This is a genomic window from Streptomyces spiramyceticus, assembly GCF_028807635.1.
GTDB lineage: Bacteria > Actinomycetota > Actinomycetes > Streptomycetales > Streptomycetaceae > Streptomyces > Streptomyces spiramyceticus.
The window spans coordinates 1,861,168-1,975,336 of sequence record NZ_JARBAX010000001.1; the positions used below are offsets into that span (position 1 = coordinate 1,861,168).

General features: G+C 69.7%; 101 protein-coding genes, 1 tRNA gene and 1 pseudogene (2 of these 103 running past the window's edge). 67 read left to right on the forward strand and 36 right to left on the reverse strand.

Annotated elements, in window-relative coordinates; all coding sequences use genetic code 11:
- On the forward strand, positions 1-325 hold the 3' portion of the coding sequence (locus PXH83_RS08480) for a GNAT family N-acetyltransferase (protein ID WP_274558425.1). The gene continues 908 nt to the left of window position 1, outside the view; only the last 325 of its 1,233 coding nucleotides appear in the window; its start codon lies off the left edge, out of view; the stop codon is at positions 323-325.
- 25 nt (positions 326-350) lie between these two features.
- On the opposite strand, the gene PXH83_RS08485 is transcribed toward PXH83_RS08480, so the two are convergent.
- Together PXH83_RS08485 and PXH83_RS08490 are read right to left on the reverse strand one after the other, a co-directional pair.
- A complete protein-coding gene (locus PXH83_RS08485; protein ID WP_274558427.1) occupies positions 351-1,160 on the reverse strand; it encodes an Fpg/Nei family DNA glycosylase in 810 nt (269 codons plus the stop codon).
- Positions 1,161-1,725: 565 nt separating this feature from the next.
- Complete coding sequence (locus PXH83_RS08490; RefSeq protein WP_274558430.1) at positions 1,726-2,214, reverse strand: ribose-5-phosphate isomerase; 489 nt, start codon at positions 2,212-2,214, stop codon at positions 1,726-1,728.
- A 228-nt stretch (positions 2,215-2,442) separates the two neighbouring features.
- Between PXH83_RS08490 and PXH83_RS08495 the strand changes: the two genes are divergently transcribed.
- Entirely contained in the window at positions 2,443-3,912 is a 1,470-nt protein-coding gene (locus PXH83_RS08495) for an amino acid permease (RefSeq protein ID WP_274558431.1), read from the forward strand.
- On the opposite strand, the gene PXH83_RS08500 is transcribed toward PXH83_RS08495, so the two are convergent.
- Complete coding sequence (locus PXH83_RS08500) at positions 3,876-6,224, reverse strand: serine/threonine-protein kinase (RefSeq protein ID WP_420803131.1); 2,349 nt, start codon at positions 6,222-6,224, stop codon at positions 3,876-3,878. The genes PXH83_RS08495 and PXH83_RS08500 overlap by 37 nt on opposite strands.
- A 257-nt stretch (positions 6,225-6,481) precedes the next feature.
- On the opposite strand from PXH83_RS08500, the gene PXH83_RS08505 reads away from it, so the two are divergent.
- Entirely contained in the window at positions 6,482-7,225 is a 744-nt protein-coding gene (locus PXH83_RS08505) for a hypothetical protein (RefSeq protein ID WP_274558432.1), read from the forward strand.
- A 118-nt stretch (positions 7,226-7,343) separates the two neighbouring features.
- Here PXH83_RS08505 and PXH83_RS08510 read toward each other — a convergent pair whose 3' ends face one another.
- Positions 7,344-7,946 (reverse strand): biotin transporter BioY, encoded by a 603-nt coding sequence (locus tag PXH83_RS08510; RefSeq protein ID WP_274558434.1) that lies wholly within the window; start codon positions 7,944-7,946, stop codon positions 7,344-7,346.
- Positions 7,947-8,275: 329 nt separating this feature from the next.
- Here PXH83_RS08510 and PXH83_RS08515 point away from each other — a divergent pair, with 329 nt between their 5' ends.
- Together PXH83_RS08515 and PXH83_RS08520 are read left to right on the forward strand one after the other, a co-directional pair.
- Positions 8,276-9,649, forward strand: coding sequence for an amino acid permease (locus tag PXH83_RS08515; RefSeq protein WP_274558436.1), 1,374 nt, complete (start codon positions 8,276-8,278; stop codon positions 9,647-9,649).
- A 118-nt stretch (positions 9,650-9,767) separates the two neighbouring features.
- On the forward strand, positions 9,768-11,237 hold the full coding sequence (locus tag PXH83_RS08520) for an amino acid permease (protein ID WP_274558438.1): 1,470 nt from the start codon (positions 9,768-9,770) through the stop codon (positions 11,235-11,237).
- Here PXH83_RS08520 and PXH83_RS08525 read toward each other — a convergent pair.
- Positions 11,218-11,850 carry a histidine phosphatase family protein gene (locus PXH83_RS08525; protein WP_274558440.1) on the reverse strand — a complete coding sequence of 211 codons (633 nt, stop codon included), beginning with the start codon at positions 11,848-11,850 and terminating at the stop codon, positions 11,218-11,220. The two genes, PXH83_RS08520 and PXH83_RS08525, sit on opposite strands and share 20 nt — an antisense overlap.
- Entirely contained in the window at positions 11,847-13,274 is a 1,428-nt protein-coding gene (locus tag PXH83_RS08530; protein WP_274562726.1) for an FGGY-family carbohydrate kinase, read from the reverse strand. The genes PXH83_RS08525 and PXH83_RS08530 overlap by 4 nt, the downstream gene beginning before the upstream one ends.
- Before the next feature lie 165 nt (positions 13,275-13,439).
- Between PXH83_RS08530 and PXH83_RS08535 the strand changes: the two genes are divergently transcribed.
- The 11 genes from PXH83_RS08535 (at position 13,440) to PXH83_RS08585 (ending at position 24,559) form a co-directional block, all read left to right on the forward strand.
- Positions 13,440-14,864 (forward strand): ABC transporter substrate-binding protein, encoded by a 1,425-nt coding sequence (locus PXH83_RS08535; protein ID WP_274558442.1) that lies wholly within the window; start codon positions 13,440-13,442, stop codon positions 14,862-14,864.
- 6 nt (positions 14,865-14,870) lie between these two features.
- Positions 14,871-15,830 (forward strand): carbohydrate ABC transporter permease, encoded by a 960-nt coding sequence (locus PXH83_RS08540; RefSeq protein WP_274558445.1) that lies wholly within the window; start codon positions 14,871-14,873, stop codon positions 15,828-15,830.
- Entirely contained in the window at positions 15,827-16,657 is an 831-nt protein-coding gene (locus PXH83_RS08545; protein ID WP_274558447.1) for a carbohydrate ABC transporter permease, read from the forward strand. Before PXH83_RS08540 ends, PXH83_RS08545 begins: the two co-directional genes overlap by 4 nt.
- On the forward strand, positions 16,657-17,766 hold the full coding sequence (locus PXH83_RS08550; RefSeq protein WP_274558449.1) for an ABC transporter ATP-binding protein: 1,110 nt from the start codon (positions 16,657-16,659) through the stop codon (positions 17,764-17,766). Before PXH83_RS08545 ends, PXH83_RS08550 begins: the two co-directional genes overlap by 1 nt.
- Positions 17,763-18,584 carry a DeoR/GlpR family DNA-binding transcription regulator gene (locus PXH83_RS08555; RefSeq protein WP_214918662.1) on the forward strand — a complete coding sequence of 274 codons (822 nt, stop codon included), beginning with the start codon at positions 17,763-17,765 and terminating at the stop codon, positions 18,582-18,584. Before PXH83_RS08550 ends, PXH83_RS08555 begins: the two co-directional genes overlap by 4 nt.
- Positions 18,562-19,650: an ABC transporter ATP-binding protein gene (locus tag PXH83_RS08560; protein ID WP_274558453.1), complete on the forward strand. Its 1,089-nt coding sequence runs from the start codon at positions 18,562-18,564 to the stop codon at positions 19,648-19,650. Before PXH83_RS08555 ends, PXH83_RS08560 begins: the two co-directional genes overlap by 23 nt.
- Complete coding sequence (locus tag PXH83_RS08565) at positions 19,647-20,660, forward strand: 2-hydroxyacid dehydrogenase (protein ID WP_274558455.1); 1,014 nt, start codon at positions 19,647-19,649, stop codon at positions 20,658-20,660. Before PXH83_RS08560 ends, PXH83_RS08565 begins: the two co-directional genes overlap by 4 nt.
- A 15-nt stretch (positions 20,661-20,675) precedes the next feature.
- Entirely contained in the window at positions 20,676-22,103 is a 1,428-nt protein-coding gene (locus PXH83_RS08570; protein WP_274558457.1) for an FGGY-family carbohydrate kinase, read from the forward strand.
- Positions 22,104-22,335: 232 nt separating this feature from the next.
- A complete protein-coding gene (locus PXH83_RS08575) occupies positions 22,336-23,406 on the forward strand; it encodes a glycerophosphodiester phosphodiesterase family protein (protein WP_274558459.1) in 1,071 nt (356 codons plus the stop codon).
- 106 nt (positions 23,407-23,512) lie between these two features.
- Positions 23,513-24,154: a superoxide dismutase gene (locus tag PXH83_RS08580; RefSeq protein WP_274558462.1), complete on the forward strand. Its 642-nt coding sequence runs from the start codon at positions 23,513-23,515 to the stop codon at positions 24,152-24,154.
- A 189-nt stretch (positions 24,155-24,343) separates the two neighbouring features.
- The gene (locus tag PXH83_RS08585; RefSeq protein ID WP_274558464.1) at positions 24,344-24,559 is read left to right on the forward strand and encodes a hypothetical protein; all 216 of its coding nucleotides are present in this window, start codon (positions 24,344-24,346) and stop codon (positions 24,557-24,559) included.
- 199 nt (positions 24,560-24,758) lie between these two features.
- Here PXH83_RS08585 and PXH83_RS08590 read toward each other — a convergent pair whose 3' ends face one another.
- Positions 24,759-25,412, reverse strand: a complete 654-nt coding sequence (locus PXH83_RS08590; protein WP_274558466.1) for a DsbA family protein — start codon at positions 25,410-25,412, stop codon at positions 24,759-24,761.
- 134 nt (positions 25,413-25,546) lie between these two features.
- On the opposite strand from PXH83_RS08590, the gene pepN (PXH83_RS08595) reads away from it, so the two are divergent.
- Both pepN (PXH83_RS08595) and PXH83_RS08600 read left to right on the forward strand, forming a co-directional pair.
- Positions 25,547-28,132: an aminopeptidase N gene (gene pepN, locus PXH83_RS08595; RefSeq protein WP_274558467.1), complete on the forward strand. Its 2,586-nt coding sequence runs from the start codon at positions 25,547-25,549 to the stop codon at positions 28,130-28,132.
- 240 nt (positions 28,133-28,372) lie between these two features.
- Positions 28,373-29,449, forward strand: coding sequence for a hypothetical protein (locus PXH83_RS08600; RefSeq protein WP_274558469.1), 1,077 nt, complete (start codon positions 28,373-28,375; stop codon positions 29,447-29,449).
- Here the strand turns inward: PXH83_RS08600 and PXH83_RS08605 are convergent.
- On the reverse strand, positions 29,446-31,179 hold the full coding sequence (locus tag PXH83_RS08605; RefSeq protein ID WP_274558471.1) for a TIGR03767 family metallophosphoesterase: 1,734 nt from the start codon (positions 31,177-31,179) through the stop codon (positions 29,446-29,448). The two genes, PXH83_RS08600 and PXH83_RS08605, sit on opposite strands and share 4 nt — an antisense overlap.
- A gap of 635 nt (positions 31,180-31,814) precedes the next feature.
- Positions 31,815-32,276 (reverse strand): NUDIX hydrolase, encoded by a 462-nt coding sequence (locus PXH83_RS08610; RefSeq protein WP_274558472.1) that lies wholly within the window; start codon positions 32,274-32,276, stop codon positions 31,815-31,817.
- Positions 32,277-32,497: 221 nt separating this feature from the next.
- Here PXH83_RS08610 and PXH83_RS08615 point away from each other — a divergent pair, with 221 nt between their 5' ends.
- Complete coding sequence (locus tag PXH83_RS08615; RefSeq protein ID WP_274558476.1) at positions 32,498-35,791, forward strand: S8 family serine peptidase; 3,294 nt, start codon at positions 32,498-32,500, stop codon at positions 35,789-35,791.
- A 321-nt stretch (positions 35,792-36,112) separates the two neighbouring features.
- Complete coding sequence (locus tag PXH83_RS08620; RefSeq protein WP_274558478.1) at positions 36,113-37,150, forward strand: aspartate-semialdehyde dehydrogenase; 1,038 nt, start codon at positions 36,113-36,115, stop codon at positions 37,148-37,150.
- A gap of 114 nt (positions 37,151-37,264) precedes the next feature.
- Here PXH83_RS08620 and PXH83_RS08625 read toward each other — a convergent pair whose 3' ends face one another.
- Positions 37,265-37,405: a hypothetical protein gene (locus tag PXH83_RS08625; RefSeq protein ID WP_274558480.1), complete on the reverse strand. Its 141-nt coding sequence runs from the start codon at positions 37,403-37,405 to the stop codon at positions 37,265-37,267.
- Between the two features lie 103 nt (positions 37,406-37,508).
- On the opposite strand from PXH83_RS08625, the gene pepN (PXH83_RS08630) reads away from it, so the two are divergent.
- Positions 37,509-40,082: an aminopeptidase N gene (gene pepN / locus PXH83_RS08630; RefSeq protein ID WP_274558482.1), complete on the forward strand. Its 2,574-nt coding sequence runs from the start codon at positions 37,509-37,511 to the stop codon at positions 40,080-40,082.
- 171 nt (positions 40,083-40,253) lie between these two features.
- Here pepN (PXH83_RS08630) and alc read toward each other — a convergent pair whose 3' ends face one another.
- From alc to PXH83_RS08650, 4 genes are all read right to left on the reverse strand, one after another.
- Complete coding sequence (gene alc, locus PXH83_RS08635; protein WP_274558484.1) at positions 40,254-41,399, reverse strand: allantoicase; 1,146 nt, start codon at positions 41,397-41,399, stop codon at positions 40,254-40,256.
- Positions 41,400-41,475: 76 nt separating this feature from the next.
- Positions 41,476-42,402: a LysR family transcriptional regulator gene (locus tag PXH83_RS08640; RefSeq protein ID WP_274558486.1), complete on the reverse strand. Its 927-nt coding sequence runs from the start codon at positions 42,400-42,402 to the stop codon at positions 41,476-41,478.
- A 27-nt stretch (positions 42,403-42,429) separates the two neighbouring features.
- The gene (locus PXH83_RS08645) at positions 42,430-43,341 is read right to left on the reverse strand and encodes a DMT family transporter (RefSeq protein ID WP_274562728.1); all 912 of its coding nucleotides are present in this window, start codon (positions 43,339-43,341) and stop codon (positions 42,430-42,432) included.
- A gap of 123 nt (positions 43,342-43,464) precedes the next feature.
- Positions 43,465-44,391 (reverse strand): EamA family transporter, encoded by a 927-nt coding sequence (locus PXH83_RS08650; RefSeq protein ID WP_274558489.1) that lies wholly within the window; start codon positions 44,389-44,391, stop codon positions 43,465-43,467.
- A gap of 103 nt (positions 44,392-44,494) precedes the next feature.
- Here PXH83_RS08650 and PXH83_RS08655 point away from each other — a divergent pair, with 103 nt between their 5' ends.
- Positions 44,495-45,037, forward strand: a complete 543-nt coding sequence (locus tag PXH83_RS08655; protein ID WP_274558491.1) for a MarR family winged helix-turn-helix transcriptional regulator — start codon at positions 44,495-44,497, stop codon at positions 45,035-45,037.
- Between the two features lie 96 nt (positions 45,038-45,133).
- On the opposite strand, the gene PXH83_RS08660 is transcribed toward PXH83_RS08655, so the two are convergent.
- From PXH83_RS08660 to PXH83_RS08670, 3 genes are read right to left on the reverse strand one after another with little or no spacing between them, the layout of a single operon-like run.
- Positions 45,134-45,367, reverse strand: a complete 234-nt coding sequence (locus PXH83_RS08660; protein ID WP_214918805.1) for a hypothetical protein — start codon at positions 45,365-45,367, stop codon at positions 45,134-45,136.
- Positions 45,368-45,387: 20 nt separating this feature from the next.
- Complete coding sequence (gene malQ, locus PXH83_RS08665) at positions 45,388-47,589, reverse strand: 4-alpha-glucanotransferase (protein ID WP_274558498.1); 2,202 nt, start codon at positions 47,587-47,589, stop codon at positions 45,388-45,390.
- The gene (locus tag PXH83_RS08670) at positions 47,590-47,787 is read right to left on the reverse strand and encodes a hypothetical protein (protein WP_251020172.1); all 198 of its coding nucleotides are present in this window, start codon (positions 47,785-47,787) and stop codon (positions 47,590-47,592) included.
- 260 nt (positions 47,788-48,047) lie between these two features.
- Here PXH83_RS08670 and PXH83_RS08675 point away from each other — a divergent pair, with 260 nt between their 5' ends.
- A complete protein-coding gene (locus PXH83_RS08675) occupies positions 48,048-51,071 on the forward strand; it encodes a glycoside hydrolase family 84 protein (RefSeq protein ID WP_274562729.1) in 3,024 nt (1,007 codons plus the stop codon).
- A gap of 98 nt (positions 51,072-51,169) precedes the next feature.
- Here the strand turns inward: PXH83_RS08675 and PXH83_RS08680 are convergent, their stop codons facing one another.
- A complete protein-coding gene (locus tag PXH83_RS08680) occupies positions 51,170-51,706 on the reverse strand; it encodes an HNH endonuclease (RefSeq protein ID WP_214918834.1) in 537 nt (178 codons plus the stop codon).
- A 237-nt stretch (positions 51,707-51,943) separates the two neighbouring features.
- Between PXH83_RS08680 and PXH83_RS08685 the strand changes: the two genes are divergently transcribed.
- The 10 genes from PXH83_RS08685 to PXH83_RS08730 all read left to right on the forward strand — a co-directional run bounded on the left by PXH83_RS08685 (position 51,944) and on the right by PXH83_RS08730 (position 64,140).
- Positions 51,944-53,005, forward strand: coding sequence for a mechanosensitive ion channel family protein (locus tag PXH83_RS08685; protein WP_274558503.1), 1,062 nt, complete (start codon positions 51,944-51,946; stop codon positions 53,003-53,005).
- Between the two features lie 121 nt (positions 53,006-53,126).
- Positions 53,127-54,338 carry an ROK family transcriptional regulator gene (locus PXH83_RS08690; protein WP_274558505.1) on the forward strand — a complete coding sequence of 404 codons (1,212 nt, stop codon included), beginning with the start codon at positions 53,127-53,129 and terminating at the stop codon, positions 54,336-54,338.
- A gap of 50 nt (positions 54,339-54,388) precedes the next feature.
- The gene (locus PXH83_RS08695; protein ID WP_274558507.1) at positions 54,389-55,732 is read left to right on the forward strand and encodes an ABC transporter substrate-binding protein; all 1,344 of its coding nucleotides are present in this window, start codon (positions 54,389-54,391) and stop codon (positions 55,730-55,732) included.
- 7 nt (positions 55,733-55,739) lie between these two features.
- Positions 55,740-56,681, forward strand: coding sequence for a carbohydrate ABC transporter permease (locus PXH83_RS08700; RefSeq protein WP_274558509.1), 942 nt, complete (start codon positions 55,740-55,742; stop codon positions 56,679-56,681).
- Complete coding sequence (locus PXH83_RS08705) at positions 56,678-57,595, forward strand: carbohydrate ABC transporter permease (protein WP_420803132.1); 918 nt, start codon at positions 56,678-56,680, stop codon at positions 57,593-57,595. Before PXH83_RS08700 ends, PXH83_RS08705 begins: the two co-directional genes overlap by 4 nt.
- Before the next feature lie 8 nt (positions 57,596-57,603).
- Entirely contained in the window at positions 57,604-58,869 is a 1,266-nt protein-coding gene (locus PXH83_RS08710) for a 6-phospho-beta-glucosidase (RefSeq protein WP_274558513.1), read from the forward strand.
- Positions 58,860-59,831 (forward strand): N-acetylglucosamine kinase, encoded by a 972-nt coding sequence (locus PXH83_RS08715; RefSeq protein WP_274558515.1) that lies wholly within the window; start codon positions 58,860-58,862, stop codon positions 59,829-59,831. The genes PXH83_RS08710 and PXH83_RS08715 overlap by 10 nt, the downstream gene beginning before the upstream one ends.
- 421 nt (positions 59,832-60,252) lie before the next feature.
- A complete protein-coding gene (locus tag PXH83_RS08720) occupies positions 60,253-61,656 on the forward strand; it encodes a hypothetical protein (protein WP_420803133.1) in 1,404 nt (467 codons plus the stop codon).
- A gap of 107 nt (positions 61,657-61,763) precedes the next feature.
- A complete protein-coding gene (locus PXH83_RS08725) occupies positions 61,764-62,714 on the forward strand; it encodes a glutamate ABC transporter substrate-binding protein (protein WP_338054730.1) in 951 nt (316 codons plus the stop codon).
- Positions 62,715-62,790: 76 nt separating this feature from the next.
- Positions 62,791-64,140, forward strand: a complete 1,350-nt coding sequence (locus PXH83_RS08730; protein WP_274558519.1) for a coiled-coil domain-containing protein — start codon at positions 62,791-62,793, stop codon at positions 64,138-64,140.
- Positions 64,141-64,147: 7 nt separating this feature from the next.
- Here the strand turns inward: PXH83_RS08730 and PXH83_RS32440 are convergent, their stop codons facing one another.
- Complete coding sequence (locus tag PXH83_RS32440) at positions 64,148-64,540, reverse strand: hypothetical protein (protein ID WP_420803134.1); 393 nt, start codon at positions 64,538-64,540, stop codon at positions 64,148-64,150.
- 7 nt (positions 64,541-64,547) lie between these two features.
- Between PXH83_RS32440 and PXH83_RS08735 the strand changes: the two genes are divergently transcribed.
- The 4 genes from PXH83_RS08735 (at position 64,548) to PXH83_RS08750 (ending at position 71,203) form a co-directional block, all read left to right on the forward strand.
- Positions 64,548-67,178, forward strand: a complete 2,631-nt coding sequence (locus tag PXH83_RS08735) for a serine/threonine-protein kinase (protein ID WP_420803135.1) — start codon at positions 64,548-64,550, stop codon at positions 67,176-67,178.
- A gap of 3 nt (positions 67,179-67,181) precedes the next feature.
- Positions 67,182-68,519 carry a protein phosphatase 2C domain-containing protein gene (locus tag PXH83_RS08740; RefSeq protein WP_274558523.1) on the forward strand — a complete coding sequence of 446 codons (1,338 nt, stop codon included), beginning with the start codon at positions 67,182-67,184 and terminating at the stop codon, positions 68,517-68,519.
- Positions 68,520-68,563: 44 nt separating this feature from the next.
- Positions 68,564-69,922, forward strand: a complete 1,359-nt coding sequence (locus PXH83_RS08745) for a vWA domain-containing protein (protein ID WP_274558525.1) — start codon at positions 68,564-68,566, stop codon at positions 69,920-69,922.
- Positions 69,923-69,988: 66 nt separating this feature from the next.
- Positions 69,989-71,203: an FHA domain-containing protein gene (locus PXH83_RS08750; protein ID WP_274558527.1), complete on the forward strand. Its 1,215-nt coding sequence runs from the start codon at positions 69,989-69,991 to the stop codon at positions 71,201-71,203.
- Positions 71,204-71,254: 51 nt separating this feature from the next.
- Here PXH83_RS08750 and PXH83_RS08755 read toward each other — a convergent pair whose 3' ends face one another.
- Entirely contained in the window at positions 71,255-72,226 is a 972-nt protein-coding gene (locus tag PXH83_RS08755; protein ID WP_274558529.1) for a methyltransferase domain-containing protein, read from the reverse strand.
- Positions 72,227-72,325: 99 nt separating this feature from the next.
- On the opposite strand from PXH83_RS08755, the gene PXH83_RS08760 reads away from it, so the two are divergent.
- The gene (locus PXH83_RS08760) at positions 72,326-72,730 is read left to right on the forward strand and encodes a globin (RefSeq protein ID WP_274558531.1); all 405 of its coding nucleotides are present in this window, start codon (positions 72,326-72,328) and stop codon (positions 72,728-72,730) included.
- Between the two features lie 166 nt (positions 72,731-72,896).
- Here the strand turns inward: PXH83_RS08760 and PXH83_RS08765 are convergent, their stop codons facing one another.
- Genes PXH83_RS08765 through ettA form a run of 3 tightly spaced genes read right to left on the reverse strand, consistent with a single transcriptional unit; the run spans position 72,897 to position 75,704 of the window.
- Entirely contained in the window at positions 72,897-73,601 is a 705-nt protein-coding gene (locus PXH83_RS08765; protein WP_274558534.1) for a DUF8010 domain-containing protein, read from the reverse strand.
- On the reverse strand, positions 73,598-74,038 hold the full coding sequence (locus PXH83_RS08770; protein ID WP_214918938.1) for an acyl-CoA thioesterase: 441 nt from the start codon (positions 74,036-74,038) through the stop codon (positions 73,598-73,600). The genes PXH83_RS08765 and PXH83_RS08770 overlap by 4 nt, the downstream gene beginning before the upstream one ends.
- A gap of 1 nt (position 74,039) precedes the next feature.
- Positions 74,040-75,704 (reverse strand): energy-dependent translational throttle protein EttA, encoded by a 1,665-nt coding sequence (ettA, locus tag PXH83_RS08775; RefSeq protein ID WP_274558538.1) that lies wholly within the window; start codon positions 75,702-75,704, stop codon positions 74,040-74,042.
- Between the two features lie 239 nt (positions 75,705-75,943).
- Here ettA and PXH83_RS08780 point away from each other — a divergent pair, with 239 nt between their 5' ends.
- Positions 75,944-76,147 carry a hypothetical protein gene (locus PXH83_RS08780; RefSeq protein WP_274558540.1) on the forward strand — a complete coding sequence of 68 codons (204 nt, stop codon included), beginning with the start codon at positions 75,944-75,946 and terminating at the stop codon, positions 76,145-76,147.
- An 89-nt stretch (positions 76,148-76,236) separates the two neighbouring features.
- Here PXH83_RS08780 and PXH83_RS08785 read toward each other — a convergent pair whose 3' ends face one another.
- On the reverse strand, positions 76,237-76,380 hold the full coding sequence (locus tag PXH83_RS08785; RefSeq protein ID WP_274558543.1) for a hypothetical protein: 144 nt from the start codon (positions 76,378-76,380) through the stop codon (positions 76,237-76,239).
- Between the two features lie 1,481 nt (positions 76,381-77,861).
- On the opposite strand from PXH83_RS08785, the gene PXH83_RS08790 reads away from it, so the two are divergent.
- Both PXH83_RS08790 and PXH83_RS08795 read left to right on the forward strand, forming a co-directional pair.
- The gene (locus PXH83_RS08790; RefSeq protein WP_274558545.1) at positions 77,862-79,262 is read left to right on the forward strand and encodes an IS4 family transposase; all 1,401 of its coding nucleotides are present in this window, start codon (positions 77,862-77,864) and stop codon (positions 79,260-79,262) included.
- Positions 79,263-79,375: 113 nt separating this feature from the next.
- Positions 79,376-80,776 (forward strand): IS4 family transposase, encoded by a 1,401-nt coding sequence (locus tag PXH83_RS08795; RefSeq protein WP_274558545.1) that lies wholly within the window; start codon positions 79,376-79,378, stop codon positions 80,774-80,776.
- Between the two features lie 184 nt (positions 80,777-80,960).
- On the opposite strand, the gene PXH83_RS08800 is transcribed toward PXH83_RS08795, so the two are convergent.
- Positions 80,961-81,428: an NUDIX hydrolase gene (locus tag PXH83_RS08800; RefSeq protein WP_274558547.1), complete on the reverse strand. Its 468-nt coding sequence runs from the start codon at positions 81,426-81,428 to the stop codon at positions 80,961-80,963.
- 18 nt (positions 81,429-81,446) lie between these two features.
- Here PXH83_RS08800 and PXH83_RS08805 point away from each other — a divergent pair, with 18 nt between their 5' ends.
- The 12 genes from PXH83_RS08805 to PXH83_RS08860 all read left to right on the forward strand — a co-directional run bounded on the left by PXH83_RS08805 (position 81,447) and on the right by PXH83_RS08860 (position 88,875).
- A complete protein-coding gene (locus PXH83_RS08805) occupies positions 81,447-82,226 on the forward strand; it encodes a GntR family transcriptional regulator (RefSeq protein ID WP_274558549.1) in 780 nt (259 codons plus the stop codon).
- A gap of 138 nt (positions 82,227-82,364) precedes the next feature.
- Positions 82,365-82,721 (forward strand): SCO3933 family regulatory protein, encoded by a 357-nt coding sequence (locus tag PXH83_RS08810; RefSeq protein ID WP_274558551.1) that lies wholly within the window; start codon positions 82,365-82,367, stop codon positions 82,719-82,721.
- A 2-nt stretch (positions 82,722-82,723) separates the two neighbouring features.
- The gene (locus tag PXH83_RS08815) at positions 82,724-84,079 is read left to right on the forward strand and encodes an FtsK/SpoIIIE domain-containing protein (protein WP_274562732.1); all 1,356 of its coding nucleotides are present in this window, start codon (positions 82,724-82,726) and stop codon (positions 84,077-84,079) included.
- 85 nt (positions 84,080-84,164) lie between these two features.
- Positions 84,165-84,350 (forward strand): hypothetical protein, encoded by a 186-nt coding sequence (locus tag PXH83_RS08820; protein ID WP_274558553.1) that lies wholly within the window; start codon positions 84,165-84,167, stop codon positions 84,348-84,350.
- A gap of 78 nt (positions 84,351-84,428) precedes the next feature.
- Positions 84,429-85,061 carry a DUF2637 domain-containing protein gene (locus PXH83_RS08825; RefSeq protein WP_274558555.1) on the forward strand — a complete coding sequence of 211 codons (633 nt, stop codon included), beginning with the start codon at positions 84,429-84,431 and terminating at the stop codon, positions 85,059-85,061.
- Between the two features lie 19 nt (positions 85,062-85,080).
- On the forward strand, positions 85,081-85,272 hold the full coding sequence (locus PXH83_RS08830; protein ID WP_274558557.1) for a mobile element transfer protein: 192 nt from the start codon (positions 85,081-85,083) through the stop codon (positions 85,270-85,272).
- On the forward strand, positions 85,272-85,427 hold the full coding sequence (locus tag PXH83_RS08835) for a hypothetical protein (protein ID WP_274558559.1): 156 nt from the start codon (positions 85,272-85,274) through the stop codon (positions 85,425-85,427). Before PXH83_RS08830 ends, PXH83_RS08835 begins: the two co-directional genes overlap by 1 nt.
- Positions 85,428-85,450: 23 nt before the next feature.
- A complete protein-coding gene (locus PXH83_RS08840; RefSeq protein ID WP_420803136.1) occupies positions 85,451-85,759 on the forward strand; it encodes a SpdD-like protein in 309 nt (102 codons plus the stop codon).
- Positions 85,760-85,851: 92 nt separating this feature from the next.
- Positions 85,852-86,040 carry a hypothetical protein gene (locus PXH83_RS08845; RefSeq protein ID WP_274558561.1) on the forward strand — a complete coding sequence of 63 codons (189 nt, stop codon included), beginning with the start codon at positions 85,852-85,854 and terminating at the stop codon, positions 86,038-86,040.
- The gene (gene repSA, locus PXH83_RS08850; RefSeq protein ID WP_274558563.1) at positions 86,037-87,416 is read left to right on the forward strand and encodes a replication initiator protein RepSA; all 1,380 of its coding nucleotides are present in this window, start codon (positions 86,037-86,039) and stop codon (positions 87,414-87,416) included. The genes PXH83_RS08845 and repSA overlap by 4 nt, the downstream gene beginning before the upstream one ends.
- Before the next feature lie 2 nt (positions 87,417-87,418).
- Positions 87,419-87,622, forward strand: a complete 204-nt coding sequence (locus PXH83_RS08855; RefSeq protein WP_274558565.1) for a helix-turn-helix domain-containing protein — start codon at positions 87,419-87,421, stop codon at positions 87,620-87,622.
- Positions 87,622-88,875 carry a tyrosine-type recombinase/integrase gene (locus tag PXH83_RS08860; RefSeq protein ID WP_274558567.1) on the forward strand — a complete coding sequence of 418 codons (1,254 nt, stop codon included), beginning with the start codon at positions 87,622-87,624 and terminating at the stop codon, positions 88,873-88,875. Before PXH83_RS08855 ends, PXH83_RS08860 begins: the two co-directional genes overlap by 1 nt.
- 233 nt (positions 88,876-89,108) lie before the next feature.
- Here the strand turns inward: PXH83_RS08860 and PXH83_RS08865 are convergent, their stop codons facing one another.
- The 4 genes from PXH83_RS08865 to PXH83_RS08880 form a co-directional block, all read right to left on the reverse strand.
- Complete coding sequence (locus tag PXH83_RS08865; RefSeq protein ID WP_274558570.1) at positions 89,109-90,467, reverse strand: Cys-Gln thioester bond-forming surface protein; 1,359 nt, start codon at positions 90,465-90,467, stop codon at positions 89,109-89,111.
- Between the two features lie 333 nt (positions 90,468-90,800).
- Positions 90,801-91,205, reverse strand: a complete 405-nt coding sequence (locus PXH83_RS08870; RefSeq protein WP_274558572.1) for a single-stranded DNA-binding protein — start codon at positions 91,203-91,205, stop codon at positions 90,801-90,803.
- 112 nt (positions 91,206-91,317) lie between these two features.
- Positions 91,318-93,111, reverse strand: a complete 1,794-nt coding sequence (locus PXH83_RS08875; RefSeq protein ID WP_274558575.1) for a GTPase — start codon at positions 93,109-93,111, stop codon at positions 91,318-91,320.
- Positions 93,112-93,117: 6 nt separating this feature from the next.
- Positions 93,118-94,716 carry a dynamin family protein gene (locus PXH83_RS08880; RefSeq protein WP_274558577.1) on the reverse strand — a complete coding sequence of 533 codons (1,599 nt, stop codon included), beginning with the start codon at positions 94,714-94,716 and terminating at the stop codon, positions 93,118-93,120.
- A gap of 317 nt (positions 94,717-95,033) precedes the next feature.
- Between PXH83_RS08880 and PXH83_RS08885 the strand changes: the two genes are divergently transcribed.
- The 7 genes from PXH83_RS08885 (at position 95,034) to PXH83_RS08915 (ending at position 99,582) form a co-directional block, all read left to right on the forward strand.
- Positions 95,034-95,106, forward strand: a tRNA-Arg gene (locus PXH83_RS08885).
- Between the two features lie 586 nt (positions 95,107-95,692).
- Positions 95,693-96,883, forward strand: coding sequence for a helix-turn-helix domain-containing protein (locus PXH83_RS08890; protein WP_274558580.1), 1,191 nt, complete (start codon positions 95,693-95,695; stop codon positions 96,881-96,883).
- A gap of 336 nt (positions 96,884-97,219) precedes the next feature.
- Complete coding sequence (locus PXH83_RS08895) at positions 97,220-97,708, forward strand: hypothetical protein (RefSeq protein ID WP_274558582.1); 489 nt, start codon at positions 97,220-97,222, stop codon at positions 97,706-97,708.
- Positions 97,705-97,914, forward strand: a complete 210-nt coding sequence (locus PXH83_RS08900) for a hypothetical protein (protein WP_274558585.1) — start codon at positions 97,705-97,707, stop codon at positions 97,912-97,914. The genes PXH83_RS08895 and PXH83_RS08900 overlap by 4 nt, the downstream gene beginning before the upstream one ends.
- Complete coding sequence (locus PXH83_RS08905; protein ID WP_274558587.1) at positions 97,914-98,120, forward strand: hypothetical protein; 207 nt, start codon at positions 97,914-97,916, stop codon at positions 98,118-98,120. The genes PXH83_RS08900 and PXH83_RS08905 overlap by 1 nt, the downstream gene beginning before the upstream one ends.
- Before the next feature lie 134 nt (positions 98,121-98,254).
- Entirely contained in the window at positions 98,255-98,782 is a 528-nt protein-coding gene (locus tag PXH83_RS08910) for a glycine-rich domain-containing protein (protein ID WP_274558590.1), read from the forward strand.
- Between the two features lie 497 nt (positions 98,783-99,279).
- Complete coding sequence (locus tag PXH83_RS08915) at positions 99,280-99,582, forward strand: hypothetical protein (RefSeq protein WP_274558592.1); 303 nt, start codon at positions 99,280-99,282, stop codon at positions 99,580-99,582.
- A gap of 15 nt (positions 99,583-99,597) precedes the next feature.
- Here PXH83_RS08915 and PXH83_RS08920 read toward each other — a convergent pair.
- Positions 99,598-99,873, reverse strand: a pseudogene (locus PXH83_RS08920) (hypothetical protein); the annotation flags it as partial.
- Between the two features lie 265 nt (positions 99,874-100,138).
- Here PXH83_RS08920 and PXH83_RS08925 point away from each other — a divergent pair.
- From PXH83_RS08925 to PXH83_RS08945, 5 genes are all read left to right on the forward strand, one after another.
- A complete protein-coding gene (locus PXH83_RS08925) occupies positions 100,139-100,435 on the forward strand; it encodes a hypothetical protein (protein ID WP_274558594.1) in 297 nt (98 codons plus the stop codon).
- Positions 100,432-101,469 (forward strand): pentapeptide repeat-containing protein, encoded by a 1,038-nt coding sequence (locus PXH83_RS08930; protein ID WP_274558597.1) that lies wholly within the window; start codon positions 100,432-100,434, stop codon positions 101,467-101,469. The genes PXH83_RS08925 and PXH83_RS08930 overlap by 4 nt, the downstream gene beginning before the upstream one ends.
- A 147-nt stretch (positions 101,470-101,616) precedes the next feature.
- Complete coding sequence (locus PXH83_RS08935) at positions 101,617-101,928, forward strand: trypco2 family protein (RefSeq protein ID WP_274558599.1); 312 nt, start codon at positions 101,617-101,619, stop codon at positions 101,926-101,928.
- The gene (locus PXH83_RS08940; RefSeq protein WP_274558601.1) at positions 101,918-104,893 is read left to right on the forward strand and encodes a tetratricopeptide repeat protein; all 2,976 of its coding nucleotides are present in this window, start codon (positions 101,918-101,920) and stop codon (positions 104,891-104,893) included. The genes PXH83_RS08935 and PXH83_RS08940 overlap by 11 nt, the downstream gene beginning before the upstream one ends.
- A gap of 127 nt (positions 104,894-105,020) precedes the next feature.
- A complete protein-coding gene (locus PXH83_RS08945) occupies positions 105,021-105,680 on the forward strand; it encodes an NADH oxidase (RefSeq protein WP_274558603.1) in 660 nt (219 codons plus the stop codon).
- Positions 105,681-105,698: 18 nt separating this feature from the next.
- On the opposite strand, the gene PXH83_RS08950 is transcribed toward PXH83_RS08945, so the two are convergent.
- From PXH83_RS08950 to gntA, 6 genes are all read right to left on the reverse strand, one after another.
- Entirely contained in the window at positions 105,699-106,310 is a 612-nt protein-coding gene (locus tag PXH83_RS08950; RefSeq protein WP_274558605.1) for a response regulator transcription factor, read from the reverse strand.
- Between the two features lie 50 nt (positions 106,311-106,360).
- Positions 106,361-107,578 carry a sensor histidine kinase gene (locus PXH83_RS08955; protein WP_274558607.1) on the reverse strand — a complete coding sequence of 406 codons (1,218 nt, stop codon included), beginning with the start codon at positions 107,576-107,578 and terminating at the stop codon, positions 106,361-106,363.
- A 144-nt stretch (positions 107,579-107,722) separates the two neighbouring features.
- Complete coding sequence (locus tag PXH83_RS08960) at positions 107,723-110,020, reverse strand: TOMM precursor leader peptide-binding protein (protein WP_274558609.1); 2,298 nt, start codon at positions 110,018-110,020, stop codon at positions 107,723-107,725.
- Positions 110,021-110,043: 23 nt separating this feature from the next.
- Positions 110,044-110,247: a hypothetical protein gene (locus PXH83_RS08965; RefSeq protein ID WP_214928278.1), complete on the reverse strand. Its 204-nt coding sequence runs from the start codon at positions 110,245-110,247 to the stop codon at positions 110,044-110,046.
- Positions 110,248-110,542: 295 nt separating this feature from the next.
- Positions 110,543-111,508: an ArsR/SmtB family transcription factor gene (locus PXH83_RS08970; RefSeq protein ID WP_274558615.1), complete on the reverse strand. Its 966-nt coding sequence runs from the start codon at positions 111,506-111,508 to the stop codon at positions 110,543-110,545.
- Positions 111,509-111,679: 171 nt separating this feature from the next.
- Positions 111,680-112,378, reverse strand: a complete 699-nt coding sequence (gene gntA, locus PXH83_RS08975) for a guanitoxin biosynthesis heme-dependent pre-guanitoxin N-hydroxylase GntA (RefSeq protein ID WP_274558617.1) — start codon at positions 112,376-112,378, stop codon at positions 111,680-111,682.
- A 266-nt stretch (positions 112,379-112,644) separates the two neighbouring features.
- Here gntA and PXH83_RS08980 point away from each other — a divergent pair, with 266 nt between their 5' ends.
- On the forward strand, positions 112,645-114,138 hold the full coding sequence (locus tag PXH83_RS08980) for an anthranilate synthase component I family protein (RefSeq protein ID WP_274558619.1): 1,494 nt from the start codon (positions 112,645-112,647) through the stop codon (positions 114,136-114,138).
- On the forward strand, positions 114,135-114,169 hold the 5' portion of the coding sequence (locus PXH83_RS08985) for an anthranilate synthase component II (protein WP_274558621.1). Its footprint extends 538 nt past the window's final position; the window shows 35 of its 573 coding nt (coding positions 1-35); it begins with the start codon at positions 114,135-114,137; the stop codon falls past the right edge of the window. The genes PXH83_RS08980 and PXH83_RS08985 overlap by 4 nt, the downstream gene beginning before the upstream one ends.

The window sequence follows — 114,169 nt, forward strand, 5'->3', positions numbered from 1 at the left end:
GGATGTCGGGGCGGCGCTGGAGGCGCGTACGTATCAGGCTCCTGTGGATGTGGTGTTCGAGGTCGCGGACGCGTTCTGCCCCTGGAACGAGGGGCGTTGGCGGCTGAGGTGCGACGACAAGGGCGGCGCGTCGTGCAAGCGTACGCACGAGGCGGCGGATCTCGCGCTGTCCGTACGGGAGTTGGGCGCGGCGTATCTCGGTGGCGTCAGCCTGGCCGCGCTGGCGGGGGCGGGACGGGTGCGGGAGCTGCGGCCGGGGGCGTTGGGGGAGGCGTCGGTGGCGTTCGGGACGGCGGTCGCCCCCTTCCTGCCCCACGGCTTCTGAGCGCAGGCGCTGCGCGCCCGGCCCGTCAGCGGTGCTGGCAGACCGGGCACCAGAAGAGGTTGCGGGCGGCGAGACCGGCGGTGCGGATCTCGCCGCCACAGATGTGGCAGGGCAGGTTGGCCCTGCGGTAGACGTAGACCTCGCCGCCGTGGTCGTCGACGCGGGGCGGGCGGCCCATCTCTTCCGGGGTGTGTTCGGGGCGGACCGTATCGATCCGGTTGTTGCGTACGCCCTCCCGCATGAGGTCCGCGAGATCCGCCCACATCGCGTCCCACTCGCGGCGGGTGAGGTCCTTGCCCGCGCGGTACGGGTCGATGCCGTGCCGGAAGAGGACTTCGGCGCGGTAGACGTTGCCGACGCCCGCGATGATCTTCTGGTCCATGAGCAGGGCGGCGATCGTGGTGCGGCTCTTCGAGATCCGCCGCCACGCCTTGTCCGGGTCGTCGCCGTTGCGCAGCGGGTCCGGTCCGAGGCGGTCGTGTATCGCGCGCTTCTCGGGCTCGGTGATCAGGGCGCAGGTGGTGGGGCCGCGCAGATCGGCGTAGTGGTCGTCGTTGACGAGGCGCAGGCGGACGGTGTCGGTGGGCGGGGGCGCCGGAGTCGTACCGAAGCCGAGCTTGCCGAAGAGGCCGAGGTGGATGTGGATCCAGTCGGCGTCGTCGAAGCCGAGGAAGAGATGCTTGCCGTGGGCGTCGACGCCGTCGAGGACCTGGCCGTCCAGGAGGGCCGCGCTGTCGGAGAACTTGCCCTGCGGGCTGCTCACGCGCACGGGCCACCCGGCGAAGCGCGCCTGGTGGTCCTCGGCGAGGCGGTGGATGGTGTGCCCCTCGGGCATGGTCCGGTCTCCTGCGGGTTGCGTGTCCGGGTGTGCGGCGCGGTGCGGTGATTTTCTCCCCTGGCACTTCCCGAAACTGGGGGCAGGCCCCCAGACCCCCGGGGTGCGGTACGGCCCCGGGCGGTGCGCCGGCTGCGCCTCGCGGGAACATGCTCCCCCAGGTGCGCCGGATCCGCGGGAGGTTCTCGCGCCGCAGATCCGCCACCGGCTTCGCAGCGCGGGATGAGCCCAGTGGCGCTTCGTGGACCGCGCTGCGGGAGGGGACGTGCAGGGGCGCTCCCCGCAGGGTGTCGAACACAGCGTGGGCGGCGTACACATGCGACCCCCCGCCCGTTCGGCACCCGAGGAGACGCCCCAGCACGGCACCGACCCCGAAGCCACCGCACCACGCCCCGCCCAGCAGCCCAACGGACGGAGTCCGGCGCAGCCGCACGAAGCCCGAGAGGCCCGCAGGGGCCGAACGGCGCAAGCGCGGCATCCCAAAGGGGTCGCCCCAGCGCGGCACCGACCCCAAAGCCACCGCACCACGCCCCACCCGACGGACGGGGACGGAGTCCGGCCTTGCTTACGGCTGCTGCGGGTGGTGAGAGGGGATCGGCGGGAGGGTGCCGGTCCGTTCGTACGCTGCCAGCATGTCGATGCGGCGCTGGTGGCGCTCTTCGTTGGAGTACGGAGTGGCGAGGAAGATCTCCACGAACTTCGTGGCCTCCTCCTCCGTGTGCATCCGGCCACCGATGGAGATGACGTTCGCGTCGTTGTGCTCCCGGCCGAGCGCGGCCGTCTGCTCGCTCCAGGCCAACGCCGCCCGTACGCCCTTGACCTTGTTCGCGGCGATCTGCTCGCCGTTGCCCGAGCCACCGATCACGATGCCGAGGCTGTCCGGGTCCGCCGCCGTCTTCTCCGCGGCGCGCAGGCAGAACGGCGGGTAGTCGTCCACGGCGTCGTAGATGTGGGGGCCACAGTCGACGGGCTCGTGGCCGTGGGCCTTCAGCCACTCGACGAGGTGGTTCTTGAGTTCGTATCCGGCATGGTCGGAACCGAGGTACACGCGCATGGGACGAGTGTGGCACGGGGGAGGCCCGGCCGCCGTCGCCGGGGTCCGGTCCGCGTCACGTTCGGAGTCGGGTTCGCCGCCGGTTCGGCGCCCGGTTCCGCGTCGCCGCCGCACTCACGAATTCGCTCGCTGTACAACGATCCGGAGTCGGCTCTTCCGTCCAGAGACATGTCGCGTTTGAATGCCTGGGCTCGTGACCCGAGTGACCCAAGAACCTAAGGATTGTGCATGAACGCGCAGCCGACCCTTGCGAAGGCAGGCGAGAACCCCGTAGGACCCGGGGATTCGCAGCCCTCCGACGGTCTCCAGGCCGGTCTGAAAAACCGCCATTTGTCCATGATCGCCATCGGCGGCGTCATCGGCGCCGGCCTCTTCGTCGGATCGAGCGGCGGCATCGCAGCCGCCGGTCCCGCGATCCTGCTGTCGTACGCACTCGTCGGCGCGCTGGTCGTCTTCGTGATGCGGATGCTCGGCGAGATGTCCGCGGCGAACCCGACGTCCGGGTCCTTCTCGGCGTACGCGGACCGCGCGCTCGGGCGCTGGGCCGGGTTCTCGATCGGCTGGCTCTACTGGTTCTTCTGGGTCGTGGTGCTGGCGGTCGAGGCGACCGCGGGCGCGAAGATCCTGGAGGGCTGGATACCGGCCGTACCGCAGTGGGGCTGGGCGCTGATCGTGATGGTCGTACTGACCGCCACGAACCTCGCTTCGGTCGCGTCGTACGGCGAGTTCGAGTTCTGGTTCGCCGGGATCAAGGTCGTCGCGATCGGCGGCTTCGTCATCATCGGTCTGCTCGCGGTCTTCGGCGTGCTGCCGGGCTCGGACAACCCGGGGGCGGGCTTCGCGCATCTGACGGACAGCGGCGGATTCTTCCCCGAGGGGCCGGGCGCGATCCTTACCGGCGTACTGATGGTCGTCTTCTCCTTCATGGGCAGCGAGATCGTCACACTGGCGGCCGGTGAGTCGGCGGACCCGCAGCGGGCCGTGACCAAGGCGACCAACAGCGTGATCTGGCGTATCGGTGTCTTCTACCTCGGTTCGATCTTCGTCGTGCTGACGCTGCTGCCGTGGAACGACAAGTCGATCGTCAAGGACGGCTCGTACGTCGCCGCGCTGAACTCGATCGGTATCCCGCACGCGGGTCAGATCATGAACGTCATCGTGCTGACGGCGGTTCTGTCGTGCCTGAACTCCGGCCTCTACACGGCCTCGCGCATGGCGTTCTCGCTCGGCAGGCGCGGTGACGCGCCGAAGGCGTTCGCCCGTACGAACGCGCAGGGCGTCCCGCGCGCCGCGATCCTCTCGTCGGTCGCCTTCGGCTTCGTCGCCGTCTTCTTCAACTACAAGTGGCCGGACACGGTGTTCGCGTTCCTGCTGAACTCGTCGGGTGCGGTGGCGCTGTTCGTGTGGCTGGTCATCTGCTTCACGCAGCTGCGGATGCGCGGGATCATCCTGCGCGAGGCCCCCGAGAAGCTCATCGTGAAGATGTGGCTCTTCCCGTATCTGACGTGGGCGACGGCCGGTGTGATCACATTCGTGATCGTCTACATGGCGTACGACGACGCTGCGCGCGAGCAGGTGCTGCTGTCGCTGCTGGTCGCGGCGCTGGTGGTCGGTATCGCCCTGGTCCGCGAGAAGCTCCGCCGGGGCAAGGAGCGGCAGGATCAGAGTGGCGTGAAGGATTCGGCCACCGTGTCGTAAATACGCAGGGCTTCGGTCCGGGTGCCGGCGGCGTACCAGATGTTGAGCTGGTACGACTTGCCGCCGGCATTGAAGCCGAGCTGACGGGCCCGCCAGGGCTCGCCGCCCTGCGTGAACAGGTACTCCCAGACGATGGCGGGCCGCTGCTGGAAGGTGGTGCGCTCCAGGCGCAGCTTGCTGTAGCCGGGGACGTCCTGGGAGTCCCGTTCGAACTGCTGCCATTGGGCGAGGAGATCGCCGCCGCGTACGAGTGCGTACGAGGCGGCGATTTCTTGTTGTCCGGCGGGCGAGTGGTAGTGGACGTTGGACGGGGTCTTGGCGCTACGGGTCCACGCCTTGGGCGGCGCCCAGGCGAACCCGGTCTCGCTGCGGGTGCCGGGCGGCGCGGTGGGGGGCCGGGAAGTCCCGGCGACGGTGGGGGCGGAGGTCGAGGCCGGGGTGGGCGTACGTGTCGTAGTCCCGACCGGCTCGCCGACGGGGTCGCGGGCGGTCAGGACCATGACGGTGGCGACGACCGCAGCGGCTGCGAGTACGGCCGCGACGAGTGCGTGGCTCGTGGGCTTACGGAAGCGGGGCGGGCGCGGGACGGCCGGGGAGGCCGGGGTAGCGGTGGCCTCGGCGGCGTTACGGCTCCCCGCAGGCGTACGCCCCGAATCCGCGCCCGGCACGGGCCGCCCGGCGGCCGGGCCGGCGGCGGACACCCCGGCGGGCTGCGCAGCCCGCCCCCAGGACGGCACACCCCCACCGCCACCCAACGGCCCACACCCGGCAGCCACCGGGTTCCCGTCGCGCCCCTCAGCGCCCAGGGCGTCGGGAGCCTGCGGAGGCGGAGGCCCAACTGCCGGCGGGCGCGCGAGGGGGTGCCGCCCGAGGGGCTCCGCTGGGCGGCGCGACGGCGGCTCCGGAGGCTCCACCAGACCAGGCGGCGGCGAATCAAGGGGCTCCACCAAGCCACGCGGCGGCCCCCCAGGGAGCTCCGCCAAGCCGGGCGGCGGAATCTCAGGGACCTCTGCAACACCGCGCGGCGGCGCCTGCGGAGTCTCAGCCACGCCATGCGGCAGCCCTCCAGGGAGCTCCGCCAAGCCGCGCGGCAGACTCTCAGGAGTCACCGCCAGGCCGCGCGACGGCACCTCAGGAGCCTCCGCGAGACCGCGCCGCGACGTCTCCAAGGTCTCCGACGGGCGGCGCAGCGGAGACTCAGGGACCCCTGCCACACCACGTGGCGGCGCCTGCGGAGTCTCAGCCACGCCATGCGGCAGCCCCTCAGGGAGCTCCGCCAAGCCGGGCGGCGGAATCTCAGGGAACTCTGCAACACCGCGCGGCGGCGCCTGCGGAGTCTCCGCCACGCCATGCGGCAGCCCTCCAGGGAGCTCGGCCAGGCCACGCGGCGGCGAATGCAGGGGCTCCACCACGCCACGCGGCGTCTCCGGGGCCTCGGCCACGCCGCGCGGCAGCCTCTCCGGTGCCTCCGCCACGCCACGCAGCGGCCCCTCCGGGGGCTCCGCCCCGCCACGCCCCGGCGCGTCCGCAGGGCTGGTCATCGCCTCGGCCGACTCGACCGCCTCCAGCGCCGCGTGCAAGGCGTTCAAGTCCGGGCGCAGTGCCGGGTCCTTGGCCAGTAGCGCTGCCAGCACCGGGGACAACTGGCCCGCTTCTGGCGGGAGTACGGGCTCCTCGTACAGCACGGCGTGCAGCGTTGCCAGGGTCGTCGGGCGGGCGAAGGGGGAATGGCCTGCCACCGCCGCGCACAGCGTCGCGCCCAGGGACCACAGGTCCGACGGCGGGCCCTGGGGGCGGCCGCCCACCCGCTCGGGGGCCATGTAGTCGGGTGAGCCGACCAGCATCCCCGCCATCGTCAGCGCCTTCGTGTCCTGGATCGCCGCGATGCCGAAGTCCGTCAGGACCACCCTGCCGGCCCGGCCCGGCCTGTCCGCCCGGCCGAGCAGGACGTTGCCGGGCTTGATGTCGCGGTGCAGGACTCCTACCGCGTGGACTTCTCTCAGCGCCGCGACCAGGCCCAGGCCGATTCTCGCCGCCTCCTGCGGGCGCAACGGGCCTTCCTCTGCCAGGGTTTGTTCCAGCGAGCGCGAGTCGACGAGCTCCATCACGATCCACAGGCGGTCGTTCACCTCCGCCACGTCGTACACCCTGACCACATTGGGATGGTCGATCCTGGCAGTCGCGCGCGCCTCGCGCAGTGTGCGTTCGCGGCGGATCCTGCTGTCCTCCGCGTCGAGGCCGTCCATCCGCATTTCCTTTACGGCGACACGGCGGTCCAGGATTTCGTCGAACGCACGCCACACACGCCCCATTCCCCCCTGGCCTATTGTTTCGCCCAGGCGATAACGCCCGGCGACCAATAACCCCGGGGCGCCCGGCATTCCCGGCTGCACCGGCTTTCCCGGTGACCCGGACTTCCTCGATATTCCCGGCATTGGCGTCCTCCCCCTCAGCACCCGCTGCGGCCAGGACAGAAGCGTGAACTTCCCACTATCACAGCATAGTTGCGTGAAATCTTGTGGTACCTCTTCAAGTAGCGAAACGCCCTGCACGGCGAGGGGGATGGGAAATGCACGTATCGAAGACCAAAACCGCTGGATCATTGACGGCGACCGCCATGGCGGCCGTTCTGTTTCTGCCGTTCAGCGCTTCGGCCGCGGACGAACCCGCGCCCGGCAGCAGCAAAGGGGGAAAGCCAGGTCCGGCAGCCGCTGCCGAAGCCGACGTGAAGGTCACCACCGAGCTGCCCGAACGCATCACGGTCGACAACACGTCGGAGAAGACCGAGCTGTCCGCGAAGGTGCTCAACCGGGGGACGAAGGACACCGGTCCGATCACCATGGCCGTCGTCGGCTTCGACGGTATGCGAATAACCGCCGTTGAGGGCTGTTCACCGATTCCCGGGAACCGGCTGCCCAAGGGTTCCAACAGCGGTTTCGCCTGCGTCATCGACAACGTCGCGGCGGGCAAGGACCGTTCGTACGCCGTCACCGCGACCTTCGACCTCCAGAAGACCGGCAAGATCTGCCTGCCCGTGACGAAGGGAACCAGCGAGAAGCTGCTGTGGCAGCAGGGGCCCGTCGCCTTCGGCGCGTCCCACCCGACACCGAATGCCCCCGACACCCCGCTCCTCCTCGGCACCGACAACACGCCGTTCGGTCCCGCCGGCCGGTCGTCCGAGCCCGCCGAGGACCTGCCGTCGACCGGCCCGTACGACGGCACGCTGCCGCTCGGCCTGGCCGGGGTACTGCTGCTCGCCGCGGGCGGCGCCGGGGCGTGGTGGTCGACTCGCAGCCGAGCCGACGCCAAGTAGAAGACACCAGATAGAAGACGCCGAGCAGAGACGCCCAAGCAGAAGAGGCCAAGCAGAACGCGCGAAGGCCCGCGCCTGCCTTGCAGGTGCGGGCCTTTCGTCGTGCTTACGGCCGGGCTCAGCCTCGGTCGCCCACCAGCTTCCACGCCGCCGGCAGCGCCCCCATCGCCAGCGCCGCCTTCAGCGCGTCGCCGATCAGGAACGGGACCAGGCCGGCCGCCACCGCCGCGCTCAGCGACATGCCGGTCGACAGCGCCAGGTACGGCACGCCCACGGCGTAGATGACCGCCGAGCCCAGCACCATCGTCCCGGCCGTGCGAAGCACCGAGCGGTCGCCGCCGCGGCGGGCCAGCGCACCGACCACCGTGGCGGCCAGCAGCATGCCGAGGATGTAGCCGAAGGACGCACCGCCCGCGCCCGACGTGCCGCCCGCGAACCACGGCATCCCGGCCATGCCGATCACGGCGTACAGCGCGAGGGAGAGGAAGCCGCGGCGGGCGCCGACGGCCGTGCCGACCAGCAGGGCCGCGAAGGTCTGGCCGGTGACCGGAACCGGGGAGCCGGGGACGGGTACCGCGATCTGGGCCGCTATGCCGGTGAGCGCCGCGCCGCCGAGCACCAGGGCCGCGTCGCGGGCGAAGGCACGCGTGGCGGTGGAGGCGGAAGGCAGCAGGTCGGCGAGGACCGCTCCGGAACGGACGGGGGCGGCAGCAGTGCTCATCGGGACTCCGCAGGTTGCAGGTTCGGTGGAGGAAGGAACGACTGGACTGGACTGGACTGGACTGGAGGTGGAAGCAGGGAAGAACACCGTGACGTTAGCTCAGGAGTCAACGCGCGATCACCATCAGCCGCCGACAAAGCGGCGGTTGACCGTTTGGTGGGGTTCACACAAAGAGGCAGAAGTAATCCTGGGAATGCGTGATACGCGTCACTGAGGTCACAGGAGTGCGCGGCCATTTTGCGGAGAAGGGCCATGCTCGGCGAGACTGTGGGGCCCTCACAAATGATCCGCATAAATGATCCGCTGAAGTTCCTAGAGTTGCGAGCAGCATGCACGACGATCCGGCCGAGCCCCTTGCCCATGGGCTGAAGCGGCGACACCTCACCATGCTCGGCCTCGGCGGAGTGATCGGTGCCGGGCTTTTCGTCGGCTCGGGTGCCGGTATCGCGGTCGCAGGACCCGGCATTGTCATCTCGTATCTGATCGCGGGCGCACTCGCGATGCTGGTGATGCGGATGCTCGGCGAGATGTCCGCCGCCATGCCCGCGTCCGGTTCCTTCTCGGTGCACGCCGAACGTGCGCTCGGGCGCTGGGCCGGGTTCAGCGTCGGCTGGCTGTACTGGTTCCTGCTCGTCGTGGTGCTCGCCGTGGAGGCGACCGCCGCCGCGCAGATCGCGCACGGCTGGGTGCCCGATATCGCGCAGTGGACCTGGGTGCTGATCTTCATGGTGGTCTTCACCGGCGCCAACCTCGCCGCCGTGAAGAACTTCGGTGAATTCGAGTTCTGGTTCGCCGCCCTCAAGGTCGGCGCGATTGTGCTGTTCCTCGGGCTGGGGCTGCTGGCCGTCTTCGGGGTGCTGCCCGACACCTCCCCGGTCGGTTTCACCAACCTCACCGGCGAGGGCGGCTTCCTCCCCAACGGCTGGGAAGGCGTCGTCTCCGGCGTACTCACCGTCGTCTTCGCCTTCGGCGGCCTGGAGGTCGTCACGATTGCCGCCGCCGAGACCGACGATCCGGCCCGCAACGTCGCCCGCGCGGTGCGCGCCGCGGTGTGGCGCATCCTCTTCTTCTATATCGGGTCGATGCTGGTCATCGTGACCGTGCTGCCCTGGACCGCGCAGAAGGCGGGATTCAGTCCGTACGTCGCCGTGCTGGACGCCATCGGCATCCCGTCCGCCGGGCAGATCATGAACATCGTGGTGTTCGTGGCGCTGCTGTCCGCGCTCAACGCCAATCTGTACGGGTCCTCGCGCATGGTCTTCTCGCTGGCCGAGCGCGGCGAGGCGCCGAAGGGCCTGCTCAAGGTGTCGGGCGGCGAGGGCGGCGGCGTACCGCGCCGTGCGGTGCTCGCCTCCGTGGCCTTCGGGTTCGTCTCCGTACTCCTCAATCTCAAGTGGCCCGACAGCGTCTTCCTCTACATGCTCAACGCCGTCGGCGCGGTGCTGCTGTTCGTGTGGGGCCTGATCGTCGCCTCGCAGTTGCGCCTGCGGCGGCGCATCGAGCGCGAGTCGCCGGAGCTACTGGTGCTGAAGATGTGGGGCTTCCCCTGGCTGAGCTGGGTCACGCTGGCCGGGCTCGTCGGCGTACTGCTGCTGATGCTCACCGATGATGCTGCGCGGCCTCAGTTGCTGTGGTCGGCGGCGGCCACCGGCGCGGTGCTGCTGGTGGCAGTCGTGAGGGAATGGTGTTCGAAGCGTGCGTGATCGCTCACTATGTGTGAACGTAGTGTCCGTATAGCGGTCAGGTGTTCCCTGTGAGCGGGGCATTTCTTCAGACTGTGGGCTCTGCTCCCCCGTCTCAGCTACTGAACAGGGCATGCCCATGTCTCGGTCTTCCGCGCCGACGCCCGTCGAGGACGCCGCCGCAGTCGAGCCCGTAGAGAACAACGGCGAGAACAGAGTCGAGAACAAAGTCGACTCGCCGCTCACTCACGGACTCAAGCAACGCCATCTGTCGATGATCGCCCTCGGCGGTGTCATCGGCGCGGGACTCTTCGTCGGGTCGGGTGCCGGCATTGCCGCCGCCGGTCCTTCGATCGTCGTCTCTTATGCGATATCCGGGCTGCTCGTCATGCTCGTGATGCGCATGCTCGGCGAGATGTCCGCGGCCAACCCGGCCTCCGGTTCCTTCTCCGTTCACGCCGAGCGGGCGATCGGCCCGTGGGCGGGCTTCACCGCCGGCTGGTCCTTCTGGTTCCTGCTCTGTGTGGCCGTCGGCCTCGAAGGCATCGGTGCCGCGAAGATCATGGTCGCGTGGATGCCGGACACACCCGAGTGGGCCTGGGTCGCCCTCTTCATGCTGGTCTTCTGCGGTACGAACCTGGCCGCCGTGAAGAACTTCGGCGAGTTCGAGTTCTGGTTCGCCGCCCTCAAGGTCGGCGCGATCGCGCTCTTCCTGGGCATCGGCGCCCTCGCGATCCTGGGCCTCCTGCCCGGCTCCGACGCCCCCGCCCCCGGCACCGCCAACCTCACCGGCGCGGGCGGCTTCCTGCCGAACGGCTCCGAGGGCCTGATCGTCGGTCTGCTCGCGTCGGTCTTCGCGTACGGCGGCCTGGAGACGGTCACCATCGCCGCGGCCGAGTCCGAGAGCCCGGTCAAGGGCGTCGCGAAGGCCGTGCGTACGGCGATGTGGCGCATCGCGATCTTCTACATCGGCTCCATGGCGGTCATCGTCACCCTCGTCCCGTGGAACGACAAGGCGGTCGTCACCAAGGGCCCGTACGTCGCCACCCTCGACCACCTGGGCATCCCCGCCGCCGGCCAGATCATGAACGTGGTCGTGCTGGTCGCGCTGCTCTCCGCGATGAACGCCAACGTCTACGGCGCCTCCCGCATGGCCTGCTCGCTGGTCGCCCGCGGCCAGGGCCCGAAGGCGCTGGGCCAGGTCTTCGGCGGCGTCCCGCGCATCGCCGTACTGGTGTCCTCCGTCTTCGGCTTCGGCTGCGTACTGCTCAGCTACTGGCGGCCGAACGACATCTTCCAGTGGCTGCTCAACATGATCGGCGCGGTGATCCTGGTCGTCTGGATCTTCATCGCCGTCTCCCAGCTGCTGCTGCGCCGCCGCACCGAGCGCGAGGCGCCCGAGACGCTGGTCGTGAAGATGTGGGCCTACCCGGTCCTGACCTGGGTCGCGCTCGTCGGCATGGCCGCCATCTTCGTCCTGATGGCCCGTGAGGAGGGCACCCGTCTGCAGCTGTACTGGACGGGCGGTCTGACCGTCGCCCTCGCGATCGCCGGTTTCGCACTCCAGCGGTCCCGGTCCGCCAAGGCCGTCACGAACACGGAAGATTGAGCGAGATCAGCGCGGTGTCCTTCCCGCTGATGCGCACCTCGCTCACCGCCGCGTTGCGCAACTGCGGGAAGACCCTCCGGTAGTCCCTCAGCGGAATGCCGAGCAGCTCGCAGAGCACGAGCCGCAGCAGGGTGTTGTGGGCAACCACCAGCACCCGCTCCCCCTCGTGCTCCCGGGCGATACGGCGAAGCGCATCGGACCCCCTGGCCGCCACGGCCCGGGGGTCCTCCGCGTCCGGGAAGGGGTTCGCGACCGGATCGGCGCGGAAGGCTTCGGCCAACTCGGGCTTCTCGGCGGCGAATTCGCCGAGCGTACGGCCCTCCATCACGCCGTAGTGGCACTCGCGCAGCTCGTGCTCGCGGTGCGCTGCGAGCCCGAGCGCCCGGCATGCCGGTTCGGCGGTCTCGATGGCCCGCGGCACCGTGGACGTCCACACCGCGTCGACGGGATGCCTGGCCACCCACTCCCCCAACGCCTCGGCCTGCCTGCGGCCGATCTCGGTCAGGGCTACGTCGCTGGTCCCGGCGTAGCGGTTCTCGGCGTGCCAGACGGTCTGGCCGTGACGGGCAAGCAGCAGCGTCGTACTCGGGGCAGGGCTCGGACTCGTACTCACGAAGACGTCTCCAGGCGGGCCAGGGCGTGCGCCGCGACGGGCTCCGGCAGCCAGCCGCGCCGCTCCAGTTCCCCGACGATACGGGCGTACGGCTCCGCGAAGGCCGCCGTGCGCTCCGGGCGTGGCTGGAGCACCTCGCGGATGCGCACCATGGCCTCCGCCGCCCCGGCCAGGTCGCCCGCGCCCCCCGCCCCGTGCGCGGCCAGGACCGCCATGCCGAGCGCCGGTTCGGTCTGTTCGGGGATACGGGCCGGGCGGCCCAGGATGTCGGCGCGCAGCCGGTTCCAGTACGCGCTGCGCGCCGCGCCTCCGGTGAAGGTCAGCGGGCCTTCGACGGGCGCTCCCAGATGGTGGAGGTAGTCCAGACACAGCCGTTCGGCGTAACCGACGCCCTGGAGCAGTGCCGCCCACCGGTCGCCTTCCGACGTACCGCCGTCAAGTACGAACGCGGTGGCGTCCGGGGCGCGGAACGGGAAGCGTTCGCCCTGCGAGGCCAGCGGGTAGGCGAGCGCGACGGACGGCTCGTGGTGGGCGGCGAGGCGGTCGAGGCGGGCCGGGTCGGCGCCGGGGAAGGCGGCGGTGAGGGCGCCGGCGCCGACGCTGGAGGCGCCGCCGGGGAGCCAGTTGCCGTCCGGGGAGCGGTGGTTGTAGACGATGCCGGAGCTGTCGTGGACCGGGTCGGCGGCAACGCCCTTGAGGACGAGGGTGGTGCCGAGTACCGAGTTCCAGGAGCCGATACGCAGGGCGCCGGAGGCGATCTGGGCCGCGCAGCCGTCGGTCATTCCGGCGACGACGAGGGTGCCCGCGGGGATGCCGGTCTCGCGGGAGGCGGCGTCGGCGACCTTGCCGAGGGACGTTCCGGGGCGTACGACCTCGGGGAACAGGTCCGGGGTCAGGCCGAGCATTTCCATCGCCTCGGCGGGCCAGGTGTCGCGTTCCAGGTCGTAGCCCGTCTTGAGGGCGTGGCTGGAGTCGGTGGCGACCGGGCCGCCGGTGAGCCGGGCGGTCACCGTGTCGGCCTGGTGGGCGAGGCGCACGGGCGGACCGGTTCCGTTGCGCCGCCGGGTCAGCCAGAGCGCCTTCGCCAGGCCCCAGCTCGGCGGCACACCGGCCTCGTCGGCCTCGGGTGCGGCACGCCCGTCGTCGTACATCAGACCGGGGGTCAGCGGATGGCCGTACGTGTCGGTGAGCAGCACGGTGCCGGAAGTGGAGCAGACTGCGAGGGCATGGAGTCTGCGTGCCTGTACGCCGGTGAGGGCGGCGCGGGCGGCGGTGCAGACGGCCGCCCACCAGTCGGACGGTTCCTGCTCGTGGCGCACGCCGCTGCGCCGGCCGGTCAGCGGGGCGGAGCCGCTGCCCAGGATGTGTCCGTGGGTGGTGGCGACCATCGCCCGGACGCTCTGCGTACCCAGGTCGATGCCCATCCATGCCGTGTCGTCGGACCGCACACGATCCTCCCGCGCATATCGTCTTCATCTGTGAAGTTCTCACTGTGCACCGAGATATTCCGTTGCGCGAGGGATTGACGCGCAAGTTCCCCTGTTCCAAGCTCTGTTAACCAGTCGGCTGATCCTGTTACGGAGGTCGGGATGGACATGCGCGTACACGACCGGCGGCGGTTCCTCGCCCTTACGGCGGCCGCTTCCGCCACTCCGCTGCTGAGCGCCTGCGGTACGGGCTTCGGCGGCGACGAGAGCACGAAGGGCGGCGGGTCGGCGGCGAACGACGTCACCGGCTCCTTCGACTGGAAGAAGGCCAAGGGCAAGACGGTCAAGGCGCTGCTGAACAAGCACCCGTACACGGATGCGCTGATCGCCGACCTGAAGTCCTTCACGGCGAAGACCGGCATCAAGGTCGAGTACGACGTCTTCCCCGAGGACAACTACTTCGACAAGCTGACCGTCGACCTGTCCAGCGGCCGCGCGTCGTACGACATCTTCATGCTCGGCGCGTACATGGTCTGGCAGTACGGGCCGCCCGGCTGGCTGGAGGATCTCGGCCCGTGGATGAGCAACTCCTCCGCGACGGGCGGCGAGTGGGACCAGGGTGACTTCTTCCCCAATCTCCTCCAGGCCGACCAGTGGTCGCTCAAGGCGGGCGCCCCGCTCGGGCAGGGCGGGCAGTACGCGCTGCCGTGGGGCTGGGAGACGAACGTCGTCGCGTACAACACCGAGGTCTTCAAGAAGCTGGGGCTGAAGCCCGCCGAGACCTTCGACGAGCTCCGTGAGATCTCCGGTGCCATCAAACGCAAGGCGCCGGGGGCGGGCTACGACGGGATGTACGGCGTGGCGGTGCGCGGGTCGCGGAGCTGGGCGACGATCCACCCCGGCTTCATGACCATGTACTCGCGCTACGGGCTCAAGGACTTCACCGTCGACGGCGGCAAGATCACACCCGCCATGAACAGCCCGGAGGCCATCGCCTTCACGCAGGACTGGGCCGAGATGATCAAGAAGGGCGGCCCCCCGTCCTGGACGTCGTACACCTGGTACCAGTGCTCCAGCGACCTCGGCGCGAAGAAGGCCGGGATGCTCTTCGACGCCGATACGGCCGCGTACTTCCAGGCGGTGAAGGGCGCGTCGCCCGCCTCCGGGAAGATCGCCTTCCACCCGGGGCCGAAGGGGCCGGACGGGTCGCTCGCCACGAACATGTGGATCTGGTCGCTCGGCATGAACGCCAAGAGCAAGAACAAACACGCGGCCTGGCTGTTCCTCCAGTGGGCGACCGGCAAGGAGCATCTGCGCAAGGCGGCGATCGAGGGCAACCACATCGACCCGGTGCGCAAGTCGGTCAGTCAGGACGCGGCGTACAAGGACAAGATGAAGGATCTGGAGGGCTTCATCGAGACCTTCGAGACGGTCGTCGACCAGACGAAGATCCAGTTCACGCCGCAGGAACAGTTCTTCGACGCGACCACCAGCTGGGCGGCGTCGCTCCAGGAGATCTACGGCGGCAAGAGCGCCAAGTCCGTGCTGAACGGGCTGGCCAACGACCTGGCGCCGAAGGTTGGGTGACGCTTCATGTATACGTCCCTCAAGGAGACCGACCACGGGGCGGCCTCACACGAGGGGGGTGGGCCGCCGGCGCGGGCCGTACCGCGCTGGCGGCGTTCGCTGCGGCCGTATCTGCTGATCGTGCCGGCGCTGCTGCTCACCGGCGGGATCCTGTATCCCTTCGGGCTCGGCCTCTTCTACACGTTCTTCGACTTCGCGGCGAGCAAGCCGCAGCCCGACATGGTCGGCCTGGAGAACTACCGGCGCATCTTCACCGAGACGTCGTTCTGGAACTCGGCGTGGGTGACGGTGCTGTACGCGGTGGGCGCGGCGGCCGTCGAGACGGTGCTCGGGGTCGGGGTGGCGCTGCTGCTGCACCGCTCGACCCTGGTCGGGCGCGTACTGGAGAAGATCCTCATCCTGCCGCTGATGATCGCGCCCGTGATCGCCGCGATCATGTGGAAGCTGATGCTCCAGCCGAGTGTCGGCGTCATCAACTACCTGCTGAAGCCCTTCGGGCTCGGGGGCGTGCAGTGGACGGACACCCCGGCCGGTGCGCTGCTCTCGTCGATCGCGGTGGATGTGTGGGTCTATACGCCGTTCGTGGCGATCCTGGCGCTGGCCGGACTGCGGTCGCTGCCCGTGTCGCCGTTCGAGGCGGCGGCGGTGGACGGGGCCGGGTGGTGGTTCACGTTCCGGAGGCTGACGCTGCCGATGCTGTGGCCGTACGTCCTGGTGGCGGTGATCTTCCGGTTCATGGACTCGCTGAAGGTCTTCGACATCATCTACGCGCTGACGGAGGGCGGGCCCGGTGACTCGACCGTGGTGCTCCAGATCCGGGCGTACCTGGAGGCGATCCGCTTCCAGCGGTACTCGTTCGGGATCAGCTACATGATCGTGCTGTGGGCGGTGGTCTACCTGGTGACGATGGTGCTGGTCCGGTATCTCGGCAAGATCCAGAACCGGGCGGCGGAGGTACCGAAATGAAACGCAGGATGCTGGCGATCGCCGCCGACGGTGCGTTGATTCTCTACTTCGTCTTCGCGCTCTTCCCGATCGCCTGGATGATCATTCTGTCGCTGAAACCGGCCAACGAGCTTTTCAGTACGTACTTTTCGTTTACGCCGACCTTCGACTCATACAGGACGGTGCTCGGCGCTGGGAACGACGAAGGTGTGCCCTTCCTCCGCTTCTTCGTCAACAGCCTGGTCGTGTCACTGGGGGCCGTCGCGCTCTCCCTGGCGATCGGGCTGCCTGCCGCCTACGCGGCGGCCAGGTGGCGGTTCCGGGGCTCGGAGAACCTCATGTTCACCCTGCTGTCCTTCCGGTTCGCGCCCGAACTCACCGTGATCATCCCGCTGTTCGTGCTCTACCAGAAGCTCGGACTCTTCGACACGTACGTCGGCATGATCTGGGTGCTCCAGCTCGTCACGCTGCCGTTGATCGTCTGGATCATGCGCTCGTACTTCTCCGACCTCTCCCCGGAGCTGGAACAGGCAGCGCTGCTCGACGGCTACACAAGGAAGCAGGCCTTCTTCAAGGTCGCGCTGCCCCTGGTCAAGCCGGGCATCGCCGCGGTCTCGCTGCTCGCCTTCATCTTCGCCTGGAACAACTTCGTCTTCCCCCTGATCCTCACCTCCTCCGAGGCGCAGACGGTCACCGTCGGCGCCCTGTCCTTCCTCGGCGGCGACCGCCCCAAGTACAACCTGACAGCTGCCGCGGCGCTGGTCTCCGTGATCCCGCCGCTCCTCCTCGCCCTCACCATCCAGCGCTATCTGGTGCGCGGGCTCTCCTTCGGGGCGGTGAAGTCCTGATGACAGCAGCCATCTCGCTGCGCGGGATCCACAAGACGTACGGCAGGAACACGGCGCTCGACGGCCTGGAACTCGACGTCGAGGAGGGCGAGTTCTTCTGCCTGCTCGGCCCGTCGGGTGCCGGGAAGACCACGACGCTGAAGACCGTCGCGGGCCTGGAGGAGCCCCAGTCCGGGACGGTGCGGCTCGACGGCACGGACATGACGGGCGTCGAGCCGTACGACCGGGGCGTCGCCATGTGCTTCGAGTCGTACGCCCTCTACCCGCACCGCAGCGCGTACGACAACCTCGCCTCCCCGCTGCGCTCCCCCAGGTACAAGCTCCCCGCGGCCGAGGCGCGCAAGCGGATCGGTTCCATCGCCGAACTCCTCGGCATCGACGCCCTCCTCGACCGCCCCGTCGGCCAGCTCTCCAACGGGCAGCGCCAGCGCGTCGCCCTCGGCCGGGTCCTGGTGCGCCCGGCCCGCGCCTTCCTCCTCGACGAGCCGCTGTCCCACCTCGACGCCAAGCTCCGGCAGGCGATGCGCGCCGAGCTGAAGGCCATCGGCGCCGTCCGGCGCACCACCACCCTCTACGTCACGCACGACTCGGTGGAGGCGCTGGCGCTCGGCGACCGGATCGGGGTGATCAGGGAGGGCAGGATCGTCCAGACGGGCGTGCGCGAGGAGATCTGGCACCAGCCGTACGACACCTTCGTCGCCCGCTCCTTCGGCAAACCCCGCATCAACCTGCTGCCGGGCAAGGTCACCGGCAGCGGCTCCTTCCTGTCGGAGGACGGCTTCTTCGAGGTGCCTCTGACGGTACGGTCCGCCGCACCCGGCACGCCCGTACAGATCGGGGTCAGGCCGCGCGACCTGGCGCTCGGCGGATCCGGTCTCGGGCCCGGCAGCATCGAACTGGCGGGCACCGTCTACATCACCGAAGTCCTGGGCCGCGCCACCGAGGTCACCGTCCGCCTCGGCGAGCAGCACCTGTCCCTGGTCGTGCCGCGCGCTGATGCAGCCGGGCTGCGGCCGGATGCGCCGGTGAGGCTGTCCGTACGGCCTGAGAGCCTGCTGCTGTTCGAGGCCGACGGGCCGGACCGACCAGGACGAAGGATCACCGAATGAACAGCGACCAGCAGCGCGGCCCCGCACCCCGCCAGGCAGCCATCGCCGAACAGGTGCTCGCGGCGGGCTCGGCGACCGCCGCCGAGCTGGCCGAGCGCTTCGACGTCAGCCTGATGACCATCCACCGGGACCTCGACGAACTCGAACGGCAGGGCCTGGTCCGGAAGTTCAGGGGCGGGGTCACCGCCCAGCCGTCCGGCGTCTTCGAATCGAACGTCGCGTACCGCCTCAAGACGATGCGCGCCGAGAAGGCCGCCGTCGCCGAGCACGCGCTGAAGCTCATAGAGCCCGGTATGGCCGTGATGCTCGACGACTCCACCTCGACCCTGGAGATAGCGCGCCGGCTCGGCCCGATCACTCCGCTGACGGTGGTCACGAACTTCCTCGAAGCGCTGACTCTGCTGTCGAGTGAGCGCGGGATCCACCTGATGGCGCTCGGCGGCGACTACGACCCTCTTCACTCCTCCTTCCTGGGCGTCTCCTGCATGGAGGCCGTACAGCTCCTCCAGGTCGACATCTGCTTCACGTCGACGTCCGCGGTCTCCGGCGGCTTCGCCTACCACCAGGAGCAGCACATCGTCTCCGTCAAGCGGGCCATGCTCGACTCCGCCGCGAAGAACGTGCTGCTGCTCGACCACTCCAAGCTCGGCCGCGTCGCACTCCACCGCCTCGCCCCGCTGTCCCGCTTCGACCTGGTGCTGGTCGACGACGGGGCGTCGGCGGAGCTGCTGCGCGACCTCGACGAACACAAAGTCCCGTACGAGGTGTGCGCGACGGCGACGGGAGGGCCCGGCAATGACCGAATTGGCGCTGCGTGAGCTGCGCAAGACCTATGCCTCCCGGGGCAGGCCGCAGGTCCAGGCCGTACGCGGCATCGACCTGGAGCTGCACTCCGGTGAGCTGCTCGGCCTGCTCGGCCCGTCCGGCTGCGGCAAGTCCACCACCCTGCGCATGATCGCGGGCCTGGAGCCGGTGACCGGCGGGGACATCCTCGTCGGCGGCGCCTCGGTGGTGACGGTCCCGGCCCAGCAGCGCAACATCGGGGTCGCCTTCGAGAATTACGCCCTCTACCCGCCGCTGGCGGTCGCCGACAATCTGGGCTTCGGGCTCGCCGCGCGCCGCAGACCGCGCAAGGAAGTGGCCTCGCGCGTACGGGACATGGCCGAGCGGATCGGCCTGACCGACATCCTCGACGCCAGGCCGGGCGGGCTTTCGAGCGGCCAGAAGCAGCGGGTGGCGCTGGCCCGCGCGCTGATCCGCGAGCCCGACGTACTACTGCTCGACGAGCCCCTGTCCCACCTGGACGCGGCGCAGCGCGACACGACGCGGCGCGAACTCAAGCGCATTCAGAAGGACCTGGGGCACACCACCATCCTGGTCACGCACGACCAGGAGGAGGCGCTGTCGCTCGCCGACCGGATCGCGGTGATGAAGGACGGCGTGATCCAGCAGCTCGGTACGCCGTACGAGATCTACGACAGCCCGGCGAACCTCTTCGTCGCCGACTTCGTCGGGGAGCCCGCGATCAACCTGCTGCCGGGCATCGTCGAGGACGACGGGCGGGTGCGGCTCTCGGACGACGTACGGCTGGCAGTTCCGACGGGGGTACTGCTGGAGACGGGGCGCGATGTGGTTCTCGGCATAAGGCCCGAGGACCTGCGCCTGGCGGAGGACGGGGCGCCCGGCGTGCCGGCCCGGGTCAGCGCGCACGAGCCCTTGCTCGAAGCGGGGATCGCCACGCTCGCCCTCGACGGAGTGGCCGAGCCCCTGGTCGTACAGACCGGTCCCGAGGTACGCCTCGACCGGGACGAAACCGTGCGGGTGACCGCGGACCCGCAGCTCACGCACGTCTTCGACGCCGAGACAGGAGATGCCCTGCGATGAAAGTCCTGGCCGCCGGTGACCACTTCGTCCTCAACCCACTGATCGGCGAGGCCCTGGCCTCCGCCATGACCGGCACGCCTGTCGAACTGACCGAGCTCACTCTCCCCTGGCCGCTGGAACCTTTCGGCAAGGTCGCCGAGGTCGACGAGGCCAGCAACTCGGAGGACGAGCTGATCAAGGCGCTGCAGGGCGTCGAGGTGTGCGTGACCCAGATGGCGCCGTTCACGGAGCGGGTGCTCGACGCCGCTCCCGACCTGCGGCTCGTCGTCGTCTGCCGCGGCGGCCCGGTCAACGTCAACGTCGAGGCGGCCCGCAAGCGGGGCGTGAAGGTGTGCTTCGCGCCGGGACGGAACGCCGCCGCGACGGCCGAGTTCACGGTCGGGATGATGCTGGCCGCGATGCGCCGCATCCCGGAGACCCACGACTCGCTCGCCCGGCAGGGCCTCTGGGACGGCTCGTACTACACGTACGAGCGGTGCGGTCCCGAGCTCGAAGACACTCGCGTCGGCCTGATCGGTTACGGCGCGGTGGGCAGCCGGGTCGCGCGGGTGCTGTGCGCGTTCGGTGCGGAGGTGGAGGTGTACGACCCGTATGTGCGCGGGGACGTGCACGGCCTTCGGGTCGCCTCGCTCGACGAGCTGCTGTCGCGGTCGCGGGTGGTGACGCTGCATGCGCGTCTGACGGAGGAGACGCGGGGTTTGATCGGCGCCCGGGAGCTCGCTCTGATGCCGCGTTCGTCCGTACTGGTGAACGTCGCGCGGGGCGGTCTGGTCGACACGGATGCGCTGTGCGACGCGCTGGACAGCGGGCAGTTGGCGGCGGCCGCTCTGGACACGTACGAGCAGGAGCCGCTGCCCGCCGGGGCGCGGCTGCGGGGCTTGCCCGGTGTCGTCATGACGCCGCACCTGGGCGGCGCGAGCCGTCAGGTCGCCGAGAAGGCGGCGCGTATCGCGGCGGCCGAGGTGGCCAGGTACGCCGCAGGAACCCCACTCGCGCACTGCCTGACCTGAGGAGGCCGGACCGGGATGTACGTCGGTATCGATGTGGGCACGTCCATGGTGAAGGCGGCGGCGTTCGACGCGCGCGGGCGGCAGATCGCGGTCCAGGCGCGGCCGGTCGCGCTCGACATCCGCGACGGTTTCGTCGAGCAGGACATGGACGAGGTGTACGCGGCGGTCGTGGACGTCCTGGCGGCGCTGACGGCGGGGCTCGACGGCCCTGTCGAGCTGGCCGGGCTCACGGGGCAGGGCGACGGTGTGTGGCTGGTGGACGAGGAGGGCCGTCCGGTGCGGCCCGCGATCTCGTGGATGGACGGCCGGGCGCACGAACTCCTCAGCCAGTGGATGGAGTCGGGCGTCTTTACGCAGGTGTTCCGGCGTACGGGAAGTGCGATGTTCCCGGGGTGCCCGGGGCCCGTGCTGGGGTGGCTGGACCGGCACGAGCCGAAGGCGCTGGACGCGGCCGCCACCGCCCTATACTGCAAGGACATGGTCTTCCGGCGCCTTACGGGGGTGCGGGCCACGGATGTGTCGGACGCGTCCATGCCGTTCCTGGACCCGCGGACGCGGACGTACGACGACGAGACCCTGGCTCTGCTGGGCCTCGGCCACCGGCGGGGCCTGCTGGCCCCGGTCAGCGACCCGGTCGCGGTGGGCGAGACGGACGGCCCCGGCCTGCCGCCCGGCACCCGGATCGCGGACGGGCCGTACGACCTGCCCGCGTGCGCGCTCGGGGCGGGGGTGACGCGGCCCGGCGACGGCCTGCTCATCATCGGCACCTGCCTGGCCTCGCTCGTCGCGACGGATGTACTCGACCTGGAGGGCGAACCGGCCGGCCTCTACATCTCGACCGACGGCCCCGGCCAGTGGCTGCGCGCCATGCCGGCGATGGTCGGCACGGCGGCGCTCGACTGGGTGCTGAACACAACGGGCGTACGGCACGCGGACGTCGACGCGCTGCTGGACGCGACGCCGCCGCGGTCGAACGGGGTTGAGGTCCTCCCCTACTTCGCACCCTCGGGCGAACGCGCCCCGTTCGTGGAACCGCGCCTGCGGGCGGAGCTGACGGGGGTTTCGCTGGAGACCACGAAGGGCGACCTGGTCCGCGCCACGTGCGAGGGCATCGCATACGCCGCCCGCCACTGCCTGGAGGCGGCGGGCCTCATGGGCGACCTGGCGGTGTGCGGCGGCGGTACGCGCTCCCCGGCATGGATGCGCCTGTTCGCCGACGTACTGGGCCGCCCGCTGCGCGTGGTCGAGGGCGAGGTGGGCGCGCGGGGCGCGGTGCTGGCGGCGGCGGAGCGGTACGGGGTGCCGCTGGACGTGGCGGCGTGGACGCAGCCGACGACGGTGGTGGAGCCGGATGCGGGCCGGGCGGAGCTCTACGGGGTGGGCTACGCGAAGCACTTGGCGGAGCTGGCGCATGCGAGGACGCGCGCGCGGGCGCATGGGTGACCACAGTGGCTTTCCCCACCCCGCCCCTTCCCGCTGTGACATTTTGCGGCTACCGCCGCGTGAGGGGCTCCGCCCCAGACCCCGCTCCTCACCCGAAGGGCGTCCGGGGGGCTGGGGGCTTGCCCCCAGTTTCGGGAAGGGGCGGGTGGGGGAAATCAAACCGCCCGTCCCACCCCCGCCGCACGGTGAGGGCGCCGCACGCCCCTATTCACCCCCTACCAGGGAGACACGCATGCCCGCACAGCCAAGACGCCGCTCCGTACTCCTCGCCGCCGGCGCCGCAACCGCCGCGTCCGCCATCACCGCACTGCCCGCCACAGGCACCGCCGCAGCCGAGCCGCAACGCGACCGCCCCGTCATCATCGGCCACCGCGGCGCAGCCGGCTGGCGTCCCGAGCACACGGCCGCCTCGTACACCCACGCCGTCCAGACCGGCGCCGACTGGATCGAGCCCGATCTCGTACCGACCAAGGACCACGTCCTCGTCGTACGGCACGAGAACGAGATATCCGGGACCACGGACGTCGCCCAGCACCCCGAATTCGCCGCCCGTCGCACGACGAAGACCGTGGACGGCCGCTCCGTCACCGGCTGGTTCACGGAGGACTTCACGCTCGCCGAGCTCAAGACGCTGCGCGCCGTGGAGCGCCTGCCGCTCGTGAGAAACAGGAACACAGCCTTCGACGGCCGGCTCGACATCATGACGTTCCAGGAAGTCGTCGACCTGGCAAGGAAGTTGTCGAAGCGGTACGGGCGCACGATCGCCGTGTTCCCCGAGACGAAGCACCCCAGCTACTTCCGCTCGATCGGCCTTCCCCTCGAACCGGAACTCGTCCGCGTCATCCGCCGCAACCACCTCGACGCCCGCGAGTGCATCGTCCAGTCCTTCGAGCCGTCGAGCCTGACCCGGATCGCGGAGGCCCGCCTGCGCCTCCCCCTCTGGCAGGCGCTCGGCACCACCGGCGGGCCGTACGGCCACCCGGCGACGTACAAGGAAATGATGACGCCGGCCGGTCTGCGCCAGATCGCGGAGTACGCCGACTGGATCGGCCCGGACAAGTCCTCCGTCGTCGCCCCTTCGCCGCTGCTCGCGGACGCGCACGCCGCGGGGCTGAAGGTCGGGGCGTACACCTTCCGCTGCGAGAACCAGTTCCTGCCCGCCCAGTTCCGGCGCGGCACCGCGTCCAACGACTTCGGTGACGCTTTCGCGGAGTACGCCCTGCATTACGGGCTCGGGGTGGACGCGGTCGTGACGGACTTCCCGGACCTCGCGGTGATCGCCAGGGACGCGGCCGCGGTGTAGGTCCCGGAGCAGGGTCCTAGGACCAACGCCTGATCAACTCCGAACCCTCTTGCTGCTAGCCTGCACTTGCACATCTGTCGCAATAAGCAGTCGGAGGGCTCGGATCATGGCCATTTACACACTTCCTGAACTTCCTTACGACTACGCGGCCCTCGAACCCGTCATCAACCCGCAGATCATCGAGCTGCACCACGACAAGCACCACGCGGCCTACGTGAAGGGCGCGAACGACACCCTTGAGCAGCTCGAAGAGGCGCGCGACAAGGAGTCCTGGGGCGCCATCAACGGCTTGGAGAAGAACCTCGCTTTTCATCTCTCCGGCCACATCCTGCACTCCATCTACTGGCACAACATGACCGGCGACGGCGGCGGCGAGCCGTTGGCGGAGGACGGCGTGGGCGAGCTCGCGGACGCGATCGCCGAGTCGTTCGGGTCCTTCGCCAAGTTCAAGGCCCAGCTGACCAAGGCCTCCGCGACCACCCAGGGCTCCGGCTGGGGTGTTCTCGCGTACGAGCCGGTCAGCGGCCGCCTCATCGTCGAGCAGATCTACGACCACCAGGGGAACGTGGGCCAGGGGTCCGTCCCGATCCTGGTCTTCGACGCCTGGGAGCACGCCTTCTACCTTCAGTACAAGAACCAGAAGGTGGACTTCATCGAGGCGATGTGGAAGGTCGTCAACTGGCAGGACGTCGCGAAGCGTTACGCCTCGGCGAAGGAGCGCGCGAACAACCTGCTGCTCGTCCCGTAGCACTACGGGACCGCACACGCCCTGCCTCGTGATCGTCTTCTCAACTTTCACCGGGGCGGGTGGTTGAAACGGGAGGCCCCCGCGAGGACGTGACTCGCGGGGGCCGACTGTCTGTGTCTGCGCGTTTCGTTCTGCCGTTGCCCGCCCGGGCGGGCATATGCTCGCGAGCTCCTGACGCGAGAGGGCAGCATGGCGAACAACAAGCCGTACTACTGCGAGACCTGCGACTCCACGGAGCAGCACCGGCAATTGAGCAACTCGGAGAAGACCTGGCTCAAGGGCCAGATCCACGTGAGGAACGTCGACGCGTACATCATGTGCGTGAGAGAGGGCTGCCGGAACCTGCGCACGGGCTGGGACAAACGCCCCTTCACCCCACCGCTCCGCGTCCCGCCGCACCCCTAGGCACGGCCCCCGCGAAAACCGCTCGAAGAGCACCCACGACCCGCACGGCTGGAACTCGCCCGCCATGCCGACCGCCGCATTCGCCGGCGCGGGCGGCCAACTCTGCTTCGGCGGACCGGAGCCGGGGCCGGGTCGGGCGGTCGTCCGGCGAGGCCTGACCGGCCCCCCTTTCGTCTCCCGACCCGGCGCCGCTACTGCGTCAGTCGAAGATCGGGCCCTCGGCGCGCGTTCGCTTGATCTCGTAGAAGCCCGGGGTCGACGCCACCAGCAGCGTGCCGTCCCAGAGGCGGGCCGCCTCGTCGCCCTTGGGGGCCGGGGTGACTACCGGGCCGAAGAAGGCGACCTCGTCGCCGTTCGCGCCGGGGACCGATATGACCGGAGTGCCCACCTCCTGGCCGACCTTGTCTATGCCCACCTTGTGCGAGGCGCGCACCTCCGCGTCGTACGTCTCCTTGTCGGCGTACTCGATCAGGTCGGCGGGGAGGTCCGCGTCGGCCAGCGCGCCGGCTATCGCCTCAAGGGTCGAGCCCTCGCCCTTGTTGTGGAACCGGGTGCCGAGCGCGGTGTAGAGCTTGCCGACGACCTCGTCCCCGTGCAGCTGCTGGGCCGCGGTCACCACGCGTACCGGGCGCCAGCCCTTGGGGCCGAGCAGTTCGCGGTACTGCTCGGGCAGCTCGTCGAGCTTGTCCTCGTTCAGTACGGCCAGGCTCATGACGTGCCAGCGGACCTCGATGTCACGGACCTTCTCGACCTCCAGCATCCAGCGCGAAGTCATCCAGGCCCAAGGGCAGAGCGGGTCGAACCAGAAATCGGCCGTGGTGGTCTGCGACGTGGTCCGGGCGTTCTCGGGCATGTCTCTCCTCATCGAAAAGCGTGCGCAACTTGTCCGTGGCAACGCCGCTGCTTGATCGGCGCATTCCCGCGATGCCGGGTGTCAGTGCCGCATGGGAGGATCGGAACGTTCGGACGAGACACGAAGGAGTGCCCGTGCCCGGTGAGAATCTGTCCCGCGACGAGGCCCGCGAGCGGGCCGAGCTGCTGTCCGTCGAAGGGTACGAAGTAGCCCTCGACCTGCGATCGGCCGTCGGGGAAGCCGGGGAGGGGGCGCGCACTTTCCGTTCGGTGACGACGATCCGCTTCCAGTGCGCGCGGGCAGGCGCGGCCACCTTCGTTGACCTGCTGGCGGATTCAGTGACGACCGTCACACTGAACGGCGAGGCGCTGGATCCGGCCGACGCCTTCGACGGCTCCCGGGTCACGTTGGCCGGACTGACCGCCGGTTCGAATGTGCTCGTCGTGGACGCGCAGTGTGCGTACAGCCGGACGGGCGAGGGCATGCACCGCTTCGTCGATCCGGAGGACGGCGAGGTCTATCTGTATACGCAGTACGAGCCGGCCGACGCGCGCCGCGTCTTCGCGAACTTCGAACAGCCGGACCTGAAGGCGCCGTTCCGGTTCGAGGTCACCACACCGGAGGGCTGGACGGCGTGGAGCAACGGCGTGGGCGAGCTGGTGGACGGGGTGTGGCGGTTCGCCGAGACCAGGCCCATTTCGACCTATATCACCGCTTTCGTCGCCGGACCGTATCACTACGAGACCGATGTGTACCGGCGGACGTCCGGTGACGGCACGGAGCTTGAGATTCCGCTCGGTGCCATGTGCCGCAAGGGGCTCGCCCGGCACTTCGACGCCGAGGACATCTTCACGGTCACGAAGCAGGGGCTCGACTTCTTCCACGACAACTTCGATTATCCGTACCCCTTCGGGAAGTACGACCAGGCCTTCGTACCCGAGTACAACATCGGCGCCATGGAAAATCCGGGCTGCGTGACCTTCCGCGAGGAATTCATCTTCCGGGGCAAGGTGACGCAGGCGTCGTACGAGCGCCGGGCGAACGTCATCCTGCACGAGATGGCGCACATGTGGTTCGGCGACCTCGTCACCATGGAGTGGTGGGACGACCTGTGGCTGAAGGAGTCGTTCGCGGACTTCATGGGGTCGTATTCGATGGTCGAGGCGACGCGCTTCACCAACGGGTGGATCACCTTCGCCAACAACCGCAAGGCGTGGGCGTACCGGGCCGACCAGCTGCCTTCCACGCATCCGATCACGGCCGACATCCACGACCTCGAAGACGCGAAGCTCAACTTCGACGGGATTACGTACGCCAAGGGTGCGTCCGTACTGAAGCAGCTCGTCGCGTACGCCGGGAAGGACGCCTTCATGGAGGGCGCCCGTCGGTACTTCAAACGGCACGCGTACGGGAACACCCGGCTCCAGGATCTGCTGACGGTGCTGGAGGAGACCTCGGGACGCGATCTGGCCGCCTGGTCGCGGGCGTGGCTCCAGACGGCAGGGGTCAACTCCCTTACGCCGCAGATTACTTATGACGCTGCCGGTCGGATCACCGAACTGGCGGTGCTCCAGGAGGCGGCGCCCAGCCACCCCGAGCTGCGGCCGCACCGGGTGGCGGTGGGGTTGTACCGGCGCGAGAGCGCGGGCGGGGCGCTGGTGCGGTATGCGCGGGCGGAGGTGGATGTCGCCGGGCCGCGTACGGTCGTGGCGGAGCTCGCGGGCAGCGAGAAGCCGGAGCTGGTGCTCGTCAACGACGACGACCTGACGTACTGCAAGATCCGCTTCGATGCCGAGTCGCTCGCCACACTGCGTGCACACCTCGGCGAGCTGACGGATCCGCTAGCGCGGGCACTGTGCTGGTCGGCGCTGTGGAACATGACGCGGGACGCGCTGATGCCGGCGCGGGACTTCGTGGATCTGGTCCTGCGGTTCGCCGGGCGCGAGAGCGACATCGGGGTGCTCCAGATGCTGCACGCGTGGACGCGGTCGGCCCTTACGCACTACGCCGCTCCCGAGTGGCGCAAGGAGGGCGGGCGGGCGCTCGCGGAGGGTGCGCTGCGGGAGCTGCGGCTCGCCGAGCCCGGCAGTGAGAACCAGCTCACGTGGGCGCGGTTCTTTGCCGCGACGGCCACCGAGCCGGCCGACTTCCAGCTGCTCCAGGGGCTGCTGGACGGCAGCGCGAAGATCGACGGCCTTGACGTCGACCAGGAGCTGCGCTGGGCGTTCCTGGGTCCGCTCGCTTCCCACGGCGTGGCGGACGAAGCGGCGATCGACGCGGAGCTGGCGCGCGACGACACGGCGTCGGGCAAGCGGCACCAGGTGCGGTGCCTTGCGTCGCGCCCTTCGGCGGCGGTCAAGGCGCAGGCATGGGCGGCGGTCGTCGAGTCGGACTCGCTGTCGAATGCGCTGGTTGTGGCCACGATCGACGGCTTTGTACAGGCGGGGCAGCGGGAGTTGATCGCGCCGTACGCGTCGAAGTACTTCGACGCGATCGAGCGGATCTGGGACGAGCGGTCGATCCAGATCGGGATGGACGTGGTGTCCGGGCTGTTCCCGGGACTCCAGGACAACCAGGGCACGCTGGACGCGACGGACGCATGGCTCACCGCCCACAAGGACGCGGCGCCGGCGCTGCGGCGGCTGGTGCTGGAGGCACGGGACGACCTGGCGCGGTCGCTGCGCGGGCAGGAGTGCGACAGGGCAGCGGCGGCGGCCTGATCCCTGGGCGCCGCTTGAGCACCGGCACCGCTGCGGACTCGTGACGGAGCGCCTCCCGGGGGCGGAATCGGGGGCTTCGTCCCTGGCCCCCCGGGGGCGAGCCCCGGCGTGGCGTTCGGTTGTTTGGCGGGTTGCCTTTCGGCAGTCGAACGTCCGTACTTTAGTGCGGTGTTGTCCTGAATTGTCGACGAGCGTGTAACAGCGGTTAGGGAGCGGGGCCCGGGCGGGAACGCCCGGGACATGAACCACGACACCCCCGTCTCCCCCCGCCCCCTCAGCCACCTCACCGACGCGCAGCGGCGCGTGCTGTCCGCAGCGCAGTTGCGTGCGCATGGCGTCACCGCCGCCAAGACCGCCGCGCAGTGCCGCGCCGGCGGGCCCTGGCAGCAGATCCTCCCCGGTGTTTTCGTGCTCCACCCCGGGCCGCCCACCAGCGAAGAGCGGCTGCACGCCGCCCTGCTGTACGCGGGGCGGCCGACCGCCGCCGGCCTTGTGCCGGCGCAGGCCAGGACCGAGGGCGAGGTGACGTCGTACGGCGACGTCATGGTCACCGGGCTGGCCGCCCTCGCCCTGTACCGGTTCTCCTCCGCTCCCCCGCTCCTCTCCCTCGACCGCATCGACGTCCTCGTGCCCCGCACGCGCCGCCTCCGGTCCACCGGGTGCGCGCGGCTCGTGCGTGCGCACGCCATGCCCACGACCCACCAGGTCAGCGGCGTGCCCGTCGCCCCGGTCGCCCGCGCCCTCGCGGACGCCGTCGCGCAGCTCAGCGACGCGGATGCCGTACGGCGGCTGCTCACCGAGGCCGTGCGCGGGTCGCACTGCGAACCTGCGGCTGTAGTGAGGGAGTTGACGCTCGCCCGGCTGCTGTCGCGGCCGCACGTCGTCGACGCCGTGGACTCGCTGCTCGCCGAGGGGCGGGCCATCGCCGAGGACCGGCTCTATGCCATGGTGCGCGAGCACGGACTGCCCGACCCGCTGTGGAACGTCGATCTGCGGCTGCCCGGCGGACCGCACCTCGGCGGCGTGGACATCTACTGGCCCGAGCAGGCCGTTGCCGTGGAACTGGACACTCGGGCGCCCCGCCAGGACGAGGACGCAATGGGGTCTCCCCTGCTCGAGCGAAGCCGAGAGCTTGGGGAATGGTCCGAGTACGCCCGTAAGCGCGAGCACCTGGAGCGGCTCGGCATCACCGTCGTACACATCACGCCGAAGAAGCTGCGGGAGTCGATGGAGCAGCAGGCGACCGTCGTGCGTACGGCACTGATGGCGTCGGCAGACCGTGAGCCGTCCGCCTATGTGGTGGTTCTGCCCCGTTAGCGCTTCTTGAGGACCAACTCGGTGTTCCGGGCGTTCGTCGGGCCTGCCAGGGTCTGCCGGGCGCCCGGCGCGTTGAACGACAGTTCGCGGTACAGCGCCGCCAGGCCCGTCTGGGACAGGTCGGTGAAGTCCGTGCGGTGCGGGGCGGCCGACTCGATGAGCGTCGTGAAGAGGGACAGCGTGCCGTCGTGGTTGTCGACCAGCTCGATGATGCGGGCGAGCTGGGGGAACTCGATGTGCGAGGCTGTGGAGATCTCCCAGAACGTGCCGTGCGGGAGGATCTCGTTGCGGTGGCTGTGCCCATTGATCCAGGCGATCACGTTGCGGTTCTGCTTGAAGAGCGCGACCAGCTTGTCACCGCCGCCGTCGTCGAAGGTCCAGCTGTTGTGGTGGCTGAAGACGATGACGTGGTCGTCCTCGTGGGCGAGCAAGGTGCGCTTCAGCCATGCCAGTTGGGTTGTGCCGATCGAGCCCGCGAAGTGGCCGCCCCGGTCGGTCGTGTCGAGGCTGATGCCCAGCACGCCGTCGGCGATGCGGAACGAGTAGTAGAGGGTTTCGGAGTCGGCGTTCTCCTGGGTGTAGCCGTGGCCGGGTGCGCCGGGTGCCCCCGCGTACGCCGGGTTGAGGTGTGCCTGTACGTACTCGCGCGGGGTGAAGGGTGCGCGGGCCGGGTCGGGCGTGATCGGGCGCATGCGGCGGGTTTCGCGGCGCAGGAGGTCCTTGAAGTAGCTGCCGCGGGGGTCGTCGCCCTTCTTCAGTACGGATTCCAGTGCGGCGGCGTCTGCCGTCGGGAGGGAGAGCAGTTTGCGGCTGCCCACCGCGAAGTCGGCGAGGAATCCGGTGGCGTCGGCGTTCGCGAAACAGCCGCTGGGCAGGTCGTCGTGGTTGCCGACGGTCGAGTACCAGGGGATGCGCAGACCGGGGCTGTTCACGGGGCGGATCGCGGCGGCCAGGTAGCCCTCGACGCGGGGGAAGCCGCGCTTCTTGTCCGCGTCGCGCAGCGCGTCGTCCGGGTGCCAGTACAGGGGCAGGCCGGAGTCCTGGACGCCTTCGTAACGCGTCGGGTCGCCGGTGTTGGGGGTGATGCGGCCGCCGCTCATCGTGCGCAGGAACCAGTCGAGTTCGGCCTTGGAGTTGTTGTCGGTGTTGTCACCGGTCGTCATGGCGAAGCCGAGGCGGGCCCCGGTGACCGGGCCGCCGCGCAGGGCATTGACGCGCTCGACGAGGGCCACGGCGCCGTGCACCGTGAGGGCCTCCTGCGGGCGCCACGCCCCGGCGGCCTGTGCCCGCAGGTACTCCGTACGGACAGGGTGCTGTACGTCGGTGAGGTGGAGGTCCGTCAGCTGTACGAAGGAGGCGAGCGCGGTGCGGCGGTCGGCGCGGCCGGAGCGGGCGGCGGCGAGTTCGGAACGTACGACGCGCTGCCAGCCGGGACCCGGGCCGAGGCGGCGGTAGCCGGACCCGGAGGTGCGGGGGGTCGCGACCGTACGCAGCGAGGTGCCGGTCCAGGTGGGGGTGACGGGTGCGGGGAGGCGGGCGGGGGTGGGCGAGGCGGTGGGTGCGGCTGCCGGCGCGGCGGCCACGGCGGGAGGCTCGGCGGGGGCGGCTGCTGCGCCGTGCTCCTGGCGGAAGGTGAGGCCCAGGCCGGCCGAGACGCCGACCGCCCCGGTGGCGGCGAGGAACGAACGGCGGTCTAGGGCGGCTTCGGCTGCGGAGCGTAGGCGTGACATGGTGCGGTCTCCCCGGGGTGCGAACGCATCGGCCGGGCGGGGGTGAAATCCGCCGCCCACCTGGATGGTTGGCATCGGGGATGGCCTGCGCGTTAACGGCTTCGCAACGCGCAGCGCCGATCACCGGACAGGGATCACCCGCTTTGCGGAGTGCGCGCGAAACGCCATCCGCCCCTCCCCGGGCGGCACGGCTGCGCTCACTCCCCGTTCACCTTTCGGGGAAGGGGGAGTGGCGGGCGTGCCCTGCGGGGCTGTTCCCCTACCCTTCCCCAAGCTCTCAACTTCGTTCGAGCAGGGGAGACCCCACTCTTCCCGGCTGTGACATTTGCGGCTGCCGCCGCGGAGGGGCTGCGCCCCAGACCCCGCTCCTCAATCTCCCCCAAGGACTGCGTCCAGGGGGGACCCCCAGGGGCTGAAGATTCAGCACACCGGGGGTCTGGGGGCTTGCCCCCACCACGCGGCGGCAGCCGCAAAATGTCGCAGCGGGAAGGGACGGGGAGGGGATAGCGCCGCAGGCACCCGCACCCGCACCGCACCGGCACCGGCACCGGCACGCACCGCACCCGCACCGGCACCCGCAAGCCCACCGCACCTGCACCGGCACCGGCGCACCCCCACCGCCCCCCTACGCCCCCTCAACCACCGCCCCGCACCCCGACCCGCCCCACCGCCGGCTTCGTGCGCCACAGTTCGATGCCCGCGTCGACCAACTCCACGCGGTCCAGCGCCGCCACCCCCTTCAGCGGATGCCACGCCGCGAGGTCCGTGGAGCCGTTCCTCTCGTGGCGGAGTTCGCCGCCGGTGACCCGGCCCTCGTACACGATCCGCAGGCCCTGGAAGTCGGCGAACTTGCCCAGCCGGCGCGGATATCGGCGCCTGACGGAGTCGACGCCGAGGAGCCGCACCGGTTCGACCGTGTACCCGGTCTCCTCCTCGGCCTCCCGCACCACCGTGTCGTACGGGTCCTCGCCGTGGTCCATGCCCCCGCCCGGCAGCGTCCAGCGTTTCGCACCGTCGGGTGCGACCCAGCGGGCCAGCAGGACCTGCTCGTCCCGGACGCACACGGCGTAGGCCGCCACCCTGAGCTCTTGGTTCATTGGCTGAGGTTACGCCCGCCCGGTATATGGCGGTTCAGGTCCTGTGGCGCATACCGCGCGGTGGCGAATGTGCGCCACAGGCCCATTGCATGGACGGCAACACTCCCCAAACAACCTCCACTTAGGCAAGGCTGAGCGGTCATCCGGCACCGTATTCCGGACTCCAGGCCCTGACCCGGCCCGGACCCTTTCTTTCAAGCTTTCTGACAGCAGGGATGCCCATGACCCTCGAATCCCCCACCTCGATACCCGGGGCGAGACCCGCGGCCCGCATCGCGCTCGCCGCCGGCCTGGTCGCCGCGCTGTGCGCGGCCGCACCGGTATCCGCCGTCGCGGCTGCCGCCGACGACCCCCGGGGCACGCCGCCGGTCGCCAAGTCCGCCGCTGCGAAGCTCGGTTCCGCCGACGCGGAGGTGCTCGCCGAGGCGCAGGCCGACGGCACGAAGAACGTCACGCTGATGGTCGCGACCGCGCCCGGCGCCACCGAGCGCGTCGCTCAGCAGCTCGACGCCGTACAGGGCGGCGTGGTCGGCCGTACGGACGACAAGCTCGGCTACGTACGCGCGACCCTGCCCACCGGCAAGGCGGACGCGGCCATCAAGGCCGCCTCGAAGCTCACCGACGTGCACGGCATCGACCTCAAGCAGGTCATCGAGCTGGACGACCCGACCCCGGCGGCGGACCGCGCCAAGGGTGCGGCCGCCGGCGCCGAGGGCACGTACGCGGGCCCCGGGAAGCAGACACCCGCGAAGAACCCGTACAACCCGTCCCACGAGACCGGCGCCGTGGAGTTCGTGAAGGAGAACCCGAAGGCCGACGGCCGCGGGGTCACCATCGGCATCCTCGACTCGGGTGTCGACCTCGGCCACCCGGCCCTCCAGAAGACCACCACCGGCGAGCGCAAGATCGTCGACTGGGTGACGGCCACCGACCCGGTCGCCGACGGCGACGGGACCTGGCGCCGGATGACGGCCGCCGTGAGCGGCCCGACCTTCACGATCGCGGACCGTACGTGGTCGGCCCCCGAAGGCAGCTACAAGTTCAACCTCTTCCGCGAGGAAGCCACCAAGGGTGGCGACATGGCGGGCGACCTGAACCGCGACGGTGACACCACCGACGTCTGGGGCGTGCTGTACGACGCCGCCTCCGGCACGGTCCGCGTCGACCTCGACAACGACGCCGACTTCGGCGACGAAGAGGCGATGAAGCCGTACAAGGACAAGCACCAGGTCCGGTACTTCGGCAAGGACGACCCGGCGACCGAGGTCGTCGAGCAGATCCCGTTCGTCGCCGAGATCCGCAAGGACGTCGTCTACAACGCGGCCGGCGCGAAGGCCGACTACGTCAACATCGGCATCATCGAGGGCTCGCACGGCACGCACGTCGCCGGCATCACCGCCGCCAACAGCCTCTTCGGCGGCCGGATGAACGGCGCCGCCCCCGGCGCCAAGCTGGTCTCCTCGCGCGCCTGCACCTGGAGCGGCGGCTGCACCAACGTCGCGCTCACCGAGGGCATGATCGACCTCGTCACCAAGCGCGGTGTCGACATCGTCAACATGTCGATCGGCGGCCTGCCCGCGCTGAACGACGGCAACAACGCGCGCGCCGAGCTCTACACGCGTCTCATCGACACGTACGGCGTGCAGCTGGTCGTCTCGGCCGGCAACAGCGGCCCCGGCACCAACACCATCGGTGACCCGGCCCTCGCCGACAAGGTCATCTCGGTCGGCGCGGCCATCTCCAAGGAGACCTGGGCCGCCAATTACGGCTCGGTCGTGGAGAAGCGGTACGCCATGATGCCGTTCTCCTCGCGCGGCCCGCGTGAGGACGGTGGCTTCACGCCGACCATCACCGCGCCCGGCGCGTCCATCAACACCACCCAGACCTGGGCGCCCGGCGGCCCGGTCGCCGAGGCGGGCTACAAGCTCCCGGCCGGCTACTCGATGCTGCAGGGCACGTCGATGTCCTCGCCGCAGGCGGCGGGCGCGAGCGCGCTGCTGCTCTCCGCGGCCAAGCAGGAGAAGATCGAGCTCACCCCGGTGAAGCTGCGCACCGCGCTGACCAGCACCGCGAACCGGATCAGCGGTGAGCAGGCGCACGAGCAGGGCTCCGGCCTGATCGACATCGTGGACGCCTGGGAGGCGATCGAGGACGGCGCGACGGCGCACGACTACACCGTCAAGGCCCCGGTCGACACCGCGATCGACTACGCGCTCAAGACGCCGGGCTTCGGCACCGGACTGTACGACCGCGAAGGCGGCCTCAAGGCCGGTCAGAAGAAGACGTACGACGTGACCATCACGCGTACGAGCGGCCCGGACCGTGCGATCGAGCACGAGCTGGACTGGAAGTACAACGACGGCACGTTCCGGCTGCTCGGCGACGACGAGGTCGACCTGCCGCTGAACAAGCCGGTCACCGTCAGGGTGCAGGCGAGGCCCGGTTCGACCGGTCTGCACAGCGCCGTCCTGGAAGCGGACGACGAGCGCACCGAGGGCGTCGACAAGCAGATCCTCGCGACCGTGGTCGCCGCCAAGGATCTGGTGAAGCCGTCGTACACCTTCTCGGACTCCGGCTCGGTGCAGCGCAACAACCCGACGTCGTACTTCATCACCGTCCCGGAGGGCGCGAAGTCCCTGGAGGTCGCGCTCGGCGGTCTCGCGAAGGACAGCCAGACCCGGTTCATCAGCATTCACCCGTACGGTGTGCCGTCCGACCCGACGTCTACGGTCAACTGCTACGCGAACTACACCAACCCGGCCAACAAATGCCGCCCGGACCAGCGTTCGTACGCGAACCCGCAGGCCGGTGTGTGGGAGGTCGAGGTCGAGTCGCGTCGTACGTCGCCGCTGCTCGACAACCCGTACAAGCTGGACGTCACGGTGCTCGGCGCCGCCTTCGACCCGGCTGTGAAGACCATCCCGGAGGCCAAGGTCGGTACCCCGGCCGCGGTGGACTGGAAGGTCACCAACGGCTTCGCCGCGATCGACGGCAAGCTGACGGGCGGCTCGCTGGGCTCGTCGAAGGAGGCGCGTCCGTCCATCAAGAAGGGCGAGACGCACACCACCACGGTCACCATCGGTGAGGGTGTCGAGCGCCTCGACGTCGCCATCGGCGGGGTCTCCGACCAGGCCGCGGACCTCGACCTCACCGTCCTCAAGGACGGGGTGCAGGTCGGCCAGGCCGCGGACGGCGACTCGGAAGAGGCCGTCAGTCTCGTCAAGCCCGCCGCGGGTACTTACACGATCGAGGTCTACGGTTACGCGGTCGGCGACGCCGGCACCGAGTACAACTACCGCGACGTGTACTTCGCGCCGTCGCTCGGCTCGGTCAAGGTCGACGACTCGCAGGTCGTGAAGCTGGCCAACGGCGCTTCCGCGCAGGTCAAGGCGGAGGTCGTGGTGGCAGGTGCGGCCCCCGAGGGCCGGGCCTTCTTCGGCCAGGTGCAGCTGGTGAACGCGCGCGGCACCACCGCGGGCGTCGGCAGCGTCCAGATCGAGAAGGTCACGCCGTAACGGCTTGACCTCCAGGTCTGCAGGGAAGAGGGGCGGGTGCTCGCACGAGCATCCGCCCTTCTGCTTGCGGACACGTCGGGCCGCCCGTCGCCGGACAGCGGTACTGAGTCGTACGCAACACCGGCCCCCAAACCGAGACGATGCTCACCCACGAGACCCGCGGCGCTCCAGGCTGCCCACGGTCCGTCGTCCGCTGGGGCTGGGCAGCTGCACACCGTCTGCCGTCCGAGGGCCGGACAATGGATTGGACAAGGCGGCCGGGGGCACGCGCATGATGGAGTGCGCCACCCCTGGCCAGCCGTTACGTACGAAGGAGTCCCCGTGAAGGTCGGAATCGTCGGAGCCACCGGTCAGGTCGGCACAGTCATGCGCAAGATCCTGGCCGAGCGGGAATTCCCGGCCGACGAGCTGCGTCTCTTCGCCTCCGCCCGGTCCGCGGGCTCCACGATCGAGTGGCAGGGCAGGAACATCACCGTCGAGGACGCGTCGACGGCCGACTACACCGGCCTGGACATCGTGCTCTTCTCCGCCGGCGGCGCGACCTCCAGGGCGCTCGCCGAGAAGGTCGCTGGCCAGGGCCCGGTCGTGATCGACAACTCCTCCGCCTGGCGCGGCGACCCCGAGGTGCCCCTTGTCGTGTCCGAGGTGAACCCGCACGCCGTCGCGGACCGCCCCAAGGGCATCATCGCCAACCCGAACTGCACCACGATGGCCGCTATGCCGGTCCTCAAGCCGCTGCACGCCGAGGCCGGTCTGACCGCGATGGTCGCCACCACCTACCAGGCCGTGTCCGGCTCGGGTCTCGCCGGTGTCGCCGAGCTGCACGGCCAGGCCTGCAAGGTCGCCGAGCACGCCGACCAGCTCACCTTCGACGGCGAGGCCGTCGAGTTCCCCGAGCCCGCCGTCTACAAGCGCCCCATCGCCTTCAATGTGCTGCCGCTGGCCGGCAGCATCGTCGACGACGGCTCTCACGAGACCGACGAGGAGCAGAAGCTCCGCAACGAGTCCCGCAAGATCCTGGAGATCCCGGAGCTCAAGGTCTCGGGCACCTGCGTGCGCGTCCCGGTCTTCTCCGGCCACTCGCTCCAGGTCAACGCCCGTTTCGAGCGCCCGCTGAGCGTGGAGCGCGCGTACGAGCTGCTCGGCGGCGCCCCGGGCGTGGCCCTGTCCGAGATCCCGACGCCGCTCCAGGCCGCGGGCAAGGACGTGTCGTACGTCGGCCGCATCCGCCTCGACGAGACCGCCGAGAACGGCCTCTCGCTGTTCCTGTCGGGCGACAACCTCCGCAAGGGCGCGGCGCTCAACGCCGTGCAGATCGCGGAGCTGGTCGCGGCCGAGCTCAAGGCCGACCACGCCTGACCTTTCCGGCGTCTGTGACGGCGGGGCGGGACTCTGCGGTACGGGAGTCCCGCCCCGCCGTCATGCTCGCGAGGCGCCTCAGAGCGCCAGGTGCCGGCGCAGCGCTGGTAGATCTCACCTCTGCGTATCGGTCAGCCCGTCCCCGACGGTCCGGTCCCAGAACGCCGCGTCCTCGCTCGCGCCCCACTCGTCGAAAGCGGCCGCGTAGTCCGACTCCAGCTGAGAGTTGCCCTCAATGCTGCCCGGGTAGGGCATGCCTTGCCGCCCGCTTCCAGTCAGCTGCGAGCATACTCAGCAGCCATTACATGAACGGCGTGGAAGGATGACGAAAAACGTCACATACCGAGGAGATGACCGGGTGCCTGGCACGAATCTGACCCGCGAAGAGGCGCAGCAGCGGGCGAGCCTGCTCACCATTGACGCGTACGAGATCGATCTCGACCTGAGCGGCGCGCAGGAGGGAGGCACGTACCGGTCCGCAACCACTGTGCGGTTCGACTCCGCCGAGGCGGGGGCGGAGACCTTCATCGATCTGGTGGCGCCCGCCGTGCATCAGGTCTTCCTGAACGGCAAGTCGCTGGATGTCGCCGCGGTCTTCCGGGACTCCCGGATCACGCTGAAGCACCTTCACGAGGGCCCGAACGAGCTGCAGGTCGTCGCCGACTGCGCGTACACCAACACGGGCGAGGGCCTGCACCGGTTCGTCGACCCGGTGGACCAGCAGGCGTATCTGTACACCCAGTTCGAGGTGCCGGACGCGCGGCGGGTCTTCGCCTCGTTCGAGCAGCCGGACCTCAAGGCGACGTTCCAGTTCACGGTGAAGGCGCCCGAGGGCTGGACCGTCATTTCGAACTCGCCGACGCCCGAAGCGAAGGACAACATCTGGCGCTTCGAGCCGACGCCGCGCATTTCGACGTACATCACCGCGCTGATCGTCGGCCCGTACCACGCGGTGCACAGCTCGTACGAGAAGGACGGGCAGAGCGTCCCGCTCGGCATCTACTGCCGCCCCTCCCTCGCCGAGTTCCTCGACGCGGACGAGATCTTCGACGTCACGCGGCAGGGCTTCGACTGGTTCCAGGAGAAGTTCGACTACGCGTACCCCTTCGCGAAGTACGACCAGCTCTTCGTGCCGGAGTTCAACGCGGGCGCGATGGAGAACGCAGGCGCGGTCACCATCCGCGACCAGTACATCTTCCGCTCGCGGACGACCGACGCGGCGTACGAGCGGCGGGCCGAGACGATCCTGCACGAGCTGGCCCACATGTGGTTCGGCGACCTGGTCACCATGGAGTGGTGGAACGACCTGTGGCTGAACGAGTCGTTCGCCACCTACACGTCGGTCGCCTGCCAGGCGTACGCGCCGGGCTCCAAGTGGCCGCACTCGTGGACGACGTTCGCGAACGCGGAGAAGACCTGGGCGTACCGCCAGGACCAGCTCCCGTCCACGCACCCGATCATGGCCGAGATCCGTGACCTGGACGACGTGCTGGTCAACTTCGACGGCATTACGTACGCCAAGGGCGCTTCCGTACTGAAGCAGCTCGTCGCGTACGTCGGCCAGGACGAGTTCTTCCGGGGCGTGCAGGCGTACTTCAAGGCGCACGCCTTCGGCAACACGCGCCTGTCCGACCTGCTGGGCGCGCTGGAGAAGACGTCGGGCCGCGACCTGAAGACGTGGTCGAAGGCGTGGCTGGAGACGGCGGGCATCAACGTCCTGCGCCCGGAGATCGAGACGGACGCGGACGGCAACGTCACGTCCTTCGCCGTACGCCAGGAAGCCCCGCCGCTGCCCACGGGCGCCAAGGGCACCTCCACCCTGCGTCCGCACCGGATCGCGATCGGCTGCTACGACCTGGACGGCGGCGGCAAGCTGGTCCGTACGAGCCGCATCGAGCTGGACATCGAGGCGGCCGAGCTGACCGAGGTCCCGTTCCCGGCGAACACCCGCCGCCCGGCGGTGATCCTTCTCAACGACGACGACCTGTCGTACGCGAAGGTGCGCCTGGACGCCGAGTCGCTGTCCACCGTCACCGAGCACATCGGCGACTTCACGGAGTCGCTGCCGCGCGCGCTGTGCTGGTCGGCCGCCTGGGACATGACCCGGGACGGCGAGCTCGCCACCCGCGACTACCTCGCGCTGGTCCTGTCGGGCATCAGCAAGGAGTCGGACATCGGCGTCGTTCAGTCGCTGCACCGCCAGGCGAAGCTGGCACTGGAGCTGTACGCGGCTCCGGAGTGGCGCGAGACGGGGCTGGCGCGGTGGACGGAGGCGACGCTGGAGCACCTGCGGGCCGCCGAGCCGGGGAGTGACCAGCAGCTGGCGTGGGCACGGGCGTTCGCGGCGACGGCCCGCACCGACGGACAGCTGGACCTGGCCCAGGGCCTGCTGGACGGCACGGAGACCGTCGAGGGTCTGGCGATGGACGCCGACATGCGCTGGGCGTTCGTGCAGCGGCTCGCGGCGACGGGGCGTGCGGACGAGAAGGCGATCGCGGCGGAGCTGGAGCGTGACAGGACGTCCCAGGGCGAACTGCATGCCACGGCCGCGCGGGCGGCGCGGCCGACCGCGGAGGCGAAGGCGGAGGCGTGGGCGTCGGTCGTGGAGTCCGACAAGCTCCCGAACTCCACGCAGGAGGCGGTCATCGGCGGCTTCGTGCAGATCGACCAGCGTGAGCTGCTCGCACCGTACGCGGAGAAGTTCTTCGCGGCGGTCGAGGGCATCTGGGAGTCGCGCAGCTACGAGATGGCGCAGCAGATCGCGGTCGGCCTGTACCCGTCGATCCAGGTCTCGCAGGAGACGCTGGACGCGACGGACGCGTGGCTGGCCTCGGCGGGCCCGAACGCGGCGCTGCGCCGCCTGATCTCGGAGTCCCGGTCGGGCATCGAGCGAGCGCTGAAGGCACAGGCGGCGGACGCGGCGGCAGCTTAGGCATCGCCCTGGGGCTTGTTCCCCACGCCGAAACGCCGGACGGGCTGGAAATCCATCCCGTCCGGCGTTTCTCCCCCGGCCCCCCTGGTCTTGCGCTTGGTCTTGCGCTTGGTCTTGCGTTGAAACCGCCCGGCGGGCAGGCGCTGTGCCGCTCCGCCCGCCGAGCGGGGTCTACAGGGCGCCGCCGCCGCCCAAGTCCTCGTATCGCGCCCGCAGTTCCGCCGCGCCCTGCTCGGTGAGCGCTCCGTGCAGCCGCATCCGCGCCACACCCCCGTCGGGGAAGGCGTCGAGCCGGACATGGGTGGCGACGGCCTGCGCCGGGAGCTTGAACCGGTGCAGCGTGTCGGGCTGGAGCTTCGTACGCGGGATGATCTCGAACCACTCCCCCGTGTCACCGTTGCGCCCGCTCAGCGCGATCCAGCCGGCCGAGTTGCCCTTGAGGTACGCCGTGTCGATCTCGACGGCCCGGATCGCGCCCTGCGCGACGAGCCGGAAGCGCACCCAGTCATTGGTGTCGCGGACACGGCGACGGCGGTTCTCCCAGCCGTCGTCCATCTTGCGGGAGGTCCCGGGCAGGATGATCTGCGCCGGCGACGAGTAGAACTTGTCCGAAGCGTCCTCGTACGTACCGCCGTTGAGGATCGAGATGAGGTCGATCGTGCCGAGGAGGCCGAGCCACTCGGGGTCGGGCACGACCTCGCCGTGGACACGCAGCCGAGCGACCCCGCCGTCGGGGTGCTGGCACAGCCGCACGTGGGTGAAGCGCCGCTCGCAGGCGATCTCGAACCCGTTGGCGGCGTGACCGCGCACGGGCGTCAGCGGGACGATCTCCTCCCACTTCACGTCGTCGCCGAGCAGCTGCTCGGGACTGGGCGAGCCCTCCACGGACGCGGCCTGGACACTCACCCGCTGCGGGTAGTTGCCACGGAAGTGAGCGGTGTCGACGATGACCCCGCGAATGACACCGGCCGCGCCGAGCCGCACGATGGCCCAGTCGTGGTCGTCGGGCGCGGGGAACGGCTGCGTACCGTCGACACCACGGCGACGGCGGGTCTCCCAGCCGTCCATGATCTTGCCCTTGTGACCGAAGTGCTCCGGGTCGAAGACCGCGCGCTCGCGGACGAGGAGGTTCTCGCGCTCGGCGAAGAACTCGTCATTGGCGGCGATGACGCCCGCACCCAGACGCCGGTCGGCCAGATCGACGAGCTCGGTGAAGGGAAAGTCCCCGCCCCGGTAGTCGGCGTACGGGTCGCCCCCCGTGTAGGGAGCGGCGTCGTTGGCGTGCGGGTCTTCGGGGTTCGCGTCGGTCGTCGTCATGCCCTGACTTTCACAGTCCTTGACCGGTCAGGTCCATCGAAAGTTTCTGGACAGCCTTTGAAGCAAATCCGAACGATCAGGTCCGAGTCCGGTTCCTCACCACCCGCGCCGCCGCCACCTCCCGCAGCGCCGCCAGTACCCGCGCCACCGCCGGCCCCGCCTCTGCCCCACGGCGTACGGCCGCCACCACGTGGCGTTGCGGCTGGTCGGCGCTGAGTACGCGCATCACCACGCCCGTACGACGCTCCCCCGCCGCCATCCTCGGTACCAGGGCAACGCCCATCCCCGCCTCCACCATGGCCAGGATCGCCGTCCAGCCGGCGGCGCTGTGGGCCTGTTCGGGCACGAAGCCCGCCGCCTCGCAGGCGTGCCGGGTGATCTCGGACCACGGGCCGCTCCCGCCGAAGATCCACGCCTCGCCGGAGAGGTCCGCAAGCCGCAGGCCCGGCGCCGCCGCGAGCGGGTGCCCGGCCGGGAGTGCCACGTCCAGCGGGTCGGCCAGCAGCGGGAAGCGGGCGAGCTTCGGGTCGCGGGCGGTCGGGGCGTGCGCCGCCAGCGACAGGGCGAGGTCGACGACCCCGCCCGCCAGCAGCTCGTACGCCTCGGCGGCCTCCGCCTCCCTGACCCGTACCTCCAGCGCCGGATGTGTCGTACGGAGCCGCTGCACCGCCGGCACCACCAGCGCGGGCACGGCCGTCGAGAACGCCCCGACGCGCACTTCCCCGGCCTCCCCCTGCACGTACCCCGTCAACTCGGCATCGGCCCGCTCGAGTTGAGCGAAGACGGCCTCCGCGTGCCGCAGGACCAAGTGGGCCGCGTCGGTCAGGCGCACCCGCCGCCCGTGCGCCTCCAGCAGAGGTACGCCGAGCTGCTTGGCGAGGTTGGACAGCTGCTGCGAAACGGCCGACGGCGTCATCATCAACGCCTCGGCCGTCGCGGTCACGGTTCCCCGGTCGCGCAGGGTGCGCAGGATCCGCAGCTTCTTGATGTCCCACTCGATCATGGGGCGCAACATATCCCGCCCCCGGCCCTACTTGCCCCGTCCCGCCCCCAGCATCACTCCGCCGAGAATCAGCACCATGCACACAACCCCCATCACGCCGGTCGCCTCGCCGAGCAGGGCGAAGGAGAGCAGCGCCACGCACACCGGCTGGAGGTAGTACACAACCCCCGCCCGCGCCGCGCCGATCAGGGCGATCGCCTTGTTCCAGGCGAAGAAGGCGACCGCGGAGGAGAAGACGCCGACGTACAGCAGGGGTCCGACCGTTCCCGTCGTCGGCTCGAAGCCGCCCTGGACGGCGAGGCTGACGACGTACACCGGGAGCAGCATCAGCGCGCCGAGCACGAACGTACTGAAGAGGAAGGCGAGTCCGCCCAGCCCGTCGGGCTTGCGGCGCAGCAGCGCGCTGTACGAGCCGAAGGAGAGCGCGGCGGCGAGCATCCACAGGTCGCCGGTGGCGAAGTCCATGGCGAGCGAGCCCTTGCTGACCAGGAGCAGCACTCCGGCGCAGGCGACCAGCATGCCGAGGGTGCGGCGGGCGCCGAGGCGCCGGCCGCCGAGGCGTTCGTAGAAGGCCATCAGGACCGGCGACGCGGCCATGATCATGCCCATGTTGCCCGCGGAGGTGGAAAGTCCGGCCTGGTTGACGAGGGTGTTGTAGACGGTGACCCCGAGCAGCGAGGCCAGCGTTACGAAGCCCAGGTGGCGGCGGAGCAGGGCCCGTTGACGCCAGGCCTCGCGGGCGGCGAAGGGGGCCACGGCGACGATGGCCACGATCCAGCGCCAGAAGGCGGCCTGCACGGGGGGTACGGAGTCGTGGAGGGCGCGGGAGGTGACGAAGCTTCCCGACCAGACGACCGTAGCGGCGGCGGCGAGGACGAGGCCGAGCGCGGAGGCCTGCTTCAGCCCCTTCGCCCTCCCGCCTGCCGACTCGCCGCTGATGCCGATGCCGTCACGGACGCCGCCGTCACGGACGCCGACACGGACGCGAACACGGACGCGGTCCAGGACTGCCACTGATATCCCTCTTCCCTCTCCCCCGTTCGGGGATCTTGGCTACGGGAGCTACCGTCGCACCGACGCACCAGTCAGGTCCATCGAATGTTTCGAACCAGTCTCTTCAGTAGAACTGAACGATCTCGGCCTCACCGCCATCTGCCCCACCAGCGTCGCGCCGAGCGCGATCACCATCCCGATCACCTGCACCGGCGTCAGCGACTGACCCAGCGCCGCCCATCCGATGACCGCGGCCGTCAGCGGCGACAGCGGGCCGAGGAAGGTGACGGAGGTCGCCGTGAGCCGCCCGATGCCACGGAACCAGAGCCAGTACGCCACCGCGGTGTTGACCAGTGCGAGGTAGAGGTAACCCGCCACCGCACGCCCGTCGAGCGCCGGCGGCGCACCCTCCACCAGGAGCGCGACGGGCGCGATCAGCAGCCCGCCCGCGGTGAGCTGCCAGCCCGTCATGACCAGCGGGCCCACGCCGTCGGGCCGGCCCCAGCGCTTGGTGAGGACGGTGCCCGCGGCCATCGAGGCGGATGAGGTGAGGGCCGCCACCACCCCCACCGTGTCGAGCGCCGCCGTGGCGCGCAGTACGACCAGGCTCACGCCGAGCGCCGCGGCGATCCCGGTGAGCAGGGTGCGTACGGTCGGCTTCTCGCTGAGCAGCAGCATCGTGAGTCCGGCCACCCACAGCGGCGCGAGCGAGCCGAAGACCGCCGCCATGCCGCCGGGCAGGCGGTACGCAGAGAGGAAGAGCAGCGGGAAGAACGCCCCGATGTTCAGCGCTCCGAGGGCGGCCGCCTTCCACCACCAGGCGCCGCGCGGCAGGGTCCGGCCGATCGCGAGCAGCATGAGCCCGGCAGGGAGTGCGCGTATGAGGCCTGTGAACAGCGGCCGGTCGGGCGGCAGGAACTCGGTGGTGACGGCGTAGGTGGAACCCCACGAGATGGGTGCGAGCGCGGTCAAGGCGATTGTTCCGGCGCGATTCATGGCGACCCCCAGGAGTAGCTTGGTTGAAAGTAGCTTACTCGCAAGCTACTTTCCGTCAAGCAACTTTCTTGCGGCCGACCAAACCTCTGCGGATACTGCGGGCATGACGACCAAGGCGAGCACGACCACGAAGGCGGGTAAGGCGAGTAAGGCGACCAAGGACCCAGTCGACGCCATCACCGCCCAGTGGGCCGAGGTACGACCCGAACTCGACACCGCCCCGATGGCCGTCTTCGGCCGCATCTACCGGATCGCGCGCGCCATGGGCGACCGCATCGAGAAGGCGTACGCGCAATTCGGCATCTCGCGCGGCGAGTTCGACGTCCTCGCCACGCTGCGCCGTTCCGGCGAGCCGTACACGCTCTCACCGCGCCAGCTCTCCGCGACGCTGATGCTGACCACCGGCGGAATGACGGGCCGCCTCGACAAGCTGGAACGGGCCGGACTGCTGGTCCGCAGCCCTGATCCGCACGACCGGCGCGGCCTGCGCGTGACGCTTTCGGAGCGCGGCCTCGCGATCGTCGACCAGGCGGTGGTCACAGGTCTGGAGCTGCAGCACGAGGCGCTGGAAGGGCTCGGCGACGAGCAGGTCGAGCAGCTCTCGGAGCTGCTGCGGCAGCTGCTGGCGGGCACGGCCGAAAGGTAGGAAAACGCACCGAAGGCGCCCCCGCTGCCGTTGGTACGGAGCAGGGGCGCCCTCAGAAAACTGTGCCTGGCGGCAGAGCCCGGACCCGGACTCGGGTCAGCGGCTCTGCTTCCTGGACTTGTCCAGCACCATGACGAGGCCCGCGATGACCAGGAACAGGCCGATCGGTGCCGCGACATACAGGCCGAGGGTCTCGGCCACACTCAGGCCCGGACCCGGGTCGTCACCGTCGTCGGGGGTGACCGCGAGCGCGGGGGACGACATGAGCAGCATCATCAGCGTCGTACCGGCCGCGACGGCTCCGGCGCGCAGGGTGTTCTTCTTGTCCACGGTGCCAACGTAGCGAATGCCTACGAGGGCCGCGCGCCCGGGGGTGCCAAACGCAGTCCCGCAGGCGGTCCCACAGGCACTCCCGCCGAGGTCCTGAACACGTCGATCAGCCTGTGCAGCCGGGGCGAGGCGGCCAGGTCCTCCAGGGTTACGGGATGCCCCTCAGCGTCGGCGACGGGCAGCCGCCAGTTTGGGTACTGGTCCCAGGTACCCGGCAGATTCTGCGGGCGCCGGTCCCCCACCGCGTCCGGCAGCCAGATGCCGACCATCCGGGCCGGGGTGCTCAGCAGGAAGCGGTAGACGGCGCGGATCTCGCCCTCCTCGTCGCCCGCGCCCTCCGGCAGCAGCCCCAGCCGTGCCAGGTACGACAGCCATTCGGCGACCTCCGCCGTACCCTCGGCGTGCTCCTCCTCCAGGGGCCGGGTGAGCAGGCCCAGGCGGTGGCGCAGGGCGACATGGCCGCCGGTGAGGCGGGCGGCGGTGGACGGCAGGTCGTGCGTGGTGGCGGTGGCCACGCAGTGCTCGCGCCAGTTCCGCGGGGGCAGGGGCTCGCCCGTATCGGCCCAGTCGCGTTCGAACCACAGCACCGAGGTGCCGGAGACTCCACGCTCGTCGAGGGCGTCGCGGACGCCGGGCTCGACGGTGCCGAGGTCCTCCCCTATGACGACGGCGCCGGCCAGGTGTGCCTCCAGGGCGAGGACCGCGAGCATCGCCTCCGCGTCGTAGCGGACGTACGTCCCCTCCGTGGGCTCTCGGCCCTCCGGAACCCACCACAACCGGAAGAGCCCCATCACGTGGTCGATGCGCAGGGCGCCGGCATGGCGCAGGAGCCCCCGCAGCAGACCTCGGAACGGGGCGTACGCCGCTTCGGCGAGGACGTCCGGGCGCCACGGCGGCAGGCCCCAGTCCTGGCCGCGCGCATTGAAGGCGTCCGGCGGGGCCCCGACCGACATGCCCCGGGCGAACGCGTGCTGCTGCGCCCAGGCGTCGGCGCCGTCGGGGTGCACGCCGACGGCCAGGTCGTGCACGACGCCGACGGGCATACCGGCGTCACAGGCGGCGCGCTGGGCGTCGGCCAGCTGGGAATCGGTGAGCCAGGCCAGCCAGCAGTGCAGATCGACCCGGTCGTACAGGTCGGAGCGGGCGTGGTGGACCTCGGCGGCGTGCGGATCGTCGCGCAGCCCGGCGGGCCAGGCGTGCCAGTCGGAGCCGTGCACCTCGGCGAGCGCGCACCAGGTGGCGTGGTCCTCCAGGGCGGCGCCCTGCTCGGCGAGGAAGTCGCAGAAGGCGGCGCGGCGGCCGGGGCCGAGCGGCACTTTCCTTACGATCTCCAGGGCTTCCTTCTTCAGCTCCCACACGGCGTCGCGGTCGATCAGCGCGCCCTTGTCCAGGACGGAGTCGCGCAGCGCTGCGGCCTGTTCGAGCAGGTCTTCGATGCGCGCGCGGTCGCCTGCCGGGACGTGCGCGAACTCGGGCACGTTCTCGACCCGCAGGTGTACCGGATCGGGGAAGCGGCGCGAGGACGGGCGGTAGGGCGAGGGGTCCGTCGGCGTACCGGGGACGGCCGCGTGCAGCGGATTGATCTGTACGAAGCCGACGCCGAGGGAGCGTCCCGACCAGGCGGCCAGTTCGGCGAGGTCCCCGAGGTCGCCCATGCCCCAGGAGCGCCGTGACAGCAGGGAGTAGAGCTGGACGAGCAGGCCGTAGGAGCGGCCGGGTGGCTGCGGGACGCGGTCGGGCGCGACCACGAGGGTGGTGGCCCCCTCGGCCCCGTCCGGCGTGCGCGCGCTCAACAGGTGCACGCCGAGCGGCAGTTGCCCCCACTCCGTTCCGCCCCGCGACGCGTCACCCCGTGGCGGGGTCTGCCACTCCACGGCCTCGCCCCGTGGCGGGGTCTGCCACTCCGCCGGCCACTCCACGGTCTCGCCCTGCTCCGTTTCGACGCGGAGCAGGGTGCCGTCGGGGAGGCCGGTCACGGTCGGTGGTGGCAGTGGGCCTGCGGGGCCCGCCCAGGTCACCACCGTCGCGGGCAGCAGGCGGTGTGCGGCGGCCGTCTCGTGGGCGTCGAGGGCTGCCCGTACCGCCTCGGGCGTTCCCGCGTCCACGCCGAGGGCCGCGAGCACGGCCACGACGGTGTCGTCGGGGACCTGGAGGGTGCGGTTCGCCGATGGCTGGTAAGACGTGGCGACGCCGTGCAGGGCGGCGAGGCGGGCAAGGCCCATTCAGACCCCCGTGGGCTCCATGCCCGATGCTGTGCCGTGGGCAGTCGGTTCGCTGGTCAGGGGTGCGGCGTCGGCCATCGGGGGCTCGCTGGTGAGCGGGGCGGCGTCGGCCATCGGAGGCTCGCTGGTCAGCGGCGGCTCGGTGGTGAGCAGCGGCTCCGCGTAGTCGTATGAGGCGTAGTCGTATCCGGCGTGCATCGCGTCGTATGCCGTGGTCGGGCCCGGCACCTGTTTGGACAGGGCGGAAAGGAGAAGCTGTGCTGCGGCCACAGGGGCCTCCCTACGGTGGTCTACGTGGACACAGCAGCCCTACCCAGTGGGCGCGGCCGCAGACGTATACATTCCCCGAACGTGTCCCGGGTCACAATCCGTTCCCCCTTTGGAAATTGACAGCTCGGCGGCCGGGTGGTGGGCTCGGTGCCCACACTGGGATGTCTGAGGCGACTGGGGAGACGGCTGTGCAGCTCGGGCGCAGGAGAGGCGCGACCGCTGTCGCGGTCGCCGTAATCGGCGGTCTGCTCGGCGGTGCGCAGGGTGCGTTCGCCGCCCCGTCCGACCCCGGCCCGGACACCCCCGCCACCACCGTGCCGGACCGCGAGAGCGATGCCGCGCTGCCACCCGTTTGGCCGCGTCCGCAGTCGATGCGGGCGGCGGGGCAGGCGGTCGCCGTGGGCGAGGACGCGGTGCTCGTCGCGGGGCGCGGATCCGATCCGTACGCCGTGGAGGCGCTCAAAGCGGTGCTGCGCGGGGCGGGCGTGAAGACGCTGTACAGCGTCAAGGAGGGCGAGCCGGTGCCCGCGCGCGGCCTCGTCGTGAAGGCGGGCGGAACCGGCGCGCAGGACGCGCTGCGTGCCCTGCGCGCGACCGCGCGTGACGACCTGCCGTCCGGCGGCTACCGGATCGCCGTCGGCAGCGTCGACGGCCGGGACACGGTCGCGCTCGACGGGGTCGGCAAGGACGGTCTCTTCCACGCCGCGCAGACCCTGCGCCAGCTGATCACGGCCGCGAAGGACGGACAGGACGGACGGGACGGACAGAACGGGCAGGGCGGGCAGGGCGGGCAGGCGATCGCCGGAGTCATGGTCCGCGACTGGCCGGGGACTGCGGTACGCGGGATGACCGAGGGTTTCTACGGGCAGCCGTGGACGCCCGAACAGCGCCTCGCGCAGATCGACTTCATGGCCCGCACCAAGCAGAACCGTTATCTCTACGCGCCCGGCGACGACCCGTACCGCCAGGCACGCTGGCGCGACCCGTACCCGGCGGACCAGCGCGCCGCCTTCCGGGCGCTCGCCGAACGGGCCCGGCGCAGCCATGTGACGCTGGGCTGGGCCGTGGCTCCCGGGCAGGCGATGTGCATGTCGTCGGACGACGACATCAAGGCGCTGAACCGCAAGTTCGACGCGATGTGGGCGCTCGGGGTGCGGTCCTTCCAGCTCCAGTTCCAGGACGTCAGCTACAGCGAGTGGCACTGCGGCCAGGACTCCGACACCTTCGGCTCGGGCCCCCGTGCGGCGGCGAAGGCACACGCCCGCGTGGCCAACGCGGTGGCGAAGCATCTGGCCGAGCGGCACCCGGGTGCGGAGCCGCTGTCCGTGATGCCGACCGAGTTCTACCAGGAGGGCAACACCGCGTACCGGCAGGCCCTCGCCGCCCAGCTGGACGACGGGGTGCAGGTCGCGTGGACGGGCGTCGGTGTCGTACCGAAGACGATTACCGGGCGTGAACTGGCGGGCGCGCGCACGGCGTTCAGGCGTCCGCTGGTCACCATGGACAACTACCCGGTCAACGACTACGCGCAGGACCGCATATTTCTCGGCCCCTACACGGGCCGTGAGCCTGCTGTCGCGACCGGCTCGGCAGCCCTCCTCGCCAACGCCATGGAACAGGCCTCCGCCTCCCGCATCCCCCTCTTCACGGCCGCCGACTACACCTGGAACCCCCGGGGTTACCAGCCGCAGGAGTCCTGGCAGGCCGCGATCGACGACCTGGCGGGCGCCGACGCACCGGCCCGCGAGGCGATGCGGGCGCTGGCCGGCAATGACGCCTCCTCCGTGCTGGGCGGCGAGGAATCGGCGTATCTGCGTCCGCTGATCGACGACTTCTGGCGTGCGCGTACGTCCACGGACCAGGGCGTGCGGGACGCGGCGGCGAAGAGGCTGCGCGCCGCCTTCACCGTGATGCGGGAAGCGCCGCAGCGGCTCCGGTCGTCGGCGGGCGGTGCCTTCGACGACGAGGTACGGCCGTGGATCGAGCAGCTGGCGCGGTACGGCACGGCGGGCGAACTCTCCGTCGACCTGCTCCAGGCGCAGGCCCGCGGCGACGGCCGGGCCGCCTGGCGGGCGTCACTCGACCTGGACGAGCTGCGCGGCTCCCTCAAGGCGAGCCGGGCCACCGTCGGCAAGGGCGTGCTCGACCCGTTCCTCGCGCAGGTGCGCAAGAAGGCGGACGCCTGGACCGGAGCCGACCGCAAGGGCGGCAGCGTCTCCGGGGGCCCGGGCTCGTACACCGTGCAGCTCGGCCGGCCGCGTCCCGTCGAGGCGCTGACCGCCATGACCGAGCCCGGTAAGGGCGAGGGCGCGGCCGTCGAGGCGCACGTCCCCGGTCAGGGCTGGCGGCGCATCGGCACGCTGCACGGCAGCGGCTGGACGCAGGCGGACGCCGAGGGTGCGCGCGCGGATGCGATACGCGTGTCCTGGCAGGAGTCCGGGCAGGACGCCGATGCGCCCGCCGTCCACCACCTCGTGCCCTGGTTCGCGGACGAGCCGCGTGCGGAGCTGCGGCTCAAGCGCACCGAGACGGACGCGGAGATCGGCGGCAGGCCGCAGCGCGTCGAGGCACGGCTGATCGGCCGGCGCCCCGGCGATGTGCGTGCCCGGCTGACGGCCGAGCCTCCCAAGGGCATCGCGGTGAGGGCGCCGCGGACGACGACGGTGCCGCGCGGCTCCCGCGCCACCGTCCCCGTCGAGATCAGCGTGGACAAGTCGGTGCCTGCGGGCGAGTACAAGGTGCCGGTCGCCTTCGACGGCCAGGAGAGCGTCCTGACGGTGCGGGCGTTCCCGCGCACGGCCGGCCCGGACCTGATCCGGGGCGAGGGCGCGAGGGTCTCGTCGTCCGGCGACGAGACCGCGGACTTCCCGGCCCCCGCCGCCGCCGACGGCGACCCGGCCACCCGCTGGACCTCGCCGATCGGCCCTTCCGCGTGGTGGCAGGCCGAGCTGGCGGAGCCGGTGCGGCTCGGCCAGGTCGTACTGCACTGGCAGGAGGCGTACGCGAAGAAGTACCGCGTCCAGGTGTCGGAGGACGGCCGTACGTGGCGCACGGCGGCAACCGTCAGGGACGGGCAGGGCGGGCGCGAGTCGGTGCGGATGGATGCGAAGGGGGCGCGCTTCGTGCGGGTGCAGTGCGATGAGCGGGCGCTGCCGTTCGGTTACTCACTGTTCGGGGTGGAGGCGTACGCGGTGGCTGCGGACGCGGAGTGACGCGCTCGGTGGTGCGGGTTGCCTGCGGCGCATTCCCCTCCCCGCAGGGACCTGCCCGCACCCCGAAGCCCGCCCCCGCACCGCAAAAGCCCGGAACCTCAGGCGGAAATGCCGTCGATCCGGGCCAGCGCATCGTCCGCGCCGAACGGCTGCAAGTACGGCAGCCAGCGCGGATCCCTGTGCCCGGTCCCGATGATCCGCCAGGCCAGCCCGGACGGCGGGGCAGGCTGATGGCGCAGCCGCCAGCCGAGCTCCATCAGATGCCGGTCGGCCTTGACGTGATTGCAGCGGCGGCAGGCCGCCACCACGTTCTCCCAGGCGTGCTGTCCGCCTCGGCTGCGCGGAATGACGTGGTCGACGCTGGTTGCGACGCCACCGCAGTACATACAGCGCCCGCCGTCCCTGGCGAAGAGCGCACGGCGGGTGAGTGGGACGGGCCCCCGGTAGGGGACCCGCACGAACCGTTTGAGCCGCACGACACTGGGTGCCGGGACGGCGCGGGTCGCGCTGTGCATGAAGGCGCCGGATTCCTCGAGGCAGAGAGCCTTGTTCTCCAGGACGAGGACGAGCGCGCGGCGGAGCGGTACGACGCCGAGCGGCTCGTACGACGCATTGAGGACCAGGACATGCGGCACGGATGCCTCCTATTACGCCGGCGGCGCGTGGCTCGCGCCGGGACGATCTGCTCTCAGTCTCCCCTCATGCCTGGTCGAAACGCCACCACGTCCGGGTAACGGGCTCGGAGTGTTTTCGACCACATCACCTTCATGCCCTGGTGAGGCTTGTCTCTCCCTCGAACAGAGCACCGGCCTAGGCGGGATGCCCCGTTAGTGTGGTTGGTCTGCTGTCGTCCCTGCCTGGAGGTTCTTGCCGTGTTCTGGTCCGCCCTGTCGGCCCCCGACCCGACGACCGAACCCGTCACCCTCGACGGGGCCACGCAGCAGGCGAACAACGCCGCGGGCTGGGTGGAGGAGAACTGGTCCGTCTGGCTGAGCGTGGGCCTGCGCATTCTGCTGATCGTCGTGATCGCCGTCGTACTGCGTACGGTCATTCGCCGCGCCCTCACCAGGCTGATAGCGCGCATGAACCGCAGCGCCCAGGCGGTCGAGGGCACCGCACTAGGCGGTCTCCTGGTGAACGCCGAGCGGCGCCGCCAGCGCTCCGAGGCGATCGGGTCCGTACTGCGGTCCGTCGCGTCGTTCCTGATCCTCGGTACGGCCGCCCTGATGGTGCTGGGCGCCCTCAACATCAATCTGGCGCCGCTCCTCGCATCGGCGGGTGTGGCGGGTGTGGCGCTCGGTTTCGGTGCGCGCAACCTCGTCACCGACTTCCTCTCCGGCGTCTTCATGATCCTTGAGGACCAGTACGGCGTGGGGGACAGCATCGACGCGGGCGTCGCGTCGGGCGAGGTCATCGAGGTCGGCCTGCGGGTGACGAAGCTGCGCGGCGACAACGGCGAGATCTGGTACGTCCGCAACGGCGAGATCAAGCGGATCGGCAACCTCAGCCAGGGCTGGGCCACGGCCGGAGTCGACGTACAGGTACACCCCTCCGAGGACCTGGACCGCGTACGCAAGGTGATCGCCGAGACCGCCGACGCATTCGCCAAGGACGAGCCGTGGAACGAGCTGCTGTGGGGCCCGGTCGAGGTGCTCGGCCTGGACTCGGTGCTGCTCGACTCGATGGTCGTGCGGGTCTCCGCGAAGACGATGCCGGGCAAGGCGCTCGGGGTGGAGCGCGAACTGCGCTGGCGGATCAAGCAGGCGTTCGACCGGGCGGGCATCCGGATCGTCGGCGGCCCCGTGGGAGCCGGGCCGGAGGCCGCCGCCGACCCGACGGCGGGCATGGCGGCGCCGTCCGCCTACGCCTCGGCGACCTCCCCGCAGTCGGTCTCGGCGTCCCCGATCCCGCCGCCCACGAATCTCGCAAAGTAACCCCCGCTGAGGCCCTTGACGCCTGCCTTACGGGCGTCTTACCTTCCTCTCACCGAATAGGAAACTTTCCTAACAATGATGTTCGGGAGAGTGTCGGTAGCTGAAGGGTGGGTGCGTCGCCATGGCCGGTACACCGGGTACGCCGGGAACACCGCGCGTACTGCGTGCGATGAACGACCGTGCCGCGCTCGACCTGCTCCTTGAGCACGGCCCCCTCTCCCGTACGAAGATCGGCAAGCTCACCGGGCTCTCCAAGCCCACCGCCTCCCAGCTGCTGGCCCGCCTGGAGTCAGCGGGCCTCGTCGTCGCCACCGGTACGAGCGAGGGGCGGCCGGGACCCAACGCCCAGCTGTACGCCGTCAACGCCCGCGCCGCCCATGTCGCCGCGCTCGACGTGACGCCGGAGCGGATCCTGGCCGCTGTCGCCGACGTGACGGGCGAGACCGTCGGGCAGTTCGCGCTGCCCACGCCCGGCCGCCGCGCCGCCGAGTCCGTCGTCGTCCAGGTGACCGAGGCGCTCGACGGAGCCGTGAAGGCCGCCGGGCTCGTACGGTCCGACGTCCACCGGGTCGTCGTCGCGACACCGGGCGCCTTCGACCCCGGCACCGGACGACTGCGGTACGCGTCCCACCTGCCCGGCTGGCACTCCCCCACGCTCCTCGACGAGCTGGCGGCCGCGCTGCCCATGCCCGTCGAGTACGAGAACGACGTGAACCTGGCCGCCGTCGCCGAGCAGCGTCTGGGCGCGGCACGCGGGCACCAGGACTTCGTGCTCCTGTGGAACGAGGGCGGGCTCGGCGCCGCGCTGGTGATCAACGGGCAGCTGCACCGGGGCTGGACCGGCGGCGCCGGCGAGGTCGGCTTCATGCCGGTGCCCGGCACACCGCTCGTACGCCGGGTGGCCAAGGCGAACTCCGGCGGCTTCCAGGAGCTCGCGGGCGGGCAGGCCGTACCGCGGCTGGCCCGGGAGCTCGGCATCCAGGTGCCGGCGGCCGATTCGTACACCGAGGAGGCCGTCGCGCTGCTCGCCGAGGCGTCGCTGGCCGGCGGCGGCCCGTACCGGGAGCTCCTCCAGGCCTTCGCGACCGGGCTCGCGACCGGCCTCGCCTCGATGGTCGCGCTCCTCGACCCCGAACTGATCGTGCTGTCCGGCGGCGTTCTCGTCGCGGGCGGCGAACCGCTGCGCGCGCTGGTCCAGTCGGAGCTCGCCGAGCTGGCGGCGCCCCGGCCGCGGCTCGTCATCGGATCCGTACAGGAACAGCCGGTGCTGCGCGGGGCGCTGGAGAGCGCCCTCGCGACCACGCGGGACGAGGTCTTCGACACCTCCCGCTAGTCCCTTCTCTCTGCCGCCCAACCCCCGTCCCTGCCCCCGGGAGCCTTGCCATGCGCAGAAACAGCCGTAACAGCCGTCTCATCACCTCAGCCGTGGCCGTCGCGGCGATATCCGTGCTCGCCTCCGCGTGTACGGGCCAGTCGGCGTCCGAGGCGAATGACGACCCGAACGCCAACACCACGATCACCTTCTGGCACGGCTGGAGCGCCCCGACCGAGGTGAAGGCGATCCAGGCGAACGTCGACCGCTTCGAGGCACAGCACAAGAACATCAAGGTCGACGTCGTCGGCAACATCAACGACGACAAGCTCAACCAGGCGTTGCGGGCGGGAGGGTCGAAGGGCCCGGACGTCGTCTCGTCCTTCACGACGTCGAATGTCGGGAAGTTCTGCTCGTCGGGCGCCTTCGCCGATCTCAAGCCCTTCATCGAGAAGTCGAAGCTCGACCTGGAGAAGACCTTCCCGAAGGTGACGCTGGAGTACACGCAGTTCGAGGGCAAGCGGTGCGCGATGCCGCTGCTCGCCGACGCGTACGGCCTCTACTACAACAAGGACGCCTTCAAGAAGGCCGGCATCGCGTCCCCACCGAAGACCATGTCCGAGCTGACCGCCACGGCGAAGAAGCTCACGAAGACCAAGGGTGACAGCTACGAGCAGCTCGGCTTCATGCCGAACTTCCACGGCTTCGAGACGACCACCGAGCATTACATGGGCAGTTGGGACCAGATGTACTTCGACGAGAGCGGCAAGTCCAACATCGCCAAGGATCCGGCCTTCGCTGCCATGTTCACGCAGCAGAAGAAACTGGTCGACGAGCTCGGCGGCTTCGAGAAGCTGGAGAAGTACCGGGGCACCTTCGGTGACGAGTGGGGCGCCAAGCACCCGTTCCACACCGGCCAGGTCGCGATGCAGATGGACGGCGAGTGGCGGCTCGGCATGGCGGAGGACGCCAAGGTGCCGTTCGAGGTCGGCGTCGCGCCGATGCCCGTCGCCGACGACGAGGCCGACAGCTACGGCAAGGGCTTCCTGTCCGGCACGATCATGGGCATCGCCCCGGCCGGCAAGAAGCAGAACGCGGCCTGGGAACTGATCAAGTTCATGACCACCGACACGAAGGCGGTCGTGGAGTTCGCCAACGCGATCCGCAATGTGCCGTCCACCTTCGACGCCCTGAAGTCGCCCGGCCTCAAGCTCGACCCGCGCTTCAAGACCTTCCTGGACATCGCGCAGCACCCGAAGTCGAACACCCCGGCGGGCGCGGTGAATGGTGCCACGTACCTCAACACGCTCCAGGACTTCGGCTACCAGTACGAGAAGGGCGCGGTGAAGGACCTGAAGGCCGGGCTGGAGAAGACGGCTCAGCAGATCGACACCGACATCGCGAAGGCGAAGTAGCCCCCCGATGAGCATGAACACGCTCCGCTCGAAGCGCCGCAGGTCGGCCCTTCGGACGGCGGCCTTCATGTCGCCGTGGCTCGTCGGGTTCAGCGTCTTCTTCGCGTACCCGCTGCTGTCGACCGTCTATTTCTCATTCATGAAGTACGACGGTTTCGGTGTCCCCGCCTTCAACGGGCTCGACAACTGGACGTATGTCTTCAGCGACTACCCGATGTTCTGGCCGTCGCTGGGCAACACGCTGTGGCTCGTCCTGGTCATGGTCACCTGCCGGGTCGTCTTCGGCCTCGGCATCGGCCTGCTCATCACCAGGATCAAGACGGGTACGGGCATCTTCCGCACCCTCTTCTACCTGCCGTTCCTGGCGCCGCCCGTCGCCGCGACGCTCGCCTTCGTCTTCCTGCTCAACCCTGGTACCGGGCCGGTCAATTCGATCCTCGGTGACGTGGGCCTGCCTGCCCCCGGCTGGTTCAACGACGCGTCCTGGTCGAAGCCGGCGCTCACCGTGCTCGCTGTGTGGGGCATCGGCGACCTGATGGTCATCTTCATGGCCGCACTGCTCGACGTACCGAAGGAGCAGTACGAGGCGGCGGAGCTGGACGGCGCGTCCGGGCTTCAGCGCTTCCGGTTCGTCACCCTGCCGAACATCGCGCCGATCGTGATGTTCTCGGTCGTGACCGGCGTGATCCAGACCATGCAGTACTACACACAGCCGCTGGTCGCGGGGAAGGTCGCCTCCGGCATCATCGGCGGCTCGGGCCAGCAGTTCGAGCCGGGCTACCCCGACAAGTCGACGCTCACACTCCCCCAGCTCGTGTACAACCTCGGCTTCCAGCGCTTCGACTACGGGGCGGCCTGTGTCGTCGCCCTCGTTCTGTTCGCCCTGGCCATGGCCTTCACCGCGCTTCTGATGCGGCGGCGCGGCGGCCTGATCCAGGCAGGGGAATGACGACGGTGACTGTGACTGAGCCTGTGAATGAACCTGTGAACACCGCCTCCACGAAGACCGGCCCCACGCCGGCCGAGCGCACCGCACGCCGCAAGGCGCTGCTGCACTGGATCGCCGTGCACTCGCTGGGGATCGCAGCCGCACTCTTCTTCGTACTGCCGTTCGTCTTCGTCGTACTGACGTCGCTGATGAACGACCAGCAGGCGCTGACCCGCGACCTCACCCCGAACACCTGGGAGTGGGGCAACTACGCCAAGGTCTTCGACACACCCGGCTTCCTGACCTGGTGGAGGAACACCCTGCTGTACGCCGGACTGGGTACCGTACTCACGGTCGTCTCCTCGGTTCCGGTGGCGTACGCGCTGGCCAAGTTCCGTTTCCGGGGCCGCAATCTGTCGCTAATGCTCGTCATCTCGATGATGATGCTGCCGCCGCAGGTCGTCATCATCCCGATGTACCTCTTCTGGGCGAAGCAGCTGGACCTGTCCGGCACGCTGTGGCCGCTGATCATCCCGATGGCCTTCGGCGACGCGTTCTCCATCTTCCTGCTGCGGCAGTTCCTGCTGACCATCCCCAACGAGTACCTGGACGCGGCGAAAGTCGACGGCTGCGGCGAATTCCGCACGCTCGTCCGGGTGGTACTGCCGATGGCCAGGCCGGGCATCGCGGCCATCGCACTGTTCCAGTTCTTCTATGCCTGGAACGACTACTTCGGCCCCCAGATCTACGCCTCGGAGAACCCCGGCGCCTGGACGCTGTCGTACGGGCTGGAGTCCTTCAAGGGCGCGCACCACACCGACTGGAATCTGACCATGGCCGCGACCGTACTGGTCATGGCCCCCGTGATCCTCGTGTTCTTCTTCGCACAGAAGGCGTTCGTCGAGGGTGTCACGCTGACCGGAGTAAAGGGCTGAGACGGCATATGAAACTCGCAGTAGTGGGTGGTGGGTCCACCTACACACCTGAGTTGATCGACGGCTTCGCACGGCTTCGGGACACACTGCCGATCGAAGAGCTGGTCCTCGTCGATCCGGCCGCCGAACGGCTCGACCTGGTGGGCGGCCTGGCGCGGCGGATCTTCGCCAAGCAGGGCCACCCGGGCCGCATCACGACGACCTCCGACCTGGACGCGGGCGTCGCCGACGCCGACGCGGTGCTGCTCCAGCTGCGCGTCGGCGGGCAGGCGGCCCGGAAGCAGGACGAGACCTGGCCGCTGGAGTGCGGCTGCGTCGGGCAGGAGACGACGGGCGCCGGAGGCCTGGCGAAGGCGCTGCGGACCGTGCCGGTGGTGCTCGACATCGCGGAGCGGGTACGGCGTACCAACCCGGACGCATGGATCATCGACTTCACCAACCCTGTGGGGATCGTGACGCGGGCGCTGCTCCAGGCGGGTCACAAGGCCGTCGGCCTGTGCAATGTCGCGATCGGTTTCCAGCGGAAGTTCGCGAAACTGCTCGATGTGGCGTCGGCGGATGTGCACCTGAACCATGTCGGTCTCAACCACCTGACGTGGGAGACGGCTGTACGGCTCGGGGGCCCCGAGGGCGAGAACGTGCTGCCCAGGCTGCTGGCCGAGCACGGTGACGCGATCGCCGACGATCTGCACATGCCGCGCGCGATCGTCGACCGGCTCGGCGTCGTCCCCTCGTACTACCTGCGCTACTTCTACGCGCACGACGAGGTCGTACGGGAGTTGGGGACGAAGCCGTCCCGGGCCTCCGAGGTGGCCGGTATGGAGCGGGAGCTGCTGGCCATGTACGGCGACCCGGCGCTGGACGAGAAGCCCGCCCTGCTCGCCGAGCGCGGCGGCGCGTTCTACTCGGAGGCCGCGGTGGATCTGGCGGCGTCCCTGCTGGGCGGAGGAGGCTCGACGTACCAGGTGGTCAACACGTACAACAACGGCACGCTGCCGTTCCTCGCCGACGACGCGGTGATCGAGGTCCAGGCGCGGGTGGACAAGGCGGGGGCGACGCCTCTGGCCGTTCCCGCGCTCGATCCGATGTACGCGGGGCTGATCGCGCATGTGACGGCGTACGAGGAACTGGCGCTGGAGGCCGCGCTGCGCGGCGGGCGGGACCGGGTCTTCAAAGCGCTGCTCGCGCATCCGCTGATCGGCCAGTACGAACACGCCGAGGCGCTCACCGAGCGGCTGATCGCTCACAACCGGGAGCACCTGGCGTGGGCGTGATCGCTTCGGTCCTGGCCATCGACGCCGGGAACAGCAAGACGGACGTGGCCGTGATCGCCGCCGACGGATCGCTCCTGTCCACGGCGCGCGGGGGCGGCTTCCAGCCGCCGGTGGCCGGGGTCGAACCGGCCGTCGACGTCCTCGCGGACGCGGTCGGACGGGCGCTGGCAGAGGCGGGGGCCGAGCGCGTGGAGCACGTGTCGGCCTGCCTGGCCAATGCGGATCTCCCGGTCGAGGAACGGGAGTTGGAGGCGGCGGTCCACGGGCGCGGGTGGGGGCGTACGACCGAGGTGCGCAACGACACCTTCGCGATACTGCGCGCGGGCGTCGACGAGCCGCGCGGTGTCGCGGTGGTGTGCGGCGCGGGCATCAACTGCGTCGGCATGCTCCCGGACGGCCGCACCGCCCGGTTCCCCGCGATCGGCCGGATCTCCGGCGACTGGGGCGGCGGCGGGGGCCTGGCGGAGGAGGCGCTGTGGTGCGCGGCGCGGGCGGAGGACGGGCGGGGCGAGCCAACCGCTCTGGCGCGGGCCCTTCCGGCGCACTTCGGGCTGCCGTCGATGTACGCGCTGATCGAGGCGCTGCACCGTGGCCGGATCGAGCCGGTGCGTCGGCACGAGCTCACCCCGGTGCTCTTCGCGACGGCCGCGGCGGGTGATGCGGTCGCCCGGGCGTTGGTGGACCGGCTGGCGGACGAGGTCGTGGCCATGGCGACGGTTGCGCTCGGGCGGCTCGGTCTGCTGGAGGAGGAGGCGCCGGTGCTGCTCGGGGGGAGCGTGCTCGCGGCGCGGCATCCGCAACTGGACGACCGGATCGCGGCGTTGCTCGCGGTACGGGCCCCGAAGGCGGCGCCGCGCGTGGTAATGGCACCGCCGGTGCTGGGAGCGGGCCTGCTGGGCCTGGACCACGTATCGGCCCCGCCCGGGGCACACGCGAGGCTGCGGGCGCAGTACGAGGCGTAGGGCGGGTGCGCGTGCCAGTGCGGGTGCGCGTGCCAGTGCGGGTGCGCGTGCCAGTGCGGGTGCGCGTGCCAGTGCGGGTGCGCGTGCCAGTGCGGGTTGCCTGCGGCGCTTTCCCCTCCCCGCCCCTTCCCGAAGCTGGGGGCAAGCCCCCAGACCCCCGGGCAGCAAATTCAGCCTCTCCGGCGCTTGAGGAGCGGGGGCTGGGGCGGAGCCCCCCACGCGGCGGCAGCCGCAAAATGTCACAGCGGGAAGGGGCGGGTAGGGGAATTGCGCCGCAGGCAACCCGCGCCCAACGACCACCGCACCCGCACCGCGCCCCCACCCGAACGGGAACCGAACGGATCTCTCCTGCGTATTCATGAGGGGGAGATCGGCGTTCGGAGGGTTCCGCAGGGGCAAGATCCAGTCAATCTTGGTGTGGATGACGGCCACTGCGGCCATACTGAGCTCCGTCAGTGACCGAGGGGGAGGTCAAGTGGCACAGCCGCCGAACGTGCGCGAGGCACAGCCACCCGCACGAACCACCGCGTGGACAGAAGGTGTGGACCGGCTGCGCACCAGCGCGACCACCGAGCCCGGCCGGCTCCGTATCATCGGCGCACTCGTCGCCGCGCTCGTCATCGCGTTCGGGGCGGCAACGGCCTGGGAGATCTCGGACCGCGCTGCCGCCGCCGACGCCGTGGTGACCCGCAGCCAGCCCCTGAGCGCCGATGCGGCCAGCATCTACCGCTCCCTCGCCGACGCCGATTCGGCCGCGGCGAGCGGTTTCCTCGCGGGGGCGCAGGAACCGCAGGACGTGCGCGAGCGGTACGAGAAGGACATCGCGACCGCATCGGGACTGCTGGTGAAGGCCGCCGCCAATACGGACAGTTCCAGCCCGTCGGGGCGCGAAATAGTCACCCTCAACGAGCAGCTCCCCCGCTACACGGGCCTGATCGAGCGCGCCCGCGCCAACAACCGCCTCGGCCTGCCGCTCGGCGGCGCGTATCTCCGCTATGCGAACGAGCGGATGACGAAGACGCTGCTCCCTGCCGCCGAGAGGCTGTACGAGGCGGAGACCGAGCGCCTCGGAGCGGACTACGACGAGGCGCGCGCGTGGCCGTTCATCGGCCTCGGCGTGGGCCTCGTAGCGCTCGGTGGCCTGTTCTGGTCGCAGCGGCGCAACTACCGGCGTACGAACCGGGTGTTCAACCACGGCCTGCTGGCCGCCAGCATCGCGTCCGCCGTCGTACTGCTGTGGCTCGGCGTCGGGCACGCCGTCGCGAGTGCCGGCCTGAAGGACGCCAAGACGCACGGCCAGGAGTCCCTCGAAGTCCTCAACGACGCACGCATCAACTCGCTCAAGGCCCGCGCCAACGAGAATCTCACCCTGGTCGCGCGTGGCGCCGTACTGGCCGAGGACGGCAAGCAGGACCTGTACGAATCCGAGTACACGCAGGGCATGAAGGTCCTCGGCCGGGCGCTCGGTGACGCGCGCAAGCTCGCCGACGACCCCGAGGGCAGCGCCCCCGTGGCGGATGCCGCCGTCAAGGCCAAGGAGTGGCGCAAGCGGCACGGCGCCGCACGCGGCACCGACGACAAGGGTGACTACGAGGGCGCCCTGAAGCAGATCATCGGCGAAAAGGGCTCCACCGGCGAGTGCTTCAACGGCGTCGACGCAGCGCTGGAGAAGGCGCTCGCCCACGAGCAGGAAGAGTTCACGCAGGCCGCCGAGGACGGGCGGGGCGCGCTGACCGGGCTGCCGCTGGGCGCCGCGGTGCTGGCAGTGCTCGGCGCCGCGGGCGCGGTGCTCGGCATCGGGCGCAGGCTTTCGGAGTACAGGTGAGACGGGCGGGAGGAGGCGCGGTGACCAGCACAGGCGGCGAAACGGACAGCAGGCCGGGTCGGCGGATCCCTGCCGGCAGGCTGCGCGGCTGGGGTGGAGTGGCCGCGATGGCCGCCGCCTGCGCGCTGACGGCCGCGGTGACACTGCTGCCGCTCTCGCACAGCAGCGGCGACGGCGACAGCGACGGAAGCGACACGGTGGCGGGCCAGGGAGTCGGCCGGGCTGTGACAGCGCAGCGGGCGGACACCTGCGACACCCCCGAGGCGAGCCTGACCCCGTCGGGAGCCGAAGGTCCGGCGATCGAGAAGATCAAGGAGCGGGGCAAGCTGATCGCGGGAGTCGACCAGAACAGCTTCCGCTGGGGCTACCGCAATCCGGCCACCGGTGACCTCGAAGGCTTCGACATCGACCTCGTGCGCGCCGTGGCGGAGAGCATCCTCGGCGACCCGGACAAGGTCATCTACCGCGCCATACCCACCAATCAGCGCATCCTCGCCCTCCAGGAGGAGAAGGTCGACGTCGTCGTCAGGACGATGACGGTCAACTGCACCCGGCTGAAGGACGTCGCGTTCTCCACGGCGTACTTCCAGGCGGGCCAGCAGGTCCTCGCCCCCAAGGAATCGCCGATCACGGGCTACGACGACTCCCTCGCAGGAAAGAAGGTCTGTACGGCGAAGGGCTCCACGGCGTTCGACGCGCTGGTCAAGAAGTCGTACGGCGCCGACTTCAAGGACCGTACCGTGTCCAACCAGCTGGACTGCCTGGTGCGGCTCCAGCTCGGCGAGGTCGACGCGGTGGTGACGGACAACGCGCTGGCGGCGGGCCAGGCGGCACAGGACCCGGCGGTCGAGCTCAAGGGAGAACCGTTCACGCAGGAGTACTACGGCATTGCCACGAAGCTCGGCAGCGACGATCTGGTGCGCCGGCTGAACCAGGTGCTCGTCGACTACCGCGAGGGTGGCGACGGCAGCCCGTGGATGCAGGCGTACGCCAAATGGCTGAAGGACGACCTTCCGGGCATAACCAAGCCACCGGCGCCCAAATACCGGGACAATTAGCGGCACCGGCAAGGGAATCAACAGCGGACGACCGGATGACGGTAGACCGGATTGCGGAAGAGCGGAGAGGTGATCAATGGGCGTGGCGGCGGGATCCTTCCCCAGCCCCGGCGAGGCGGGAGTGCCCCATTGCCCGGTGATGGACCGGGACGAGGTGGACCGTGCGCTGGCGCGGCTGGAGGCGGAGCACGAGGCGATCGAGACCTCGCTCCTCGCCCTCCAGGACCACGCGGGCCGCAGACTCCTCGAAGGCGCCGAGCTGACGGGTGTCACCAAGGACCGCTGGGCAGCCACCGAGCAGGCCATCACGCTGCTGTGGTCGTACTTCGACGCGTACGCCGCCGCCCTGCACAGCGCCCGTGAGCTGCGGGCGCGGCGGCGCTGGCCGAACCGGGACGACCTGGTCGAACTGACCGACGTACTGCGCGGCGAGAGCGTGACCGTCGCCGGCGGCGCGTCCGGACAGCACGCGCCCGCGATCACCGGTCCCGCCAAACTCTCCGAGCGGTTCACCCTGGCGGAGCTGGTGTCCCGGATGAACGATCTGTACGCACAGTCGCTCGACATGGTCGTCACGGCCGACGCCGTGTGGTCGGCGCTGCCCGCCCGCATAGACCTCCTCGCGGCGGAGCTGGGGCGCACGCGTTCGCTGGCGTACTCCGTCGGCGTACGGCCCGGTGAGCACCCGGCGGGCGACGAGCTGGAGTCGATCACTCATGAGCTGACGACGCTGCGCGCCCAGGTGGTGTCGGACCCGCTGGCCTTCTGGCGTCCGGGTCTCGGCAGTTCGGCGCCGGGCGGCGGCCGCCCCGACACCGACCGCTACGACCGGGCGGCCCGCGCGCTGGAGGAGATCCGGCGCGAGATCGAGGCGGTGCTGACCGTACGGCAGGACGCCGAGCAGCGGCTGGTGCGGCTGCGCGACGTGCTGTCGCGTGCGGACCGCACACTCACCGAGGCCCGGTCGGCGCGCGGCGAGGTCCTGGCGAAGATCGCCGCCTCCGAGGTGCCGGCGGTCGGCGGCCCGTCCACTGTGCTCCAGGAGCAGCTGGTGCTCGCGGCCGACTACCGCAGGCACGCCCAGTGGCACCGGCTCTCGCCGCTCCTGGAGTCCCTGGAGCGCGAGGCCGAGGACGAACTGATGCGGGCGCGCGAGTCGTTGACGGCGGTCACGGCGCCGCTGGCGGTCCGCGCCGAGCTGCGCGGGCGCCTCGATGCGTACAAGGCGAAGGTCGCCAGGCACGGCCTGGCGGAGGACCCCGTGCTGATCGAGCGGTACGACGTGGCCCGCCGCATGCTGTGGAGCGCGCCGTGCGATCTGCGCGTCGCCGAGCAGGCGGTGCTGCGCTATCAGCAGGCCGCGGCGGAGGTCCTCGTCCCGCGGCAGCAGTCCGGTCCCACGGACCACAGGGGGAACACATCATGAGTACGTGTCAGCGTCCCGGCTGCGAGGGGTCGTACGAAGACATGGGCGGCGGTGAGATGTACTGCGACACCTGCGGGCTTGCTCCGGTCGTCTCGCAGAACGGGAATCTGTCTTCTCCGCCTACCGGGATCGCGGCCGGCGGCAGGAGCAATAAGGCCAGCCAGGGCATCCAGGGGGGCTCCCGGGGCAGCAACAGCACATCCGCACGCAGCGGTTCGGGGTCGTCCTCCCGGAGCTCCTCCCGCTCGTCACGGTCCTCCACGTCGCGCCGCTCGGTCTCCGGCCGCCTCTCCCGCTCCCTGTCGGGCGCCTCCGCCTCCCGGTCGGTCTCGGTCCGCAGTTCCGGTTCGTCGTCGGGAGCGTCCGGGCGCAACCGGCTGGGCGCGGGTCTTGTCTCCATACCGGACGTGCCGCGCCCCGACCCGCAGACCGCGGTGATGAAGAACCCGGAGGTCCCGGAGCGGAAGCGGTTCTGCTCGCGCTCCGACTGCGGGGCGCCGGTGGGGCGTTCGCGCGGTGAGCGGCCGGGCCGTACGGAAGGGTTCTGCACGAAGTGCGGGCACCCGTACTCCTTCGTGCCCAAGCTGGGCGCGGGCGACATCGTGCACGGCCAGTACGAGGTCATGGGGTGCCTGGCGCACGGCGGTCTCGGCTGGGTCTATCTCGCGGTCGACCGCGCTGTCTCCGACCGCTGGGTGGTCCTGAAGGGCCTGCTCGACACCGGCGACCAGGACGCGATGGCGGCGGCGATCTCGGAGCGGCGCTTCCTCGCCGAGATCGAGCACTCCAACATCGTCCGCATCTACAACTTCGTCGAGCACCTCGACCAGCGCACCGGTTCCATGGACGGTTACATCGTCATGGAGTACGTCGGCGGCAAGTCGCTCAAGGAGATCGCCAACGAGCGGCGCAGCGAGTCGGGCAAGCGGGATCCGCTGCCGGTCGAGCAGGCGTGTGCGTACGGCATCGAGGCGCTGGAGGCGCTGGGCCACCTGCACAGCAGGAACCTCCTCTACTGCGACTTCAAGGTCGACAACGCCATCCAGCAGCAGGACCAGCTGAAGCTCATCGACATGGGCGCGGTCCGCAGGATGGACGACGAGGAGAGCGCGATCTACGGCACGGTGGGCTACCAGGCCCCCGAGGTGGCCGAGGTGGGGCCGTCCGTCGCATCCGACCTCTACACGGTGGCGCGCACGCTCGCCGTGCTGACCTTCGACTTCCAGGGCTACACGAACGTCTTCGTGGCCAGCCTGCCCGACCCCGAGCACATCGAGGTCTTCCGCAGGTACGAGTCCTTCTACCGCCTCCTGGTCCGGGCCACCGACCCGGATCCGGCACGGCGGTTCGCGTCGGCGACGGAGATGGCGGAGCAGCTGACGGGCGTACTGCGGGAGGTGGTGGCTCTCCAGACGGGCCGCCCGCGCCCGGCGCTTTCGACACTCTTCGGCCCCGAGCTGCGGGTCACGGACACGCAGCTGTTCGCGGAACTGACGGGCGATGTGTCGCAGCTGGGCGGCCGGACGCTCCCGGCGGGACGGCGAGCACGCCGCGCGGCGGCGAAGGCTGTGACTTCGGGCGACGGCGACGGCGCGGGCGCCGCTCCCGGACCGGTCCCGATCGGCGCGGGCGCGTCGGCCGTCCCAGCGCAGGGCATTGGAGTAAGGCCGCTGCCCGGCGCGGCCGAGGGGTACGTCGTCGCAGAGCCGACGCACCGCAGCGGCGGCAGAGGCGCAGGCACAGGCACAGGTACGCCGCGCGGCAACGGCTCCGGAGGAGCTGGTGGTTACGGCGCAGGAGGCGCGGCGTACGGCGGAGCCGGGGCGCCCGGCAGCACATACCCGGGAGCCGGCTCGCAGCCCGGCGGACATCCGGCGCCCGGGGCACCCGCGGGCGGGCACGGTGGAGCCGAGGCACCCGGTGGCTGGGCCTCGGGAGCGGGCTCGCAGTTCGGGGCGTACGCAGGTACGGGTGCCGGTACGTACGCCGGTCCGTACGCCGGTCCAGGGGCGTCGTCGCAGGGTGGCGGGGGCGCTGCCGTTGCGTATGCCGCTACCCGGACCGCCATTCCGGCGCCCCGGGTCCCGCCGGGCGTTCCAGTGGATGCCTCCTACCTCGCGCCGCTCAAGGCGCGGGCCACTTCGCTCGCGCTGCCCGTGCCGCGCGTCGACCCGAACGACCCCAACGCCGGGTTCCTCGCGGGCCTGATGGCCTCCGCACCCGCCGAGCTCATCGCCGCCCTCCAGTCCGCGCCCGGTGACTCCGTCGAGCGCCGGCTGCGCGAGCTGCGCGCCCGGCTGGAGATGGGCGAACTGACCACCGCTGCCCAGGCGTTGCAGGCGCTTGAGGTGCAGCACCCGGACGACTGGCGGGTCGTCTGGTACCGGGGCATCGCCTCCCTCGCCACCGGGGACAACGAGAGCGCGGCGCTGTCCTTCGACGCGATCTACGACGCGTTCCCCGGCGAGGCCGCGCCCAAGCTCGCCCTCGCGTTCTGCGCCGAAGTCCTCGGCCAGATGGACAACGCCGCCGAGTACTACCGACTCGTATGGACTACAGACCCGAGTTACGTGAGCGCCGCCTTCGGCCTCGCTCGCGTGCAGCTCGCCGCGGGCGACCGGCCCGGCGCCGTACGCACGCTGGAGTCCGTACCGGAGGCTTCGATCCACTACACGGCGGCCCGTGTCGCCGCTGTACGGGCACGCCTGCGGCGCCGCGCCGTGCAGGACCCGCTGATCGACGATCTGAAGGCGGCCGCCACCCAGGTGGAGGCCCTGCAGAGCGTCGGTCTCGACGCCGTACGCCGTGAGCAGTTGTCCACAGAGGTGCTGGGCACGGCCCTCGACTGGGTACTCTCCGGTGGGCGCGGGGCCGGCTCCGCGCAGACCGCGCTGCTCGGCAGCCAACTGGACGAGCGCGGCCTGCGCTTCGGTCTGGAACGCTCGTACCGGGTGCTTGCCCGGCTCGCCCAGCGCGGCGAGGAGAGGATCGACCTGGTGGAACGGGCCAACCGTTTCCGCCCCCGGACCTGGGTGTGATTGATGTCGCAGATGCACCAGCAGCCTGCTGGGTCGGCCGCCTGTCCCGGCTGCGAGGAGCCGCTGGAGCCGGGTGACCTGTTCTGCGGTGCGTGCGGGTACGACCTGTCGGCCGTCCCGCCGATGCCGCAGGACCAGCCCACGGTGGCCATTGCGGTGGGGCCGCGCGCGGCAGCGGCGGGCAGCGCGGAGCTGTCCCCCGCCGCCGTACGGTACGACGACCCGCCCCGAACCGCACCTGCGGACGGCGACTTCGCACTCCCCGCACCGGCAGCCGCACCGGTCCCCGCACCAGCGGCGCCGCCCGTCCCCCCACCCGCGCAGGCGCCCGTGGTCCCCGCACAGCCCGTCGACCCCCGCACCGCCGTCCCCGTGCCCGAGCCGACACCCCCGGCAGGCACGCCCGCCGCCAAGGTGTGCGTCGCCTGCCGCAGCGGCCGGATCGACGAGGACGGCTACTGCGAGAACTGCGGCCACGCCCAGCCCCGCGAGCGCGACCACATGGAGCAGGAGCTGGACGCCGTCGCGGCGGTCAGCGACCGAGGTCTGCGCCACCACCGGAACGAGGACTCCTTCGCGGTCTCCTCGGCGGCCCTGCCCGACGGTTCGCCCGCCGTCGTCGCGATCGTCTGCGACGGTGTGTCCTCGGCGACCCGCCCCGACGAGGCTTCGGCGGCCGCCGCGAGCGCCGCCAACGAGGCGCTCCTCGAATCCCTTCCGCGCGGCACGCACCCGCAGCAGGCGATGCACGAGGCGATCGTCGCGGCGGCCGAGTCGGTCAACTCCCTTGCCGTGGACCCCGGTCATGCCAAGGAGCACGACCCCGACCACCACACGAACGCGCCCGCCTGCACCCTGGTCGGCGCTATCGTCGCGAGCGGCCTGCTCGTCGTCGGCTGGGTCGGCGACAGCCGCGTCTACTGGGTGCCGGACGACCGCACCGCACCGCCCGCCCGGCTCACCGAGGACGACTCGTGGGCGGCCCAGATGGTGGCGGCGGGCCTGATGAACGAAGCGGAGGCCTACGCCGACGAGCGTGCCCACGCGATCACCGGCTGGCTCGGCGCGGACGCGTACGAACTGGAGCCGCACACCGCCGCCTTCAAGCCGGACCGGCCGGGCGTGGTCGTCGTATGCACGGACGGCCTGTGGAACTACGCGGAGGCGGCACAGGAGATGGCGCAGGTCGCACCGGCCGACGCCGCGGACCGGCCGCTGCACTGCGCCCAGGTACTGGTGGGGCACGCGCTCGACGGCGGGGGCCACGACAACGTAACAGTGGCGGTGCTGCCGTTCCCCGTACCGCCGCAAGGGGCAGGATCGGCCTACGGCACGGCGTAAGGCCCCTGTTCCCCTTCCTTCTGGAGTCCCGAGGAGCCAATTCGATGGCCAACTTCTCCAAGTCCCATGTGCCGCAATTCTCCGTCGACGTGTATCAGAACGAGTACCTGCCGGAGGGCGGTCGCGAGGTCAACGCGATCGTCACGGTCACCTCCACAGGGGGCGGTACGAGCGGCGCCTCGCTGCTCACGGGGGCCGGCGCCTCGCCCGCGCACATACCGGGGCAAGGGCCGAGCGCGGCCGTTGTGATCATGGTCGACTGTTCGGGGTCGATGGACTACCCGCCGACCAAGATGCGCAACGCGCGGGACGCCACGGCAGCCGCCATCGACACCCTGCGCGACGGCGTCGCCTTCGCGGTGGTCGGCGGTACGCACATCGCGACGGAGGTCTACCCGGGCAACGGCGGCCTCGCGACCGCCGACCACCGGACCAGGGCCGAGGCCAAGGAGGCCCTGCGCAAGCTGAGCGCGGGCGGCGGCACGGCCATCGGCACGTGGCTGAGGCTGACGGACCGGCTACTCGGCTCCGCCGACGTCGCCATCCGGCACGGCATTCTGCTGACCGACGGGCGTAACGAGCACGAGATCCCCGAGGACCTGCGGGCCGCGATTGACTCCTGCGTGGGCCGCTTCACCTGCGACGCCCGTGGCGTGGGTACGGACTGGGAGGTCAAGGAGGTCACCGGCATCGCATCGGCGCTGCTCGGCACGGCCGACATCGTCGCCGACCCGACGGGCCTGGCCGCGGACTTCACTCACATGATGGAGAACGCGATGGGCAAGGAGGTCGCGGACGTGGCGCTGCGGCTGTGGACGCCCGTCGGCGTGGAGATCAAGTTCGTCAAGCAGGTGGCGCCCGCGGTCGAGGACCTGACCGGCCGCCGCAGCGAGGTGCCCCCGCGCGCCGGTGACTATCCGACGGGCTCGTGGGGCGACGAGTCGCGCGACTACCACGTGTGCGTGCAGGTCCCCGAGGCCGGCATCGGCCAGGAGATGCTGGCGGCCCGCGTCTCGCTCATCCTTCCCGACCCGTCGGGCGGTACGCCGCGAACGCTCTCCCAGGGTCTCGTACGGGCGGTGTGGACGGACGACATGGTCGCATCCACCTCTATAAACCCCCAGGTCGCGCACTACACGGGCCAGGCGGAACTGGCACAAGTCATTCAACAGGGTCTTGATGCACGCAAGTCGGGCGACTTCGACGGAGCGACCGCGAAACTCGGCCGTGCGGTGCAGCTGGCGGCCGCTTCGGGGAACGCTGACACCGCGAAACTCCTTTCGAAGGTGGTGGACGTCGTCGACGCGACGACGGGTACTGTGCGACTCAAGGCGAAGGTCGCGGAGGCGGACGAGATGACCCTCGAAACGCGCTCCACCAAGACAGTTCGCGTGAAGAAATAACCAAGAAGCGACGAGAAGTACCGATTTGCGGCCTGCGGGCCGGACGAGAGAGGGGGAAGCGCCGACATGCCGACCTGCCCGAACGGACACCAGTCGGGTTCCGACGACTGGTGCGAGGTCTGCGGCCATCGCATGGCCGGCGCCGTGCCGCCGCCTCCCCCGCCGCCGCCCGCCCCCGGTTACGGCTACCCGCAGGGCGGCCCGCCCCCCGGCTACCCGGGCCAGGACGCCACCCAGCAGGCGGAGATCTGCCCGCAGTGCCGGACGCCGCGCGAGGCGATGGCGCCGTTCTGCGAGGAGTGCCGCTGGAACTACCTCACGAACACGGCGACCTCGTACACGCCGGTCGCCCCGCAGAACTCGGGCCAGGGCCCTGGTCCCGGCGGCCTCAACCTGCCGCCCGGCTTCCAGGCGCAGGAGCCCCCTCAGCCCCAGCACCCCCAGCCTCCGCAGCGGCAGGCGCCGCCGCAGGGGCCTCCTCCGCCGCCGCCCGCGCAACCTCAGCAGCCTCAGCAGGCGCAGCAGCCCCGTGACCCGTACGAGTACCAGGGCTCGCGGCCGTCGCAGATCAACCGCCCCGCCGAGCCGCTGGCGCCGGAGCAGTCGGGGCGCCAGGCCCCGCCGAGCCCGTTCCAGCAGCAGCAGGACACGTTCCAGCGGTCCGACGTCTTCCAGCAGCCTGCCCCTCCGTCGCCCCCGGCGTTCCAGCAGCAGGCGCCGCCGCCCGCGCCGCCGCAGCAACAGCAGCCGCAGCAGGGCAATGGCAACGACGACTGGATGCTGCCCCCGCCGTCGCAACAGCAGCAACAACAGCAACAGCAACAACCGCAGCACCAGCAGCAGATGCCCCAGCAGCACAGCCAGCCGACGGCCCCCGCGAGCTGGACGGCGACAGTGGGCCCCGACCGTGAGTACTTCATGGCGATGATGCAGCGCAGCGGCCCCGATGCGGCGGGCCTCAACCTGCCCGCGTACTCGCCCGAGCAGCAGCGCAGGCTCACCGGCAACCAGATCACCATCGGCCGCCGCCGCCACAGCACGGGCGAAGCTCCCGACATCGACCTGTCCGTACCGCCGGAGGACCCGGGCGTCTCGCACCAGCACGCGGTTCTGGTCCAGCAGCCCGACGGCTCCTGGGCGGTGGTCGACCAGAACTCGACCAACGGCACGACGGTGAACGGCGCGGAGGACCCGATCCAGCCCTACGTCCCGATCCCGCTCCAGGACGGCGACCGGGTGCATGTCGGCGCCTGGACGACGATCACGGTGCGGCGGGGCTGAGGACCTTCGTCCAGCGGGCCTTTGGGGGGCTGGGGGCTTGCCCCGAGCCCCCTATCGCATCGCACCACCCACCAGCGGCCACGCATACGGCCCCTGCGGGTCGTCCAGCCACGCCCACTCCCCCTCACCGGTGAGGGTCACCCCGAACCGCTCCCGCTCCGGCCGCCGCTCCCGGTGCCACAGCGCGAGCGCCTCGTACGGATCGAGGCTGCCCGCGGTCAGGCTCAGCATGAACTGGAAGAGGTCGTTCTCCATCGCCCTGCGCGGCAGTCCCCCCGCATACCTGGGCGCCGGCCCCGGCGAGCCGCCCCGCAGCGGGACGAAGTAGGCGGGCGTGTGCAGGAAGTGCCCCTCGGCGTGCGAGTCGTCCTGTACCACCAGTCCGATCAGCCCGGTCGCCAGCGGCGCCAGGATCCGCGCCCCGGGCCGGCACTGGGAAAGCCAGTCACGCGGTACGGACGGAAGCGCGCACGTCGCGATGATCCGGTCGAAGGGCGCACGCGCGGGGCAGCCGCGCGCGCCGTCACCGGTCACCACCACCGGGTCGTAACCGGCCGCCTCCAGATGCTTGCGCGCCGACTCGGTGATCTCCGGGTCGAGGTCGACGGTGGTCACCAGCTCCCCGCCGAGCCGGTGGGCGAGGAGTGCCGCGTTGTAGCCGGTGCCCGCGCCGATCTCCAGTACGGCATGCCCGTCCCGTACGTCCAGCTCCGTCAGCATTTTGGCCATCAGGGACGGCTGGCTGCTGGAGGAGATCAACTCGCCGTCGCGCACGCGAGTGGCCAGGGGCGTGTCCTCGTACACCCCGCGCAGCCAGCGCGCCCGCCGTTCCGGATCGGGGTCCTCGCCCCACAGCCGCTCGTAGCCTGTCGCGCCGCCGACGAAGTAGTACGGCACGAAAAGGTGGCGCGGGACCTCCGTGAAGGCCGCGCGCCAGGCAGGGTCCTCCAGAACCCCGGCGGCCACCAGCTCCTGCACGAGCGCCGCGCGGGCCTCGGCGTACATGTCGACGTCAGCGCCCATAGGCCCACTGTCGCGCGGCGTGCGGCAGGAAGCGAGTACCAGTCCGGCCGATGGTCCTAGGCCGAAGGTCTTCCGCCGCCCGTCTGAGACCATGGACCCGTGAAAGAGATTCCGCGAGGCACGCTTCAGGAGCAGACCTTCTACGAACGGGTCGGCGGCGAGGAGACCTTCCGGCGCCTGGTGCACCGCTTCTACCAGGGGGTCGCGGAGGATCCGCTGCTGCGGCCCATGTACCCGGAGGAGGATCTGGGCCCCGCCGAGGAGAGGCTTGCCCTCTTCCTGATGCAGTACTGGGGCGGCCCGCGTACGTACAGCGACGAGCGCGGCCATCCCCGCCTGCGGATGCGGCACGCGCCGTTCACCGTCGACAAGGCGGCTCACGACGCCTGGCTGAGGCACATGCGCGAGGCCGTCGACGGGCTCGGTCTCTCCGAGGAGCACGAGCAGGAGCTGTGGGGGTACCTGACGTACGCCGCGGCTTCGATGGTGAACACTGCAGAGTGACGCGGGTGCGTGGGCGGGGTGCGAGCGGGCCTTGCCCCGGACGGGCTGGTATTTCAGCCCGTGGGGGTCCCCCCTGGACGCAGTCCTTGGGGGAGTTTGAGGACTTTCGGGAAAGGGGCGGGGAGGGGAAAGCGCCGCAGGCAACCCGCACCGCACCACCGCCGAGCTAGACCGGCGCCACCGAGAGCGCCCCAAGCCCCGCCCGCCGCACAGCAATCGACCCGTACGGCGTACGAAGCCGAAGCCACGGCCCGGCCGCCAGCAAGGCGAGCGGCTCCGCACCGGCGCCCTCACCGCCGCCGGCAGCCGAGGACGCCCCGGCCCGCACCGGCCGCAAAAACCCCAGCGCCTGAGCCGCGTGCACCGCACGCAACGGCAGCCCGGACCCGCCCAGCTGCCTCGACCAGATCTCGTCCGCGAGCGCGTCGAGCCCCGCCCGGGTCCGCCGCTGCGAATCCAACTCCTCGCTGCGGGCCCGGAATTCGCGGACCGCGGCGGCAGCCGCGCCCCGCAGATCGTCCGCCGCCAGCTCGGCAACCCGCTTCCAGCCACCCTGCGGCGGCAGCACCCCGGCCCACGGCTTACCGGTCACCGCCGGCGGCACAGACACCAGCCCGACCTGCTCGTCGATGCCCTCCAGAAGCTGCCCGGCCGACACGGTCGTGTCCAGTTCGACGGGCGCGGCGATCTCCACCGTACGGACAGCAAGCACGCCGCCCCCGAAGGGCGGCTGCCCGAAGACGGCCAGCGCCGATCCGTGCCCCTGCAGCCGTACGACCGCGGTCTTGTCCCAGTGGATCAGCCGGGCCAGGAAGGCGACGAGATCCGCCGCCTCCCCGGCATCGGCCGGCGTGAGACGCTGTGCCGTCATGCGGCCACGGCCTCCTGCTGGCGATCCTGACCGTCGTCCAGGTACGCCTGGAGGAAGCGCTTCTCCTCCGCCGAGATACGACGGGGCCGCGCCGCCTCCAGGTCGTACGGCACGACGACGGTCGAGGCCCGTACGTACACGGTGTCCTCGTCCTTGATCTCGTACGCGATCGTCAGGGACGCCGCGCCTATCTTCGTGACCCAGGACTCGATGGTCACCGGCTCGTGCCGGTGGACCAGCGGCAGCTTGTAGTCGATCTCGTGCCGGGCCACGACGGACCCGCCGGAGAACGACGGCGAGCCGTCCCCCGGCGCCAGCCGGAACATGAAGTCGATCCGCGCTTCCTCCAGGTAGCGGAGGAAGACGACGTTGTTGACATGCCCGAAGGCATCCATGTCCGACCAGCGCAGGGGGCAGGAGTAGATGTGCCGGCTCACATCAGCCCCGGGTGAGCTTCTTGTACGTCGCGCGGTGCGGGCGAGTCGCGTCCGCACCGAGGCGCTCGACCTTGTTCTTCTCGTACGACTCGAAGTTGCCCTCGAACCAGTACCACTTGGACTCGCCCTCGTAGGCGAGGATGTGCGTCGCCACCCGGTCGAGGAACCAGCGGTCGTGGGAGATGACCACGGCCGCACCGGGGAACTCCAGCAGCGCGTTCTCCAGGGAGGAGAGCGTCTCGACGTCGAGGTCGTTGGTCGGCTCGTCGAGGAGGAGCAGGTTGCCGCCCTCCTTGAGGGTCAGCGCCAGGTTGAGGCGGTTGCGCTCACCGCCCGACAGGACACCGGCGGGCTTCTGCTGGTCGGGGCCCTTGAAGCCGAAGGCGGAGACGTAGGCCCGCGAGGGCATCTCGACCTGGCCGACGTTGATGTAGTCCAGCTCGTCCGACACGACCGCCCAGAGGGTCTTCTTGGGGTCGATGTTGGCGCGGCTCTGGTCGACGTACGAGATCTTGACCGTCTCGCCGATCTTGACCTGGCCGGAGTCCGGCGTCTCCAGGCCCTGGATCATCTTGAAGAGAGTGGTCTTGCCGGCGCCGTTGGGGCCGATGACGCCCACGATGCCGTTGCGCGGCAGCGTGAAGCTCAGGTCATCGATCAGAACCTTCTCGCCGAACGCCTTCGACAGGTTCTCGACCTCGACGACGATCGAACCGAGACGCGGGCCCGGCGGGATCTGGATCTCCTCGAAGTCCAGCTTCCGCATCTTGTCCGCCTCGGCGGCCATCTCCTCGTACCGGGCGAGACGCGCCTTCGACTTGGTCTGGCGGCCCTTGGCGTTGGAGCGGACCCATTCGAGCTCTTCCTTGAGCCGCTTGGCGCGCTTCTCGTCCTTGCGGCCCTCGACCTTGAGGCGGGCGGACTTCTTGTCGAGGTACGTGGAGTAGTTGCCCTCGTAGGGGATCGCGCGGCCGCGGTCGAGCTCAAGGATCCACTCGGCGACGTTGTTCAGGAAGTACCGGTCGTGGGTGACGGCGACAACGGCGCCCGCGTACTTCGAGAGGTGCTGCTCCAGCCAGTTCACCGACTCGGCGTCGAGGTGGTTGGTGGGCTCGTCGAGGAGGAGCAGGTCGGGGGCCTCGATCAGCAGCTTGCAGAGCGCGACGCGGCGCTTCTCGCCACCGGAGAGGTTGGTGACGGGCCAGTCGCCGGGCGGGCAGCCCAGCGCGTCCATGGCCTGCTCCAGCTGGCCGTCGAGGTCCCAGGCGTTGGAGTGGTCCAGGTCCTCCTGGAGCTTGCCCATCTCGTCCATCAGGGCGTCGGAGTAGTCGGTCGCCATGAGCTCGGCGACCTCGTTGAACCGCTGGAGCTTGCCCATGATCTCGGCGGCGCCGTCCTGGACGTTCTCCAGGACCGTCTTCGACTCGTCGAGCTTCGGCTCCTGCATGAGGATGCCGACGCTGTATCCGGGCGACAGGAACGCGTCACCGTTGGACGGCTGCTCCAGGCCGGCCATGATCTTCAGCACCGTGGACTTACCGGCACCGTTGGGACCCACCACACCGATTTTCGCGCCGGGCAGGAAGCTCAGCGTGACGTCGTCAAGGATGACCTTGTCGCCGTGCGCCTTGCGCGTCTTGCGCATCGTGTAGATGTACTCAGCCAAGAGAAACCGTCCGGCAATCGATGTGTGGGCAGATACACCCCATCTTGCCTGACGGCTACCCCGCGGAGGAAACGAGTACGGTCGGGAGCCCGTGACCTCGCCGTTCCTAGATCGCTTCGGTAGTTGAACTGTCACTGGTTGTCGATATTGGTCACCCTTGAGCCGCCTTGCACGGCCCAGCCACGGCCCGGCGATCAGCAGAAGTCGCAGCTTCCATGGCGTGGGGAGACGCTTGCCCCATGAGCGAACACCTATCGATCTGGGTAAGCGAAGCAGCAGATGGGATCAAGATCAGAATGGGGCTATCGCGTGATCTGATTGCCCGGCTTGCGGGCGAGACAGGCGACGACGGGACAGTGGTGTACGGTACGCGCCTCACCTCCAGCGGCCCCGACTATCTCATTCAGAGTGTGGAGCTGTGGAGGCTCCCCGACGACGCTTGACCGTGCCCACGCGGTCAGTGAAGTCTCAATGGGCGAGTCAAGTCGGCTGCGCGGCTTCGGGCCCCGACTTGCGCCGGGGCCCTGGGCTGTCAGCCTTCGATCGCGTCGTAGCCGTAGTGGTCGCGCGGGTCGTAGCCGGGGTTCTCGTCCGGGCAGAGCGTGACGTCGTCGGAGTCGTCGGCGTACGGGTTGGGGACCAGGCCGTCTACGCACTGGGGGTTGGGGCAGCTCATGGTGTGCTCCTTCGAGGTCGGTGCCGCTGTCCTGATGGGCTCCGCCCAGCACGGTTCTGGGAGGGCGCACAAGGTGGAGCACCCCACGTCTGAACGACCTTGTGCGCCCTCCCAGGTTCGTGCTGCCCTTGGGCATCAGGACAGCGGCGCCGACCGGCAGGACCAACGACGGCGCTCGAAACCGCCCACGGCCGATACCCGCACACCGACCCCAGCCAGCCCCAGCATCAGGCGACCGACGGTCCCAACCGCAACCCCGGCACGCCAGCTCACGACAGCCCGCAGGCGTCCACGCGGTCGGTGGAGTCTCAATGGGCTGCGTCAAGCCCCAGGAGGTGGGATCAGTAGCCGAAGTGACTCGCCGGGTTTCTGACCTGCGGGCCGCGTATTCGGTCACCTCGCTGAGCAGGTGCTGAGCTGTCGGCAGTTGTCAGCATTGGTCATCGTTGAGCGCCCTTCTACGGCCCCAAGACGGCCCGGGAGGGCGCTCAATGCGCGACACGACACCCGCCGAGTTCGATCAGCCGGGGCCTGCTGCCTTGTGCGGCTGCCTCTGAGGTCCAAGATCCTCGGCGCTTAGAGGCTTCGATAGATCAACCATCCGCCGAGAACGAGGAGCGTCGGAGAGCCCACGAACCAGATCGCCATACCTGCCTGTTGCAGTCGACCATTGGCGACCTTACGGCTCAGAACGCCTATCAACGGTAGGCCTAGGAGGATCACAAGCACGCCGACGAGAAGGTCCATGCTGTCCGCCCCAAAGGTCGCAGCTACTGAGTCGGAGCATCGTATACGGTCTTGAAAACCGTCGTGGCAGCGATGTCACCGTGGGTTCAAATCCCACACCCACCGCAGGTGAACGGCCTCTGACCAGGCGAATCGGTCAGGGGCCGTTGGCATGTCGGTGCACTGTGATCGCCTGGTGTTTCCCGTGACTCCCCGCTCGATCGGGCACGTGAGGGGCACGGCCCACTGTGGGACCCTGGAGGTACCAACCAGGATCTTGGTGGTGGTGCGCCATGGTTAAGTGTTCATGGAAGTGTGTCGAACCGAACTGCCGGGTTGAAAAGGGTCCAGTCTTCGAGACTGAAGAAGAGGCAGTGGCATCTGCGCAGAAACACGCCGAGGAGCCGGGGCACTCCTATCCCGAGGATGTCTACCCGGTACATATGTCTGACGCAGCGGCTCAAAGTTGGTGATGAGCAAGGCTGTGCGCGGCATGTGGGGGACTCCCAGAGGTCGGCGGAGCGGCTTTGGGCTGGAGCTGCTTTGGGGCGAGTGATCATGGCCCCTTACGCTGGCCGCGATTCGGGCAGCACCTAGCCTGCCCGCAATAGCCCGAATCGGGGCCATGATCTTAGAGGCTCGCCCCAAAGTGGCTGCCTAAAGCCCAAGGCCATGAAGTTAAGGCTTCGGGGCTGTTGGCAAGGGGGGATCTGGCTGAGTGCCGGACGTAGGAAGCGGAGCCCCGGTAGAACGGCTTGTCCGCCAAGACGAGTCGTTTGAATACGGGAGCTCCGCTGTCCAGTCAGTGTGTCATCACGCGTGAAATCACGGTAGCCGAGGGTGTGTTCGCGCCTGGTCATCTGGGAGAGCTCACCCGCATTGTTCCCTTTGAGATGGTCGATGCCGTGCTCGTCGAGACCGGCGCGAGCCAGCGTCGGTTACGGAAACTACCTGCTCGCGTGGTGGTCTACCTGCTGCTGGCAGCCGCCTTGTTCGAGGAATGCGGCTACCTCGCCGTCTGGCGCAGGCTCACCGCCTCGCTGAACTCGATACCGATACCGAAGATCACCGCGACGGCGTTGTGGGACGCGCGGACCCGGCTTGGGGTGCACCCGATGCGGGCCCTGTTCGATCTTCTACGCGGGCCGGCCTCGGCGATCCGCACGGCCGGGGCCCACTGGGCCGGAATGTTGGTCGTCGCGATCGACGGCACTCATCTGGACGTCGCCGACGATCCGGCGATACGCGCCACGCTGGGGAAGAGCTCCAACCAGTACACCGCAGCCTCGGGCTACCCGCAGGTCCTGCTGGTCGCGCTGGTGGCCTGCGGGACACGCGCGGTGATCGACGCGGTTTTCGGCCCCAGCAAACCCGGGGAGTCCATCCTGGGGCGCCGCCTGGTGCGGTCCCTGCATCCGGGCATGCTCGTCCTGCTCGACCGGGGCTTCGCCACCGCGGGCTTCCTGACTGCCACGGCCGCACGCGCTCACTTCCTGGCCCGCCTTTCTGCCAGCTGGAAGCCCCCGGTCCTGGCCCGCTATCCCGACGGCTCGTTCCTCTCCCGCCTGGCCGGCACCGAAGTCCGCATCGTGGCTTGCGAGATCACCATCGCTACCAGCCAAGGCCGGCGCACCGGCACCTATCGCCTGGCCACCACTCTGCTCGACCATCACACCCACCCCGCCTTCGAGCTGGTCAGGCTCTACCACGAACGCTGGGAAGTGGAATCGGCCTACTTCGAGATCAAGAAAACGATGCTCGGACGACGCGTTCTGCGCTCGCGCTCCTGGCCGGGTATCGCCCAGGAAATCTACGCCCTGCTCGTCGGCTACCAGCTGATCCGGATCGCGATCTCGGACGCCGCCCACACCGCTGGTGTCGATCCGGACCGGTGCAGCTTTACCACCGCCTTAAACACCGCGCGGGACCAGGTCGTCCAGGCGGCGGGCGTGATCGCCGACACCGTGATCGACCTCGTCGGCACGATCGGAGCCTCGGTACTCGGCGCACTCATCCCCGCCAGACGCCTTCGCCTCAGCCCCCGCGCGGTTAAGAGACCGTTGTCCCGCTACGCGTACAAGAGCCTCAAAATCAACCGCCGCACCTACAAAGCCACAGTCGGCATCGACATCTCACCTCCACCGATCAGCCCTTAACTTCATGGCCTTGGCCTAAAGCCCAAGGCCATGAAGTTAAGGCTTCGGGGCTGTTGGCAAGGGGGGATCTGGCTGAGTGCCGGACGTAGGAAGCGGAGCCCCGGTAGAACGGCTTGTCCGCCAAGACGAGTCGTTTGAATACGGGAGCTCCGCTGTCCAGTCAGTGTGTCATCACGCGTGAAATCACGGTAGCCGAGGGTGTGTTCGCGCCTGGTCATCTGGGAGAGCTCACCCGCATTGTTCCCTTTGAGATGGTCGATGCCGTGCTCGTCGAGACCGGCGCGAGCCAGCGTCGGTTACGGAAACTACCTGCTCGCGTGGTGGTCTACCTGCTGCTGGCAGCCGCCTTGTTCGAGGAATGCGGCTACCTCGCCGTCTGGCGCAGGCTCACCGCCTCGCTGAACTCGATACCGATACCGAAGATCACCGCGACGGCGTTGTGGGACGCGCGGACCCGGCTTGGGGTGCACCCGATGCGGGCCCTGTTCGATCTTCTACGCGGGCCGGCCTCGGCGATCCGCACGGCCGGGGCCCACTGGGCCGGAATGTTGGTCGTCGCGATCGACGGCACTCATCTGGACGTCGCCGACGATCCGGCGATACGCGCCACGCTGGGGAAGAGCTCCAACCAGTACACCGCAGCCTCGGGCTACCCGCAGGTCCTGCTGGTCGCGCTGGTGGCCTGCGGGACACGCGCGGTGATCGACGCGGTTTTCGGCCCCAGCAAACCCGGGGAGTCCATCCTGGGGCGCCGCCTGGTGCGGTCCCTGCATCCGGGCATGCTCGTCCTGCTCGACCGGGGCTTCGCCACCGCGGGCTTCCTGACTGCCACGGCCGCACGCGCTCACTTCCTGGCCCGCCTTTCTGCCAGCTGGAAGCCCCCGGTCCTGGCCCGCTATCCCGACGGCTCGTTCCTCTCCCGCCTGGCCGGCACCGAAGTCCGCATCGTGGCTTGCGAGATCACCATCGCTACCAGCCAAGGCCGGCGCACCGGCACCTATCGCCTGGCCACCACTCTGCTCGACCATCACACCCACCCCGCCTTCGAGCTGGTCAGGCTCTACCACGAACGCTGGGAAGTGGAATCGGCCTACTTCGAGATCAAGAAAACGATGCTCGGACGACGCGTTCTGCGCTCGCGCTCCTGGCCGGGTATCGCCCAGGAAATCTACGCCCTGCTCGTCGGCTACCAGCTGATCCGGATCGCGATCTCGGACGCCGCCCACACCGCTGGTGTCGATCCGGACCGGTGCAGCTTTACCACCGCCTTAAACACCGCGCGGGACCAGGTCGTCCAGGCGGCGGGCGTGATCGCCGACACCGTGATCGACCTCGTCGGCACGATCGGAGCCTCGGTACTCGGCGCACTCATCCCCGCCAGACGCCTTCGCCTCAGCCCCCGCGCGGTTAAGAGACCGTTGTCCCGCTACGCGTACAAGAGCCTCAAAATCAACCGCCGCACCTACAAAGCCACAGTCGGCATCGACATCTCACCTCCACCGATCAGCCCTTAACTTCATGGCCTTGGCCTAAAGCCGTGGAGCCGACCGCCCCAGCCACAGCGGGTTTCCTCCCATCCCCGAGCACGCAGCGCGCGCCGTTGGCGCGGCGGCCGCTGGCGAAGACAGGGCGGCGGCCGCGCCGAAGACGGCGTGCGCCCCGCGCCGTGCGCGGGGTCTTGATGAAGTAGGGAAACTCTTACCGCGCTGGGATCAGGTGCTTGCCGTCGTGGCTCCGGACGTGGGGTCCGTCCCCGCCCAGAGCATCGAGCAGACGAACTGCGTAGACCTCGGACATCCGCTCGGCGACCTCCTCGGGTGTCAGCCAGTCAACAGCCGTCGATTCGGTCGAGGTGCGCTCAGTGCCTCCGGAGGGCTTGCAGCGGAAGACCAAGGCGACGATGCCTCGGGACGTGTTCTTGTAGACGCCGGTGAGCTGGTCGACCTCAACGTGAATGCCGGTCTCTTCCCAGACTTCGCGGCAGACGCCCTCTTCCGGTGACTCCGTCAACTCCAGGACTCCGCCCGGCAGCTCCCACGTTCCGTTGTCGGCACGGCGGATCGCCAGGAACCGGCCATCTTCGCGCAGCACGGCCCCAGCCACGGACACACTGTGCTTCGGCGTTGACGGGGATTCCTGGACGCTGTTACTCATGTACAGGAGCATAGGAGAGTGAGTAGGTCGATGGGAACTGCGGTAGGAGGTGGGAGGGCCGTACCTCGGTACGTGCAGATCGCTGACGAGATCGTTCAGCAGATCCGGGCGGGAGTCCTCAAGCCTGGTGACACGGTGCCGAGTGAGTCTGAACTGGTCGAACGCTACGGCGTATCGGGCGGAACGATCCGTAAGGCCATGGTTGAGGTCCGCGCGAGCGGCCTGGTGGAGACCCGGCACGGCAAGGGATCGACGGTAAAGGCCCGGCCCCCGGTGCGTCACCGGTCGTCGGACCGCTTCAGGCGATCACATCGCAAGGGCGGCAAGGCCGCGTACCTCGCTGAGTCCGAACAGGCTGGCGCCACCGCCAAAGTCAGCGTGTTGTTCATTGGCCCAGCCCATGCCCCCGAGGAGATCGCCGAACGACTCGGAGTCGATCCCGGAGCCCAGGTGCTGGCCCGGCGTCGCCTCTACTTCCGCAACGGCACCCCGGTGGAAACTGCCACGTCCTACCTCCCCTGGGACGTTGTTAAGGACATCCCCGAGCTGTTCTCCGAGAACCCCGGCCCTGGTGGGATCTACGCCAGGCTGGAGGACGACGGCCATGTCTTCGCCGAGTTCGTCGAGACCCTTCAAGCGCGGCCAGCTTCCAAGGCTGAGGCGTCCGAGCTGGCATTGAGCCCCGGGGCTCCGGTGGTTCATCTCGTACGCAATGCCGTAACCGAAGAGGGCCGTGTGGTCGAGGTCTGCGACACGCTCATGGCTGCTGACCAGTTCGTTTTCAGCTACCGCATCCCTGCCGCCGACTGACGCTCACTCAACTCCCCTCAGCCCGCTGCGATTTCTTCTTCGCAGCGGGTTGACTCATGTACAGGAGTGCTGCACTCTTCTTAATGTCACTCATATACATGAGTGACGGAGTCGAACCCCTCTACAGGAGTGATCTAGATGCGTCAGATCCCCGTCGACACTTCCGCCGCCATGGTGATGGTGGCTCAGCCTCCGCAGGTCAAGGTGAAGGACCGCCGTACCGGTGAGCTCGCTATAGACGCCGAGACCGGTGCCCAGTTGATGACCGTGGATGTGCTGTTCGCCTCCAACGGTGAAGCCGAAGTGCTGACCGTCACGGTTCCCCAGCCGGGCATCACCGGTGAGCTGGTCATGGGTACCCCGGTCGCTCTGACTGGCCTGACCGCCCGGCCGTGGGAAAACGAGTTCGGCGGCCAGAAGCGGCACGGGATCAGCTTCCGCGCTGTCGCGGTGACGTCGCTGGCTGAGGGTGCTTCGAAGCAGAAGGCTGCCTGATGATGTCGTGGCTGACCGCGTTACTGCTGCTGGTCGTCGTCGCTGCGGGCCTCCTGCGGTGGCAGCGCCCGGCCTGGTACTGGCTGACCTTCGGGGTCACCCTCGCCGCGCTGCGGGTCCTGGTCCGCTACGCCTCGGTCATGGACGCCTGCGGGCTGACCGTCCCGCCCTCCCGCTGGCGTCTCCACCTGGCCCGGGCGGCCCGCCGCCCGGCACCGGAGAGTCGTCCGCCGCAGATCCTGCGGCTGCGCCCAACCCGCACCGGCCTGGTCCTGCGGCTCAAGCTCCGCCCCGGCCAGGACGCGTTCGATGTGGCTGCGGCCACGGACCGGCTACGCCACTCGTTCGCCATGTACGGCGTCACCTCGCGCGAACTGCGCTCCGGGGTAGTCGAGTTGCGGATGACCGGCTACGACGTCCTCAAGCGGGTGCAGATGCCCGCCAAGGTCGACCGCTCACCGACGCGGGTCCCGGTGGCGTTGCGTGAGGACGGTGGCGTGCACTACCGCGACTACCGGCAGATGCCGCACGCCCTGACCCTGGGCGCCACCAAGTCCGGCAAGTCGGTGTACCAACGCAACCTGGTCGCCGAACTCGCCCCGCAGGACGTCGCTCTGGTCGGCATCGACTGCAAGCAGGGTGTGGAGCTGTTCCCGCTGGCCCGCCGCTTCTCCGCGCTCGCCGACAACCCCGACACCGCCGCCGAACTCCTCGACGCCCTGGTGTCCCACATGGAAGGGGTCTACCAGCTCATCCGCGCCGAGCAGCGCATCACCGCCGACGTGCCCGATGCGGAGATCGCCGCCGACATCTGGGACCTGCCCGACCACCTGCGCCCGACCCCCATCGTCCTGCTCGTTGACGAGGTCGCGGAACTGGCGCTGTTTGCCTCCAAGGAGGAGGAGAAGCGCAGGGACCGGATCATCACCGCCCTGGTCCGCCTCGCTCAGCTCGGACGGGCCGCCGGGATCTACCTGGAGATCTGCGGACAGCGCTTCGGCTCCGAACTCGGCAAGGGCATCACCATGCTCCGCGCCCAGCTCACCGGCCGCACCGCCCACCGCGTCAACGACGAATCGTCCGCCAACATGGCCTTCGGCGACATCGCCCCCGACGCCGTACTCGCCGCAATCCAGATCCCCACCGACACACCCGGCCTCGCCGTCACCGGGGACTCCACCGGCGGATGGGCCCGCATCCGCTCACCGCACACCACGCTGCGCCAGGCCGTCAACGCCTGCAACCGGCACGCCGACCGCACCCCGGACGTGCCCGAACTCGCCGTCTTCCGGCCCGTGCTGCCGCACCTTGCCCCAGTCCCCGCCCCGTCTGTCGAAACGGCCCCGGCCGCGGCCTGATCTCTCCTCGCTCGACCGGTCGGCGTGACCGCATCACGCCAGGTCCCTACCCGATCCATGCCGCAACCCGGAAGGAGCACCACCCATGACCGCACGCAAGACCACCGCCGCCCGCAAGCGTCCCGCGAAGAAGTGCCCGGACTGCAAGGGCACGGGCGAGATCACCGAGACCGTCCGCGTCGGCTCCGCCCGCAAGTACCGCGAGACGACCGATCAGCAGTCCGCGTTGTGCCTGGCCTGCTTCGGCACCGGCCACGCCGCCACGAACTGATCACAGCGCTGGGACGGGCGGTCGGACCTACGTGCCCCGCTCGTCCCGGCTCCCAATCCCGACAAGGAGGTGAAGACCATGACCCGCACGATCCGCCCTGACGCTGTCCTCGTACAGGCCGTGATTGCCGGGGCTCTGTCCTTCGCCCACCTGCATGACCTTGCCGCCGCTGCCGGACAGACCGGTTGGAAGGCATGGGCTTACCCGATCTCGGTGGACCTGCTCTTGGTCGCGGCCTGGCGACGCCTTCGGGGTGGCGGTCGGTCCCGTCTGGCGTGGTGCTGGTTCCTCATCGCCCTGGTCGCCTCGCTCGGTGCGAACGTCGCTACCGCTGGGTTCCTCGACCTGGCCAACCCTCCGGCCTGGCTGCGCTTCAGCGTTGCCGGATGGCCCGCGCTCGCCTTCCTCGGCGGCACCCTCCTGGCCCACACACCCACTCCGGTCACGGTCCCGCCGGCGGATCCGCCCCCGGCCGATGACCTGGACCCCGAGCTGCTCGAACGCGACGAAACCCTGGCCCCCGAAGCTGCCCCGGCACTGCCCGCACCGCCCGCCGTCACTGCCGTTCCGCCCGCCTTGGTGGAGCACGCCCGCAAGGTCGCTGACGACCACCGTGCGCGTACCGGCTCTGTGATCGACGCCGACACCCTGCGCGCCCGGCTCGGTGTCCCTGCCCCGATGGCCGATGCCATCGCTGCCCAACTCGCCTGAGAGACAAGGAGATCGGATCATGCCTGCCCGCGATTTCTTCCACTCCGTGATGCGGATCGGACCAGTGCAGATCGGCACCCACCGCGACCGCCACGGCCGCACCAAACACGCCGCCGTATGCACTGCCGACCGTTGCGGGTGGTCCTCGGACTTCTCCAGCCAGTCCGCCGCCCAGCTCGCCGCCCGCACCCACCGCTGCCAGGTCCGCTGATGGACGTCCCGCTCTGGATCGCCCTGATCGCCGTCGGCTGGCTCGGCATCAAGCTCATCCGCCCGCCCGCATGGCTCGTGATCGTGCTCCTGCTCGGCGGCTACCTCCTCGCCGACAGCCTGCTCGCACCCGCCATCGACACCGCCATCAAGTAACCCGCCGCAGGAAGGAAGATCCCGTGTTCAAGCCCAAGTACCCAACGCCTGACACCTACACCATCACCAGCCTGCCCGCCGCCACGACCTCGGCCCTGGTGCAGCAGCACTCGGCTCCCGCTCCGGCTCCCCAGGCCGCTCGTCAGGCCCCGGCGGTGCAGCTCACCCCCGGCGCGCTGGTCGCTCTCGTCGGTGGTGGCGTCGCAGCGGTGCTCGTGGTCGGCGCGGTGCTGGTCTCCATGCTCCTTGCGGTCGCCGTCACCGCTGTCTCCGTCGGGGTGTGCGCCGTCGTCCTGCGCTTGCTCCTGAACTCCAGCAACCTGCACCGCTGACCGGCCCCCGGGGCGGCCTCTACCGCCAAGTTTCGTCCGCCCCGGGAGCCGTGCCCCTGCCCGAACCACTGATCCGGAAGGAACAACCCATCATGGCCCACCGCCCGACCACCACGGCCCGCATCTGCTCGGACTGCGACGGCTTCGCCTCCGCCGCGATCACCCTCGGCGGTCGCGACCGCACCGGCCACCGGCGCACGATCACCGCGCACTGCCCGGCTTGCCACGGCACCGGCACCCGGCCCGCCCGCACCGCCGCGACGGCCGGGAGCCGCGCATGACCGAGACCCTCACGGGTCTGGACCCGACCACCCTGGGGGACCTCCTCCGGGTGGCCGGGTCTCCGGACTTCCACCGCTGGCAAGACCAGATCCGCCGCACCGGCGGCTGCGCCAACCCCATCCACCTCACCGGCTGGACCCTCGCCAAGGACAAGACCACCGGCGAGACCCTCCACCACTACACCACCGAGCATGAGCCCGGCGGACGGCTCCGGGTCGCCTGCGGCAATCGGCGCGCTTCACGCTGCCCGGCCTGCGCCTGGACCTACGCCGGAGACACCTACCACCTGATCCGCGCCGGACTCGCCGGAGACGACGCCAAGGACATTCCCGCGACCGTGCGCGAACACCCTCGGGTCTTCGCCACCCTCACCGCCCCGTCCTTCGGCCCCGTCCACAACCGGCCTTCCTCCGGCCGCTGCCGCTGCGGCACCACCCACCCAGACGGTGACCCCGTCCTCGGCACGGCGCTCGACCCGGCGACGTACGACTACGCGGGTGCGGTGCTGTTCAACAACCACGCCGGGGAACTGTGGCAGCGCTTCGCCAACCGGCTCCGCCGAGAGATCGCTGCCCGTGCCGGAATCTCACAGCGCGAACTCGGCGACACGGCGCGCGTCTCGTACGGCAAGGTCGCAGAGTTCCAAAAGCGCGGAGCGATCCACTTCCATGCCGTGATCCGTCTCGACGGACCCGATGGACCCGAGAGCGCGCCGCCCTCGTGGGCCTCCGTGACCCTGCTGAGTGACGCGATACGCGCTGCCGCCGCGCACTCGTACACGACGGTGACCGTGCCCGCCGCCGACGGGCAGCCGTGCCGGCCGTTTCGCTGGGGCACCCAGCTCGACGTTCGGCCCATCCGCGCCTTCGACGACGGAGCCGACATCACCGAGCAGGCCGTTGCCTCCTACGTCGCCAAGTACGCCACCAAAGCAGCCGAGACGACCGGCACCCTGGACCGCCGTATCGGGGAGCTGGCGGAACTGGACCGCCACGACATACCCGAACACGCCCAACGGCTCATCCGGGCCTGCTGGGACCTGGACCCCCTCTACCCCGAACGACGGCTCTGGGCCTGGGCTCACATGCTCGGCTTTCGCGGCCACTTCTCGTCCAAGTCCCGCCGCTACTCCACCACCCTTGGTGCCCTGCGCCAGATCCGCGCCGACTACCGCGCCGCCCAAGAACGCGAAGCACTCGGACTCGACGACCGCGAGCCGGACACCGTGCTCGTCCTCGCCGACTGGCAATACGCCGGACACGGCCACACCCCCGGCGAATCCGCCCTCGCCGCCACCATCGCCCGAGACCTACAGCTCAACCGCGAAACCGTCCGCGAAGCACTCGCAGACCTCGACCACGCCGGGGAGTGGTGACCATGGCCCGGTTCCTGCCCGACCGCTACCTGACCCCGGTCGACCTCGCCGACCTCCTCGGAGTTCCGCTCGAAACCGTCTACCAGTGGCGGCGCAAGCGCATCGGCCCCCGCGGTTTCCGGGTTGGCCGACACCTTCGCTACGACCCGGAGGACGTACGCGTCTGGGTCGACTCGCTGCTCGACACAGGGCAGGAGGCTGCCTGATGGCCGGGCATGTGCAAGACCGCTGGTACAAGACCGAGACCACCGCCGACGGCAGGACTGTCCGGGTCAAGAGCGACCGTTACGGCATAGGACTGCGCTACCGCGCCCGGTACGTCGGCCCCGACGGGACGGAGCAGTCCAAGAGCTACCCGGACCGTCAGAAGGGGCTCGCTGAGAAGTGGCTGACGCGGGTCAAGGCCGACATGGACGCGGGCCACTTCATCGACCCGAAGGCCGGGCAGATCACGTTCCGCGAGTACGCCGCGAAGTGGCTGGGCGGCCTGACGACAGACCTGGGCAGTCAGGAAGTCGTGACCAGACGTATCCGGCTCCACGCAGTTCCCTACCTGGGTACGCGCCCCATGGGTTCGTTCAAGCCCGAGCACATGCGCACCTGGTTGAACACGCTCAAGTCGGCGTTGCCGAACGCGACGTACCGCCGCGCCATCTACGACTCGGTGTCGTCACTGTTCAACGCTGCGGTGGATGACGGCGTGATCAGGTCGAACCCCTGTCACGCTCAGTCGGTCAAGGCTCCGGAACCTGAGCCCCGGTTGATTCGGCCTTGGACCGCAAAGCGTGTGCTCGCTGTTCGCGCGGGGCTGCCTGACCGGTACGCAGCCACCGTGGACGCGGGTGGCGGCTGCGGACTCCGTCAGGGGGAGGTGTTCGGCCTCGCTGAGGAGAACATCGACTTCGCCACGGGGTGGGTGCACGTCCGCCAGCAGATCAAGCGCGTCGGCGGCACGCTGGTCTTCGCCCCGCCCAAGAGGGGCAAGCTCCGGGATGCCCCACTCAGTCCGGTAGTGGCGGTGGGACTGCGTGAGCATATGCACCAGTTCCCGCCCGTCGAGGTCACGTTGCCGTGGAAGACGCCGGACGGGCCGCTGGTGACACTCAAGCTCGTCTTCACCAGCGGTGTGGGCAAGGCCATCTGGCGCAGCTACTTCGATGACTACGTGTGGAAGCCTGCCCTGGCCCTCGCTGGCGTCATCCCTCCCAAGGAACCCGGCAAGCGCTACGCCGCTGCGCCGGACGACGGCATGCACGCGCTGCGCCACTTCTACGCCTCGGTGCTCCTGGACGCGGGAGAGAACATCAAGGCGTTGAGCGTCTACCTTGGACACTCGGACCCCGGATTCACGCTGCGGATCTACACGCACTTGATGCCGAGCAGCGAGGAGCGGACACGCGCGGCCGTGTCGACGGTGTTCCAGCGGATTCACCCAACGGCACTCACCGCAGCGGCCTGACGGCCCACAGGCGGCCCACGGCCCGCTTACGGCCCTTGATTGGCGGTTCCTCCGCTGGTCAGGGGCCCTTTGCGTTGCTGGACTCGCCAAAAACACCCCATCTTGCCTGACGTCCACCCCGCGATGGAAACGGGTATGCCAACGGCCCCGGTGCGCCAAGGCGCATCGGGGCCACTGTCACCGCTCGGTCACAGAGCGCTGCCGTACTGCACCTGTCCCTGGTCGTCCTGTCCCTACTCGTCGGCCGAAGGTGTCTTCTTCTTGCGGAGCAGGAAGACCGCGGCGCAGCCGGCCACGACGAACGCGATCGCCACGCCCGCGATCATCGGTGTCGCGTCGGAACTCCCGGTCTCGGCGAGGTCCAGGCCTTCGTCGACGGGGATGTCACCGGCCGTGGCCGGGCTGGGGCGGTTCTGGGGCTGCCCCATGGTGCCGGTGGTCGCGGCGCCGGAGGTCTTGCAGTCGAGGACGCCCTTGAAATTCTTGCTGAAGCCGCCCGGGCTCTTGATCGTGAAGTCGTACGCCTGGTCCTCCTGGACCGGGATGGTCACGGTGCGCGACTGACCGGCTTCGATGGTGTGCTTGAAGCTCATGAGCTCGAAGCTGAACGGCTCGTCGCCCTTGTTGCTCGCGGTGATGTCCACGCCGCCCTTGGCGCAGTTCTTCTTGGCGGAGAGTGCCGGGACGGCGCCCTTCTTGGCCCAGGTGGCCGTGGCACCGGCCGAGACGGTGGACTCGCTGGAGCCGGCCAGGATCTGCGTCTGGCTCTGCGTGACGCCCGAGAAGGCGCGGCCGACCGGCACCGATGTGGTGGCCTGCACGGTCAGCGAGGACGAGCCGTCGGCGGCGTCGGCGGGGACGTCGAAGTACAGCTCGCTGCCGTTGACGGCGGTGGTGACGGGCTTGCCGTCCTTGCCGACGATCTTGACACCGTCGGCGCTGCCGGAGGTGATGGCGGGCGGGGCCACGGTGACGCGATCCGCGTTGGTACGGACGGTGACCGGGCCGAGCTTCTTTCCTGCCTTGCCGGAGACCGCGTTCGGCTCCAGCGTCAGGGACGCGGCGGGCTCGGCGGCCCCGCGCGCGTTCTTCTCCAGGAAGTCGGCGAGCTTCTCGGCCTTGGGGTCGACCGCGTCGACCTTGACGTGGTCGGAGTACCGCCAGATCGCGACCTGGGTCCCCGCCGCGGCCGTCTGCTCGGTGAGCGAGTCGACCCCGGCCCGCGCGGCCAGCGCGCTCAGGTCGTCCACCTGGGGGTACGAGTGCTCCAGGATCCAGCGGATCTTGCCGGCGTCCCGGTTGCCGGCGAGCGAGGTCTGGTCCCAGGAGGTCTCCAGGTACTTCGCCTGCGCCTGCGTCGGGCGGTGGATGTCGATGCAGTACGTCTTGAGCGTGCCCCCACCGTCGACGGTCATCTCGAACAGGCCGGCGGAGATCTGCTGGTCACCGCCGTCCGCGTGGATGACGGCCCCGTCGTAGGTGGTCAGCCCGTCGAGCGTGGCTGCCGCCCCGCCCTGGTGCTGCGGTGCCTCTTCCGCTGCGGCGGGACCCGCAGCGGCTATCGCACCGGCCGCGACGAGGCCCGAAGCCACGACCGCGGCGGCGAGACGGGTGGAGCCCCGTCGCCGTACAGGGCGCCCAGAAGACGCAGAGCGCGCAGAAAATGCCGAGAGCGCAGAAAACACAGAATTCCCCTTCGGGCGAGGCTCCTTCGCATGGGTGATGCGAGCGTGGGGGAGCGCCTCGCCGGCAGACTCAAGTGCCCCGTGAGTATCCGGGAATCCTAGGGACGCGTGGGACGAGAGCCGACTGTCATGCCGTCACATAACCATTCCGACTCGGAATTGTTATCGCCAACAGCCCTCTGAGCTGGGCCTGTCGACAAATCACCGCAGGAATCGGCCGGTCGTAAGGGTCAGGTCGCGTCAGGGCACCGGTGTCCTCGGGCGGTCCTCCAGCAGGGCCGGATCCCCCTTCACCACCCGCCTGAAGGCCGAAGTCCCGCGCGTCATGTCGTGCCCCACCGCCAGGGCCTCGATGTCCGCGGAGAACCTTCGCTGCCCCTCCTTCTCCTCGTCCCGCACCCTCAACCGCCCATATACGACCAGTGGTTCACCGACCGAGAGCGATCCGGCCAGGTTCGTCGCGAGCGCCCGCCGCGCCCACACCGTGTAGAAGCTGGAGTGCCCGTCCGCCCAGCTTTCCTTCTGCCGGTCCCAGTACCGCGCCGTCACCGCGAACCGGAACCGCGCCACCCCACCCGCCGCCGAGTCCCGGTAGTCCACGCCCGTCGCGACATTGCCCACCAACGTCACCCAGGTGTCACTCATGCCGTCCGCCCCCGTCCGTCATCCGCCGGTCATCCATCCGTGAGGCTCCAGCGCCTCGATCGATCTGATCCCATGCTGGACCGGACGCGCCGTGCCCGCTGGAGCCTGTGGACTAGCTGCCGGTTGTGGACAACCCCGTCACCGCCACGTACTGCTCCCGCACCTCCCGGTACCGCATCAGCTCCGCCGACACCGGATCCAGTACGCGCGCCCGCCCGCACCCGGCGGCCGCCTCCCGCAGCCTCCGCCCGGCCTCCTGCCCGTACCTCCGCGCCGGCCCCCTGGCCGCCACCGAGCAGGCCCACTCCACCAACGGGCCGCCGATGATCCCGGCCAGCATCACCAGAACGGGTGGCAGCAGACCCGGCTCCAGTACGCCGACGATCTGGCCCACCAGCCACAGGCCGCCGAAGACCTGAAGCAGCGTCATCGAAGCCTGTGCCAGCACCGCGAGCGGCCACCACGCGGGCCTGGGCGGCCGGTCGCGCGGCAGTCCGGCCCGTGCCGCCAGTACGTCCAGTTCCTCCGGCAGCCCCGCCGCGCCGCGCACCGCCGCCTCCCGTACCGCTTGCGCCCAGGGTGCGGGCAGCCCGGCCGCCGCCTCGTCCGCCACCTTGCGTACGGCCTGCTCGACGCGCTGCCTGGCGGTGACCTCCTCGTCGGCCGGGGTCTGCTGCCCCGCCGGATCGGTGCCGGCCCCCGGCTCGCGCCTCGCCTCGTACCAGCGCCACAGCCTCAGCCACGGCGTCCCGCACGCCTTCCCCGCGTTCCTGGCCCATTCGCGCTCCGCCGCCTCGGCCACCGCCGTCGCGCCCACGGCCTGCGCGAGCCGTTCCGTGAAGTGGTCGCGCGCCCGTTCGTCGAGCTCGGGGCGCCGTCCGTCGGCGACGTAGACCGGGCGCAGCCGGGCCGCGGCCGCGCTCACGTCGGCGGACAGACGCCGCGCCGGTGCACCCCGATCCTGTACGAACTGGCCGAGCATCTCGCGCAGTTCGCCCACACCGTCCCCGGTCAGGGCCGACAGCGACAGCACCGTGGCGCCGGGCTCGCCGTGTTCGCCCACCGCCATGCCGTCCTCGTCCAGCAGCCTGCGCAGATCGTCGAGCACCTGGTCGGCGGCGTCCCCCGGCAGCCGGTCCACCTGATTGAGCACCACGAAGGTGATCTCCGCGTGCCCGGCGAGCGGCCGCAGATAGCGCTCGTGCAGCACGACATCGGCGTACTTCTCCGGATCGACGACCCAGATCACCGCGTCGACCAGCTTGAGCACCCGGTCCACCTGGTCGCGGTGGGCGGTCATCGCCGAGTCGTGATCGGGGAGATCGACGAGCACGAGCCCGTCCAGCGCCTCGTCGCGCTCACGGCCGAGCGCGGGCCTGCGGCGCAGCCGTCCCGGGATGCCGATGCGGTCCAGCAGCCCGGCCGCGCCGTCCGTCCAGCTGCACGCGATGGGCGCGGAGGTGGTCGGCCTGCGCAGGCCCGTGTCGGAGATCTGCACACCGGCGAGCGCGTTGAAGAGCGTCGACTTGCCGCTGCCCGTGGCGCCGGCGATGGCGACGACGGTGTGCCGCGCGGAGAGCCGCTGCCGGGCCGCCGCCTCGTCGAGCACCCGGCCGGCCTCGGCGAGGGTGCCGCCTTCGATGCGGGTACGGGAGAGCCCCACCAGCTCGCGCAGGGCGTCGAGGCGTCCGCGCAGGACGCCGCCGTACGTGTCACCGCCCGGCAGTTCGTCGTACGCCTCGGGGGTCTCGGGCGCGGCGGGGCCGGGATCGTCGGACAAGGCGGCCGCTTCCGCGACGCGCCGGGCGATCAGCCCGTCGTCCCAGCGCCCTTCGCCACCGTCATCACTCGCATCACGTTCATCACGCTCGTCGCCGTGATCGGTCCGGTCAGTAACAGCGGTCACCGGGAGTCACTTCTCCTTCTGCAGTACGGAGAGCGCGGCGATCAGCTCGGCCTGCGGCTCCGGAGTCACTTCGAGGGCGTCGAGCGGCGCGAGCCGGAAGTCCCGTTCGGCATTCAGTACGCCGTCGATGTACGTCATGAGCAGTTCCCCGCCCTTGTCGCGCAGCCGCGTCGCGCTGACGGCACCGATCCGCTCGGCCAGCCGTTCCCCGGCGCTGCGCGTCCGCCGCCCGCCCAGCAGGGTGGCCGCGAGGAGCGCCGCGACGGTCTCGGGGTCGGGGGCGGGTGGCCGCTCCATGTCCCGTACCTCTTCCTCGGCCAGCTCTTCGAGCACCCGGCGCCAGCGCCGTACGGCCATCCCGATCCGCTCGCCCGCCTCCATGTCGGTGGCGCCGAGCTCCACCCCGCCCGCCGCGGGCTCTCGCGCCCACGCCTGGTGGACGTGCTCTTCGGCGGCGGCCACGGCGCACTCCAGGAGCGCGGTGAGGCTCCCGGTGAGCGAGTCGAGGAGCTCGCAGGCGTTGCTGTCCAGCGGGTAGCCGCGCCAGCGCGTGAGGGCGTCTCCGGCCAGTACAGCGCCGCTCTGGAGCCTTCGGCGTACCCGAGCGCCCTCCTTCTCGTACGCCTCCTCCACGGCCGTCGTGAGCCGCACAGAGGCGGCGTACTGCGCGGCGACGGCCGAGGCGAGCTCGGGCATCCGGGTGTTGAGGGAGCCGAAGACCCCCGAGGCGGTACGGCCCACGGCCTGCTGTCTGGCCGCCGGGTCGTGCACCCGGTGCGCCAGCCAGGCGCGCAGCGGCGCGACGGCGGTGGACGGCAGGAGCCCGCCGCCGCCGGCGGATTCGGGCAGCTCGGGGATGGTGAACCGGGGCACGTCACCGAGCCCGGCCTTGGTGAGCAGCGCCCCGTACTGCTGCGACACCTCGGCGACGACCTGGTGGGGCACCCGGTCGAGGACGGTGACGAGGGTGGCGTCGTACTCCTTTGCGGTACGGAGCAGATGCCACGGGACGGCGTCGGCGTACCGGCTGGCGGTGGTCACCATCACCCATACGTCGGCGGCGCAGATCAGTTCGGCGGCCAGTTCGCGATTGCGCGCAACGAGGGAATCGATGTCGGGCGCGTCGAGCAGCGCGAGCCCGCGCGGCAGCGTCGCCACGGTCTCCACCCGCAGCGCACGCCCCTCGGCCTCGGCCCGCGCCCAGTCGGCCCGCTGAGCCCTCTTCTCGCCGCCCGGAGGCACCGATACGCGCGTGAGCTGCGGCAGCACGCGCAATTCCGAGAACCACTGCTGATCGTCCGGATGGCATACGAGCACGGGCGTCCGTGTCGTGGGCCGCAGCACGCCGGCTTCGCTGACGCGCCTGCCCACCAGGGAGTTGACGAGCGTCGACTTGCCGGCGCCGGTGGACCCGCCGATGACGGCGAGCAGCGGTGCCTCGGGCTGTTTGAGCCGGGGCATCAGATAGTCGTCGAGCTGCGCCAGCAGCTCGACCCGCGCCTGCCGCGCACGCGGAGCCCCCGGAAGAGGGAGCGGCAGGCGCACGGCGGCGACACGGTCGCGCAGGGCGGAGAGTGCGTCGATCAGCTGAGGCCGTGCGTCCAAGGTCACCACATGCGAAGAATGCCCAATTTTGCTGTCTTTTAGAAGCCTATAGGGATCTCTGCGCGCCGATTGTCGGCCAGGGACAGACGGGACGAGTGGGGCGCAGGCATAACGAGTGCACAACACCCGGGACGCCAGGCGTCAAAAGCGGTGCACGATTCGCACTCGCCTGCGATTATCGGGAGCGCTTCACTGAACCTCCACATCGTGTCACGCAGCCGAAGCAACCGGCCCAAGGCGATCGGAGCCCTATCCTTGTCCCCGGCAAGGTCCAGGACCTCCCAGCCCGGGGCCCCGACCACCGAGGCCACGATCTGGCCCCCGTAGCTCAGTGGATAGAGCAGGCGCCTTCTAAGCGCTTGGCCGCAGGTTCGAGTCCTGCCGGGGGCGCACAGTCATCCTGACCAGCGGAAACGCTGGTCTTCTTCTTTTCTGGCTTGATGCACATCGCTTATGCACCTTAATTCGATCACGTTCGTATCCGGCTGGGCCGCCCACCACACGCACCGTGGGCCCAGCCAGTCACCCCGGCGCCGACTCGACCGTTCCTGGCCCCACCGGACCTGTCGGCAAGCCGGGTGCGGACTCCACCATCCCGGGGGCCACAAGGCGAGCGAGGGGGGGAAGGGGGAGACCGGCGACATCGGGCCGACGGGTCCGGCTGGCCAGTCGCGCGAGGAGGGGTATTCGTGGCAGACGCCCGACTACGACCCGGACGCCCGGATCTGCCGCCGCGACGGCGCTCCTGCCCCGGACCCGCCGCCGGGCAACTCACAGTCGAAAGCGTTGGACCCCTTCCGCGGCCAGTACCCCTGAACGACCGCACCCCCTCTCACCTTCTTCGGGTGGGAGGGGGCGCCTCTGTGCGTCCAGGGACGTACGAAAGCCCCACCCCGCGGGAGGGTGGGGCCTGATCGTGTACCAGCGGAGCCGACCGCGGGTACCGTTCTGGTGTCGAGTCAGAACAGGAGCCAGTATGCACGCTCTACCTCATGACCACACCGGCGCACGGATGAAGCGTCTACGCCTCGAACGCCACCTCACCCAGCGAGCCGTCTCGGACCTGTCAGGCATCCCGTACAGCACGTACACCAAAACGGAACAGGGCGTCATCGCAGCCACTCCGTACGTCATCGCGGCTGCCGCCCGGGCCATGCGCGTCGACGTCGCAACCGTCATGGGGCAGCCGTACGCCGACGAGTTGCGGATGGACCAACTCGATGTCCTCATAAGGCCGATCCGGGAAAGCCTCGACGTCTACGACCTCGGCGCCGACCCTGAGATCACCCCTCGCTCCCTCGATGTGCTTCATGACGACGCAGAGGCACTGTGTGCCGGAGTTCGCGCCGGGGAGATCAAGGCCGTGGCCTCGAAAGTCCCGGGACTGGTGCAAGAGACCACCACTGCCGCGCACACTTCGGGTGGCCGTGAGGCATGGCTGACCCTCGCCTCCCTCTACCGGTCTGCGTACGACGTCGCGTCGAAGTTGGGCTTTCAGGATCTCGCCACGATCGCCCTGGCCCGCATGGATTGGGCGGCACAGCGTGCATCCGACGCTGTCCTCGGGGGCATGTACCAGTACTTCCGGGCGCTCACGTATCTGCGTGACGGCCAGTACCGCACAGGACGCCGTCTCATCACCATGGGGCTCTCGATCCTCGGTCAAGCCGATGGCGCCCAGGAGCGGCAAGTCGTCACAGGACAGCTGCACCTTGGCGCCGCCGTGATGGCCGGCCGGGCACGTGACGGCGATCGGGCGTTCGAGCACCTGTCGGAGGCGAAGCGGATCGCCGACGGCACGGGGGAGGCGGCCAAGGTTCATTGGATGGCGTTCGGTCCCACCAACGTCGAGGTGCACCGCGTGAGCGTCCTCGCCGAACTCGACCAGTACGGCGAGGCTGTCGAGTCGGCTGACAGTGTGGTGATCCCGGAGGACTGGCCGAAGTCCCGGGCGAGCCATCACTACGCCGAGGTCGCCCGCGCGCAGATGTGGACCGGCAGACTGGAACCCGCGTTCAAGAGCCTCTTGGATGCCCGGCGTACTGCGCCGCAGCAGGCCCGCTATCACCCGACGGTCCGTGAGACGTACGCGGGACTGGAGGCGGCACACCGCCAACTGCCCCATTCTTTCCTGTCGTACGGCTCCTGGCTGGGCGCTTCACACTGAGTGAATCCATGGCCCCGACTATCAACAAGCCCTGATAGTCGGGGCGTTGCTCTGCCCACACCATGTCAGCATCAGACCCGCTGACATGGAGCCGACCATGATCACTCGCCATACGGTTGGAGGGCGCGCTCGTCGACGTGTCCTCGTCGATGCCGCCACCGGACTGCCCGTACCTCCCCCGAGCTACCCGCCGGCGCCCCATCCGCGTGACGGCGAGCAGCGCAAAGCGGCAGGTACTACGCCGTGATCCCATCCGGGGGCCATCACAGCACGGCCCGTACGAGTACAGAGCTAGGCCAGAATCTCGAACCTCTGCAGAGCACCCGCGGAGTGCTCGTGCACACGCGCCAGGCGCGAGAGTTCGCGGTCGGTCACTGGCTCCTCGCCGCAACGAACGACCGGCGGCAGGCCCGTGTCGAGTGGGAGACGTCCGGTATCGCACTCCTACGGTGCGGCGGAATCTTCTCCGCGGTCCGCATCCCGGCCGTTGTCGTACGCACGGCGGCCGGTACGGAGGATGCGCAGGCAGTCGATGCCTACCTCTCCGACGCCTTGCATGGCGGTCCGGTGTTCGGCGACTCCTGCTCGCAGGTGTACTACGCCCTGGTTCCGGCGAGCACGGCGCGCGGGTGGGACGTCCCGGAAACGGAATGCCTCGGAGTGAACTGCCACCTCGGTGTGCCCAGCCCGGAACTCACTGCCCCTGAGACGTACCGCTCCCACTGGTCCGTCCCTATGGACGGCCCCGGGGTGCTGTGCACGCCGGGCGCGGTGTCGCAGCTCGTGCTGTACGGCCGGTACCGGCGGGCGCAGGTCCGACGGTGAGCCCACACACGGCCTTCGGCCTCGGGCCGCGCCCGAACCACACACACGACCGCTCCGACCTCTGGTTCCCCTGGTCCTGCACAAGCCACCGCGGGGATGCGGAGTACGCGGAACTCCTCGACCACTGCACCCACTGCCTGACCTGCCTCGAAGACGACTGCGAGACCGGAGCCCAACTCCGGCGGGCAGTACGGAAGGCACGCTGATGACGGAGTGCCTCAAGGGCGAGCACGAATTCCCCGTCGAGGACGACACGGGCGCCTACTGCGAAGAGCACGGCGTGACCCTGCTCTGGCACGGCCCGCCCATCACGCCGGAGGACCTCATTCCGGACACTCCCACCACAGGCCCCGTCCAGGTCTGCGGCGCCCCTGCCCGAACGCCCCTTCCCGGCAGCGCGGCGCCCCACTGACCCCCGCTGCCCTCAGCACCCCGTGCGCAAGGAGGGCAGTGGGCCAGCAAGACCCGCCTCAGCCGATGCATCCGGCCAGGAAACCCCGGCCGAGGCGGACGTCCAACCCATCCAGAGAACGGGAGAACACCACCATGACTACCACCACCGAGGCGCCCGTGACACGGAACGTCTTCGACCTGATTCAACCCGAGGACCTGATGGCTGTGACCGCGACCGTCCAGCGCAACAACCCCGGTATGGCGATCGACGTTGCCGAGCTGATCACATTGGAGGCGCTGAAGCTCGAAGCCGCCTGCGCCGCGCACCCCCACGCCCGCCTGCAACCGTCGCGTGTGGTCGACGAGGGATGGCACGCGATCATCCTGCACACGCACGTCAAACAATCGCTGGCTGCTCGACTCGGCCTGTTCGTCCACCACGTACCCGAGGCCCCGGACACCAGCCGCCACGACCCCGGCGCCCTCACCCGCACCCGCACCCGCACCCGCACCCGCACCCGCACCCAGGAAGCCATTACGGCCGCCGGGTACACCCCCGAGCCCGCAATGTGGGTGGGCCCCAGCGACAACAGCATCACCGTCGCCGCATCGTGCACGCACTCCCCGGGCGGCCCCGAAGGTTCGTGCACCGGCGAGTGCAGTAACAGCGGCCCGAACTGACCGACCCCCCGGTCTCCGTTCCCCCGCGGCTCTACCGTCGTTGGGGAACGGAGAGAGACGAGGCAGAGATGCACGACTGGATTGATCCGCGGTACGCCGAGGTGGTGGACAGCTACCAGGCGTGGAAATCCGCAGCAGGGCCGCAGCCCACGCGAAGGCGGGGCTGGTCGAGGAAGTCCTACGGCGACCCGTTCGTGATCGTCGTCGACACGAGAACACGGACCCCATACACGGCCGGCCGCTGACACCGCCCCGGCCGTCCGCTTCCTGGGGAGCGGACGGCCGGGACTCTTCACTGCCGAGACCAGCAAGCGGTACGTCGATCGCTTCAGCGATTTGCGAAGAGCACCCCGCACAGCGCACCCCATCGGCGGCCAACCGGAACTGTCCCGCCCGGACTCGGCGCGTCGCCGGGTGTTTTGAGTGTATTTCATACTAATCTCCCATGACTGAACGAAGTCGATCTATCACAGATCGCACCCACCACGGGAGATGACATGCACAAGCTTCGCAAGGCTGCCGTCCTGGTCGCCGCCCTCGGCAGCGTCGGACTCCTGAGTACCGGCACCGCCTACGCCGGCGGCGATGGGCACGGCCACCACGGCCACCACAAGGGCGGCGACCACTTCAACATCCACCAGGGCTCCAACTGCAAGGACCACGACCTGAACGTCGACGTCCTCGGCCAGGTCGGCATCCTCAACGGCGCGCTGGGCAACGCGCTCAACGGCGAGGGGCACCCGGGCGCACAGGACACCCACATCGGTTCGAGCATGGGCTGCAACAACGGCGCCTTCTAAGGCCTGTCCCGTAAATCATCTTTGAGCGGATGGGGGCGTGGCCGGTGGCCCTTCCGGCCGCGCCCCCTGTCCGACGAAGTTGAGGTCGTGCAGGCGGGCGATCTCGCGCATGGCGTGGCGCACACCCTCCCCCCTGGGGCGACAGTCGCGCAGGATCTTCCAGCACTCCATGCGTGCGAAGACGTGCTCGACGCGGGCCCGGACTTGCTTGTGCGACTTGTTGTGCGCCCCTTTCCGGACCCACAGTTCCTCGCCCTTGCGGCGGCAGTGCGGCGCAGGCGTCGACTCGCCACCCGGCACGCCCACCACGACGCACCAGCATGGCGGCACAGGCACCCGCCTCGTAGGAAACACCTCGACCAGCCCCGGCCGTCCGACCCCGGTGGAGCGGACGGCCGGGGCTCTTTACTGCCTGACGAGTCGGCGAGCGGTACCCCGATCGCGTCGGCGATGCGGATGAGGGTGTCGAGTTTGGGCTCCTGTGGCCTTGTTCGATCCGGCTCTACGTGGCGACGTCGATCCCTGAGCGCCCGCATACGTCCTGTTGCGTCAGGTTGTGGTGCTCGCGCACGCGACGGATCCGCTCACCGACCGCTCGGCGGCGGGCGATGACCATGAACTGCCGCCCTCCGAGGGCGAAGAGCAGGTTCGCATCCGAGCCGCCGACAGCCGGTCTGAACTCGATGAGCGCAGAGAGCACACGAAGCACGGGATTAACATCCTCGTCGGCCTGTCCAAACAGCACGTCAGCACCACCGACTGGCAGAGGAACGGTCACTACCTCAAGCTCTGCTCTGAACGATGGCAAAGCCTGCCTGCTCGGGATGCGCGCCAGCAATCATGGATGACATGAAGTTGCTGAAGCGTGCCGCCCTGCCCGCCCTCGTGCTTGCAGCGGTCGGCTACGGACTCCTGCTGTGGCAAGGCCCTTGGTGGATCGACGGCGCCCATCTGAGGAGTCGGGACCTCCAGCCCGCGGACGGCATGGTTATTACCGGCATTCGCACCACACTCGTAGCTGTGGGTGCCGGGGTACTCGCGGCCGTAGGGCTGTACTACACGCACCGCACTTTTCAGCACACCCGAGACAGAGACCGAGAGCAGGCAGAGCTCGCCCGTAGGGAACAGATCAATGGGCAGTACGTAGAAGCGATCAAGCTTCTGGGATCCGAAAATCTCTCCCAGCGGCTCGGTGCCATCTACGCGCTGGAGGGGATTATGCGGGACTCGGAGAGGGATCACTCCCAGGTGGTTGAAGTGCTGGCCGCATTCATCCGAACTGGCCGGCAAAGAGGCGTCGGCGACCGGGAAACCGCGCCGGAGGATATTCGCACAGCCTTCTCTGTTCTGGCCCGCAGGACAAAGGGACGCGCGGAAGAGCGGCTTGATCTGTCCGAGACTTCTCTGGTGGGAACCATTTACCGGGATGCTTACATGCCTGGCACTAATCTGGAGGGTGCCGATCTCTCGTACACCGACCTCTGTGGCGCAAATTTGCGGGGAGCGAACCTCTCGGAGGCCCGGCTTCATGTAGCCGATTTGGTGGGCGCCGACCTATTACGAGCCGATCTGTGTGCGGCGAATCTCAAGGGTGCCGATATGCGCAATGTCAATCTTGTGGAGGGAGGATTGGACGGCGCCAAGCTCGAAGGTGCCGATCTCACGGGAGCCTCACTCATTGGGACCTCCCTGTATTCCGCCGACCTGTCCGTAACATTCGGACTGACGCCAGAGATGCTTGCATCTGCCAGACTCGACCGTCATACCAAATTGCCGAGCGATCTGGCATCGCACACGGATGTGATCCAGCGAATTCGGGAATGTGAGATTCAGGACGGCCCCTACGGCGCCACTCGACGGGCAGCTCAATCCTCTGCGAAACGGTAGTGCGAACCCGTAGCACGGGCAGCTGGCGGCCGCTGCGGCGTGATCGGCGCATGGGCCCGGAAGGTGGACGGGACCGGGGGCTGATGGATGATGATGTGGCCCAGCTCAGTGGGTAGTTGGGCAGAAGAGCCGGTTGGGGGCCTGCTTGTGAATGATGCGGTTGAGTTGGCGGACATGATCGCGCAGCTGCGCAAGGAGCTGAGCCGGGCGATGTCGGACGGTGAGGACGCCGACCTGCGGTTCAAGGCGGAGCGGGTGGAGTTGGAGCTGACTGTCGGGGTGGAGAGGACCCATGAGCCGGGGGTGAAGGTCCGGTTCTGGGTGTTCGATGCAAGTGCGGCAGCGAAGCGGTCAAACTTGGTCACGCAGAAGCTCACTTTGACGTTGCAGCCGGTGCGTACGGACGCGCCCGACCAGATGGCGTTGATCTCCGGGGACGAGCTGCTCGGTGAGGACTGAGGGGGCGGCCGGGGGCGGCGGACTGGACCCGCATCGCATAGCCGAGATCATCGTCGCCACCGGCGCCGGTGGCGGACGGCGCGGTTCGGGGTACCGGGTCGGCGATACGGCGGTGCTGACCGCGTTCCATGTGGTGGCGGGCGCCGCCGGCGTGCAGGTGCGGTTCGACGCCGACCGGCCGGGGCAGTGGACGGTGGCGGCTACGGTGACGTGGTCGGACCTGGACACCGATGTGGCCGTGCTGACGTTCGCGCTGCCGCCGGGTGCCGCACCGGTCGCGCCCGCACGGTTCGGCCGGATCAGCGACGACCGTCATGCCGTGATCGGCGTGCACGCGGCTGGGTTTCCGCTGTGGAAGCAGCGACGCCGCCCCGACGGGCGGCAGTTCCGGGAGCTGCACCAGGCGGACGGGACCGTGGCGGCGCTGTCCAACCTGAGGACCGGGACCCTGGAGATCACCGTTCCGGTGGCGGCTGCCGACCCCGACCCGAAGGTGTCGCCGTGGTCGGGGATGTCGGGTGCGGCGGTGTGGGCCGGATGCCGCATAGTCGGGGTGGTCGCCGAACACCATCGCTGGGAAGGAATGGGCCGGCTGACTGCGGCCCGTATCGACCACACCCTGCTCCGGGTCGGCGAGCAGCGCCGGGGAGAGCTGGCCGGGCTGTTGGCGATCGCCGACCCGCAAGCGCTGCCCGATGCGGGACCCGAGCCGACGGGAAGTGCGGATTCCCGGCCCGGGCAGGGAAGTGCCAAGGTGATCGGGCTGCCCGTCACGCACGGGCTCGAATTGTTCAAGGATCGTACTGATGTACGCGAGATGATCGGCCGCCATCTCTCCGATCCGGCCATCCGCATGGTGACCGTCGCCGGACGGCGGGGCATCGGCAAGAGCGCGGTCGCGGCCAAGGTCATGGAGTTGCTGGAGCAGGGCGAGTGGCCTGGCCACGCGCAGGCGCCGGTGCCGTCGGGGCTGGTCAATCTGAGCACCCGTACGTCGGGGATCTCCCTGGAGCGCCTCTACTTCGACTGCGCCCACCTGCTCGGCTCCGAACGCGAGAGACGGCTGCTGGACATCTGGGCCACGAATCGCCCCGCGCAGGACAAGATAGGAGAGCTGTTCGCCGCGATGGGGGACCAGCTCTTCATCATCCTGCTGGACAACCTCGAAGACCTGCTCCAGGACGACGGCCGGCTCGACGACGAGGAATTCGCGATCTTCCTCGACTGCCTCTTCCGGGCCAGGTCCACGCCACGGCTGCTGGTCACGTCGCAGATACCGCTGCGACTCGCACCCGAGTTACGCCGCTTCGCCGCGGAAATCGAGCTGTCCGAAGGACTGCCGCCCACCGAGTCCGTCGCGCTGCTGCGCGAACTCGACCAGGACGGCAGCCTTGGTGTGGCGCAGTTGTCCGACGAGCAGCTGCTGCGGGCGACGGTCCACGTCCACGGAGTTCCGCGCGCACTGGAGCTGTTGGTGGGCGCCATGGCCGACGACACGCTGGCCCTGCCGACGCTGCAGGACGTACTGGAGAGCTTCACCCTGCGCGGCGACGTCGTCGCGGGCCTCGCCGAGGACCGGTACCAGCGGCTCGACCCGGAAAGCCGAGCCGTGCTGAACGTCCTCGCGGTGCTGCACACGCCCATGACACGCGAGGCGATCGAGTGGATCGTGGCCGGCCTCGATCCCGGTCTCGACATCGCGCCGGCCCTGTCCCGTCTGCTGCGGGTCCGCATGCTGAAGGTGGACCGGGCCAGCCGCACCTTCGCGCTGCACCCGATGGATGCCGACCTCGCGTACGGCGCGATGCCACGGGACGGCGTGCTGGGGCAGCAGTCCGTGGAGCGGCGGGCGGCGGACTGGTACGCGAGCATCGCCCCGCCCCGCTCGGACTGGCGGACGCTGGACGACATCCAGCCGTACCGGCGCGAATTCGAGCACCGGGTGCGCGCCGGGGACCTGAACGATGCCGCTGTGGTCCTTGGCGCGATCAGCGAATGGATGATCTGGCAAGGCTCGGTACTCGCGGCGATCTCGATGCATCTGACCATGGAGGGACAGTTGAACGACGACCGGGCACGCCTTGCCCACCTCATCGGCTACGGGCACGCCCGGCTCGGCGGAGGCCCGCTGGCGGACGCCGTCGACCTGTTCAGCGAGGCAGCCGACCTGGCGGAACACGTCGGTGACCGCGGCGCGCTGCAGAACGCCACGTTCGGCCTGGGCGACGCCTACCGGCAGCTGGGCAGCCTCGACGCCGCGGTGGGCCCGCTGGCCCGGGCCGGTGATCTGGCACACGAGAACGGCGACGCCGAAGCCGAGGTGCATGCCGTCCTGAGCCTCAGCCTCGCCCACAGCACCCTGGGCGACGGGGTGGCGGCCCTTGCCGGTGCCGACCGGCTGCGCGAACTCGCGCGTACGTCGGGGGACCTGCTCACCGAGGCACGTTCATGGAACGCCCGCTTCACGGCCCTGCTGACCATGGGTCACTGGGAGGAGACCATCGCAGCGGGCGACAGGGCCGTACGTGCCTACCAGGACGCGGGCATCCGGGAAGCAACGGACTATGCGCTGAACGCCAAGGGCGTGGCCCTGCTCGCGCTGGGGCGGGTCGCGGATGCGCTGACATCGCTGGAGGCGGCGCTCCAGGCGGCGTCCAGGATGGAGAATCCGCGCACCGAAGGAGTCTGCCTCTTCAACATGGCGTGGGCGTACTGGACCGACGGCCAGTACGGGCAGGCTGCCGAGGCGGCCGAGCGGGCGACCGTGTCGCTGCAGCTCGCCGGGTCGCCCGAGAAGGCGGCGGCGCAGGCGCTGGCCGAGGCGGCCCGCGCCCGGACGGTGCCCGACCCGCAGGCAGCCGCCGACGCGCTGACCCGGGCCGCCGGCGGCGTGGGGCGCAATGTCGAAATGGTCAGCCCGGCCTGGCTCACCGAAGAGGCGGGGCGGCTGCGCGAAGAGGCGTGATCGGGGCAGCTCAGTGGTTGCAGCTTGCATGAAATATTCATGCCAAGCGTGTGAATCCGTGGCTGTCGGTGACTGAACCCTTGGCCCCATACTCGGCGTGATGATCGTGCCAAGTTGAGGAACCTCCATGGGGAATACGGACGAGTACCAGACAGTGCATCTCTGGTCCCTGAGCGAGGATGTCGTCATCGAGTCGGAGACCGACGACGGCGAGCTTGTCCTTTCCGGGCCGTGGGGGCCGGAGCGTATCGCGGCGGTGCCTCCGGTGGTTCGTGAGGCATTGCACCGGATGGAGCTCGGGCCCGTACTTCTGAAGAATGTCGAGCCCCGGCCGGACAGTAAAACGTCCAAGGCCGGGGTGTATTTGGTATTGCTGCCCGTTCTGGAGCGGCTGTCTCATCTTGTGGTGCGGACGCTTGGTGTCGGGGATTTCCGGGGGCCCGTGCTTTCCGTGTGCCCGGTCTCCCGTCACGCTCTGTTCAGTTCCGTACGGCTGACCGCCATGGCGCCCATCCAGCTTCCGCGCGGGGTGTCTTTCACCCTGGAGGCGGAGGGGTTCGCACTGGAGCGGGACGGGTCCACGCACCGGGTGCTGCTGCACCGGCCGGAGGCGGTGTGGGTGGTGGGGATGCTGGTCCGGCCTGTCACTCCGGACGCGGTGTCGGACGCGTTGCCGCTGCCGCGCGCGTTGACGTTGAGCATCATCGAGTACCTGGCCGCTGCCGGCATGGTTACGCAGGCGGAGTGCGGGTCCGAAGCCGCCGGGATGGAGGCCGACCTTGCCTGAGCGTTGTGAGGGCCGGTTTCACAGGAGCCAGTCCGCGTCTCTGGCGATCTTGATCGCGTCCACCCGGTTCCGTGCGTTCAGCTTCGTCACGATGGTGGTGAGGTAGTTGCGTACCGTACCCAGGGAGAGCTTCAGCTGGCCTGCTATCTCGATCGGCTCCAGGCCCTCGGCAGCCAACTGGAGGACCTCCGCCTCCCGTTCCGTGAGCGGCGTTTCGGTGCTGTTCCATGCCGAGAGTGCGAGCTGTGAGTCGATGACCCGCTGGCCTGCCGCTACTCGGCGTACCGCCGACGCGAGTTCCTGGGGCGGCGCGTCCTTCAGCAGGTATCCGCTGACCTGCGCCGCCAGGGCGCGGCGCAGTGCTCCCGGGCGGCCGAGGCTGGTGAGGATCAGCGTCCTGCACTCCGGCAGCCGCTTGCGCAGGCGTGCCGCGGCCGTCAGGCCGTCGAGGCCGGGGAGGTCGATGTCGATGATGGCCACGTCCGGCTCGTGCTCCAGGGCCGCCGCCAGGATCTGGTCGCCGCGCTCCAGTTCGGAGACGACCTCCAGGTCGTCCTCCAGGTTCAGCAGAGCCACCAGCGCTCCACGCACCATGTTCATGTCTTCGGCCAGCAGAATGCGGATTGTCACGGCGGGGGGTTCCTCCTCGGACCGGGTGACCGGGTGGGACACAGGGTGGCTCAGGCTGCAGGGTCCTTGGTGGGGGTGGGGAGCGCGTCCTGCGCCTCGTTCTCCTCCAGGTCGGCGAGCTTCCTGACCAGGCTCGCCGGTGCCTCCGCCACGAGGTGGAAGGTTCCGCCGGGGCCGTGCGTGGCGGTGAGCTTTCCGGATGCCGTACGCAGGCGGGCCTCCAGGTTGCCGAGGCCGCTGCCGCTGTGCGGTGATACGTCACGGTAGGCGGGGTCGACGCCGTCGTTCGAGACGGACAGCCGTACCCAACCTGCCTCCTGTATCGCTTCGATGCTGCAGAAACCGGCCCGGGAATGGCGCAGCAGATTCGTGACCGCCTCGCGCAGTACGGCGGCCAGCACCGTGTCGACCTGCTGGTTGAGCTTCGCGATCCGCACTTCCGCCTGCACCTCCACGTCCGCCGCTTCCAGCAGCGACTGCGCCGAATGCAGCTCCTGCACCAACGACATGCTGCGCAGGCCGCTGGAGACGGCACGGACGTCGGCGAGCGACTGGCGGGAGATCGTGAGGACTTCGCTGATCTCCTCCATCGCCCGCCTCGGGTGCGTGGGTATGAGGCGGTGGATCAGTTCGGTCTTGAGGGTGATGGCGGAGAGGCTGTAGCCGAGCAGGTCGTGCAGGTCCCGGGCGAAGCGCAGGCGCTCCTTGGTGACGGCCATGCCCGCGAGTTCGCCGCGTGTGTCGTGCAGTGCCTGCACGAGGGCCGCCATGCGGGAGAGGCCGTACACCACCAGGCCGGTCAGCAGCGTCGACTGGCAGAGGTAGATCGTCTCCTGTACGGAGAGGCCCTCCAGTGTCGGCGGGATCAGCATGGTCAGTCCGACGACGCCGTACGCGGGCCACGCGACCCGGCCGGGCAGAAGCAGCAGCAGAGATCCGGACAGGAATCCGGCCATGGCTCCCCATTGGGAGTGGAAGACCGCGATCGGCAGATAGGTGAGCAGCGCCTGGGATCCGAGCGTCACGGCCTTGTGCCGGGCGGGGGCCTGACGCGCTCCCGTGCCGGAGTGCCTCAGTTGCAGAAGGAAAATGAGGCTCAGGCAGATGAGAGAAGTGACGAGTGAGAAGGAATCGAGTCGCGCTCCCACCAGGTTGATGACCGTGATGCCCAGATAACTGATCAGCGCGAACGTGAGAATGATGCGGGCCAGCCGCGGAGCCGGCAGATCCGGAGCGCCGGGCGGAGGGCTTGTGGCCTCGCCCGTCATTGCGGCCTCTTGGGGGGTGGGTCTCTCATCGTGACGTGGCATGGTCGTTTGCCTGCGTGACCTTGTCTGTCTTGTCTTGTCGAACCTCAGTGCTATGTGAAGATCATAGTTGATCGGTGTGAAGAATGGGCTGAGATCGAAGAGTTACACGAACAGCGGGATGGGGTTCAACTGTTCGTAGGGAGTCGGCTCGGCGCACCTCCCCAGCGTAACGGGGGTGTTGAAAAGCCGCCCCGGAGCGAACCTCGGCCAGAAGTGACGAAGGCCGGGAACAAGCACCTTCACCACGGGTAGTTCAAGATCGGGCCGGCTTTGATCGAGAACCAGGAGTTCCATCCCGCGTGACCGGACCAACTCCGTGATCTGGTCGATGTCTTCCTTCAGGTCGGTGTTCGGAACGTAGGACCAGCCGCGCGGTCCCCGGCCCGGCTGTTTCGAATCGGCCGGCGGAGCTGACAAATACGGCTGGTTCGCAAGGGTCGCGCGGCGCCACCAGTCGAGCGGTTCCGCATCCGTGATGAGGTATCCCGTCCCCTGGTCGGTCACGTTCGCGACCAGCGGCAGCAGTTGGCCCATCTCCGTCAGCGCCCTGCGCAGCCCCAGCCGCGGATCGAAATGCGCTCCGAAGCCGAAGACGATGTCCTGGGCGGGTTTGTCCGTACGCCGCGACAGGGCGGCCACCACCGGAATGCCGAAGTCCGATGTGAGGTCCAGCGCCCACACCTCGCGGTTCAGCGTCCGGTAGCCGTCCCGCAGCCGGTCGATGTACGGCTCCGCGAAGGCGTCGAGGTCGATGCCGGGCTGGCGGGTGCGGTTGTACCACCACAGGGCCACGGCGTCCCGCTCCACCAGCTCCAGGAAGCCCTGGATCAGGGCGTCTTCGGGGCTGCTGCCCGCGGCATTGCCGTTCGAGTCGGCGAACAGGCCGTCCTGCGCCGCCTCCTCGCTGTAGTAGAGCATCGAGGTGGGCAGCAGCCGCTGGACACCCTGGGTGAGCGACCAGACCGGCGTCCAGTCGGTGGGCCGCCTCTCGTCGAACCGCGGCGGCACGTACTGCAGCCGGGAGCCGCGCCCGTTCCAGCTGTCCCGGTCCCGGAACTGGCGTACGTCGTACAGCTGGCAGGCGTTGGGGTGGACGGCCGCCGCGCCCAGGGCGGCGTACGTGTCACGGACCACGGGTTCGTCGCCCTGTCGCGTCCCGCTGTAGCGCTCCACCGCCTCACCCAGCGCGCTGGTGCGCGCCTCGGCCTCCGTGAGGCCCTTACCGCCGCTGAGCGCGCGCAGTCCGGCGCGCAGGCCGGCCAGGGTCGGACTGCGCATCGCCAGGTTCTCGCCGGCGAGGAAGGCGTTGACGAAGCCGGGGCTTCCGGGGGCCCTGCGGATCTCCTTGATGATGCCGGTGACCGGGTCGACGAGATGCCCGTACCGATCGAGCATCTGGGCGGGCGTGAGCGCCCGGTGGCCGTTGAGGTCCTGTACGGCCTTCGGCCGCGACACCGGCACGAACGGGGCGCCGGCCCGGCGGGAAACCAGTCCCGGATCGCCGCAGACGGCGCACTGGGGGAGCCGGGCGACCGGGTGGGCGGTGCTGTTCAGCGCGAGCGTGTCCAGTGTGCGTACGGCGTTCTGGGCGTCGTTGCGCACGCCGGCCAGCCACTTGGCGGCCTCCAGCACCGCGAGGTTCACGGTGAGGGAACGGCCGGCCGCCAGCGTGGCGTGCGGGCGGGGCGGCGGGCCGTCCAGGCCGAGCGCGCGCCGCAGCGGCCACTCCGAGAGCCGGTGGCCGCGCAGCCGGGTCGCCAGGCAGTTCCAGCAGGGCCCTTCGTGGGGACGGAAGACCGGGCCGACCCAGGAGGCGGTCGAGCCCAGACGTGCGAGGAGCCAGGGGCGCTTCGACGCGCGGTGTTCGGCGTCGATGTCTCCCAGGCCCGGGGAGAGGTAGTCGTCGCACAGGACGAGCGTCAGGTCCGCGTCGGCCTCGGGGGGCGCGACGGTGAGTCCCGAGGCGCTGCACGCGGAGTGCGCCTCGTCCACATCGATTTCGGCCAGAGCGACGATACGTATCGAACTGTGGGCCAAGGTGGCCGAAACCTGGCCGCCGTCGAGGCCGGCCAGGTCCCAGTACGCCTCAGCTGCAGGGTCGGAGCAGGGGGAAGCGAGCGGGCCGTCCGCGACGGCGGGTCGCAGGCGCAGCAGCCCGGCGGCGTCGAGGGCCCGCAGGGAATCCAGGGCCTCCTCCGCCGTGAGTGCCGGAGCCGCGTCGCGCACGACCTCGTCCGGACAGCGCGTGCCGTCCAGCAGCGGAACCAGTACTTCGGCGTGGTCCCCGTGCAGCGCTGTGACACCGCGCTGGGAGACCAGATATGCCGCCTCACCTGGGACGACGGTCGCACGGAAGTGGCCCTTGAAGCCGATCCGTGCACCGTCGCTGCCGCCCGTCATGCCGACGCTCCCCCCTGCCCCGCTCACCCCTCGTGCCGTATGGAAGCAGACAGCGAGGTGACGGCCGGCGAGGAGGCCACGCACACGCTGAGGAGCGCCGCACCCTGCTCGGCCGGCGAGTCGAGGTCCTCGATCATCAGGTGCCCACCGGCGGGACGCGCGGTGGCCGTGGCCGTCGGGTTACCGAAGCGCTGGTGGGTACCGAGTGCGTTCTTCACTGTGATCATTCCTTTTCACATTGGCCAGTTTTTTACGGGAGTGATTCTGCACAGCGCGAGCAGCGCGCAGACAGTGTCGGAATCACCGTGCGGATGTGAAGTTCTCACGGGTCCGGCGTATGCCTTCGTCGACCGCCAAATCTTATAGCGCCCGATGCGAACTTCCCTTAGCATTCAACTTTCATGATTGGCCGTCAGCCACATCTGAGCGCCAGATTCCGTTTACGGAAGAGTGACTGTCTCGGGAGCACAGCAGATGTCTCCGTCCCGCCCGGCCTCCCCCTCTGCGCCACAGTGAGCCGGCTCACCCCACGGCGGACTGTGCGCTGAGCCGGCCCCCGGCGGTGCGTACAGCCTCGCGCAGCCGGCCGCCGAGCAGCTCCCTGCCCAGCGGAGTGACCGAATGCAGTACGCAGTTCCGCACCCGCCGGGTAGTGATCAGACCGGACTCGCGCAGCACGGAGGCGTGCTGGCTCGCGGCGCTGGGAGAGACACCGAGTAGCTCGGCGAGCTGGCTGGTGGTGCAGGTGTCCGTCAGGGCGCGCAGGGCGGCTGCCCGCGTCCGGCCAACCAGCGCGGTGAGCGCCTGGCCGCCGCTCGCCTCGGAGTGTTCCGTACGGGAGAAGAGGCTGGTGACACCCGGCGGCACGGCGAAGACCAGGGCCGAAAGGCCGGAGTCGCGCTCGGCCTCGACGACCCGCCCGACGGCGCCCGGCAGGAACACGGAAGGGACGAGCAGCAGCCCCTGGCCCTTCAGTTCGACATCGATGTCGGGCCCGTCATGGATTTCCAGCACCGGCGGATTCCAGACAATCCGCGGGTGCAGCGTCGTGAGCAGCTGCTCGACGCCGCCGGTCATGGCGATACGGCCGTGCGCGTCGCACTCGGTGCTGAGGCGCTCCAGGATGCGGTCCCAGTACGGCGCAACCCCGATCCGCCACATGTCCATCGCCAGCCGCGTCGCCTCGGCGCGCGAAAGGAAGTGCGTCGAATGGGCAGCATGGGCAGAAGTCGCTTTTTCGGTACGGGAGTTGAGAAGGAACAGAAGGTCGTCCGGGGCTTTCAGTGACCGGAGCTGCGGGCCCAACTTCTTGCTCAGTGAGGGACTCTCCCGAAGGCGACCCAGTACGTCGCTGCGCCATCGCGCGTACTCCGTATTGCGTGATCCGGTCAGCGCCCCGAGCGCGAAGGCTCCTTCGGCGACCGGGCCGAGCGAGCTCCGCAATCGAATACGGGCCAGGTCTGCGGTGGTGAAGCGAATTCGTTGCATGCAATGCCCCTGTGAGTGAAGTGTGGGCCGACGGCACTTGGTCCTGCACGGCCGAGACGCCAGTCCGCAGCCGACGATGCCATGGCCAAACTTGTGCGCACAGTGCCCAGCTACCAGAACCGATGTGGCCGATTCATAACCGGTGGCGTGAATTCCTCACAGGTGTCGTGCTCAGCTGTCCGGCGCCGCCTGTGCCGGCCCCTGCGAACTCGCGCCGCCCTGCGGGTGGAAGGGGCAGCGCCATTGGTCGTCCGTGGCCGATCCGGAGTACTGGCGGGCCTCGGACGCGTCACCGAACTCGGTGAGGTTCGGATTGATCGACTGCTGAAGGCGTTCCTCGCGCTGGCGAATTCGTCGCTGGAGACCGTAATACGTGCCGGTGGCCTTCAGTCGCCGGAACTGGTGGTGCGAGTTGAAAGCGAGAGCCGGCTGCGCGTAACGCCTGCTGATTCTCGATGCATTGGGGTGCATGCCGACCACGAAGAACGGATGGCCCGCCACGCTGTAGGTGAAGTTCGGTGATGCCGGGTCCGCATCGACGTCGTGCGCCCACGAATAGCCCCGGGCCCGGTCCACCGCATGCAGGTCGGTGAGTTGCTGCCACAGCAGCTCGTCGAACTTTTCCTCGCCGAGCCCGGACGGCGCGTCGAAAACGGCCACGAGAGTCGCGAAATTCTCCTCGGGCGCCAAGTGATGGTTGACGAAATCCGTCACAGCCGTATGCAGGTCGGCGGTCGCTTCGTCGCTGCCCATCATGCCCAACTCGACTTGGGTCAGCGTCGTTCGGCGCACAGCGGCCTTCGCCGCCAGGCACGAGAAGCCTTCGCTCATTATCCAGTCCTCCAGATGCCCACGGACCGGACCCGTCATAGCTCCCCCTCACTGAACACATCACACATCCTTTGGATACCAAGTCACCCTAGGCAGCGGCTTCTTGGCTTGGCAATGTTGGCCGGGTCATTTAGTTACAGCTTTATCGGCCCGGTTAAGGCAGTACTAAATATGGGCCGGGAACCGCACTGCGACCGGGGAGTTTCGTGGGCCACTGAAAGTTATGGCGTGCCGATATCGTGCGCACTTACTGTCCGGATGGGATCTCCGGCGATACGGCCTGGCCTGAATTCGAGGAAGGCGACATGACCACCCATCTGACCGAAGATGTCACGGAGGGGACGGCCGAGGCCGCATCCGCCACCGTGCCCAATCGCGCCACCGCCGCAGCGCTGGCGCGAGAACACGACGTCGTACCCCTGTATCAGGAGTTCCTGGCCGACGCGATCAGTCCTGTCACCGCGTTCTCGCAGCTGTGCGGGCCGGACGAGCCCGGGTTCCTGCTGGAGAGCGTGCCTGTCTCCGGCGGTGTCGCGCGCTATTCGTACGTCGGCCACCGGCCGGTTCCGCTTCAACTGGCCGACGGCGACCCGCTGTCGGCCCTGGAGCCCTGCCTTGCCGCGTCGGAGGCCCCGGTCCCCGGCCTGCCGCCGTTCCACGGCGGTGTCGTCGGCTATCTCGGGTACGAATCCGTACGGCACTTCGAAAAGCTGCCGGTATCGGCGGGCGCGGCACCCGGCCTGCCGGAACGGGCCTTCCTGTCCGTCGACGAACTGGTCGTCTTCGACCACGCCACCCGGCGCGTGCTGCTCATGACTCTGCACCGGCCGCGGCGCGAGTCGTACGACGACGCCGTCGCCCGGATCGTCAGCCTGGGCCACCGGCTGCGCGACGCCGAGGCACCCGGCCAGTTCACCGGACGGCCGAGGGCGCTCACCCCGGTCGCCGAGGGCGACGAAATGGCCGGCTGGGAGTCGAACTTCACCGAGGAGGAGTTCACGGAGCGGGTCGGCCGCGCCCGCGAGTACATCGCGGCGGGCGACGCCTTCCAGATCGTGCTGTCCCAGCGGTTCAGCAAGCCGCTGCTCGCGGAGCCGATCGACCTGTACCGCCACCTGCGGGCCACGAACCCGTCGCCGTACATGTACCACCTGAGCCTCGGAGGCGGCCGGCACATCATCGGCGCCTCACCGGAACTGCTGGTCAAGGTCGACGGCAGCCGGGTGGTGACCCGGCCGCTGGCAGGCACCCGGCCGCGCGACATCGACCCGCAGGCCGACCTGGAGCTGGAGCGCGAGCTGCTGGCGGACGAGAAGGAACGCGCCGAGCACGTCATGCTCGTCGACCTCGGCCGCAACGACATCGGCAGGGTCACCGAGCCGGGCACCGTCCAGGTGGAGCAGCTCATGCGGGTCGAGCGCTTCTCCCACGTCATGCACATCTCCTCGACCGTCTCCGGCCAACTGGCGCCCGGGCACACCGCGTTGGACGCGCTGCGGTCCACCTTCCCCGCCGGGACGCTCTCCGGCGCACCCAAGATCCGGGCGATGGAGATCATCGCCGAGCTGGAGCCGCAGCAGCGCGGGGTCTACGGCGGCGCGCTCGGCTTCGCCGGCTTCGACGGCCTGGCCGACTTCGCCATCGCCCTGCGCACCATGGTCGTCGCCGACGGCCGGGTGCACGTACAGGCGGGCGCGGGCATCGTCGCCGACTCGGACCCCACCGCCGAGTACCGCGAGACGCTGCACAAGGCGCGCGCGATGGTCACGGCCGTACGGGAAGCGGAGGCGCAGGCATGAGGCCGCTCGTCGCGGTGATCGACAACTACGA

Excerpts from the sequence above, each read along its gene's own strand:
- PXH83_RS08485 (WP_274558427.1), bottom strand. The coding sequence starts at position 1,160 with ATGCCCGAGGGGCACACCATCCACCGCCTCGCCGAGGACCACCAGGCG.
- PXH83_RS08490 (WP_274558430.1), bottom strand. The coding sequence starts at position 2,214 with ATGCGCGTGTACCTCGGTTCCGACCATGCCGGATACGAACTCAAGAAC.
- PXH83_RS08495 (WP_274558431.1), top strand. The coding sequence starts at position 2,443 with ATGAACGCGCAGCCGACCCTTGCGAAGGCAGGCGAGAACCCCGTAGGA.
- PXH83_RS08500 (WP_420803131.1), bottom strand. The coding sequence starts at position 6,224 with ATGGGGCGTGTGTGGCGTGCGTTCGACGAAATCCTGGACCGCCGTGTC.
- PXH83_RS08505 (WP_274558432.1), top strand. The coding sequence starts at position 6,482 with ATGCACGTATCGAAGACCAAAACCGCTGGATCATTGACGGCGACCGCC.
- PXH83_RS08510 (WP_274558434.1), bottom strand. The coding sequence starts at position 7,946 with ATGAGCACTGCTGCCGCCCCCGTCCGTTCCGGAGCGGTCCTCGCCGAC.
- PXH83_RS08515 (WP_274558436.1), top strand. The coding sequence starts at position 8,276 with ATGCACGACGATCCGGCCGAGCCCCTTGCCCATGGGCTGAAGCGGCGA.
- PXH83_RS08520 (WP_274558438.1), top strand. The coding sequence starts at position 9,768 with ATGTCTCGGTCTTCCGCGCCGACGCCCGTCGAGGACGCCGCCGCAGTC.
- PXH83_RS08530 (WP_274562726.1), bottom strand. The coding sequence starts at position 13,274 with ATGGGCATCGACCTGGGTACGCAGAGCGTCCGGGCGATGGTCGCCACC.
- PXH83_RS08535 (WP_274558442.1), top strand. The coding sequence starts at position 13,440 with ATGGACATGCGCGTACACGACCGGCGGCGGTTCCTCGCCCTTACGGCG.
- PXH83_RS08540 (WP_274558445.1), top strand. The coding sequence starts at position 14,871 with ATGTATACGTCCCTCAAGGAGACCGACCACGGGGCGGCCTCACACGAG.
- PXH83_RS08545 (WP_274558447.1), top strand. The coding sequence starts at position 15,827 with ATGAAACGCAGGATGCTGGCGATCGCCGCCGACGGTGCGTTGATTCTC.
- PXH83_RS08550 (WP_274558449.1), top strand. The coding sequence starts at position 16,657 with ATGACAGCAGCCATCTCGCTGCGCGGGATCCACAAGACGTACGGCAGG.
- PXH83_RS08555 (WP_214918662.1), top strand. The coding sequence starts at position 17,763 with ATGAACAGCGACCAGCAGCGCGGCCCCGCACCCCGCCAGGCAGCCATC.
- PXH83_RS08560 (WP_274558453.1), top strand. The coding sequence starts at position 18,562 with ATGACCGAATTGGCGCTGCGTGAGCTGCGCAAGACCTATGCCTCCCGG.
- PXH83_RS08565 (WP_274558455.1), top strand. The coding sequence starts at position 19,647 with ATGAAAGTCCTGGCCGCCGGTGACCACTTCGTCCTCAACCCACTGATC.
- PXH83_RS08570 (WP_274558457.1), top strand. The coding sequence starts at position 20,676 with ATGTACGTCGGTATCGATGTGGGCACGTCCATGGTGAAGGCGGCGGCG.
- PXH83_RS08575 (WP_274558459.1), top strand. The coding sequence starts at position 22,336 with ATGCCCGCACAGCCAAGACGCCGCTCCGTACTCCTCGCCGCCGGCGCC.
- PXH83_RS08580 (WP_274558462.1), top strand. The coding sequence starts at position 23,513 with ATGGCCATTTACACACTTCCTGAACTTCCTTACGACTACGCGGCCCTC.
- PXH83_RS08585 (WP_274558464.1), top strand. The coding sequence starts at position 24,344 with ATGGCGAACAACAAGCCGTACTACTGCGAGACCTGCGACTCCACGGAG.
- PXH83_RS08590 (WP_274558466.1), bottom strand. The coding sequence starts at position 25,412 with ATGCCCGAGAACGCCCGGACCACGTCGCAGACCACCACGGCCGATTTC.
- PXH83_RS08600 (WP_274558469.1), top strand. The coding sequence starts at position 28,373 with ATGAACCACGACACCCCCGTCTCCCCCCGCCCCCTCAGCCACCTCACC.
- PXH83_RS08605 (WP_274558471.1), bottom strand. The coding sequence starts at position 31,179 with ATGTCACGCCTACGCTCCGCAGCCGAAGCCGCCCTAGACCGCCGTTCG.
- PXH83_RS08610 (WP_274558472.1), bottom strand. The coding sequence starts at position 32,276 with ATGAACCAAGAGCTCAGGGTGGCGGCCTACGCCGTGTGCGTCCGGGAC.
- PXH83_RS08615 (WP_274558476.1), top strand. The coding sequence starts at position 32,498 with ATGACCCTCGAATCCCCCACCTCGATACCCGGGGCGAGACCCGCGGCC.
- PXH83_RS08625 (WP_274558480.1), bottom strand. The coding sequence starts at position 37,405 with ATGCCCTACCCGGGCAGCATTGAGGGCAACTCTCAGCTGGAGTCGGAC.
- alc (WP_274558484.1), bottom strand. The coding sequence starts at position 41,399 with ATGACGACGACCGACGCGAACCCCGAAGACCCGCACGCCAACGACGCC.
- PXH83_RS08640 (WP_274558486.1), bottom strand. The coding sequence starts at position 42,402 with ATGATCGAGTGGGACATCAAGAAGCTGCGGATCCTGCGCACCCTGCGC.
- PXH83_RS08650 (WP_274558489.1), bottom strand. The coding sequence starts at position 44,391 with ATGAATCGCGCCGGAACAATCGCCTTGACCGCGCTCGCACCCATCTCG.
- PXH83_RS08655 (WP_274558491.1), top strand. The coding sequence starts at position 44,495 with ATGACGACCAAGGCGAGCACGACCACGAAGGCGGGTAAGGCGAGTAAG.
- malQ (WP_274558498.1), bottom strand. The coding sequence starts at position 47,589 with ATGGGCCTTGCCCGCCTCGCCGCCCTGCACGGCGTCGCCACGTCTTAC.
- PXH83_RS08670 (WP_251020172.1), bottom strand. The coding sequence starts at position 47,787 with ATGCACGCCGGATACGACTACGCCTCATACGACTACGCGGAGCCGCTG.
- PXH83_RS08690 (WP_274558505.1), top strand. The coding sequence starts at position 53,127 with ATGGCCGGTACACCGGGTACGCCGGGAACACCGCGCGTACTGCGTGCG.
- PXH83_RS08695 (WP_274558507.1), top strand. The coding sequence starts at position 54,389 with ATGCGCAGAAACAGCCGTAACAGCCGTCTCATCACCTCAGCCGTGGCC.
- PXH83_RS08700 (WP_274558509.1), top strand. The coding sequence starts at position 55,740 with ATGAGCATGAACACGCTCCGCTCGAAGCGCCGCAGGTCGGCCCTTCGG.
- PXH83_RS08705 (WP_420803132.1), top strand. The coding sequence starts at position 56,678 with ATGACGACGGTGACTGTGACTGAGCCTGTGAATGAACCTGTGAACACC.
- PXH83_RS08710 (WP_274558513.1), top strand. The coding sequence starts at position 57,604 with ATGAAACTCGCAGTAGTGGGTGGTGGGTCCACCTACACACCTGAGTTG.
- PXH83_RS08720 (WP_420803133.1), top strand. The coding sequence starts at position 60,253 with ATGACGGCCACTGCGGCCATACTGAGCTCCGTCAGTGACCGAGGGGGA.
- PXH83_RS08725 (WP_338054730.1), top strand. The coding sequence starts at position 61,764 with ATGGCCGCCGCCTGCGCGCTGACGGCCGCGGTGACACTGCTGCCGCTC.
- PXH83_RS08730 (WP_274558519.1), top strand. The coding sequence starts at position 62,791 with ATGGGCGTGGCGGCGGGATCCTTCCCCAGCCCCGGCGAGGCGGGAGTG.
- PXH83_RS32440 (WP_420803134.1), bottom strand. The coding sequence starts at position 64,540 with ATGGAGACAAGACCCGCGCCCAGCCGGTTGCGCCCGGACGCTCCCGAC.
- PXH83_RS08740 (WP_274558523.1), top strand. The coding sequence starts at position 67,182 with ATGTCGCAGATGCACCAGCAGCCTGCTGGGTCGGCCGCCTGTCCCGGC.
- PXH83_RS08745 (WP_274558525.1), top strand. The coding sequence starts at position 68,564 with ATGGCCAACTTCTCCAAGTCCCATGTGCCGCAATTCTCCGTCGACGTG.
- PXH83_RS08750 (WP_274558527.1), top strand. The coding sequence starts at position 69,989 with ATGCCGACCTGCCCGAACGGACACCAGTCGGGTTCCGACGACTGGTGC.
- PXH83_RS08755 (WP_274558529.1), bottom strand. The coding sequence starts at position 72,226 with ATGGGCGCTGACGTCGACATGTACGCCGAGGCCCGCGCGGCGCTCGTG.
- PXH83_RS08765 (WP_274558534.1), bottom strand. The coding sequence starts at position 73,601 with ATGACGGCACAGCGTCTCACGCCGGCCGATGCCGGGGAGGCGGCGGAT.
- PXH83_RS08780 (WP_274558540.1), top strand. The coding sequence starts at position 75,944 with ATGAGCGAACACCTATCGATCTGGGTAAGCGAAGCAGCAGATGGGATC.
- PXH83_RS08785 (WP_274558543.1), bottom strand. The coding sequence starts at position 76,380 with ATGAGCTGCCCCAACCCCCAGTGCGTAGACGGCCTGGTCCCCAACCCG.
- PXH83_RS08800 (WP_274558547.1), bottom strand. The coding sequence starts at position 81,428 with ATGCTCCTGTACATGAGTAACAGCGTCCAGGAATCCCCGTCAACGCCG.
- PXH83_RS08805 (WP_274558549.1), top strand. The coding sequence starts at position 81,447 with ATGGGAACTGCGGTAGGAGGTGGGAGGGCCGTACCTCGGTACGTGCAG.
- PXH83_RS08810 (WP_274558551.1), top strand. The coding sequence starts at position 82,365 with ATGCGTCAGATCCCCGTCGACACTTCCGCCGCCATGGTGATGGTGGCT.
- PXH83_RS08815 (WP_274562732.1), top strand. The coding sequence starts at position 82,724 with ATGTCGTGGCTGACCGCGTTACTGCTGCTGGTCGTCGTCGCTGCGGGC.
- PXH83_RS08820 (WP_274558553.1), top strand. The coding sequence starts at position 84,165 with ATGACCGCACGCAAGACCACCGCCGCCCGCAAGCGTCCCGCGAAGAAG.
- PXH83_RS08825 (WP_274558555.1), top strand. The coding sequence starts at position 84,429 with ATGACCCGCACGATCCGCCCTGACGCTGTCCTCGTACAGGCCGTGATT.
- PXH83_RS08830 (WP_274558557.1), top strand. The coding sequence starts at position 85,081 with ATGCCTGCCCGCGATTTCTTCCACTCCGTGATGCGGATCGGACCAGTG.
- PXH83_RS08835 (WP_274558559.1), top strand. The coding sequence starts at position 85,272 with ATGGACGTCCCGCTCTGGATCGCCCTGATCGCCGTCGGCTGGCTCGGC.
- PXH83_RS08845 (WP_274558561.1), top strand. The coding sequence starts at position 85,852 with ATGGCCCACCGCCCGACCACCACGGCCCGCATCTGCTCGGACTGCGAC.
- repSA (WP_274558563.1), top strand. The coding sequence starts at position 86,037 with ATGACCGAGACCCTCACGGGTCTGGACCCGACCACCCTGGGGGACCTC.
- PXH83_RS08855 (WP_274558565.1), top strand. The coding sequence starts at position 87,419 with ATGGCCCGGTTCCTGCCCGACCGCTACCTGACCCCGGTCGACCTCGCC.
- PXH83_RS08860 (WP_274558567.1), top strand. The coding sequence starts at position 87,622 with ATGGCCGGGCATGTGCAAGACCGCTGGTACAAGACCGAGACCACCGCC.
- PXH83_RS08870 (WP_274558572.1), bottom strand. The coding sequence starts at position 91,205 with ATGAGTGACACCTGGGTGACGTTGGTGGGCAATGTCGCGACGGGCGTG.
- PXH83_RS08890 (WP_274558580.1), top strand. The coding sequence starts at position 95,693 with ATGCACGCTCTACCTCATGACCACACCGGCGCACGGATGAAGCGTCTA.
- PXH83_RS08905 (WP_274558587.1), top strand. The coding sequence starts at position 97,914 with ATGACGGAGTGCCTCAAGGGCGAGCACGAATTCCCCGTCGAGGACGAC.
- PXH83_RS08910 (WP_274558590.1), top strand. The coding sequence starts at position 98,255 with ATGACTACCACCACCGAGGCGCCCGTGACACGGAACGTCTTCGACCTG.
- PXH83_RS08915 (WP_274558592.1), top strand. The coding sequence starts at position 99,280 with ATGCACAAGCTTCGCAAGGCTGCCGTCCTGGTCGCCGCCCTCGGCAGC.
- PXH83_RS08930 (WP_274558597.1), top strand. The coding sequence starts at position 100,432 with ATGAAGTTGCTGAAGCGTGCCGCCCTGCCCGCCCTCGTGCTTGCAGCG.
- PXH83_RS08945 (WP_274558603.1), top strand. The coding sequence starts at position 105,021 with ATGGGGAATACGGACGAGTACCAGACAGTGCATCTCTGGTCCCTGAGC.
- PXH83_RS08955 (WP_274558607.1), bottom strand. The coding sequence starts at position 107,578 with ATGACGGGCGAGGCCACAAGCCCTCCGCCCGGCGCTCCGGATCTGCCG.
- PXH83_RS08960 (WP_274558609.1), bottom strand. The coding sequence starts at position 110,020 with ATGACGGGCGGCAGCGACGGTGCACGGATCGGCTTCAAGGGCCACTTC.
- PXH83_RS08965 (WP_214928278.1), bottom strand. The coding sequence starts at position 110,247 with ATGATCACAGTGAAGAACGCACTCGGTACCCACCAGCGCTTCGGTAAC.
- PXH83_RS08970 (WP_274558615.1), bottom strand. The coding sequence starts at position 111,508 with ATGCAACGAATTCGCTTCACCACCGCAGACCTGGCCCGTATTCGATTG.
- gntA (WP_274558617.1), bottom strand. The coding sequence starts at position 112,378 with ATGACGGGTCCGGTCCGTGGGCATCTGGAGGACTGGATAATGAGCGAA.
- PXH83_RS08980 (WP_274558619.1), top strand. The coding sequence starts at position 112,645 with ATGACCACCCATCTGACCGAAGATGTCACGGAGGGGACGGCCGAGGCC.